The sequence below is a fragment of the Cellulophaga algicola DSM 14237 genome, assembly GCF_000186265.1.
In the GTDB taxonomy this organism is placed as follows: domain Bacteria; phylum Bacteroidota; class Bacteroidia; order Flavobacteriales; family Flavobacteriaceae; genus Cellulophaga; species Cellulophaga algicola.
Map to the genome: position 1 here is coordinate 576,715 of NC_014934.1, position 115,343 is coordinate 692,057.

101 protein-coding genes, 2 tRNA genes and 1 other RNA gene (2 of these 104 only partly in view) are annotated in these 115,343 nt (G+C 33.8%); 48 read left to right on the forward strand and 56 right to left on the reverse strand.

Annotated elements, in window-relative coordinates; genetic code table 11:
- Together CELAL_RS02415 and CELAL_RS02420 are read right to left on the reverse strand one after the other, a co-directional pair.
- Positions 1-1,347, reverse strand: the 5' portion of a protein-coding gene (locus CELAL_RS02415; RefSeq protein ID WP_013549322.1) for a hypothetical protein. Its footprint begins 198 nt before the window's first position; the window shows 1,347 of its 1,545 coding nt (coding positions 1-1,347); its start codon is at positions 1,345-1,347; its stop codon lies beyond the left edge, outside the window.
- A 164-nt stretch (positions 1,348-1,511) separates the two neighbouring features.
- A complete protein-coding gene (locus CELAL_RS02420; protein WP_013549323.1) occupies positions 1,512-1,922 on the reverse strand; it encodes a DUF4293 domain-containing protein in 411 nt (136 codons plus the stop codon).
- 192 nt (positions 1,923-2,114) lie between these two features.
- On the opposite strand from CELAL_RS02420, the gene rho reads away from it, so the two are divergent.
- The 3 genes from rho (at position 2,115) to CELAL_RS02435 (ending at position 5,478) form a co-directional block, all read left to right on the forward strand.
- On the forward strand, positions 2,115-3,860 hold the full coding sequence (gene rho / locus CELAL_RS02425; protein WP_013549324.1) for a transcription termination factor Rho: 1,746 nt from the start codon (positions 2,115-2,117) through the stop codon (positions 3,858-3,860).
- 216 nt (positions 3,861-4,076) lie between these two features.
- Positions 4,077-4,784, forward strand: a complete 708-nt coding sequence (locus tag CELAL_RS02430; protein WP_013549326.1) for a hypothetical protein — start codon at positions 4,077-4,079, stop codon at positions 4,782-4,784.
- 19 nt (positions 4,785-4,803) lie between these two features.
- Positions 4,804-5,478 carry a hypothetical protein gene (locus tag CELAL_RS02435; RefSeq protein ID WP_013549327.1) on the forward strand — a complete coding sequence of 225 codons (675 nt, stop codon included), beginning with the start codon at positions 4,804-4,806 and terminating at the stop codon, positions 5,476-5,478.
- A 949-nt stretch (positions 5,479-6,427) separates the two neighbouring features.
- On the opposite strand, the gene rpsT is transcribed toward CELAL_RS02435, so the two are convergent.
- From rpsT to proS, 4 genes are all read right to left on the reverse strand, one after another.
- Complete coding sequence (rpsT, locus tag CELAL_RS02445; RefSeq protein ID WP_013549329.1) at positions 6,428-6,679, reverse strand: 30S ribosomal protein S20; 252 nt, start codon at positions 6,677-6,679, stop codon at positions 6,428-6,430.
- Positions 6,680-6,729: 50 nt separating this feature from the next.
- Positions 6,730-6,801, reverse strand: a tRNA-Glu gene (locus tag CELAL_RS02450).
- Positions 6,802-6,857: 56 nt separating this feature from the next.
- Positions 6,858-6,929: transfer RNA gene (locus CELAL_RS02455), tRNA-Glu, on the reverse strand.
- Between the two features lie 78 nt (positions 6,930-7,007).
- Complete coding sequence (gene proS / locus CELAL_RS02460; protein ID WP_013549330.1) at positions 7,008-8,483, reverse strand: proline--tRNA ligase; 1,476 nt, start codon at positions 8,481-8,483, stop codon at positions 7,008-7,010.
- A gap of 97 nt (positions 8,484-8,580) precedes the next feature.
- Between proS and CELAL_RS21345 the strand changes: the two genes are divergently transcribed.
- Together CELAL_RS21345 and CELAL_RS02470 are read left to right on the forward strand one after the other, a co-directional pair.
- Positions 8,581-9,777, forward strand: a complete 1,197-nt coding sequence (locus tag CELAL_RS21345) for a hypothetical protein (RefSeq protein WP_013549331.1) — start codon at positions 8,581-8,583, stop codon at positions 9,775-9,777.
- A gap of 30 nt (positions 9,778-9,807) precedes the next feature.
- Positions 9,808-11,316 carry an OmpP1/FadL family transporter gene (locus CELAL_RS02470; protein WP_013549332.1) on the forward strand — a complete coding sequence of 503 codons (1,509 nt, stop codon included), beginning with the start codon at positions 9,808-9,810 and terminating at the stop codon, positions 11,314-11,316.
- A gap of 52 nt (positions 11,317-11,368) precedes the next feature.
- On the opposite strand, the gene CELAL_RS02475 is transcribed toward CELAL_RS02470, so the two are convergent.
- The gene (locus CELAL_RS02475; RefSeq protein ID WP_013549333.1) at positions 11,369-12,865 is read right to left on the reverse strand and encodes a T9SS type B sorting domain-containing protein; all 1,497 of its coding nucleotides are present in this window, start codon (positions 12,863-12,865) and stop codon (positions 11,369-11,371) included.
- A gap of 38 nt (positions 12,866-12,903) precedes the next feature.
- Positions 12,904-14,691 (reverse strand): T9SS type B sorting domain-containing protein, encoded by a 1,788-nt coding sequence (locus CELAL_RS02480; RefSeq protein ID WP_013549334.1) that lies wholly within the window; start codon positions 14,689-14,691, stop codon positions 12,904-12,906.
- Positions 14,692-14,826: 135 nt separating this feature from the next.
- Here CELAL_RS02480 and folE point away from each other — a divergent pair, with 135 nt between their 5' ends.
- The 7 genes from folE (at position 14,827) to CELAL_RS02510 (ending at position 20,598) form a co-directional block, all read left to right on the forward strand.
- The gene (gene folE / locus CELAL_RS02485) at positions 14,827-15,507 is read left to right on the forward strand and encodes a GTP cyclohydrolase I FolE (RefSeq protein WP_013549335.1); all 681 of its coding nucleotides are present in this window, start codon (positions 14,827-14,829) and stop codon (positions 15,505-15,507) included.
- 17 nt (positions 15,508-15,524) lie between these two features.
- Positions 15,525-17,006: a cysteine--tRNA ligase gene (cysS, locus tag CELAL_RS02490; RefSeq protein ID WP_013549336.1), complete on the forward strand. Its 1,482-nt coding sequence runs from the start codon at positions 15,525-15,527 to the stop codon at positions 17,004-17,006.
- 45 nt (positions 17,007-17,051) lie between these two features.
- Complete coding sequence (yidD, locus tag CELAL_RS21775; RefSeq protein ID WP_013549337.1) at positions 17,052-17,273, forward strand: membrane protein insertion efficiency factor YidD; 222 nt, start codon at positions 17,052-17,054, stop codon at positions 17,271-17,273.
- Positions 17,274-17,374: 101 nt separating this feature from the next.
- Positions 17,375-18,331 carry a prolipoprotein diacylglyceryl transferase gene (gene lgt, locus CELAL_RS02495; RefSeq protein ID WP_013549338.1) on the forward strand — a complete coding sequence of 319 codons (957 nt, stop codon included), beginning with the start codon at positions 17,375-17,377 and terminating at the stop codon, positions 18,329-18,331.
- Between the two features lie 5 nt (positions 18,332-18,336).
- Positions 18,337-18,822, forward strand: coding sequence for a DUF192 domain-containing protein (locus CELAL_RS02500; RefSeq protein ID WP_013549339.1), 486 nt, complete (start codon positions 18,337-18,339; stop codon positions 18,820-18,822).
- Positions 18,823-18,834: 12 nt separating this feature from the next.
- On the forward strand, positions 18,835-19,353 hold the full coding sequence (locus CELAL_RS02505) for a GNAT family N-acetyltransferase (RefSeq protein WP_013549340.1): 519 nt from the start codon (positions 18,835-18,837) through the stop codon (positions 19,351-19,353).
- Between the two features lie 18 nt (positions 19,354-19,371).
- Positions 19,372-20,598: an ATP-binding cassette domain-containing protein gene (locus CELAL_RS02510; RefSeq protein ID WP_013549341.1), complete on the forward strand. Its 1,227-nt coding sequence runs from the start codon at positions 19,372-19,374 to the stop codon at positions 20,596-20,598.
- A gap of 48 nt (positions 20,599-20,646) precedes the next feature.
- On the opposite strand, the gene secDF is transcribed toward CELAL_RS02510, so the two are convergent.
- Together secDF and mdh are read right to left on the reverse strand one after the other, a co-directional pair.
- Positions 20,647-23,625, reverse strand: a complete 2,979-nt coding sequence (gene secDF, locus CELAL_RS02515) for a protein translocase subunit SecDF (RefSeq protein WP_013549342.1) — start codon at positions 23,623-23,625, stop codon at positions 20,647-20,649.
- A 146-nt stretch (positions 23,626-23,771) separates the two neighbouring features.
- Entirely contained in the window at positions 23,772-24,698 is a 927-nt protein-coding gene (gene mdh / locus CELAL_RS02520) for a malate dehydrogenase (RefSeq protein ID WP_013549343.1), read from the reverse strand.
- A 243-nt stretch (positions 24,699-24,941) separates the two neighbouring features.
- Here mdh and CELAL_RS02525 point away from each other — a divergent pair, with 243 nt between their 5' ends.
- Positions 24,942-25,304: a hypothetical protein gene (locus CELAL_RS02525; protein WP_013549344.1), complete on the forward strand. Its 363-nt coding sequence runs from the start codon at positions 24,942-24,944 to the stop codon at positions 25,302-25,304.
- A gap of 55 nt (positions 25,305-25,359) precedes the next feature.
- Here the strand turns inward: CELAL_RS02525 and CELAL_RS02530 are convergent.
- The 4 genes from CELAL_RS02530 to asnB all read right to left on the reverse strand — a co-directional run bounded on the left by CELAL_RS02530 (position 25,360) and on the right by asnB (position 31,701).
- Positions 25,360-26,588 (reverse strand): IS3 family transposase gene (locus tag CELAL_RS02530; protein WP_085951516.1). Its coding sequence is split into 2 segments (ribosomal slippage): positions 25,360-26,240 and positions 26,240-26,588, totalling 1,230 coding nucleotides; the frame shifts between segments, so codons are not numbered across the junction.
- 106 nt (positions 26,589-26,694) lie between these two features.
- Positions 26,695-27,708, reverse strand: a complete 1,014-nt coding sequence (locus CELAL_RS02540; RefSeq protein ID WP_013549347.1) for a DUF6588 family protein — start codon at positions 27,706-27,708, stop codon at positions 26,695-26,697.
- Between the two features lie 74 nt (positions 27,709-27,782).
- Positions 27,783-29,744: a DNA topoisomerase (ATP-hydrolyzing) subunit B gene (gene gyrB, locus CELAL_RS02545; protein WP_013549348.1), complete on the reverse strand. Its 1,962-nt coding sequence runs from the start codon at positions 29,742-29,744 to the stop codon at positions 27,783-27,785.
- A 283-nt stretch (positions 29,745-30,027) separates the two neighbouring features.
- Positions 30,028-31,701 (reverse strand): asparagine synthase B, encoded by a 1,674-nt coding sequence (asnB, locus tag CELAL_RS02550; protein ID WP_013549349.1) that lies wholly within the window; start codon positions 31,699-31,701, stop codon positions 30,028-30,030.
- 245 nt (positions 31,702-31,946) lie between these two features.
- Between asnB and CELAL_RS02555 the strand changes: the two genes are divergently transcribed.
- Both CELAL_RS02555 and CELAL_RS02560 read left to right on the forward strand, forming a co-directional pair.
- Entirely contained in the window at positions 31,947-32,492 is a 546-nt protein-coding gene (locus CELAL_RS02555) for a DUF2911 domain-containing protein (RefSeq protein WP_013549350.1), read from the forward strand.
- A 119-nt stretch (positions 32,493-32,611) separates the two neighbouring features.
- Positions 32,612-34,864: an FUSC family protein gene (locus CELAL_RS02560; protein ID WP_013549351.1), complete on the forward strand. Its 2,253-nt coding sequence runs from the start codon at positions 32,612-32,614 to the stop codon at positions 34,862-34,864.
- Here CELAL_RS02560 and CELAL_RS02565 read toward each other — a convergent pair.
- Positions 34,861-36,483 carry an amidohydrolase gene (locus tag CELAL_RS02565; protein ID WP_013549352.1) on the reverse strand — a complete coding sequence of 541 codons (1,623 nt, stop codon included), beginning with the start codon at positions 36,481-36,483 and terminating at the stop codon, positions 34,861-34,863. The genes CELAL_RS02560 and CELAL_RS02565 overlap by 4 nt on opposite strands.
- A 188-nt stretch (positions 36,484-36,671) precedes the next feature.
- Between CELAL_RS02565 and mqo the strand changes: the two genes are divergently transcribed.
- A complete protein-coding gene (mqo, locus tag CELAL_RS02570) occupies positions 36,672-38,156 on the forward strand; it encodes a malate dehydrogenase (quinone) (RefSeq protein WP_013549353.1) in 1,485 nt (494 codons plus the stop codon).
- A 73-nt stretch (positions 38,157-38,229) separates the two neighbouring features.
- Positions 38,230-39,867, forward strand: coding sequence for an ABC-F family ATP-binding cassette domain-containing protein (locus CELAL_RS02575; RefSeq protein WP_013549354.1), 1,638 nt, complete (start codon positions 38,230-38,232; stop codon positions 39,865-39,867).
- Here the strand turns inward: CELAL_RS02575 and CELAL_RS02580 are convergent.
- The 7 genes from CELAL_RS02580 to CELAL_RS02610 form a co-directional block, all read right to left on the reverse strand.
- The gene (locus CELAL_RS02580; RefSeq protein WP_013549355.1) at positions 39,864-40,478 is read right to left on the reverse strand and encodes a YkgJ family cysteine cluster protein; all 615 of its coding nucleotides are present in this window, start codon (positions 40,476-40,478) and stop codon (positions 39,864-39,866) included. The genes CELAL_RS02575 and CELAL_RS02580 overlap by 4 nt on opposite strands.
- 152 nt (positions 40,479-40,630) lie before the next feature.
- Positions 40,631-42,031: a hypothetical protein gene (locus CELAL_RS02585; protein ID WP_013549356.1), complete on the reverse strand. Its 1,401-nt coding sequence runs from the start codon at positions 42,029-42,031 to the stop codon at positions 40,631-40,633.
- Between the two features lie 129 nt (positions 42,032-42,160).
- The gene (locus CELAL_RS02590) at positions 42,161-42,727 is read right to left on the reverse strand and encodes a PepSY domain-containing protein (RefSeq protein WP_041557439.1); all 567 of its coding nucleotides are present in this window, start codon (positions 42,725-42,727) and stop codon (positions 42,161-42,163) included.
- Positions 42,728-42,824: 97 nt separating this feature from the next.
- Positions 42,825-43,916 carry an OmpA family protein gene (locus CELAL_RS21350; RefSeq protein ID WP_052303972.1) on the reverse strand — a complete coding sequence of 364 codons (1,092 nt, stop codon included), beginning with the start codon at positions 43,914-43,916 and terminating at the stop codon, positions 42,825-42,827.
- 160 nt (positions 43,917-44,076) lie between these two features.
- Positions 44,077-45,831, reverse strand: coding sequence for a TonB-dependent receptor (locus tag CELAL_RS02600; protein ID WP_013549359.1), 1,755 nt, complete (start codon positions 45,829-45,831; stop codon positions 44,077-44,079).
- 26 nt (positions 45,832-45,857) lie between these two features.
- A complete protein-coding gene (locus CELAL_RS02605; protein WP_013549360.1) occupies positions 45,858-48,875 on the reverse strand; it encodes a tetratricopeptide repeat protein in 3,018 nt (1,005 codons plus the stop codon).
- A 159-nt stretch (positions 48,876-49,034) separates the two neighbouring features.
- Positions 49,035-50,270, reverse strand: a complete 1,236-nt coding sequence (locus tag CELAL_RS02610; RefSeq protein WP_013549361.1) for a PAS domain-containing sensor histidine kinase — start codon at positions 50,268-50,270, stop codon at positions 49,035-49,037.
- 195 nt (positions 50,271-50,465) lie between these two features.
- Between CELAL_RS02610 and CELAL_RS02615 the strand changes: the two genes are divergently transcribed.
- From CELAL_RS02615 to ppgK, 3 genes are all read left to right on the forward strand, one after another.
- Positions 50,466-51,149 carry a cell division ATP-binding protein FtsE gene (locus CELAL_RS02615; protein WP_013549362.1) on the forward strand — a complete coding sequence of 228 codons (684 nt, stop codon included), beginning with the start codon at positions 50,466-50,468 and terminating at the stop codon, positions 51,147-51,149.
- A 131-nt stretch (positions 51,150-51,280) separates the two neighbouring features.
- Complete coding sequence (locus CELAL_RS22770; protein ID WP_013549363.1) at positions 51,281-52,096, forward strand: NUDIX hydrolase; 816 nt, start codon at positions 51,281-51,283, stop codon at positions 52,094-52,096.
- 68 nt (positions 52,097-52,164) lie between these two features.
- Complete coding sequence (ppgK, locus tag CELAL_RS02625; RefSeq protein WP_013549364.1) at positions 52,165-52,908, forward strand: polyphosphate--glucose phosphotransferase; 744 nt, start codon at positions 52,165-52,167, stop codon at positions 52,906-52,908.
- Positions 52,909-52,975: 67 nt separating this feature from the next.
- Here the strand turns inward: ppgK and CELAL_RS02630 are convergent, their stop codons facing one another.
- Positions 52,976-53,878, reverse strand: coding sequence for a LolA-like protein (locus CELAL_RS02630; protein ID WP_013549365.1), 903 nt, complete (start codon positions 53,876-53,878; stop codon positions 52,976-52,978).
- A gap of 104 nt (positions 53,879-53,982) precedes the next feature.
- Entirely contained in the window at positions 53,983-55,782 is a 1,800-nt protein-coding gene (typA, locus tag CELAL_RS02635) for a translational GTPase TypA (protein ID WP_013549366.1), read from the reverse strand.
- 171 nt (positions 55,783-55,953) lie between these two features.
- On the opposite strand from typA, the gene kdsA reads away from it, so the two are divergent.
- The gene (kdsA, locus tag CELAL_RS02640; protein WP_013549367.1) at positions 55,954-56,775 is read left to right on the forward strand and encodes a 3-deoxy-8-phosphooctulonate synthase; all 822 of its coding nucleotides are present in this window, start codon (positions 55,954-55,956) and stop codon (positions 56,773-56,775) included.
- A 65-nt stretch (positions 56,776-56,840) separates the two neighbouring features.
- Here kdsA and CELAL_RS02645 read toward each other — a convergent pair whose 3' ends face one another.
- Positions 56,841-57,311 (reverse strand): hypothetical protein, encoded by a 471-nt coding sequence (locus tag CELAL_RS02645; protein ID WP_013549368.1) that lies wholly within the window; start codon positions 57,309-57,311, stop codon positions 56,841-56,843.
- 151 nt (positions 57,312-57,462) lie between these two features.
- Between CELAL_RS02645 and CELAL_RS22830 the strand changes: the two genes are divergently transcribed.
- From CELAL_RS22830 to CELAL_RS02680, 7 genes are all read left to right on the forward strand, one after another.
- Complete coding sequence (locus CELAL_RS22830; protein WP_013549369.1) at positions 57,463-58,116, forward strand: DUF1361 domain-containing protein; 654 nt, start codon at positions 57,463-57,465, stop codon at positions 58,114-58,116.
- Positions 58,117-58,213: 97 nt separating this feature from the next.
- Entirely contained in the window at positions 58,214-58,837 is a 624-nt protein-coding gene (locus CELAL_RS02655) for a hypothetical protein (protein ID WP_013549370.1), read from the forward strand.
- A gap of 2 nt (positions 58,838-58,839) precedes the next feature.
- On the forward strand, positions 58,840-59,133 hold the full coding sequence (locus tag CELAL_RS02660) for a winged helix-turn-helix domain-containing protein (protein WP_041557441.1): 294 nt from the start codon (positions 58,840-58,842) through the stop codon (positions 59,131-59,133).
- 54 nt (positions 59,134-59,187) lie between these two features.
- Entirely contained in the window at positions 59,188-59,643 is a 456-nt protein-coding gene (locus CELAL_RS02665; protein WP_013549372.1) for a Coq4 family protein, read from the forward strand.
- 10 nt (positions 59,644-59,653) lie between these two features.
- Positions 59,654-61,036 carry a DUF4153 domain-containing protein gene (locus CELAL_RS02670; protein WP_013549373.1) on the forward strand — a complete coding sequence of 461 codons (1,383 nt, stop codon included), beginning with the start codon at positions 59,654-59,656 and terminating at the stop codon, positions 61,034-61,036.
- Position 61,037: 1 nt separating this feature from the next.
- Positions 61,038-61,325: a hypothetical protein gene (locus CELAL_RS02675; protein WP_013549374.1), complete on the forward strand. Its 288-nt coding sequence runs from the start codon at positions 61,038-61,040 to the stop codon at positions 61,323-61,325.
- Positions 61,326-61,434: 109 nt separating this feature from the next.
- A complete protein-coding gene (locus tag CELAL_RS02680; RefSeq protein WP_041557445.1) occupies positions 61,435-61,815 on the forward strand; it encodes a ribosomal maturation YjgA family protein in 381 nt (126 codons plus the stop codon).
- Between the two features lie 63 nt (positions 61,816-61,878).
- Here CELAL_RS02680 and CELAL_RS02685 read toward each other — a convergent pair whose 3' ends face one another.
- Entirely contained in the window at positions 61,879-63,084 is a 1,206-nt protein-coding gene (locus CELAL_RS02685) for an NAD(P)-dependent oxidoreductase (RefSeq protein ID WP_013549376.1), read from the reverse strand.
- 164 nt (positions 63,085-63,248) lie between these two features.
- On the opposite strand from CELAL_RS02685, the gene ssrA reads away from it, so the two are divergent.
- Positions 63,249-63,646: a transfer-messenger RNA gene (gene ssrA / locus CELAL_RS21785) on the forward strand.
- 61 nt (positions 63,647-63,707) lie between these two features.
- Here the strand turns inward: ssrA and CELAL_RS02690 are convergent.
- The 9 genes from CELAL_RS02690 to CELAL_RS02735 form a co-directional block, all read right to left on the reverse strand.
- Positions 63,708-64,559 carry an endo alpha-1,4 polygalactosaminidase gene (locus CELAL_RS02690; protein ID WP_013549377.1) on the reverse strand — a complete coding sequence of 284 codons (852 nt, stop codon included), beginning with the start codon at positions 64,557-64,559 and terminating at the stop codon, positions 63,708-63,710.
- Positions 64,560-64,665: 106 nt separating this feature from the next.
- On the reverse strand, positions 64,666-65,553 hold the full coding sequence (locus tag CELAL_RS02695) for a hypothetical protein (protein WP_013549378.1): 888 nt from the start codon (positions 65,551-65,553) through the stop codon (positions 64,666-64,668).
- A gap of 18 nt (positions 65,554-65,571) precedes the next feature.
- Positions 65,572-66,390, reverse strand: coding sequence for a hypothetical protein (locus CELAL_RS02700; protein WP_013549379.1), 819 nt, complete (start codon positions 66,388-66,390; stop codon positions 65,572-65,574).
- A 28-nt stretch (positions 66,391-66,418) separates the two neighbouring features.
- The gene (locus tag CELAL_RS21355) at positions 66,419-67,474 is read right to left on the reverse strand and encodes a YbjQ family protein (RefSeq protein WP_013549380.1); all 1,056 of its coding nucleotides are present in this window, start codon (positions 67,472-67,474) and stop codon (positions 66,419-66,421) included.
- A gap of 575 nt (positions 67,475-68,049) precedes the next feature.
- Positions 68,050-69,278 (reverse strand): IS3 family transposase gene (locus CELAL_RS02710; protein ID WP_085951515.1). Its coding sequence is split into 2 segments (ribosomal slippage): positions 68,050-68,930 and positions 68,930-69,278, totalling 1,230 coding nucleotides; the frame shifts between segments, so codons are not numbered across the junction.
- Positions 69,279-69,390: 112 nt separating this feature from the next.
- Positions 69,391-70,842, reverse strand: coding sequence for a TolC family protein (locus CELAL_RS02720; protein ID WP_013549382.1), 1,452 nt, complete (start codon positions 70,840-70,842; stop codon positions 69,391-69,393).
- A complete protein-coding gene (locus tag CELAL_RS02725) occupies positions 70,832-74,077 on the reverse strand; it encodes an efflux RND transporter permease subunit (RefSeq protein WP_013549383.1) in 3,246 nt (1,081 codons plus the stop codon). Before CELAL_RS02725 ends, CELAL_RS02720 begins: the two co-directional genes overlap by 11 nt.
- Positions 74,078-74,102: 25 nt before the next feature.
- Positions 74,103-75,185 (reverse strand): efflux RND transporter periplasmic adaptor subunit, encoded by a 1,083-nt coding sequence (locus tag CELAL_RS02730; RefSeq protein WP_041557447.1) that lies wholly within the window; start codon positions 75,183-75,185, stop codon positions 74,103-74,105.
- Positions 75,186-75,333: 148 nt separating this feature from the next.
- Positions 75,334-75,747 carry a hypothetical protein gene (locus CELAL_RS02735; RefSeq protein ID WP_013549385.1) on the reverse strand — a complete coding sequence of 138 codons (414 nt, stop codon included), beginning with the start codon at positions 75,745-75,747 and terminating at the stop codon, positions 75,334-75,336.
- A gap of 354 nt (positions 75,748-76,101) precedes the next feature.
- Between CELAL_RS02735 and CELAL_RS02740 the strand changes: the two genes are divergently transcribed.
- Positions 76,102-77,400: a dipeptidase gene (locus CELAL_RS02740; RefSeq protein ID WP_013549386.1), complete on the forward strand. Its 1,299-nt coding sequence runs from the start codon at positions 76,102-76,104 to the stop codon at positions 77,398-77,400.
- A gap of 16 nt (positions 77,401-77,416) precedes the next feature.
- Here CELAL_RS02740 and CELAL_RS02745 read toward each other — a convergent pair whose 3' ends face one another.
- From CELAL_RS02745 to CELAL_RS02760, 4 genes are all read right to left on the reverse strand, one after another.
- On the reverse strand, positions 77,417-77,839 hold the full coding sequence (locus CELAL_RS02745; protein WP_041557449.1) for a response regulator: 423 nt from the start codon (positions 77,837-77,839) through the stop codon (positions 77,417-77,419).
- A gap of 66 nt (positions 77,840-77,905) precedes the next feature.
- Entirely contained in the window at positions 77,906-78,355 is a 450-nt protein-coding gene (locus CELAL_RS02750) for a GNAT family N-acetyltransferase (RefSeq protein ID WP_013549388.1), read from the reverse strand.
- 10 nt (positions 78,356-78,365) lie between these two features.
- Complete coding sequence (locus CELAL_RS02755; RefSeq protein ID WP_013549389.1) at positions 78,366-79,661, reverse strand: phosphoribosylamine--glycine ligase; 1,296 nt, start codon at positions 79,659-79,661, stop codon at positions 78,366-78,368.
- 62 nt (positions 79,662-79,723) lie between these two features.
- Positions 79,724-80,041, reverse strand: a complete 318-nt coding sequence (locus tag CELAL_RS02760; RefSeq protein WP_013549390.1) for a hypothetical protein — start codon at positions 80,039-80,041, stop codon at positions 79,724-79,726.
- A gap of 420 nt (positions 80,042-80,461) precedes the next feature.
- Between CELAL_RS02760 and CELAL_RS02765 the strand changes: the two genes are divergently transcribed.
- Positions 80,462-81,835 carry an exonuclease domain-containing protein gene (locus tag CELAL_RS02765; protein WP_013549391.1) on the forward strand — a complete coding sequence of 458 codons (1,374 nt, stop codon included), beginning with the start codon at positions 80,462-80,464 and terminating at the stop codon, positions 81,833-81,835.
- A 7-nt stretch (positions 81,836-81,842) separates the two neighbouring features.
- Here the strand turns inward: CELAL_RS02765 and CELAL_RS22710 are convergent, their stop codons facing one another.
- The 6 genes from CELAL_RS22710 to CELAL_RS02790 form a co-directional block, all read right to left on the reverse strand.
- On the reverse strand, positions 81,843-81,971 hold the full coding sequence (locus CELAL_RS22710) for a hypothetical protein (RefSeq protein WP_013549392.1): 129 nt from the start codon (positions 81,969-81,971) through the stop codon (positions 81,843-81,845).
- A gap of 141 nt (positions 81,972-82,112) precedes the next feature.
- Complete coding sequence (locus tag CELAL_RS02770) at positions 82,113-83,522, reverse strand: MBL fold metallo-hydrolase (protein ID WP_013549393.1); 1,410 nt, start codon at positions 83,520-83,522, stop codon at positions 82,113-82,115.
- Between the two features lie 140 nt (positions 83,523-83,662).
- Positions 83,663-85,390 (reverse strand): SulP family inorganic anion transporter, encoded by a 1,728-nt coding sequence (locus tag CELAL_RS02775; RefSeq protein ID WP_013549394.1) that lies wholly within the window; start codon positions 85,388-85,390, stop codon positions 83,663-83,665.
- A gap of 72 nt (positions 85,391-85,462) precedes the next feature.
- Positions 85,463-86,242 (reverse strand): aldose epimerase family protein, encoded by a 780-nt coding sequence (locus CELAL_RS02780; protein WP_013549395.1) that lies wholly within the window; start codon positions 86,240-86,242, stop codon positions 85,463-85,465.
- Between the two features lie 4 nt (positions 86,243-86,246).
- Positions 86,247-87,542, reverse strand: a complete 1,296-nt coding sequence (locus CELAL_RS02785; RefSeq protein ID WP_013549396.1) for a M20/M25/M40 family metallo-hydrolase — start codon at positions 87,540-87,542, stop codon at positions 86,247-86,249.
- Between the two features lie 24 nt (positions 87,543-87,566).
- On the reverse strand, positions 87,567-88,808 hold the full coding sequence (locus CELAL_RS02790) for an ABC transporter permease (RefSeq protein ID WP_013549397.1): 1,242 nt from the start codon (positions 88,806-88,808) through the stop codon (positions 87,567-87,569).
- A 6-nt stretch (positions 88,809-88,814) separates the two neighbouring features.
- Between CELAL_RS02790 and CELAL_RS02795 the strand changes: the two genes are divergently transcribed.
- Positions 88,815-90,056 (forward strand): exo-beta-N-acetylmuramidase NamZ family protein, encoded by a 1,242-nt coding sequence (locus CELAL_RS02795; RefSeq protein ID WP_013549398.1) that lies wholly within the window; start codon positions 88,815-88,817, stop codon positions 90,054-90,056.
- A gap of 44 nt (positions 90,057-90,100) precedes the next feature.
- On the forward strand, positions 90,101-90,613 hold the full coding sequence (locus CELAL_RS02800; protein ID WP_013549399.1) for a GNAT family N-acetyltransferase: 513 nt from the start codon (positions 90,101-90,103) through the stop codon (positions 90,611-90,613).
- 1 nt (position 90,614) lies between these two features.
- Here CELAL_RS02800 and CELAL_RS02805 read toward each other — a convergent pair whose 3' ends face one another.
- The 3 genes from CELAL_RS02805 to CELAL_RS02815 are packed head-to-tail and all read right to left on the reverse strand — an operon-like array spanning position 90,615 to position 92,495.
- A complete protein-coding gene (locus CELAL_RS02805; protein WP_013549400.1) occupies positions 90,615-91,442 on the reverse strand; it encodes a sterol desaturase family protein in 828 nt (275 codons plus the stop codon).
- Between the two features lie 46 nt (positions 91,443-91,488).
- The gene (locus tag CELAL_RS02810; protein ID WP_013549401.1) at positions 91,489-91,980 is read right to left on the reverse strand and encodes a YkgJ family cysteine cluster protein; all 492 of its coding nucleotides are present in this window, start codon (positions 91,978-91,980) and stop codon (positions 91,489-91,491) included.
- A complete protein-coding gene (locus tag CELAL_RS02815; protein WP_013549402.1) occupies positions 91,980-92,495 on the reverse strand; it encodes a DUF2059 domain-containing protein in 516 nt (171 codons plus the stop codon). Before CELAL_RS02815 ends, CELAL_RS02810 begins: the two co-directional genes overlap by 1 nt.
- Positions 92,496-92,559: 64 nt before the next feature.
- Between CELAL_RS02815 and CELAL_RS02820 the strand changes: the two genes are divergently transcribed.
- Positions 92,560-93,273 carry a class I SAM-dependent methyltransferase gene (locus CELAL_RS02820; protein WP_013549403.1) on the forward strand — a complete coding sequence of 238 codons (714 nt, stop codon included), beginning with the start codon at positions 92,560-92,562 and terminating at the stop codon, positions 93,271-93,273.
- A gap of 57 nt (positions 93,274-93,330) precedes the next feature.
- Complete coding sequence (locus tag CELAL_RS02825; RefSeq protein WP_013549404.1) at positions 93,331-94,161, forward strand: hypothetical protein; 831 nt, start codon at positions 93,331-93,333, stop codon at positions 94,159-94,161.
- A 148-nt stretch (positions 94,162-94,309) separates the two neighbouring features.
- On the opposite strand, the gene CELAL_RS02830 is transcribed toward CELAL_RS02825, so the two are convergent.
- Positions 94,310-94,942, reverse strand: coding sequence for a 7-carboxy-7-deazaguanine synthase QueE (locus CELAL_RS02830; protein WP_041557452.1), 633 nt, complete (start codon positions 94,940-94,942; stop codon positions 94,310-94,312).
- A gap of 128 nt (positions 94,943-95,070) precedes the next feature.
- Here CELAL_RS02830 and CELAL_RS02835 point away from each other — a divergent pair, with 128 nt between their 5' ends.
- The 6 genes from CELAL_RS02835 to CELAL_RS02860 all read left to right on the forward strand — a co-directional run bounded on the left by CELAL_RS02835 (position 95,071) and on the right by CELAL_RS02860 (position 99,687).
- Positions 95,071-96,582: a helicase HerA-like domain-containing protein gene (locus tag CELAL_RS02835; protein ID WP_013549406.1), complete on the forward strand. Its 1,512-nt coding sequence runs from the start codon at positions 95,071-95,073 to the stop codon at positions 96,580-96,582.
- A 28-nt stretch (positions 96,583-96,610) separates the two neighbouring features.
- Complete coding sequence (locus tag CELAL_RS02840; RefSeq protein WP_013549407.1) at positions 96,611-97,234, forward strand: hypothetical protein; 624 nt, start codon at positions 96,611-96,613, stop codon at positions 97,232-97,234.
- Between the two features lie 231 nt (positions 97,235-97,465).
- Positions 97,466-97,912 carry a hypothetical protein gene (locus CELAL_RS02845; protein WP_013549408.1) on the forward strand — a complete coding sequence of 149 codons (447 nt, stop codon included), beginning with the start codon at positions 97,466-97,468 and terminating at the stop codon, positions 97,910-97,912.
- A 110-nt stretch (positions 97,913-98,022) separates the two neighbouring features.
- A complete protein-coding gene (locus CELAL_RS02850; protein WP_013549409.1) occupies positions 98,023-98,397 on the forward strand; it encodes a cupin domain-containing protein in 375 nt (124 codons plus the stop codon).
- Complete coding sequence (locus tag CELAL_RS02855; protein ID WP_013549410.1) at positions 98,394-99,236, forward strand: alpha/beta fold hydrolase; 843 nt, start codon at positions 98,394-98,396, stop codon at positions 99,234-99,236. Before CELAL_RS02850 ends, CELAL_RS02855 begins: the two co-directional genes overlap by 4 nt.
- A gap of 25 nt (positions 99,237-99,261) precedes the next feature.
- Positions 99,262-99,687, forward strand: a complete 426-nt coding sequence (locus CELAL_RS02860; protein WP_013549411.1) for a VOC family protein — start codon at positions 99,262-99,264, stop codon at positions 99,685-99,687.
- Between the two features lie 2 nt (positions 99,688-99,689).
- Here the strand turns inward: CELAL_RS02860 and CELAL_RS02865 are convergent, their stop codons facing one another.
- The 4 genes from CELAL_RS02865 to CELAL_RS02880 form a co-directional block, all read right to left on the reverse strand.
- On the reverse strand, positions 99,690-100,745 hold the full coding sequence (locus tag CELAL_RS02865) for a PAS domain-containing sensor histidine kinase (protein WP_013549412.1): 1,056 nt from the start codon (positions 100,743-100,745) through the stop codon (positions 99,690-99,692).
- Positions 100,746-100,816: 71 nt separating this feature from the next.
- The gene (locus CELAL_RS02870) at positions 100,817-101,701 is read right to left on the reverse strand and encodes a bifunctional 5,10-methylenetetrahydrofolate dehydrogenase/5,10-methenyltetrahydrofolate cyclohydrolase (protein WP_013549413.1); all 885 of its coding nucleotides are present in this window, start codon (positions 101,699-101,701) and stop codon (positions 100,817-100,819) included.
- 48 nt (positions 101,702-101,749) lie between these two features.
- Positions 101,750-103,087 carry a signal recognition particle protein gene (gene ffh / locus CELAL_RS02875; RefSeq protein ID WP_013549414.1) on the reverse strand — a complete coding sequence of 446 codons (1,338 nt, stop codon included), beginning with the start codon at positions 103,085-103,087 and terminating at the stop codon, positions 101,750-101,752.
- A 136-nt stretch (positions 103,088-103,223) separates the two neighbouring features.
- Positions 103,224-104,633: a hypothetical protein gene (locus CELAL_RS02880; RefSeq protein ID WP_013549415.1), complete on the reverse strand. Its 1,410-nt coding sequence runs from the start codon at positions 104,631-104,633 to the stop codon at positions 103,224-103,226.
- Between the two features lie 119 nt (positions 104,634-104,752).
- Here CELAL_RS02880 and CELAL_RS02885 point away from each other — a divergent pair, with 119 nt between their 5' ends.
- The 3 genes from CELAL_RS02885 (at position 104,753) to CELAL_RS02895 (ending at position 108,818) form a co-directional block, all read left to right on the forward strand.
- Positions 104,753-105,262 (forward strand): RNA polymerase sigma factor, encoded by a 510-nt coding sequence (locus CELAL_RS02885; protein WP_013549416.1) that lies wholly within the window; start codon positions 104,753-104,755, stop codon positions 105,260-105,262.
- Between the two features lie 111 nt (positions 105,263-105,373).
- On the forward strand, positions 105,374-106,282 hold the full coding sequence (locus CELAL_RS02890) for a FecR family protein (RefSeq protein ID WP_013549417.1): 909 nt from the start codon (positions 105,374-105,376) through the stop codon (positions 106,280-106,282).
- A complete protein-coding gene (locus CELAL_RS02895; RefSeq protein ID WP_013549418.1) occupies positions 106,263-108,818 on the forward strand; it encodes a TonB-dependent receptor in 2,556 nt (851 codons plus the stop codon). Before CELAL_RS02890 ends, CELAL_RS02895 begins: the two co-directional genes overlap by 20 nt.
- Here CELAL_RS02895 and CELAL_RS02900 read toward each other — a convergent pair whose 3' ends face one another.
- Positions 108,819-109,595 (reverse strand): zinc-dependent peptidase, encoded by a 777-nt coding sequence (locus tag CELAL_RS02900; protein ID WP_013549419.1) that lies wholly within the window; start codon positions 109,593-109,595, stop codon positions 108,819-108,821.
- Positions 109,596-109,610: 15 nt separating this feature from the next.
- Entirely contained in the window at positions 109,611-111,389 is a 1,779-nt protein-coding gene (gene argS, locus CELAL_RS02905; RefSeq protein ID WP_013549420.1) for an arginine--tRNA ligase, read from the reverse strand.
- 108 nt (positions 111,390-111,497) lie between these two features.
- Here argS and CELAL_RS02910 point away from each other — a divergent pair, with 108 nt between their 5' ends.
- Genes CELAL_RS02910 through CELAL_RS02925 form a run of 4 tightly spaced genes read left to right on the forward strand, consistent with a single transcriptional unit; the run spans position 111,498 to position 115,053 of the window.
- Positions 111,498-111,689, forward strand: coding sequence for a hypothetical protein (locus CELAL_RS02910; RefSeq protein WP_013549421.1), 192 nt, complete (start codon positions 111,498-111,500; stop codon positions 111,687-111,689).
- 3 nt (positions 111,690-111,692) lie between these two features.
- On the forward strand, positions 111,693-112,118 hold the full coding sequence (locus tag CELAL_RS02915; protein ID WP_013549422.1) for a hypothetical protein: 426 nt from the start codon (positions 111,693-111,695) through the stop codon (positions 112,116-112,118).
- Positions 112,119-112,129: 11 nt separating this feature from the next.
- A complete protein-coding gene (locus tag CELAL_RS02920) occupies positions 112,130-113,557 on the forward strand; it encodes an SDR family oxidoreductase (protein WP_013549423.1) in 1,428 nt (475 codons plus the stop codon).
- 8 nt (positions 113,558-113,565) lie between these two features.
- Positions 113,566-115,053, forward strand: a complete 1,488-nt coding sequence (locus CELAL_RS02925) for a BCCT family transporter (protein ID WP_245529674.1) — start codon at positions 113,566-113,568, stop codon at positions 115,051-115,053.
- 3 nt (positions 115,054-115,056) lie between these two features.
- On the opposite strand, the gene ctlX is transcribed toward CELAL_RS02925, so the two are convergent.
- Positions 115,057-115,343, reverse strand: the 3' portion of a protein-coding gene (gene ctlX / locus CELAL_RS02930; protein ID WP_013549425.1) for a citrulline utilization hydrolase CtlX. Its footprint extends 643 nt past the window's final position; only the last 287 of its 930 coding nucleotides appear in the window; its start codon lies beyond the right edge, outside the window; it ends in the stop codon at positions 115,057-115,059.

Consider the following 115,343-nt stretch of genomic DNA (forward strand, 5'->3'; position numbering starts at 1 on the left):
ATTGGTCATGTGCTCATATAAATTAACCTTTACTCCTTCTACCAAGACTTTTGCAAATTTTAGAGAAGCATTTTCATCACCCGCTAATGAAGATTGAAAATTAATAACTTCAAAAACATCACCACTAGCTACTACCATTTTCTTAGTATTAACCGCTTCAAATACCTTAACTTCATTATCCGCTGAATCTACCAAATTAGCTACCGCACTAACGCGAGACAACTCATTAGCTGTTACCAGTGTCTGTAAGGTGTCATTTTGAGCTGTAATCAAAAAAGCAATAGACTTTTCAGAGGTATCCTCAGGTGCTTGAACAATAATTTCGGTAACCACTGGTTCATCAGAAATATCTTCGGTAATCACCTCAAAATGCCTTGTGTCCAATTCATTAAGTTTCAATTCTTCTATTAATTTATCTGCATTTGCAATAATTCTTTTTCCATCGCCTTTATCATAATCATTTGCTATAAGCTTATTGGCATATTCCTTTGCTTTTTCAGGTTGATCTAATTTTAAATACAACAACGCATTATTATAAAAACTAGCATACCTTACTTTACGCGATTTCTTGTCATCACCATTAAACCTAACAACGACATCATCAAAATAACCAACAATAGGCTTCACCTCTGCTAATAGAGTTTCTACGGGCTGATTATACTCCATCTTTTCAAAGATTTCTTTTAACCCATTACCTGCTTCTTGATGCTTTCCAAATTCCGAATGTTTTTTATTTCCTAAAATCCAGAAATTATTACCATTAGAACTGGTATAAGGCACATATCCATATAAGTAATTAACCCTACTATATATTTGATCTTCAATTTCTGAACGATGTTTTACACGATACTCATCTCGAATATTATACCTATTGTCATTATAATATTTACTCGCTGCAGAATAAGATTTAAAGCTAGAACTAACATAGTTATCTGATTCCTGATACGTATTAGAACTACTTTTTTCCGTATAAGAATTTGCTAAAGACAAGGTTGCCGAAGAGCTAAAACTTGTATGCACATTATAGTAATATTTGGTAGAGATTACTTTCCCGTCTTCATCTTTCTCCTCAACAGTTTCTTTTTCTATATTAACTTCACCAGCCTTTGTTCCATGAAAATTAAACACAAAATCTATAGTACCGTTAGTAGCCACTTTTGTAAACCCAGACAATCCAATACTTCTTGTATTGGAAGAATAGGTACGTTTGGCATCCTCTAAAATGGGGTGTGAAGGCAAATTTACGTAAGAAACTTTAAAATATTCACGATCTAAATTGGCACTTTGGGCACACAAAGTGGTGCTTATTGAAGTAAATAAAAGAAAACATAGTAGTGTTAATTTCATGAAATTTGAATTTTTGTTAAAATAATGTTAACGAATTACAACATTTAATTTAAAAAAAACAAATAAATAGTAGAAAATAAACCTTACCATTCTTAATTTTTAAACCATAAAAAACCCGGGCACTACCCCGGGTTCAACGCACTAATACTACTAAGATGTTAGGTTTAACGTAAGCGATCCACAGATTTTACAAGATCCTCATCCTTCCTAATTGCCTTGTTGGCCAAGACTAAAAAAACGATAGAAAAAATAGGAATCAGCATCCCAATACCCTTCTCAGAAACCGAAATTTCTCCAGATAAGTTTAGCGATCGATAAACGAAAAATCCTAGTAAAAAAAGGTTCAATATCATATTCAATCTGTTTGCTACAAATTGGTTTTGTCTTTTTTTATATAACCCTACACTCACTAAAGCTAATATCGCCGAAACAAAAAATGCTCCAGAGATTAAAACATCATCTTTGGCAAAAATTTCCTTTCCTTCAATATCCGACCATAGGTTTACCCAAAACGGTAAAGCAGCCGTCAATAGTATAACGATTAGTAAATATAATGTTTGGATTCTTTGAATCATTCTTTAAATTATAATTTAAGACTGCAAAATAAGCGTCTTTTTAAGAAATATCAATGAAATATTGAAAATAATTTGTAATATTGTCTCGCAGTACCATAACACTCACCAATATTTAGGACATCGTTCCGTTAATTTTCAAGATCACAATACACTTCATATTTTCATAGAGACGTATAATTTATTCAATTATTAATGTTTGAAATTTCAGATTTAAAATCAAAAAAGCTTCCTGAGCTTCAGGAAATAGCCAATGGTTTAAAAGTACCAAAGTACAAAACCTTAAAAAAACTAGACTTAGTTTATCAAATTTTAGATGTGCAAGCTGCCAATCCTAAAGTTGTACAAGCTACACTAAGTACTACTACTCCCGAAGTAGCAGAAAAACCTAAACCTGCTAAAGTTGCACGGCCTAAAAAACCGAGAATAACGGCTAAAACAGAGAAAACAGAAGAACCTACTGTTGAAAAAGCGGTAGAAAGCATTCCTAAAAAGCCAAATCCGAGGCCCAATAAGCCAAACCCGAGGCCAGTAGTTGCAAAGGAAGTTCCTAACAAATCTATTGAGGAAAGACCTACCAAAGAGGCTCCTAAAGAAGCTAGAGCTCCGCACCCAAAAAATACAAAGGCTCCAGCTCCAAATCAGAAAAAGGAGTTTCAAAAAAAGACACCTGTTCATACCAATCAGAACAACAACAATCCAAATCAGAATAACCCCAATCAAAATAATCCGAATCAAAACAAACCTAATCCTCGTCCAAAACAGGAGAAGAATAACAATTTTGATAAAGATTTAAAAAATAGGTATAAAGAGCCAGAATACGAATTTGATAGCATTATTGCTAGTGAAGGAGTTTTAGACATTATGCAAGATGGCTACGGTTTCTTGCGCTCGTCTGATTACAACTATTTATCATCACCTGATGATATTTATGTTTCTCAATCTCAAATACGTTTATTTGGATTAAAAACTGGGGATACCGTTTTAGGAAATGTTCGTCCACCAAAAGAGGGAGAAAAATATTTTCCTTTAATTAAAGTGAACAAAATTAATGGGATAGACCCACAAGTAGTACGTGATCGTGTTGCTTTTGAGCACTTAACTCCATTATTCCCGCAAGAAAAATTTAACTTATCAGAAAGACAAGGTACAATCTCCACACGGATTATCGACTTATTCTCTCCTATCGGAAAAGGACAAAGAGGTATGATTGTATCGCAACCTAAATCTGGTAAAACTATGTTGCTTAAAGATATCGCAAACGGTATTGCAGCAAACCACCCAGAAGTTTATCAAATTATATTACTAATTGACGAACGCCCTGAAGAAGTTACAGACATGCAACGTAATGTACGTGGCGAAGTTGTAGCATCTACTTTTGACAAAGAACCTACAGAACACGTTAGAGTTGCTAATATTGTTTTAGAGAAAGCAAAAAGACTTGTAGAATGTGGTCATGACGTGGTTATCTTATTAGATTCTATAACACGTTTAGCACGTGCATACAACACCGTACAGCCGCCATCCGGAAAAGTATTAAGTGGTGGTGTAGATGCAAACGCATTACACAAACCAAAACGTTTCTTTGGTGCTGCACGTAACATAGAAGGCGGAGGATCATTATCTATTATTGCAACCGCCTTAACAGAAACAGGTTCTAAAATGGATGAAGTCATCTTTGAAGAATTTAAAGGTACCGGTAACATGGAACTACAATTAGATCGTAAGATTGCTAATCGCAGAATATTCCCTGCTATTGACCTTACCTCTTCTAGCACACGTAGAGATGATTTATTACTAGATGAAACTACCATACAGCGTATGTGGATTCTGCGTAAATACCTTGCAGACATGAACCCTATTGAAGCTATGGAGTTTATTGAACAACGTATTAAACAAACAAAAAATAATGAAGAATTTTTAATGACAATGAGTCAGTAAAATCAACTTTCTTTTAAATATTTAAAACCCAATGAAAATTTCATTGGGTTTTTTATTTCCTTTATTTTCAAGGATATACCTATTTCATTGGATGAATTAATAGCGTTTAGCATTCAATTTCTCAATTATTTCAAATATATTTACAACGCACAAAAAGTACAATCCCCTCTACGACTTAAATGCAAGTAAATTTTATAACCCTAAAAACTACAACCGATGACATGTAAAAAAAACTTGGGATTGTTATTCATTGCTTTCTCTTTACTCGTAAGCTGTAATTCTGAAAAAAAACCGACAACTCCTGATGCTGAGCCAACGCGCAAAGAGCAACACGAAGAAACCACAAATGAAGTAAAAGCTCCCGAAAAAATTATCAGTATTACAGAAGCTAAAGAAGATTACGACAATTACACTAAAAAAAGAGCTAACCTAATTGAAGCCACAGAAGAACCTTTAGAAGATGGGTCTAAATTTATAGCTTCCCGCTATGGTGATTACGACATAGAGACCGTAAAAAACTATATTGCTTACGTAGAGCAAGAAGCAAAAGAAGCAGGGGTTAAAGTAGAAACCTTACGTTTTTATTTCTCCACCTATCCTGCTAAAAAAGAATCTTCTGATCACAAAGAGGTAAAACACCCGCGCCAAAATTCGTTTTTCATCCTTCCAACAATGAAAGTTGACGCCATGAATATGGGTTTTTATATTAAAGATTTAGGCGATGGCAAAAAAGAAGCTGCTTTGATACGTGACTACCCAGGAATCCTAGACAGCAAAATGGGAGATACTCATAAGAAAACGAATAAATCTTATGCCTCGTTTATACCCACAACTACAGCTGCGCCTATAATGTTTTCAGACCAAAGTTTGATTATGAACAAAACAACAATGGGTCCACCTCCCTATGATTCTGATTTTAATTGATTAGTATAAATAAAACATTTTGTTAAAAGAAATATTACTTTATCCTCCTCTGCAAATTTACTTTGTAACATTGATAATTACCATTTTTAGATACCCGAAATATTTTGATTCTAAATTAAAATATTTACCGGTTCTATTAATGTATATATTTCTTACTGAATTATTAGGTCTGATAATAAATCTTGATTCAAGTAAAAATCCCTTTTTTAATGATTTATATTCTAAATATAATTTTATAATATTTATAGTGTACGACTTAATGTTTTTTGGCTATTTTTTCTATTTGTTTTGGCATTTTTGTTGTTTACAACAAAATAAAAAAATAATATTAATCGGTTCTACAACATACGCCTTAACCTTTTTAATTAATGCTATGTTTACAAATATAATAATAGAGCCTCAACTTTATTCCTATAATATTGGAAGCTTAATTATAATTTTAGCCGCTTTTATTTTTTTAAAAGAAAAGATTCAAACGAGATTTTTTAAAAAAAATGCACTTTTTTGGATTAGTATTGGGTTACTTATATTCCATATAGGATTTATCCCCATTAACATTTTATACTCTTTTTCTACAATGGAAACGAAAACAATGAATTATATATTGCCAAAATTTCATTTAGCTTTAGTCTTCTTAATGTACGGGAGTTTTATTTACGGATTCATTCAAATGAAAGGAAAATTAAAAGTATAACCCCTAACCTCAACTAAAAATGATTAAATTAAGCACATTAAAAAATCCCCTATTAATTTGCTTGAAATTATATTTTCTGATCATTACCTAATACTTTATGTAGCTACAATAGTAGCTTCTATTCTTAGCTATAAAAAGTATTTTGAAAGTAAATTAAGGTTTCTACCTATTCTGTTAACTTATATTTTGTTAACAGAAGTATTAGGTCTTGTTATACAATTAGACCCTGAACTAAATCCCTTTATCACTGGCTTATATTCAGACTACAACTACATTATATATTACACATATTCAATTATATTTTTTTGTTACTTTTTTTACATCTATTGGTATTATACCTCTAGCAAAAAAATAAAAAACATAATAGTTTACGGAGGAATAGCTTATTTAATTATAGCCATTATAAATGCATATTTCAAAAGTATTATCACAGAAAGACAATTGTTCTCATATACGTATGGATCGCTTTTACTCATTTTCTCAGCTCTCAACTTTATCGTAGAAAACAAAAGTAACCCCACCCTCTTTAGAAGACTGCTATTCTGGATAAGCACAGGCCTCATTACGTATCAGAGCATTTATTTTCCTATCAATATTGTTCACAGCTATATTACCCAAGAAAATATAGATTTGTATTATCAGATTGCACCTTTTCACAAAGCTGCGGTAGTTGTTTTATATAGTTGTTTTATTATTGGTTTTATAACCATGAAACCTAAAATAAAGTAACTCTAGTCTATTTAATCCTACTAATTGAAGCCCGTAGTACTAAAAATACCAAAAACTCTTTAAATGGGACATTTTTAGCTTGAAATCAAAAACAACCAAAATATTTACATAAACACAACAATTAGGCTTGATCCGTTTAGACAAATTATTTAAAAAAACAAAAGCGCCTCATCAAATGATGAAGCGCTTTATATTTTGTATAACAAATTTCTACAAAAAATTATAGAGCAGCAATTTGCTTAGATAATTTACTTTTAAGATTAGAAGCCTTGTTAGCGTGTATAATATTACGCTTAGCCAATCTATCAATCATACTTACAACAGTAGGGAATAAAGTTTCAGCAGCTTTCTTATCTTCTTCAGTACGAATTTTTCTTAATGCATTACGCATTGTTTTGTGCTGATATTTATTACGGATACGCACTGCTTCGTTTCTTCTAATTCTCTTTAACGCTGACTTGTGATTTGCCATTTCTTTTCTAATTTATTTATTTAGGATTTTCAATCCTTAATTTTTTAAAGTAGTCCGTAGGGGAATCGAACCCCTGTTACCAGGATGAAAACCTGGCGTCCTAACCCCTAGACGAACGGACCATAATATATTTAAACTGAACAGTAAGAAATAGAAAACTCTATCTCAAACTATTTTGTAGTCCGTAGGGGAATCGAACCCCTGTTACCAGGATGAAAACCTGGCGTCCTAACCCCTAGACGAACGGACCAACAAATCGCGTAATTGCGGATGCAAAAATACAACTATTTTTCACTATTGCAATAGCTAATTATTATTTTTTGAAAAATTAATACGCTTTCGCAAATAACACTCTATTTTTTGATGGTTTTCCAGTAAGAATACAGACACCATCTTCTAGCTTAACATCTATCGGAATGCAACGTATTGTTGCCTTTGTCTCGTTTTTAATTCGCTCTTCAGTTTCCGGAGTACCATCCCAATGCGCAGAAATAAATCCTCCTTTATTTTTTAAAATATCTTTAAATTCTTCGTAATTATTTGCTTCTGTGATATGATTCTCTCTATAATCCGATGCTTTTTGAAAAATATTCTTCTGAATATCTTCTAATAAAAACTCAATTTTAGCCACAATTTCGTCTGCCTGAACGGTCTCTTTTTCCAAAGTATCTCTTCTAGCAACTTCAAAAGTACCATTATCCATATCTCTTTGACCAATAGCTAAACGAATAGGAACTCCTTTAAGCTCATATTCTGCAAATTTAAATCCAGGTTTATACGTATCCCTGTTGTCATATTTTACAGAAACTCCTTTTGCGCGTAATTCTTTTAAAAGTGGTGCAATACGCTCTGAAATAGCATCTAGCTGCTCATCACCTTTATAAATAGGAACAATAACGACTTGTATTGGCGCTAATTTTGGAGGAAGCACTAAACCTTTATCATCACTATGCGTCATTACTAAAGCTCCCATCAATCGTGTAGAAACCCCCCATGAGGTAGCCCATACCAATTCTTGCTTTCCTTCTTTTGAAGTAAATTTTACATCAAAAGCTTTTGCGAAATTCTGACCTAAAAAGTGAGATGTACCCGCCTGCAAAGCTTTTCCGTCTTGCATAAGGGCTTCTATACAATACGTTTCAATTGCTCCTGCAAATCGTTCTGTTTCTGTTTTTAAACCCTTTATTACTGGAACTGCCATGTGGTTTTCTGCAAATTCAGCATAAATATTCATCATTTGCTCTGCTTCTGCAACAGCTTCTTTCTCTGTAGCATGAGCTGTGTGCCCTTCCTGCCATAAAAATTCTGAAGTACGTAAAAACAGACGCGTACGCATTTCCCAACGCACAACATTAGCCCATTGGTTAATTAATATTGGTAAATCACGATACGACTGTATCCACCTTCTATAAGTATCCCAAATAATGGTTTCAGATGTTGGTCTAACAATTAACTCTTCTTCTAATTTAGCATCAGGATCTACAATAATTCCGCTTCCATCTTCGGCCATTTTAAGCCTGTAATGCGTTACCACAGCACATTCTTTTGCAAAACCCTCTACATGGCTCGCTTCTTTACTTAAATATGATTTGGGTATAAACAAAGGAAAATAGGCATTCTCATGACCTGTTTCTTTGAACATAGCATCTAAAGCTGCTTGCATTTTTTCCCATATGGCATACCCGTAAGGTTTGATGACCATACAGCCTCTAACTCCCGAATTCTCAGCTAAATCGGCTTTTACAACAAGTTCATTATACCATTTAGAATAATCCTCGCTTCTTTTCGTTAAGTTTTTACTCATAGTACTTAGTTTGGCACAAATCTTGTACCTTTATTTAAAACAATAGTTCGGTAAAACTAACTATTTTTACAATGTTCAACAATTAAATTTCTAATAGATGATACATCCAGCACCCCTCCAAAAATTCAGAGTGGCATTCTTAATGCCTATTTTAGCATTATTTATAGTGTCTTGTGGCTCATACCAGCAATCATCGTACTACGATAATGATGGTATTTATTCAAACGAAAGTCAACAATATACCGAAAGACCAAATACTCAAGTTCAAAAAACAGATAATGCTTACGCGAATTATTTTGGACAAAAGGCGGACCAATATCAAGAGATCATAGATGATGAGATTTTCACAGACATAGATGGTTATTACAGCCAAGCACAAGACAGCACTGATATCGTTTACGAAGATGATAATTATTACAATGATGATTATAACAGCTATGACGGATATGGTGGTTGGGGAGAAAACCCTACGAGTGTTTCTATAAACTACTATAACAACAACAATTTAGGCTGGAACAACTACGGTTATGGCTGGAACAATTGGGGTTATAATAATTACTACGGTAACAACTGGGGAAGCCCATGGGGATACAATCGCTGGAATAGTTGGGGATATAGCGGTTACTACGGGTATAATGGATATTATGGAGGTGGATATGGACACTATTCTCCTTACTACAATCACTATAACCCTTACCGTTACAATAACTATAGAGGCAGAACCTATGCTAACACTTACGGCAGAAGAAGCAACTACAGATCTAGTTTATACAATAATTCTTCCTTAAGAAGTAGCTCTGCAGTATCTAACACAAGATCTAATTATTCCTCTAGAAGAAACACTTCAACTACCGCAAGAAGATCTTCTTCTTATAGAACAGGAACAAGCACCAATAGAAATACAGGCTATAGAACTTCTAGAAGCACTAGAGTAGCACCTAGCAGCAATAGAAGCTCAAGATCTAGCACTACATACAGAAGTAGCTCACCTAATACAAGCAGAAGTACTTATAATAGATCTTCTTCTAGAACATACACACCTTCTACAAGTAGATCATCAAGTAGCTCCTCTAGAAGCAGCGCTCCTACAACAACAAGAAGTTCTAGCTCTAGAAGTAGCAGTCCAACAACAACAAGAAGCTCTAGCAGCAGATCTAGTAGCGGAGGAAGTTACAGATCAACTGGTAGTTCTACAAGAAGTAGCAGCAGCGGCAGTTCTTCTTCTTCTAGAAGTAGTGGAAGTTCTTCTAGATCATCATCTAGCAGCAGTAGAAGTAGTGGTAGAGGAAATTAAGCCTAGTTTTTAATTCTAATTAAGATTGATATGAAAAAGTATATTACTTTAATCATGGTAGCGGTATGCGCAGCTACGAATGCACAAAATATTGATGACGTTTTAAGATATAGTACTGACAACCTTCAAGGTACCGCAAGATTCCAAGCAATGAGTGGAGCATTCGGAGCATTGGGCGGAGACTTATCATCTTTAAACATAAACCCAGCAGGATCGGCAGTTTTTAATAATAGCCAACTTACCATTTCTGGAACTAATTTTCACACGAAAAATAAAAACTCCTATAATGGTAGCAATACTTTTAATTCCACGGAAAATAATTTTGATATCAATCAGATAGGTGGTGTATTCGTATTTAACAATAGTGATCCAAATGCGGACTGGAAAAAATTTAGCATAGGATTAAACTTTGACAAAGTACAAAGTTTTGACAATTACATTAACGCGAACTACAATACGACCCAAGGCATAGATAACTATTTTTTAAGCTTTGCTCAAGGCCTACCATTAGGACCTTTAAAACTACAAGACGGGGAATTTATTGAAGGTGCTTACTTAGATATTGGCTCTTCTTTAGGCTTTGTAGAACAGCAAGCCTTTTTAGGAATATTCGGGGGTGTAATTGATGCTGTAGACCCTGATAATGACAACAATACGGAGTATGTATCTACAAGTGAATACAATTCGGTTACTCAGAATTATCGTCAGATAAGTACAGGATACAACGATAAATACACTTTTAATATGGCTTCTCAATATAAAGACAATTTATATGTTGGAGCCTCTATTAATGTACACAGCATATTCCTAGATCAGCTTACTGAACTTACTGAAAACGGTTATGATGCAAGTTCACAAGTACAGTCTACCACGTTTGATAATTTATTACGCAGTCGCGGAAATGCCTTTTCATTTAGCTTAGGTGCTATCGCAAAAGTAAATAAGAGCGTAAGAGTTGGAGGTAGCTACCAATCTCCTACATGGTACAGAATTTCAGATGAATTTTCTCAACGTATTAATTCAACGATAGCAGCTGAGGATATTGGTTTTATTAACTTCAACCTTATTAATGCCTACGACAAATACACCATTAAAACTCCAGGAAAACTAACGGGAAGTTTAGCGTTAGTTTTTGGAAAAGATGGCTTACTGAGTTTAGATTATGGATATCAAGACATGTCTAACGCGGAACTAAGACCAGATTCAGATCCTGCTTTCGCTGCTGAAAACAACTATATTTCAAATCAACTACAAGCTGTTTCTTCTGTTAGACTTGGTGGAGAGTACAGAATTAAACAAGTGAGCTTAAGAGCGGGATATCGCTACGAACAAAGTCCTTACGAAAGTAATGTTATAGGAGATTTAAACGGAATTTCAGGTGGTCTTGGATACAATTTTGGCCCTAGTAAACTAGATTTAGCCGTTAATTCTTATTCTCAAGATAGAAATGCTACAATTTTAAGTACAGATCCTACCGCAAATTTAAATATTGACAGAACAAATACGAATGTTACGCTGTCCTACACGATAAATTTCTAAATAAAATACAGTTTAAATGTATTAAGAAAGACTCGCCCAAAAAGCGGGTCTTTTATCGTTTTAGCGTAAAGTGGTTTTGAAGTATTTTGGCTACCACTACTCCATTTTCAGTTTCAGCATATTCAAACCTGAACCAATAATCAGAAGACGGCATTGGACTTCCCGAATATGTACCATCCCAAGTGCTATTGGCATCTAATTGCTTTAATAATTTACCATAACGATCAAAGATAAAAACCACCGGATCTATTATACTGGGATCTTCTATTCCTTTAATATTCCAAGTATCATTTATTAAATCTCCATTAGGCGTAAAAAACTTAGGATACCCTATTACTAAAAATTCTATAGCTTCCGTAGTACCACATCCATTTTTATCATTAATTATAACTGTATTTATTCCCGGAGGCACATCATAAAATACTGGAACACCTCTAAATACTCCACCATTTATAGCGTACTCATATTCGCCATTACCTCGCAAATCTTCTACAACTATTTCAATATTATTTTGATCTGGATCATTAGTAATGTTAGAATTTAAAATGATTACCTCTTCTAACACTGGAGTGCCAAATACGGTAATTAAGATATCATCAACAATGGTCGTTGCCAAACTAGTCGTTATTTCTACAAAATACCTACCAGAATTACCAAACTCAGTCGCAATAACAAGCTCTTCAGCCTCACTTAAAGCACCATTTAGCAACTCTGCATCAATAACACCATCATCTTCATAATCTACAGACCACACTACATTTACAACATCTGGTCCTGCAGGAGAACGCAATGCACTTAAAGTAATAGCCGGATCTCCTTCACAAGCTGCAATATCAAACCCTAAAAATTCATCTCTCAAGGTACAATCTAAGGCATTATCTTGATCTTCATCTACCGAACTTCCTGTAAATGTAAGCTCAAAAGGCTCTGCCTCGTCATCAAAATTTGTATTAAAATTATTAATTAAGATATAATAGATTTCTCCTGCTGAAACATTTAAATACTCATCATAAGTATTTAAACTCTGAGTCTGATTAGGCCTACCTTCATCACCATTCTCTGGATTAATACCTAAACCTGTAAAACTTGTGGTATTCACTTCATAATTACAACGAATAGGCGCTGCAGTACCATCAGAAATAGTCCCGCAATCTACATCAGGGCCGTACACTGCAAAATCCCATTCCGCAGTATCTGATAGTGCTTCAATATCAAAACCAACTTGACCATCCGTTCCTGCCCTAAAAACAAACCAAGATGTATTGTTTTCAACATTAGCAGAACTTACACTACCTTTTTCTAAACATCCCGTTTGCGTAATCACTTCTGGATCAAAATCTTCTATATCTCCCAAACCGTCTGCAAGGCCTAAATAAGGAATATCTGCACAAACAGGAATAGCGGTTCTACAATCTGGTGAATTTTGAGCAGAGGTTGTCATAAACAACATAAAACATAGCATGCTTAAAAATAGTCTCATTGTGTGTAGTGGTCTGTGATATGGGTTATTAACTTCATATACGGTTAGTTTAGTATATTTAGTCGCCATTATTTGCATTTAATCGATGAAATACCAGTGTAATTAAGCTAACGCTTTAATGAAAAGTGGTTATTTATATATTTTGCAGTAACCCTACTGCCATCAGTTTCTAAAAAACTTAATTGAAACCAATAGTCTGATGCTGGCATTTGTATTCCATTATAAAATCCGTCCCATCCTGTTTGAGAACTATTTAATTGCTGTAACAGTTTCCCATACCTATCAAAAATTAATAAAATTGGAGTGTCTAATGTAGCTAAACCCGATACAGACCAAATATCATTAATACCATCTCCATTAGGTGTAAAAAACCGTTCAAATCCTACGACTACAATCGTCTCTGTAGCAATACCACAGCCCTCTAAATCATTTACCGTTATCGTATGCATACCCGGCAACACAGTATTAAATTGCGGACTAGATTGATACGGTTCATCATCTAACTGATATTCATAATCTCCAGCTAACTCGGTCGAAACTACTACGCTATTATCAGCCTGCAAATCATCTATACGGACACCCGTTATTTTTGGAGATTTTGAAATAACTAAAGCAACATTAAATGAAGCACTACAAACAAGTGAACCTACCGTAGTTGTTATTACAAGAGTATACACTCCTGAATCTGTAACACTAATAGTTGGCGTATTTTCTCCCGTACTCCAAGCGTAAGTAAAGTTTGCATTTGGTGTATCATCCCCAATAATAGCAGATGAAATAGCCTCACATAAATATACTGTTTCTGGAAAATCTTGTACAATTTGCTCCGAAACTATCAATTGAAAATCTTGAGAGGCATCATAACATTTAGGATTTGCAAAAGAAGACACTCTAACGTAGATAGTTTCTGTACCCGCAGCTTTAATATGACTATTCGCCAAACTATTAACTCCGGTAACAGCCTCGGTAAATGTTGCGTGATACGTAACCAAATAAGCTTTAGGATCTTGAGTTCCTAAAACTTCATTATCTAAACTATTTAACTCAAAAGTAAGATCATCAAAACAAAAATAGCTATCCTGAATTGGGTTTGCGATAGGGTTTGGCGTAAAAGATACCTGCACATCACTTATACTATTACCTGCTGCTCTATTTACGACAACACGATACGCTGAAGAGTTTAACACATTCAATGTTGCATTCACTTCTCCTATAATTTGAGAATAACCACTACCATCATTTCGATACCATTCATAGCTTAGCGCATCTGAAGTCGCTGCATCTAGCATAATAAAATCTGATTCACATGCCGCAATAGGCGGACCCAAAAGGTTACTAATTATAGTACAATCTAAGGCATCATAGGGGTTCGTTATAAAAATATCTCCAGAAAACTGAATGGAGAATCCAGAATTTATGTTTGAAAAATTATTAATCAACAAATAATACTCCTCACCTGGCACAACAGACAACCATTCTTCATATTGCACATTATTCGTAGCGCCCGTAGGATCTTCTCCTACTCCTAGAAAACTATTTTGATCGTCATTATCTAAAAAATTACAGCGTACAGGTTCTCCTAAAGCTGCACAATCGTTCGTCTTATAAAGGGCAAAATCCCAATCTTCAGCAATGTCTGTGCTAATATTAAAACCCAACTGCCCTGTGGCAGAAGTTCTAAACCTATACCATGCTGAATTTGATTCGATTGCACCCGACGTGGTACGCTCCAAACAACCAGATCTAGCATTTCCATTAAAATCATCTACACCATAATTATCTGTACCACTATTAACCGGGGTATTGTTGCAAATAGGTATAGCCGTTGAACAATCAGGAGAAATCTGTGCAACGGAAAAATTTGAAAATAAAAATAAAAATAAAATAAATCTCATAAGAGATACTTTGTTCGTAAGCACAAAACTAAAAAGGCGACAAAGCCTATGCTAATTAATGTTGTGTAACAAGGTAAACTTGCTATTAAATACTAGATAATGTATATCTTTGCAGCACTTAAGAGATGATAACAAATGAAAATTGACAGTACATTAGAAGATCAATTTGAAGAAATTGGAGATAATCATGTTTCAACTTCTGAAGATACCCCATTACTTGACAATGCTTTTGATTTGAGTGATGAAGAAAAAATAGTAAAGATAAAAGCTAATGTTTCTGAAATTATGGAAACCCTTGGCTTAGACCTTACTGATGACAGTTTAAAAGGAACTCCTAATCGAGTAGCCAAAATGTTCGTTAACGAAATATTTTCTGGCTTACACCCTGACAAAAAACCAAAATCTTCTACGTTTGATAACAAATACAAGTATGGAGAAATGTTGGTGGAAAAAAACATAACACTTTACAGTACTTGTGAGCACCATTTTTTACCTATTGTTGGTAGAGCACATGTAGCTTACATATCTAATGGTACCGTTGTTGGGCTTTCTAAAATGAACCGTATCGTAGATTATTTTGCAAAAAGACCACAAGTACAAGAGCGCTTGAATATTCAAATTGTAAGAGAATTACAAAAAGTATTAAATACCGAAGATGTTGCCTGTATTATTGATGCAAAACACCTTTGTGTTAATTCTAGGGGTATCCGCGATATTGAAAGCAGTACTGTTACGGCTGAATATGGTGGAAAATTCAAAGAAGAAGCAACACGTAAAGAGTTTTTAAATTTTATTCAGTTAGAAACAAGGTTTTAATTTTTTTTCAATAAAGCATGCAGTTATATAAAACTCAACATTTAAAAGTTTATAATTCATTAACCGGACAAAAAGAACCATTTACATCTATTCACGAAGGTGCTATTGGTATGTATGTTTGTGGGCCTACAGTATACAGTAATGTGCATTTAGGAAACTGCAGAACATTCATGTCTTTTGATATGATTTTTAGATATTTTAAACATTTAGGCTATAAAGTACGCTATGTACGTAATATTACGGATGCAGGCCATTTAGAAAATGATGCCGAAGATGGTGAGGATAAAATTGCTAAGAAAGCACGTTTAGAACGTATTGAACCAATGGAAGTTGTGCAACGGTATACTGTTGATTTTCACAATATTCTACAAAAATTTAATTTCTTACCACCAAGTATTGAGCCTACGGCAACGGGTCACATTATTGAGCAGATTGAAATTATAAAAGAAATTTTAGAAAAAGGTTTTGCCTACGAAGTGAATGGTTCTGTATATTTTGATGTCCCAAAATTTAACGAAACACATAATTACGGCAAACTAAGTGGCCGTAAGCTAGAAGACATGATTGCGAATACTCGCGAATTAGCGGCTCAAGATGACAAGCATAGTCCGCAAGATTTTGCCCTTTGGAAAAAAGCGGAACCACAACATATCATGAGATGGCCTTCACCTTGGGGAGATGGCTTTCCAGGCTGGCACTTGGAATGTACTGCGATGAGTACAAAATATCTTGGAGAGACATTTGATATTCATGGTGGTGGTATGGATCTAAAATTTCCGCATCATGAATGTGAGATTGCACAAGCAGAAGCAAGCAATGGTGTTTCGCCTGTAAACTATTGGCTTCATGCCAATATGCTTACCCTTAATGGCAAAAAAATGGCGAAATCTACAGGAAATAATATTTTACCAGATGAAATTTTTTCCGGTACGAACCCTTTATTATCAAAAGCATTTACCCCTACGGTAGTCCGTTTTTTTATGATGCAAGCGCATTACACTAGTATTTTAGATCTAAGTAACGATGCTCTTCTAGCATCTGAAAAAGGATTTCTAAAACTTATGGAAGCACTAAACACCATACATAAATTAGAGACGAATAGCAGTTCTGATTTTGACTTTAATGCTTGGCAACAGAAATGTTATGATGCCATGAATGACGATTTTAACACGCCAACATTAATTGCTCATTTGTTTGAAGCTGTTAAACACATCAATGCCATTAAAGAAGGTAAAGAATCTATCTCTGAAATGGACAAAGCACTTTTAAACAACACTTTTAATGCTTTTATTTTTGATATTCTTGGCTTAGAAGATAAAAATGATGCAAATTCAGATACCGATAAACTGTCTGGAGTTGTTGCATTATTAATTCAACTTAGAAAAGAAGCAAGAGACAATAAGGACTTTGCTACTTCTGATATTATTAGAGATCAATTAGCCGAGTTAGGCATTCAATTAAAAGACGGAAAAGAAGGCACCACATTTAGTGTTTTATAAACTATAGCGTGCACACACCAAAGGAGAACTAATTTTTATAGCGTTTTGAAAAAAATCTTTATTGCCCCTTTTATTTTTTTGGTGCGCTTTTATCAATTGGTAATATCTCCTCTTACGCCAGCAAGTTGCCGCTACTCGCCTACTTGCTCACAATACACCCTAGAAGCATTGAAAAAACATGGGTTATTTAAAGGAGGATGGCTAGCATTAAAACGAATTTTTAGTTGCCATCCTTGGGGCGGAAAAGGGTATGATCCCGTACCCTAGAAAGATTAACTTTTTCATTTTTATTAATTTCCATTTTCTTTACTGTGCTTCTCGCTGTCTAGCTTCAATTTTCTTATCTTAGCCCTTCAAAATATTTGTAAATGTACTTTTTAGGTATTATCTGGAACCCAAATGACACGTTATTCAAAATTGGGTTTATTCAAATTAAATATTATAACCTTTTATGGATTGCCGCCTTTGCTTTTGGTTGGTACCTGATGAAGAAAATTTTTCTAAAAGAGAAAAAAACTGTAGAACAATTAGATTCGCTTTTTATATACACCGTACTTGCAACCATGCTTGGCGCACGTTTAGGGCATGTAATTTTCTACGATTGGCCCTACTATAAAAATAATTTAATAGAAATATTACTACCTATAAAAGGAAACCCAAATGAAGCCTTGTTCGGTTTCATTAATGGATATGAATTTACCGGTTTTACTGGTCTAGCTAGCCATGGAGCAGCTATCGGTATTATCGTAGCCATGTATCTATACGTACGTAAACATCCAGAATTTAAAGTCTTATGGATTTTAGACCGTATAGTTATTCCTGTAGCAATAGGCGCCTTCTTTGTACGTTTAGGAAACTTTTTTAATTCTGAAATTGTAGGAAAGACAGTTGAAAAATCATTTTTGTTCGCAACAAAATTTGTTCGAAATTCTGATGATCTTCCCGCTTATAAAGCAATGCAATTGACCAATGCTAAAACACCAAATATTGCTTATAGTATTATTGAAAACAACCCTAAATTTGCTGCTGTTTTAGATGCAATACCGTATCGCCATCCTGCACAATTATATGAAGGGGTCTGTTACATTTTCGTATTCATTGCCTTATATTATTTCTATTGGAAAACAGAAAAAAAAGACAAGCCAGGATTTTTATTTGGTGCTTTTTTAGTGCTTTTATGGTCAATCCGTTTCTTTGTAGAATTTGTAAAAGAACGCCAAAATTCGCTTGACGAATCCATGGAGCTACTTTCTATTGGTCAATGGCTAAGTATTCCTTTTGTATTAATAGGATTGTATTTTATGTTTAGACCTACGAAATCATAAGTCTCATGAAAATCACTGCTACGCTACTTACACTCATAACACTATGTCTTTTTCTTTCTTGTAAAGAGGAAGCAAAACAAGCTATAGAAACACCAGCTATAACATTTAAAAAAGAAGGCGAATTAACCATCTACAAAGCCAAAACAGATTCTATCATAGCCTCTTTCGACATTGAAATTGCAGAGACAGACTATGAAACAGAAACTGGATTAATGTATAGAAAAAGCATGAAAGCTAATCACGGGATGCTTTTTGTTTTCCCTGATGTTGCCCTGCATTCCTTCTATATGAAAAACACAGAGATCCCTTTAGATATAATTTATCTTACTGAGAATTTAAAAATTGCAAGTTTTCAAGAAAATGCTATTCCCTTTAATGAATCAGGGCTTTCCTCTCAAGTACCTATAAAATATGTACTTGAAATAAATGCAGGGTTAGCAGAAAAGTATCTTCTAGAAGTGAAAGATAGCGTAGTGTATAAAAAACTATAAGATTAATCTCTAATGGATTATCTGGTAAATAACATCACATCTGATCGGTTATTATTTAGAAAATTAACCCCAAGCGATTTTGAATTATGGTTACCATTTCATGAAGATAAAAGAACATCTAAATTCTGGAATGGTCTACCTAAAGATCCGAGAACTGCCTGTGAGGCAGATTTTGAAAGAACATTTTACCGGTATAAAAATAAGCTTGGCGGTAAATTTGCATTGATAGGGAAACAAAATAATAAACTCCTAGGGTTAGCAGGCTTGCTTATCCAAGAAGTTAACCATAAAAAAGAGCTTGAGATCGCCTATTCACTGCTTCCTGAATATTGGGGATTTGGATATGCTTTGGAAGCAGCAACCGAATGCAAAATATTTGCACAAAAAAATAATTTAAGCACTTCCCTGATCAGTATTATCCACATTGATAACATACCTTCTCAAAATGTAGCCATACGAAATGGCATGACGCTAGATTTTGAAACTACCTACCACGACAACCCCGTTTATATATTTAAAACAATACGCTAACAAAAATCTGATAGTCACATGTCACATACCATCATTTTCACCACAAATACCCTATCAACAAAAGCATTAATTACTAAGCTTATAGAAGATAAAAATGTATTAGAACCAGAAGTATTTCAAGGCCTTCAGGGAGATGCACTTACAAAATCAAAAATTGAAGCCTTAATTTTTGAAGAAGAAGTACATGATATAAAAACAGCCACTAAAAACACTTCGCAAAGCCTAAAATCTATGTCTAGCGGAGAACAACGAAAAGTGGTACTCGAACATCTATTGAATTCAAATCTAGACTACCTAGTGTTAGACAATCCGTTTGATAATTTAGATCACGAATCTATTGCCGATCTAAAACAATCCATTGAAAAAAATGCATCAAAAATTATATTCATTATCGTTTTAAGCAGAAAAAGTGATGCCTTAGATTTTATTACCACTAGATTCCAACTTTTAGATAACGGATCATTGGCATTAATTGATAATAGCAATAAAAGCAACCCCGAAATTCACTTTACAAAAGAAATTCCTAAACCCATTAAAAGTATACACGGCGAAGGAGATTCATTAATTAATTTTAAAAACATAGAAGTCAGTTTTGATGAAAAACTCATATTAAAAAATATCAATTGGGAAATTAAAAAAAACTCCTTCTGGCAACTCATCGGTAAAAATGGGAGCGGAAAAACCACCTTACTATCATTAATTACCGGGGAAAACAACAAAGGATATGGTCAAGAATTATATCTCTTTGGAAAGAAAAAAGGGACTGGTGAGACTATTTGGGATATTAAGCAGAAGATTGGCTATTACACACCAACACTAACACATAACTTTAAACGCACTGACACGGTTAAAAACATGCTTATTTCTGGTTTAAACGACTCTATAGGGCTATATAAAATCCCAACAGAAAATCAGCTCTTATTAGCTAAAGAATGGCTAGAAGCCCTTAATATGGAGCATCTGGCAGAAAAGGTTTTTATAGAGCTCCCTGTTGGACAACAACGATTGATTATGATTGGTAGAGCTATGATTAAACACCCTTTAGTCCTTATACTTGATGAACCTACAGAAAATCTTGATGATGATAGTGCCGCCTTGTTTGTTGCCCTCACCAATAAAATAGCATTAGAAACAACCACTGCTATTATTTTTGTCTCACATAGAGAAGAAGTTGGTTTAAACCCTAAAAACAAATTTGAACTAACAAAAACTACCAACGGCTCTATAGGAACTATTACAAAATAAAAAAAGCCGCTATTAGCGGCTTTTTCTATATACTATACATACTTTAATTTATTCTTCTTCTTTCTCCTCACCATCTTGAGTACTCTTCTTTAATGTATCAAACATTACAGGAGTTGCAATAAACAATGAAGAGTAGGTACCTACCACTACACCAATGATCATAGCAAACATAAATCCTCTTAATGAATCTCCACCGAAAGCAAAGATTGCAAGAAGAACTATAACAGTCGTTAAAGACGTATTTAAGGTTCTTCCTAATGTACTATTCAATGCAAGATTTGTATTCTCTCCTGCACTCCAACCTCTTTCCGCAACTATTTCACGAATACGGTCAAACACTACCACAGTATCATTCAAAGAATAACCAATTACAGTAAGTATTGCCGCAATAAAGGCTTGATCGATTTCCATATTAAATGGCATGATTTTACCAAAGATAGAGAAGATTCCTAATACAATTAATACATCATGGAATACCGCTGCTACAGCTCCTAAAGAGAATTGCCATTTACGGAAACGGAATAAGATATACAAAAACACTACGGCTAATGAACCAATAATAGCCCAAAATGCATTGCTCTTAATGTCATCAGCAATAGTTGGACCTACTTTCTTAGAGGACATTATACCTATAGCTTTATCATCATTAGCTACTGAAAAATCACTAAAAGATGTTCCATCAGGAAAATACTTCTGTAATGTTGTAAATAATTTATTCTGGATTTCAGTATCAACCTCAATACCTTCAACAGCTACTTTATATGCTGTGGTAATCATTACCTGATTATCTTCACCATATGTTTTAACATTAGTACCAGTACCAAAAACAGCATTCAATTCTGTTGACATTTCTGAAGGGTTAACGGGTTGCTCAAAACGAACTTGATATGAACGACCTCCCAAGAAATCTACTCCTTGTTGTAATCCAGGTCCAAAGAATAATGAATACAAACCAATAACAATTAAAACCGTTGAAAATATGTACGCATATTTTCTTTTAGATAAGAAGTTAATATGTACATTCTTGAACAAGTTTTTCGTTAAGCCTGTAGAGAATTCTAATTTTCTGTCTTTTGCTGACAAATACCATCCAATTAATAAACGAGTAATAAAAATCGCAGTAAAAAGCGATGTTAAAATACCAATGATTAAGGTAGTTGCAAAACCTTTAATTGGTCCTGAACCAAATACAAATAAGATAACCGCAGTTAATCCAGTAGTAATGTTGGCATCTAATATAGAAGACAATGCATTACTAAAACCATCGGCAATTGCTAATGATTTACCTTTCCCTTTTGCAATTTCTTCCTTAATACGTTCAAATATAAGTACGTTAGCATCTACTGACATACCGATAGTTAATACGATACCTGCAATACCAGGAAGCGTTAGAACAGCTTTTATACTTGTTAACACTCCAAAGATTAAAAGTATGTTGAACAATAAAGCAACATCTGCAAAAGCACCAGCTCTACCGTAATAAAATATCATCCAAACTAGCACAAAAACCATTGCTATTGCAAAAGAATTGAAACCACTATCAATAGCTTCCTGTCCTAATGATGGACCAACAATTTCTGATTGTACAATTTCAGCCTTAGCAGGTAATTTACCCGCTCTTAAAACATTTGCTATATCTTTAGTTTCATTAATCGTAAATGAACCTGTAATTTCTGATCGACCACCAGAAATACCACCAACTTGTGAAACTCCCGGAGCTGTATAAACTTTATTATCTAATACAATAGCAATACCAGTACCATTAAGATTAGCATCACTCGTTAATTTCTGCCATTCTTTTGCTCCTCTTGTATTCATACTCATAGTTACCGCTGGTCTACTACGAGGATCAAAATCATCACGAGCATCGCTCACAACATCTCCACTAATTCTAGGCGTAGCTGCTCTATTTGATTGTAAAGCATACAAACCTACGATTTCAGCACCTTCAGTTGGTCTTTCCCATAAGAATTTTACAAACTGCAATTCTTTAGGAACCAATCTTCTAATTTCTGGCATTTTTAAATATGCAGAAATCTGAGCTGTATCTTTAGTTGACGCCCTAACGAAAGACTGTGCACCAGGCTCACCAGGTATCAACAGGCTAATTAACGGGTTAACTTCACTTGCAAAATCAATTGAATCCTGAGCCACATCAGACAATAAAGAATCTATTTCTGATTCTGGCTTGCTTACTGTTTCCGGCACTTCAACCTCAACAAGAGTTTTTAATCTCTCATTTGCTGCAAATAAAAACTGACTTAAATTTTGATTGTCTGGTCTGTACGTTTCCCAAAACTCTAACTGAGCTGTACTAGAAAGTAACTCTTGCGCACGTGCTATATCTCTAGCTCCTGGCAATTCTACTAATATACGTCCTGACGAACCTTCTCTTTGAATATTTGGCTGTGTAACTCCAAAACCATCGATACGTTCTCTTAGTACTTCAAATGCAGAAATAATAGATTCATCTATTTTAGTTCTAATGATAGGTTTTACCTGATCATCTGTCATCTGAAAATTAATAACATCACTTAAGCTTTTGTTTGCAAAAACCTCTGGCGATGCTAATTTTGTATCTCCTTTTAAATTTTCAAAAGCTTGAAAAAACAAATCGATATACGTATCACTACTGTTTTTTGAAGCCGCATCTGCATTAGCTAATGCTTCATTAAATTTAGCATTTGAAGTGTTATTTGCTAGCCCTTTTAAGATATCCTTTACAGATATCTGAAGCGTAACATTAATCCCTCCTTTTAAATCTAATCCTTTATTTAGCTCTTTCTTTTTAGCATCATTATAGGAGGTAAAGCCCATAATAGATTCTTCTCCAATAGAGTCTAAATACCTGGTTTCTAAATCTTTTCTTAGATTTAAATAATCGGTTTCAGTACTAGAAATACTGTTAGTAGCATAGGTTGCTGCTTTCTTTTCAACATTGTTTGTTATAAACGTGTAAGACAATTGATAGATACTTACCAATCCAAACAAAAAAGCGAAAAGCTTTATAAGTCCTTTATTCTGCATTAGTTACTATATTAATTTCTGGTTTTTTTTTGTAAGCGTGCAAATATATCATTTAAGTAAGGAATTGACAATATTTTTTGCTTTTATAAGTAAGGGCCGTTATCAAACTGACAACCGCCCTTGTTTTATTGGAGTATTAGCGCTAATTATAGCGCTAACAAATCGTTTGTTTTCTTTACTCCTGCTGCACTTTCTTGCATTTTAGCTTTATCTGCATCACTTAAAGGAATAGTTATAATTTTTTCGATACCCTCTTTACCTAAAATTACGGGTACACCAATACAAATATCATTTAAGTCATACTCACCTTCTAAATACGTTGAACACGGGAACATTTTCTTCTGGTCACAAGCAATTGCTTGAACCATACTAGAAACTGCTGCTCCTGGCGCATACCAAGCACTAGTTCCTAATAATTTTGTTAATGTAGCACCACCAACCTTAGTATCATCTGCAACCTGAGTTAATCTTTCTTCTGATAAAAACTCAGAAACCTTAATACTATTGCGAGTAGCATGAGCTGTTAACGGCACCATACCTGTATCACTATGACCACCAATTACCATTCCATCCACATCTGAAATAGGAGCCCCTAAAGCCTCTGCTAATCTATATTTGAAACGAGCACTATCTAAAGCACCACCCATTCCAATAATCTTATTTTTTGCTAGTCCAGTTGTTTTATGTACCAAATATGTCATTGTATCCATAGGATTACTAACAACAATAAGGATTACATTAGGAGAATACTTAATAAGATTAGAAGAAACTGTCTTTACAATTCCTGCATTAATACCAATTAGTTCTTCTCTTGTCATTCCTGGCTTACGAGGAATACCAGATGTTATTACAGCAACATCACTACCTGCAGTTGCAGCATAGTCATTAGTTATACCTGTTATCTTTGTATCAAAACCATTTAAAGAAGCTGTTTGCATTAAATCCATCGCTTTTCCTTCAGCGAATCCTTCCTTAATATCTAACAATACTACTTCTGATGCAAAATTCTTTATAGCTATGTACTCAGCACAACTTGCACCAACAGCACCTGCTCCTACGACTGTAACTTTCATTTTATTTTTTTTATATTGATTTAATTGCCTCAAAAATACTGAATTTTAATAGAAAAAATAACTAATAGAGTGACTTTTAAAATTCAATTTTGTTAGTTTTTTTTGAAAAAAAATGACTTACAAATGTTAAAGAAAAACGTTATTCAACGAATTTTCCTACAAAAATACACCATTGGTCGAAAAAAACACGAATAAACCGGTCATCTTTAGTATGTTTATCATCCCAAATTAAACCTACTTACTATGAAAAAGCATTCCCCTTTCATAGCGCTTTGCGCTACGTTAATTTTCGCAAGTTGCTCAAAAACAACTGTTAACAATGATCCTGTTATTGGCATATGGACCAGTACAGTCGAAAACAATTCCGTAAACCAGAAAACTATTAAAACAGAATCTGAATGGATTTTTAATGATGCCTATTTAGGAAGGTATCATCAATACGAAAATAAAGACCTTACTGTTCAAACAGATTTTAGCTGGAAACACGAAGATGATCAATATATCATTTCTTACCCTGGCACAGATTTCCCTGATGATATTGTTACCTTAGTACAAACAACACTTCAAGAATCTGATGGCGATATCCTAGCCACTAGAGAACAATAACATTACTTTAAATGAGTCGTCCTAAAATAGGTTGACAGTTTTTAAATAATTAATATTAAACCAGAGAAGCTAGCTTCTCTGGTTTTTTGTTATGTACAAAGTTAGGTGTTTTATATTTTAGACTCAAGTGTGGTCTTTTGTTGTTATACGTTTTTATTGATTCTGCTATAAGTTTTTTCAACTCTTTGCCAGTGTTACATTTATAGATTAGGAATTCCCCTTTCAATATGCCGTTGATTCGTTCTGCCAATGCATTTTGGTAGCAATCATAACCATCTGTCATTGACGGAGTCATATTGCTTAGCCTTAGTTCTTTTTGGTATATGCCGGAGCAATACTGCAATCCTCTATCGGAATGATGAATTAGATCTTTACTTGTCAATCTATTGTTTTTAGCCATTCTCACTGCTTTTACCACATTTTCGGCACTCATATCATCACTAAGGTGATATCCCATTATTTTTCTACTATAGGCATCGGTTACCAAGGATAGGTAATGTGTCCGCTCTCTACTTTTGATATATGTAACGTCACTGACGAAGAACTCTTCTGGTCTGGAAACTTTGATTTCTTTCATCAGATTAGGATGTTTTCTAAGCCAATGTTTAGAGTTTGTTGTCTTGGTGTAATTCTTCCTTGGCCTTATCAACATCGATTCCGAGCGTAAATATCCAAACAGGGCATCTCTTCCTATTTTTAAATTGTGCTTTGCGAATTCTTCCTTTAACAGGTAATACAGCTTTCGTGTACCGAGCCTGGGCATATCCTTGCGAACACCTTCAACCAAGTTCTTTACTTTTATAAACTCCTGTTCTCTTTTTATAATCCGTTTTTCTGCTTGATAGACCGCTTGTCTACTTACCCCAAACAATCGACAACAACGAGATAAACTTAATCGTTGTTCTTGTCGGATGTGCTGGATTGATTGGGCGAATGCTTTTTTCTGATAGCGGTACCATACTGTTTATCGGAGATGTCAATCATAGTATTGAGAATTTTGTTCCTGAGTTTTTCATCGGAAAGTTCTCTCTCCAAACGTTTGATTTTTTGGGCAGGTGTTTCTTTTGATTTTGGCATTTGACGACGTATTGGTTTAGTCCAATCTAATGTACCATGTTTTCTCAACCAAACCAAAACAGTACTTCTACCTTGAATACCATAAGCCTTTTGCGCCTGCTTATAAGTCATCTCGCCTTTTTCAACCTGATGGACAACACTTAATTTAAAGCCCAAATTATAATCGCGTTGGGTACGCTTGTCTACCGTAATAATTGAATGTTTCATAAATAAGTCGATTTTGTGTCAACTTATTTCAGGACGGGACAAAAGCATAAAAAAAGCTATCTATTTAAATAGATAGCTTTTTTTATGCTTTATAATTTTAAACAACCTACCTAAAGCCAAAATTTATCCCTACAGATAAACTATTGAATTGCGCTATAGTATAATCTGCGTGAAGTCTAAAAAAGCCTAATTTTAACTTAGTACCAATATTTGCAGTTGCCCCAGAAACTTTTTTAGTTAATGTAAAAGGATCTTCTATCGTTTGTTGAAAAGGCCCTGACTTCACAATATAAGTACCTAGCACATCTGTTTTAGAATTCCCTGTAATATACCCTAAGCCACCATAAAAATTAATAATTGGTAATTTTGTAGATACAATTGCTTGAAAATTCCATGAATTTATTTTTGCATCAATTTTTTGGTTTTCTCCTGCAATAATTTCAGTATCCGTAAAATCATAAGTACCATTTAAATGCGTGTACCCTATAACTCCTGAAACAGCTACTGGCCAAATTTTTTCTGCAGGCAACAAACTCGTAAGCTCATGTTGCAAACCAACACCGTAAAAACCTACGGCAACTTCATCCGTATCTATCTTAGGCAGAAAACGTGCTTTAAGCTCTATCCCTTTTATAAGACCTACACTTACTTGTAAAAAAGCAGAAGGAACAAAATTGATATTTTCTGACGATAACCCAGTTGGCAGCTCAAATTCTTCACGACTAGATACCCCCGGTGCAACTTCTCCTTCTACGAAAACACGAATACCTTCTAAGTCTCCTAAGCCCGAAGAGACTGCCTTAGAAATACTGCCATCTACAAACTGAATATTTTCATACTCTGCCGTATTCAAATCAAAAGATTTCTTATTTTCTTTATTTTTAAACGAAGCCATGTTTCCGATAATTGAAATCTCAAAACCCCCAAGAGGTTTCGTTTCCCCAGAATTATACCAACCATTAGAGATGCTATAAATCATTCCTTCTGAGAGCGGCGCCATATAATCGTTTGTAAAACGCTCCGCATCATCTACACCCGCTGCAAAAAGATTATTAATATCTGCTTGCGCTGTTACCGACAAACCAGAAATTAGGACTAGTAAAAGAAAAAAGTGTTTCATAGTTTTGTTTATTTGCTATAAAACTAAAAAACTCGCACTGTTGGTGCGAGTTTTTGTTGTGTAATTATAGTTTTCTATGCATCAATGTTCGCATATACAGCATTTTTCTCAATAAATTCTCTTCGTGGCGGCACTTCATCCCCCATCAACATAGAGAAAACACGATCTGTTTCCGTTGCATTTTCAATAACAACTTGCCTTAAAGTTCTAAATTCAGGATTCATTGTAGTATCCCACAATTGCTCTGCGTTCATTTCCCCAAGACCTTTGTAACGTTGTATTCCAACACTACCATTGAAGCTTTCTGCTATTTCATCACGCTCTTTATCATTCCAAGCATAGCGTTTCTTAGCTCCTTTTTTAACAAGGTATAACGGAGGCGTTGCAATATAAACATGCCCTGCTTCTACTAACTCTCTCATGTATCTAAAAAAGAAGGTAAGAATTAAAGTTTCAATATGGCTACCATCGACATCTGCATCACACATGATGACTACCTTATGATATCTTAACTTTTCTAAGTTTAGCGCCTGGCTATCCTCTTCCGTACCTATAGATACACCAAGGGCTGTATAAATATTTTTAATTTCTTCGTTCTCAAAAACCCTATGTCGCATTGCCTTTTCTACATTAAGAATCTTACCTCTTAACGGCAAAATAGCTTGAAACATACGATCACGACCTTGCTTAGCCGTACCCCCTGCCGAATCTCCCTCTACAAGAAATACTTCGCAGTTTACAGGATCTTGATCTGAACAATCTGATAGTTTACCAGGTAAACCACCAATACTCATTACCGTTTTACGCTGTACCATTTCACGCGCTTTAGTAGCGGCGTGACGTGCAGTTGCAGCAAGGACAACCTTCTGAACTATTATTTTAGCATCTTCAGGATTTTCTTCTAAATAATCTGATAACATTTCTGATACTGCCTGACTAACTGCTGCAGAAACTTCACGGTTACCTAATTTAGTTTTAGTCTGCCCTTCAAATTGAGGTTCACCAACTTTTACAGATATAATAGCTGTTAATCCCTCTCTAAAATCATCTCCTTGAATTTCAAACTTTAATTTCTCTAACATTCCAGAAGCATCCGCATACTTTTTTAAAGTACTTGTTAACCCTCTTCTAAAACCAGATAAATGTGTACCACCCTCATGTGTATTAATATTATTCACATAAGAATGTAAATTCTCTGTATAGGAGGTATTGTAAACCATCGCAACTTCTACAGGAATTCCGTTTTTCTCCCCTTCCATAGAAATCACCCCTTTTATAAGTGGCTCACGATTTCCATCTAGGAATTTTATAAATTCTTTTAAACCTTCTTCTGAATAGAAACGTTCTTCATGAAAACCACTAGGAGTGTCTTTATCTTTTTGACGTTTATCTGTCATCGTGATAGAAACTCCTTTATTCAAATAAGAAAGCTCACGCATTCTATTAGCAAGCGTATCGTAATTAAACTCTACCGTTTGCGTAAATATCGTTTCATCTGGATAAAAAGTTACTTCCGTACCTCTTATTTCAGTCTCGCCAATACTCTTAACAGGGTATAATGCTTTTCCTTTTTGATATTCCTGTTCGTAAATAGTTCCATTACGAAAAACTGTAGCTTTTAAATCTTTGGATAATGCGTTTACACAAGAAACACCTACCCCGTGCAAACCACCAGATACTTTGTATGAATCCTTGTCAAATTTACCACCAGCACCAATCTTAGTCATTACAACTTGTAATGCTGATACACCTTCTTTTTTGTGTATATCTACCGGAATACCACGACCGTTATCTCTAACCGTAATAGAATTATCTTCATTTATAGCAACAGTAATAGTATCACAATGACCACCCATTGCCTCATCAATAGAGTTATCTACTACCTCGTATACTAAATGGTGCAACCCTCTAACACCTACATCTCCAATATACATGGAAGGACGCATACGTACATGCTCCATACCCTCTAAGGCTTGGATACTATCCGCTGAGTAATTATTTTTCTTTTGCTCGTCTTTATTTGCTTCTTCGCTCATAAATTAATGGTTTCAATATAAATTTAGCAATCTTACAAATATAAGCAATCCCTAGTGGATGGAGAACTTTGTAACAAAATGACTACGCTAAGTTATCAACAAAAATTGTGAAAAATAAGAGTACTCACGCTACCTTCTAATAGCTTCTACATTACACACCTAAAACCCTCCCCTTTAACAATCTAGAATACCTACAAAAACTAAAGAAGCACCCAAATTGGGTGCTTCTTATCGACTAATTATAATTAAAACTGAAAACAGTGGTAATTCTTATATATAAAACTTAAGCTTTTACATACGCATCTGAATGCACATTTGCTACTGCTCTACCAGATGGATCGTTCATGTTCTTAAACGCCTCATCCCATTCTAATGCAATTTTTGTACTACACGCTACAGATGCTTCTTGCGGCACACAAAGTGCTGCTGCGTCTGAAGGGTAATGTGATTCAAAAATTGAACGGTAATAAAATTCTTCTTTTGATGTTGGCGTCTGTAATGGGAATCTGAATTTAGCATTTGCTAACTGTTCATCTGACACCTCTTCTGCTACAACTTCTTTTAACGTATCTATCCAACTATACCCTACTCCATCAGAGAATTGTTCTTTTTGTCTCCAAGCAACACTTTCTGGAATCATATCTTCAAAAGCTTTACGAACAACCCATTTCTCCATACGCTCTCCGTTGATCATTTTATCTTGAGGGTTAATACGCATGGCAACATCCATAAACTCCTTATCTAAGAAAGGCACACGCCCTTCTATTCCCCATGCTGCTAATGATTTGTTGGCACGCAAACAATCATACATATGAAGCTTACTTAACTTACGAACTGTTTCTTCGTGAAATTCTTTGGCATTAGGTGCCTTATGGAAATATAAATACCCCCCAAATAATTCATCTGCACCTTCTCCTGACAATACCATTTTAACACCCATAGACTTAATAACCCTTGCCATTAAGTACATAGGAGTTGAAGCTCTAATGGTAGTTACATCATAGGTTTCTAAGTTATACACTACATCTTTAATAGCATCCAACCCTTCTTGAATTGTGAATTTTATTTCATGATGTATTGTTTTTATATGATCTGCAACTATACGTGCCGCTGCCAAATCTGGAGAACCTTCTAGTCCTACAGAAAAAGAGTGCAATTGCGGGTACCAAGCATCTGCAACATCATCTGACTCTATTCTTTTTTGAGCATATTTCTTAGCAATTGCAGAGGTTACAGAAGAATCTAAACCTCCAGAAAGTAACACACCGTAAGGAACATCAGACATTAATTGTCTATGTACCGCAGCTTCTAAAGCTTCTTTAATTTCTTTTATGCTTGTCTCGTTATCCTTAACCGCATCATACTCCATCCAATCACGCGTGTACCACTGCTTTAATTCTCCATCAGAACTATGCATATAATGACCCGGAGGAAAAAGCTCTATTTTAGTACAAACGCCTTCTAATGCTTTTAACTCTGAAGCAACATAAAACGTTCCGTTTTTATCCCATCCCATATATAAAGGAATGATCCCCATATGATCTCTAGCTATAAAATACTCATCTTTTTCAACATCATATATAGCGAAACCAAAAATTCCGTTCATTTCATCAATGAAACTTGCTCCTTTTTCTTGGTATAAAGCCAATATAACCTCACAGTCAGATTCTGTTTGGAAATCATATTTACCTTCAAACTGTTTTCTTAATTCTCTGTGGTTATATATTTCACCATTAGCAGCTAGTACTAATTTATTATCTTTACTAAACAAAGGTTGTTTTCCTGAAGCAGGATCTACAATAGACAAACGTTCGTGAGCCAATATCGCTTTATCATTAGCAAATATTCCACTCCAGTCTGGTCCTCTATGTCTAATTTTTTTCGACATTTCTAATAACTGTGGTCTTAAATCCTCAGTACTCTCTTTTACATCAAATGCACATACTATTCCACACATATCTTTCTATATTATAAGCAATTTCAAATCAAAGATGCAGTTTTTGATTCAATAAACAAATCATAAACAAATAAAAGGTAACAATTTGAAACCACAAACATGATAATCGTATAAATATGAAACTATAACTAATATTTCAACTCTAATTTCTCTTTTTTTGTAAGTTTAAAAAAATAGCCCGACTTTAGTACTCCACTACAAAGAGATACGCTTGAGTAGTTATTTTACAATAAAACCTTATGATTATGAAAAAAATTCTTACCCTTTCAGCTGTAATAGTATGCTTAGTATTTACAACTACAGCAAGTGCTCAAAAATTTAGCGGTCTTGATAAGAGCCCTATGGATGTTGCTGCATATCCTACAAGTTACAAAGTAGCAGAAAAAATAGCAAAAGTTAGCTACAGTAGACCACAGTTAAAAGGTCGTTCTATTGCTGAACTAGCTCCTGCTGGAGCTGTTTGGAGAACTGGCGCTAATGAAGCTGTTGAAGTTACTTTCTACAAAGATGTAACTTTTGGCGGTTCTGCAGTAAAAGCGGGTACGTACTCTTTATTTACAATACCTGGTGCTAAAGAATGGACTGTAATCTTAAACAGTAAATTAAATCAATGGGGTGCTTATTCTTATGATGAAAGTGCTGATATTGTTCGTGTAAAAGGAACGGTTAGCAGTGGCTCTGAATCTTTAGATGCCTTTTCGATAGCTTTTAAAGAAAGTGACAAAAGTGCCGACTTAGTTATTGGATGGGGAACTGTTCGTGTTGCTGTACCAGTGGCTACAACTATGTAATTTTTTTAATAAACATTGACACTATAAAGCCTGAAGTTTTTACTTCAGGCTTATTTTTTTATCTTGTATTTTCACAGTATCTTCAATAAATCATAATAAACACAAGCTACCTTTATACCATGATTAAGGAATTTTTAAAAGACATTCTATTATTTCTTAAAAGTTCCAGTTTTTATAAAGGAGTACTACAAACTGTGGCGGTTATTACTCCGCTTATTGTCTTCAATTCTTTTGGAAATATCATCTACGCTATTCCTATTGCTATTGGAGTATTTTTAAATATTCCAGGAAATATACCTGGCACTTTAAGACGAAAAATTTACAGCACATTAATTAGCATTGTGCTTACGATGGCTGTAACCCTAATTATTTCATTTGCCAAACAAAATTTTGTAGTACTAATTTGCACTATAGCTGTTCTATCTTTCTTTATTTCATTAATATCTGCCTATGGTTTCCGTGGCTCCCTAATAGCCTTCTGTGGCCTACTTGCTATTGTATTGAGCTTAGTAAACAGAACTACTGAAATTGATCTTTGGACGTACGTAGGACTTATAGGTATTGGCGGACTATGGTTTCTTCTCGTTTTATGTATATCTCATTGGATAGCACCAAAAAAGGACGAAGACCAATTACTATCAGAAACACTACACGCAACCGGAAGCTACTTAAAAATACGAGGAAAATTATTAATAGAAAAAGACAAAAGAGAGCAACTACTCATAAAAATTCTAAAGCTACAAACAGCACTTAATGAGAAACATGAGATTTTAAGAGAATTGCTACTAAGCGAAAGAAAACAAATTGGTAGGTCCCATTTTGATGAAAAAAGAGTTCTCATTTTCATATCGCTAATTGATATATTAGAATTAGCGCTTTCAAATACTTTAGATTATTCAAAAATAGATGTACTCTTTAAAGATCGCGGTGTTTTAAAACAATTTAAAATACTAAACACCACGATGGGCAACCACCTACAGGTGTTGTCTAAAATAATGCTAAATAAGAAAAAAGTTCAAAATAAAAATGAGCTTTTAGAAGGTCTTGTTGTAATAGAAAAAACGATTCAGAAATATATTCAATCTGTAGCATTACCTGCAGGTCGCGAAGGCATTATAGCCCTTAGAAATCTTCAAGGGTACCAACAGCAACAAGTAACAAAAATACGTGCTATTAGAAGGGTAATGAATAATGTTACCAAAGACAAAATATCATTTAAAGACAAAGAAGCCTCTCAATTCATAACAACACAAGATTATAGCCTTCAGATTATAGCACGGCATTTTACCATTAAATCACCCATATTTAGGCACGCCCTTAGACTTATGGTTGCTATCATTACTGGTTTTACTTTTGGAACACTTATAGGTATAAAAAACCCGTATTGGATTGTACTTACCTTAATTGTCTTAATGAGACCTAGCTATGGCCTAACTAAAGAAAGGGCTATAAACCGTATTATCGGAACTGTAATAGGCGCATTATTTGCTGTAGCCATAATTTTTATTACAAGCAACACGACCATTTATATGGTTCTCGCTGCTATATCGCTAATCATTGCATTCTCTTTACTACAACAAAGTTACCGCTCTGCTGCTGCCTTTATTACTATAAATGTAATATTCGTCTATGCATTATTAGAACCCAACAGCTTAGTTGTTGTTAAGTTTCGTGTGCTCGATACATTTATAGGCGCCGTTCTTGCAGTAATAGCGAATTACACATTATGGCCATCCTGGGAGTTTATGAATTTAAACCCTACCCTTGTAAATTCTATTCAAAAAAACAAAGCATATTTAGCTGCAGTTAGCAAAATTTACCACACCAAAGAAATTAAAAATTTAGAATATAAAGTGGCACGTAAAGAGGCTTTTCTAGCCATTAGCAACCTAAATGCAGCTTTTCAACGAATGACGCAGGATCCTAAATCTAAGCAAAAAGAAATGCAGCTTATTTATGAATTTGTTACCTTAAACAACACTTTCCTCTCTTCATTGGCGTCTATGGGTAGCTTTATCCAAAATCATAATACTACCGCTTCAAGTGATAATTTTAATGCTTTTATTGCGCATATAGAAAACCAGCTTGAAAATGCAGAAACTAATTTATCTGAAAATAAAACAGCTATTATTAAAGAACATATAAAAATTGAAACAGCAGAAGAAGCTCTAAAAAGCTCCTTCACTACGCTATCTAACCAAAGAGACCAGCAAATAAAAGAAGGTCAGCATAAAATAGATTCAGAAATGCGCCTACAATTACAAGAAGCACATTTAATTACTAATCAACTAACCTGGCTTAAAGGCTTATCTGAAGATATATACAGGAATAGCACAAAATATACGGTATTATTTGGCCGTAAAAATGATTAGTTCATTTTCTCTCCAGAAATATAAACTTCTTGCGGAATAACTTTCGCTGTTTCTTCCTCTGGTATTGTCATAATATCTTTATCTAAAATAACAAAATCTGCCATCTTTCCTATCTCAATACTTCCTTTTTCATCTTCTTCAAAATTACTGTATGCAGCCCAAATTGTCATTCCCTTAAGCGCTTCTTCTCTTGTTAAGGCTTCATTTATTTGAAAACCTCCATCAGGATAACCTTTAAAATCTTTACGAGCTACTGCTGCATAAAAAGTTAAAAACGGACTCACCTGTTCTACTGGGAAATCTGTCCCCAAGGCCACCATACCCGCTTTATTCAACAACGTCTTAAAAGCATATGCTCCATGCATACGTTCCGCTCCAACCCTATCTTCTGCCCAATACATATCACTCGTTGCATGTGTTGGTTGTACAGAAGGGATAATTCCGTCTTCAAAATATTCAAAATCTGGAGCACTTACTATTTGAGCATGCTCTACTTTCCAGCGTCTATCTTTTTTCCCTTTTAATGCATTTTTATAAGCTCTTAAAACTACAATGTTTGCAGAATCGCCAATAGCATGTGTATTCATTTGATAGTCCGTATCTGCAATTCTATACGCTAATCGTTCTATTTCATCTACTGGAGTTACCATAGCGCCAAAATGATTTGCCTTATCTGAATAAGGTGTTCTCATAACCGCCCCTCTTGAACCTAAGGCACCATCGCCATAAACTTTAACAGACCTAACATTCAATCTATCCGTTTTTAAAATCCCTTTATTTAAATAGTATTCTAAATTCTCAGGATAATTGGCAACCATGGCATAAACCCTAATTTTCATTTCACCCACTTGCTGAAGGCTATCAATTAACTCAATAATTTCTCTAGATAATCCTGCATCATTTACCGTTGTAAGTCCGTTTGCTATGGAGATTCGTTCGGCATCCTTCAAAGCAGCAATCATTGTTTTTTGGGATGGTTTTGGAATAATCGCATCAATCATCCCCATAGGGCCATCAACTAAAACACCTGTTAATTCGCCATCAATCTTTACTATTTCACCCCCTACTGCAACAGTTTCCTTCGTAATTCCTGCTAAGTCAAGTGCTTTCTGGTTAACTAAATAGGCATGACCATCAATACGCTCTATTGCCACTGGTGTATCTGGATACAATTCATCGACTTCCTTTTTAGTCGGGAATTCTTTTATTTCCCAATCATTTTGATCCCAACCACGACCGTAAATAAACTCCTTTTTATTTTTTAACTGAAAGTCTTGAACGCGATCTAAAACTTCCGTAAAACTAGTCGTAGCAACCAAGTCCACCGCTTGTTGGTTTTCTCCTAATCTATAAAAGTGACAATGTGCATCTATCAAACCCGGAACAATTGCTTTTCCTTTAGCATCTATTTTATCCTTAGCTTCATATAACTTTTGAACTTCTTCATTAGCACCTACAAAAACAAACTTACCGTCCTTTACTGCAAATGCTTCAGCTGTAGAAAAAGCGTCATCAACGGTATATACATTTGCATTAATTACAATTAAATCTACTTGTTTTTTAGACGGTGTACAGCTAATAATTAGCAGGGTGAAAAAAGTGATATACAGATGTTTCATTTTAAGGGTTTATTAGCACTAAATAATTTAGGTTGTTTATTCTGATGTTGAAAATACAATATTCCTGAAAATTACACCGCTTTGTTTAAACAGAAATAAATAAGATTTATAAAATTTTAGAATGATTATGCTGTTCTTATTACAAGTTGAGTTGCATTTCTTAACTTTAAAACTAATAAATAGATCACATGAACACAAAAAATCATTACACCTTAATCGGCGCAGGAATCATGAGCGCCACTTTAGGGGTACTTCTGAAACAGCTTATTCCTGACGCAAAAATTTCTATTTACGAAAGATTAAATGCTGTGGGTGCAGAAAGCTCTGATGCATGGAATAATGCGGGAACAGGACATTCTGCTTTTTGTGAATTGAATTATACGCCTGAAAATGAAAAAGGTGAAATTGACATTTCTAAAGCCTTAAAAATCAGCGAACAGTTTGAAATATCTAAACAATTCTGGGCTTATTTAGTAAAAAATAATCTCGTAAAAGCCAACACGCCATTCATAAATGATATTGATCATATGAGTTTTGTTTGGGGTGATGCGAATATTGATTTTCTAAAAAAACGACATAAAGCATTAATACAATACCCTATTTTTAAAGCGATGAAATTCAGTACTGATTTCAACGAAATTAGCAATTGGGTACCTTTAATGATGCAAGGTAGAAATGGTCGTGAGAAAATTGCTGTAACGAGAATGCCCATTGGCACCGATGTTAATTTTGGAGCTATTACCCGAAAAATGATAACGTATCTAGAAGGGTGTGATGGCGTAACATTACACTTAGGGCACCAAGTAGAAGATATTGATCTGCAAAAAGATGGCTCTTGGAAAATTGATGTAACCGATTTACATACCGACCAAGAAAAAACGATTGACACTAACTTTGTCTTTATAGGCGCTGGCGGGGGTGCATTAAAATTATTGGAAAAATCTGGAATCCCTGAAGGCGAAGGTTTTGGAGGTTTTCCTGTAAGCGGACAATTTTTAAAATGCAACAATCCAGCTGTTACTAAACTACACGAAGCTAAAGTATATGGCAAAGCAGAAGAAGGTTCTCCTCCAATGTCTGTACCCCATTTAGATACCCGAATGCTTAATGGGGAACGTTCTTTATTATTTGGACCGTATGCTGGGTTTTCAACAAAATTTTTAAAAAATGGATCTTATTTTGATCTACCCTTATCTATAGATGCACATAATATATTTCCATTATTAGCTGCAGGGATAAAAAATATTTCCTTAACAAAATACCTTATTGAACAAGTCGTGCAATCTCCAGAAGAGCGTTTTGAAGCTTTGGTTAAATATTATCCAGAAGCCAAATTTGAGGATTGGGAACTCATTACAGCAGGCCAACGCGTACAAATCATCAAAAAAGATAAAAAAGAAGGTGGTGTTTTAAAATTTGGAACTGAGATAGTAAGTAGTGCAGATAAAACGCTAGCAGCATTACTAGGTGCTTCTCCAGGTGCATCAACAGCAGTTTCCATTATGTTAAACGTATTGGAAGAATGTTTCCCAGAAGAAATGAAAACAGCAACATGGCAGTCTAAGCTTAAAGAAATATTTCCGAGCTACGGACAATCACTTATAAAAAACGGAGCATTATGTATGCAAATTAGAGCTTATACTACCGGAATATTAAAGCTAGAAGAAAATTAACACCAGTGGTTATAAAAAAGGTAGCTACAATTATCTAGCTTTTAACTAGTTTTGCAGCTTCAAAATTTAAGGTATGATTTCGGTAGATAATATTGCAGTAGAATTTAGTGGTGATACGCTTTTTAGTGATGTTTCATTTGTGATAAATGAAACGGACAAAATTGCTTTGATGGGAAAAAATGGTGCTGGAAAATCTACCATGATGAAAATTATTGCTGGGGTGCAAAAAGCCACTCGTGGCAATATTCGCTACCCAAAAGAAGCGGTTATTGCCTACCTACCCCAACACCTGTTAACAGAAGACAATTGCACCGTTTTCGAGGAAGCTTCAAAAGCATTCGGAATAATTTTCGATATGCAGAACGAAATGAATCGTTTAAATAAAGAATTAGAGACTAGAACAGATTACGAGTCTGACGAGTATATGAAACTCATTCAGAAAGTATCTGATTTAGGTGAGAAATATTATGCTTTAGAAGAAATTAATTATGAAGCTGAAGTTGAAAAAGCATTAGCTGGACTAGGTTTTAAACGTGAAGATTTTCACCGCCAAACGAGCGAATTCAGTGGCGGATGGCGTATGCGAATTGAGTTAACTAAAATACTATTACAAAAACCAGATTTAATACTTTTAGACGAACCTACCAACCACGTGGATATAGAATCTGTCATATGGTTAGAAGATTTTCTTTTAAACAAAGCAAAAGCGGTTGTGGTTATATCTCACGATAAAACCTTTATTGATAACATTACCAATAGAACCATCGAGGTAACTATGGGGCGCATATATGATTATAAAGCAAACTATTCTCACTACCTACAATTGCGAGAAGACCGAAGAAGTCATCAAATAAAAGCATTTCAAGAGCAACAAAGATTTATTGCAGACAACCAAGCATTTATAGACCGTTTTAAAGGTACGTATTCTAAAACCAATCAAGTAACCTCACGGGAACGTATGATTGAAAAGCTAGAAATTATAGAGATTGATGAAATAGATAATTCTTCATTACGCCTAAGGTTCCCTACCGCTGTACGATCTGGTGATTACCCTGTTACCGTAAATGCATTAACAAAAACCTATGGGGAGCATGTAGTGTTTAAAGATGCAAACATGAGTATTTCTCGTGGCGAAAAAGTATCTTTTGTGGGTAGAAACGGTGAAGGGAAATCTACCATGATCAAAGCCATAATGGGAGAAATAGATTTTGAAGGAGAATGCCAGTTAGGACACAATATAAAAGTGGGCTATTTTGCTCAAAACCAAGCTTCTTTATTAGATCAGACTTTAACTGTTTTTCAAACTGTAGACGAAGTTGCCCATGGCGATGTTAGAACTCAAATGAAAAACATTTTAGGGAGATTTATGTTTGGCGGAGAAGATATTGAAAAGAAAGTGAGCGTACTTTCTGGAGGAGAGAAAACAAGGTTAGCTATGGTAAAATTACTATTAGAGCCCGTAAATTTATTGATTCTAGATGAACCTACGAACCACTTAGATTTAAAATCTAAAGATGTCTTAAAAGAAGCCCTACTAGATTTTGACGGCACTCTAATTCTAGTATCTCACGATCGTGATTTTTTACAAGGACTTTCTCAGAAAGTATTTGAATTTAAAGACAAACGTGTTATTGAACATTTTGAAAGTATTGATGCTTTCTTAGAGCGCAATAGAATTCAAAGTTTAAAAGAGATTGATTTAAAAAATTAAGCACAATTTTTAAAACCTCTTGGAAAAGGGCGGTAGGCATAATATTGTAACACTTCTTCTATCGCCAATTTTAAAGCAGTATTTATCGGTACAATTTGATTGCCTAAATGGAAATCTATTTGCGAAAGCTTCATATAGTAATCAGTAAAAACAGGTACATACAATCCTTTACTTAAAGCTATTTGTGCTTCCTCAAAATTAGCAGCTTGTTCCTCTTTAATTATTTTACAAGTAGCCAGACGCATTTCTCCAAATTTATTTCGGTTAGCACCATACCCAAATAATCTACAAATTAATCCTCTGTAGACATAATCACTGCACTTTCCTTTGCCATTATCTTTATCTACAAGAGAAAGAGGCTGATAAATATGACAAATAGCGCTTGATTTAAGAGTTAAATCATCTAAAGTTTTAGAAGCCAATCCATTTAAAAACAAATGGTATGCCCAAGGAAGAAATTCTAAAGGAGACGCATCTACTTCTGCATGGGTACAGCATTTTCCGCAACCTGCTTTACAATGCAATGAAGTTTCCTCTTGAAAAGAAGCAATCTCCTTATCTAGACCAGCATACAAAACATCAACCGCTCTAACTTTCTTAATTATAGACATTTAAGATTTAAAATTTAGGAAGCAAATGTAGACTAAAATGTAATTGCTTTTACATTATTATCTCAATGTATTACACTATGTTTTTTAAGATTATGAGAGGATAAAACAAGAAGAAAACTAAAATAGTTTATGGATGGCCGCAGCTGTAATAGCTATTCGTAAACTACTTCATTGTATCTAAAAGGAAATGCGTTTTGTATTACCTCTTTTCCTTCTTGGTTAAGCTTAGAAAATTGAATCCCATACATACGTTCGGACAAATTATCCCTAAATTCATTAGTAGTTTCTAACAGTTGGGAATAGGTTTCTATATAGTGTCCAAAAAGTAAGCTATCATTAAAATAGAAATTAAAATAATAATTCTTATCTCTATTTATATGCTCTAATAGCACACTAGAGAAATCTTCCTTAGCAACAATAGTATTGTTAATCATAAATTTACCCTCAATAAAACGAATTTCAATAGGATTGGAATATTCATTTTTTTCAAAATCGAGGTATACAGAATGTTGTTGATTACCTATTTTTAGAGAAAGTATATCATTAGAGAAATATCGAAATTCATCTGATGTTGAATTAGGAGGCATTACCATAAAGTTTAACCATTGAAAGTCTAAAATTCCTAGTTCTTTTTTTATGTTTTCCACAACAGACATCGGCATATTCCTATCAATTTGAAAATAAAAGCCAGCTTCCTGCATCCTTTCAAATTCAAGTCTTTGCATATTAAGATTATTCATTTTTAAGAATAAACTTTTAATAGTGTAAACATCATCTCCAAGCAAATAAACTGGAGCCATATATGCTGCGTCATTCTTAGCAAACGCCACAGAAACTTTTGGTAATGTAATTCTTTTTGTTTGCTTCGTATACATATTGCTGTAAGGCAATTTGAGTTGAAACCTTGAATTAATTCTTTTTTCAATCACTAAATTATTTATGGTAGTATATGAAATTAGATTAATCTTAGATAAACCAATTGCGACTCCAGTAAGCACAATCCCAGACAACAACATCCATTTAAAAGCTCTAGTCTTAAAGACCAATAAAATGGTAGTCCAAGTTTGAAGAAACAAAACAACAAGTATAAGAATAAAGAGGTAAATAAATTCTGGGTAAAAACTAAAATCATAATACCACCCTAGGCCATCAACATAGAATAAAACACCAAAGACTAGTGCAACTTTCACAAACCAATTGAGAAAATACCAATTGAGGTTACGTTGATCATTAACAATAGTTCGCAATCGTGTTGGTCTAAAATTAAATGCTTTAAGAGGAAAATCAAACCAATACACAAAACAGGTAGATTGCCCAAAAATAGCAGCAAGAAATGCAAAAATTAAGTTATAAAAACTAACCTCATCATCTGAAAATATGCTTATATCATATTCACTGGTTAAGGAAAGAACACGAAATATTTCTCTAGAAAAATAAAAAAATTCATATAATAGAAAAGCTAAAATCAGCCCTAATAAAACACCTATAATCAACTTAGATTTTGAAACGTTATCCTTAAAATTAGCATGTAAAAAATCCGGATTAATTGCCATAAATAATTTTATATCCTGTTTTGTAAAAAGCTGTCCTTATCACAATTTAAAAATGGTTTTAAAATATAACGTACTAAATCACTCAAATATTCGGTAGTACTTCTAATGTATCTAACAAAATTTAATTATTTAAGAAGTCTTCCGCATGCGCTTGGGACCATACCAAAGCCAAAAACCTGTTATTGTAAACACTAATAAGGCAATACCCATTAACGTAGTGTAGATAAGTTTAATAGGGTTGCCAGAGGTCTTAAAATAAGTATCTAACACTGAACCATCGTGCAAATTTTCAATAAAATCTGAATGACGCTTACCAAATTCTAATAAATTTCCAGTAGCACCATCTAACTGTAAGCCATAATGGTCTTCATAAATAAACTTAATTACCCCTTTATCTTTTCGGATGTCTACACGATCTAAGACTATTGGTGTTGTTACATCAACAGAATCTTTCATCACTGTAGCCGCTTTTTCATAAAGCACACTTAAAGGCAACCATTCAGAGAATTCTGAGCTAGATCCTTTTTGGGTTTCCGCAAGAAGCAAGCCTGCGCTATTTTTTTTCCAACCTAGCAAGAGCCCCGAAATAGAAATAATAAAGAAAAAAATAAATAAGAAAGCTCCCATCAACCGGTGAACTTTTCTGAATATTCGTAATATTTTGGCTTGTTTTTTTCTTTTAGTTTTAGGACTCATAGGATACAACAGCAATTGAACGAAGCTCTTTAGAACGCAGAACAGTTGCGGAAGTTAAGAATATTATTTTGTAGATTTTATCAAAAAAAAGCTAAAATTAATTCTGATCTTCATATAAGTTCTTAGCATAGTTACTTTGTGGCTCGGCTACTAAAAACTCTACCCTTCTATTCTTAAAACGAATATCTTCTTTTTCATTACTAACCACAGGTTTTTTAAACCCAAAACCCTTCCAAGAGATTCTATTCTTACTCAATCCTGACTTCACCAAAAAACTAGCAACTGTCGCTGCTCTTTTTTCAGATAAATCATCATTATATTTCACGGAACCCATTGCATCTGTATGACCATATAAATAAACATTAAGCTTAGGGTTGCTTTTTAGATACGTAACTAAGTCACTTAATTGTTGGTTATAATCTATTTCAATACTGGTTTCATCAAAATCAAAAAGCAACTCTTCTATTACATAAAGTTGGTTTTGAGTATAACTAGGAATTAATGTAACAGAAACCATATCAATGAAATAATAAGCAGATTTACGAGATGCTTTCTTTACCTCTTGCTTAAAAGTGTCTTCATTATTTATAAAATTACCAATGGTCAAAAAATGTTCATATCCTTTGGCCATAACTGTTGTAGAGACCTCAACCCACTCCGCTGTATTGTCTAAATATTTATTAGATTGAATTCTCTTAAAATTTACTTGTGCTGATTTTGAAAAATACCTCACATCTAAATATTTAGAAGTATTCATCTCGAAAGTTGATTTTGATAATAGAATATCAAACTCCTTTATAGAAAATTCAACATCATCTGCCAAACTCACCATAAAGGATACTTTATATAGTTTATCTTTTTCTAGGGGCGTTTCTAACTCTGCTGTAATATACTCCCTATAATCATTTGGAGCATACAAATACATACCTGCATAGGCTTCACCGTCATACGGCAATTGAGAACCAATAAAGTTATTTTCAACAGGAAGTTCTGCACTACAGGTGTTAAAATAATCTGTAGTACCTAAAGTTGGTTTTCTCCAACTCTCTGCATCAACATCTAGAGATCCAAATTCTTTTGGACACCTATAACTAGTTTCAAAACTTGGGTTTTTTACTAAATTTTGGCCTTTCGCAACGAAACAATTCAGCGCAAAAAACAAAAACACGATTTGGGGGAACGTTTTCATTTCTAGGTTATTTGTTAGCACTACCAAACATCTTTAAAATAGAAAAGGTCTATTGTAACATCTACAATTGACCTTTTTTATCATTGCTAAAAACACACGTTTTAAGCTACAAAATATGTAAGTTATAATTGCTATTTCCTACAAATATACTTATAATTATTTAAAAATCAAACTTATAGGTAGCACCTGCTAAAAGCTGAAATCCTTGAACAGGATAATTTGCCCATCTCATATAGTTAGAATTTGCTATATTATTTGCTTTTACAAACACTGATAATTGCTCATTAAACCTATATCCCACATGTGCATTAGTATCCCAATAACTATTTAAAGTAACAATAGTAGAAGGGAAATCTACAGGGTCTGCATTCTGTAGTACTGAGGCTTGTAAATCTTCACGTTCACCAACATAAAACAGCGTAGCTCCCATGTACCATTGTTTATCTATCTGATAATCTATAAATATAGAACTAGTAACTTTAGGTAAGTTCCATGCAGGGTTATCTGTTTCTGTAGAATAGGTATATGCTTCAGCATTTATACCTAGCGAGAAGTTTCTTTTTATATCTAGATTTAACTCTGCAAAAATGCCTAATGTTTTTACGTCATCATAAAAAACATCAAAAGAATTATTATAATAGTATCCTTTTTCATCATTACGAAATGTATTCTCTGGGTTCCACTTATACAATGGTTTCTTATTTTCTGTCTTATATGAAGCTTTTAAATTATAACTTAAACTTGGCAACAACTGCCCTTTGATCCCTGCATAAGCATTGTACTTTTGGTCCGTAGGCTGCACGGTTAGAGTAGGAGAGACAAATGGATTCTCTTCTACAAAATCATAATAAGAATTCTGTATTAATTCCCCTTGGATACCTCCATAGGCAATTAACGTTTCATCTAGTACTCGGTAACTTGCGGTTATATCTGGGTAGATATAAAAATTACTATCGCTATTTTCAGAATCTAGTCCAAAAACTAAATTCACTCCTAGATTTAAAGTTAGGTCATCTCTTAAAATTTCTATACTTGGCCCCACCCCTACTTGAAATAAACTATAGTTTATTTCTGGCGTGTTCACTGTACTATTTAAACTAGCATTTTTAAATACACCTCCTAAATAATCTAATTTTCCTTTGATACGAATATTTTCATCTCCGATTGGAAATTGCGCAACACCTTTTAACATTGCTCTATTCTCACCAGATTTTGTAGCGTCCCAAAAACGACGAATTAAGGCTTCTCCTCTTTCTAAATAAGCATTATCCATATTTAAATACCCAGAGATTTCTGCATTGAAATAATTCTGTTTTGAGTCTATACTATTAATCACCTCATCACTATAAGCCCCAACAGGTACTCCATACCAATTATATAATTGGTGCTGTAATCCTAAATTTGCTCCCCAATTTAAATCAGAATCACCTTTAGAATATGCAGCAGTTAATTTAGTGTCGTAAAAAGCATTTTTTAGCGCTACGCTATCTAATTTACCTCTAGAAGAATGGTGCGTTAGACCAATATCTAAACGTTCATCTCTATTAATAGTTCTGCTCGTATAAAAATCTGCCAGCGCATTATCATAAGTTCCAAAACCTAAAGATGCATATGAATCATACAAGATTGGTGGCGGTACTTTATCTACCGTCGCCGCTTTACCTTTTGCAGGAGTAAATGTAGAAGCAACTGGAACAGAATTTATACTATAGGCTATCGGTTTCTTTTTTAAAACGATAGAATCATTAATTTGTGGAACAGATTTTATCTTAAAAGCATCGGAAACAGTAGGCTTATAGGCTTTTACAACCGTTACTGTTTGTGTACCAATACTATCTTTATCCTTTTCTTGAGCTGTTATAGATTGAAAAACGCCTAAAAAAAGAAGCGTACTTATTTTTATGAACTTGTGCATATAGTGTCTCTTTTGCAACTTGATAATTAATTTTCTGGATTTACAGAGGAATTGCTTTTTGCTTCTTTAGATTTAATACGGAAGGCTTCTGCTTTTGCTTCTGCAACAACTTCTGGATACTGTGCAAAATTAACAATTACACTATCTAAAATATATGTTGCCTGATATGCATCTCCTAAAGCATCAAAATTCTTAGCCATAAGAATTAATCCTTTTCCTCCCCACTCTTTATATGCGGAGTAATCTTTAGCTAATTTTTGAACAGAAACATTGGAAGCTTCAAAATCTCTTGCCTTATTTTTAAAGTACGCATCATAATACAAGGCTTCTGCCGCCAATTCTCCTGTAGCAATTGCCAATACTTGAGAATAAGCTTGCTTAGCTCTTTCTTCGTTATTTGTTTTAATTGCAGAACGTGCAATCATGGTGTGCGCATCACTCTTAATTCTATCATCTATCTTAGAAGATGCCAATACTTTTTCTGCGTAAGTAATTGTTTTTGTATATTCTTTTTGCGCAAAGTACCCTTTCATTAAATTAGACTGTGCAAAGGTTTTATTTTGCTGAATATTTGCCGTTGCTTCTAATTTTTCTAAATATGGTAATGCGGAGGTGTAGCTGCCTTTACCTATATAAATTTCACAAACTCTAGTTAATGATTGCTCTCCATATTCGTTAGCGCCTCTGTCTACTACATTTTTGTAATTCTGTAAAGCTTTATCCTTATCGCCTTGAGCAAAGTACAATTGGGCTAGGTTAAAGTTTGCCTTTAAGGCATGCAAGCCTTTAGGAAATTCTTTTAAATAGGCTTGATACCCTTTTAATGCCTGCTCTCTATTACCTTCTATATATTTTTGATCTGCCGATTGAAAAGTAGCATTATCTAATTCTGCATCCGTAACTTCTACAAAATCTAAACCTCTTACCCATTCGGCATATTCACTCACCCTTCCTAAATCAACGTAAATAAGTTTAGCTGTAGTAACCGCCTGTACCGCTTCCTGTGTATCTGGGTAATCACGAACTACAGTTTTAAATTTTACCAATGCCTGGTCACTCCTATTAGAGTTATAATAAACCAAGCCTTGACGCACTATCGCTTGTGGCACAAGTGAACTTCCTTTATACTCACTAATTAACTTATCATAAACTTTAAGTCCTTCTTCTTCCTTATTACCTCTTACATAAGAGTTCCCTAACTCAAAAAGAACATCATCTTTTAAGGTAGATTTTGGGTATCTTCCTATAAAAGCATTTAACTCCTCTATTTTAGTTGCTGCTCTATCTACGAAACCATAGCTTAATGCTTTTTGAAAAGCTGCATAATCCTTCTCACTTCCTGCCCCTTCTAATGCCTGGTTGTAGGCTTCAATAGCAGGCCAGTACTTACTAGACGCAAAATAACTATCTCCTAAACGCAAATATGCATCGTGTTTTTTATCTACATCAGTGCTTCCACTAGCGTAAGCTGCAAAATTAGTTGCCGCATTAACATACTCTTTCAACTTAAAATTAGTATATCCTAGGCTATAATTGTAATCTATATAATCTGGTGTTGACTTTGCATGCGGGTTTTTCTGAAATTCGGCAAAACTACTCAATGCCTCTTTAAACAAATTACTATTGTATTCTGCTTCTGCTTTCCAGTAACTTGCTCGAGCCTTAAATTTAGGATCTTCAGCGTTATCTAATGACTTTTTAAACACGGAGATAGCTCCAGAATAATCTGTATTCGTAAATAACTCTACTCCTCTATAAAAAGCAACTTTTTGATAAGTAGCTTTACTTGCATAAGATTTGTTGTTCTCTAAAAGCTCCATGGCACCTGCAAAATTCCTAGACGTTATATAAGAATCTACTAAAAGCTCCTGTATCTCCGTAGTGTGCTCATCTTTAGGATATTTTTCTAAGTAATTAGTTAAAACACTAGGTACGTTTTCATACGCATTTCCTATTTCATAGCTTAATCTTGCATAATTCAAAAACGCATCTTTTTGTATTTCTGGAGTATACTCCATTTGAGATGCATTTCTAAAAGCATTTAAAGCTTCTGGCTTTTTATCTAGCTTTAAATAACATTCTGCTAAATGATAATAAGCATTCTGGGAAACACTATTCGTACCTCCAATAATCTTATTAAATTGCTGAATAGCATTCGCATAATCACCTTTTTTATAGTAACTATATCCTAGAAAATAGTAATCTGTATTGCTAAATTTCCCGTTTCTACCCTGATAATCTAAGAGATAAGGAATAGCATTTTCATATTGATTTAAATTAAAGTAACTCTCACCTATAATTTTATTTAATTCAGATTTCTCTTGACGATCGCCTTTTTGCATTTGGGTTTTTGCTAAAGCGATAGCCTCTTCAAACTTACCCAACTTAAAGTTTAAATCTGCTTGGTAATAGGACAATTTTTCCTCTAATACCTTTTGATCTGTTATTTGATCAAAACGCTGATTTGCTCCAGCATAATCATCTTGTTGATACGCAATAAACCCTAAGTAATATTTGGCTTGAGAGCCATATACTGGAGAATTGGTTACCTTATTTAAATAGGTTTCCGCTTCTTTAGAATTTTTAGAAGAAAATAGTGCGTAACCGTAATTGAAGTTAAACTTATCCTTTTCACTTTGTGATAATGAATTTTGATCTACTCTCTTATACCATTTTAAGGCATAGGGATATTTACCTGTCTCGAAGTAATAGTCTGCTACATCAGCATATGCAGAATTTCGTTTAGTAGAGGTTGGATATTTTTCTACGAAACTTTCCATCAGCTTATCTGCGCCTAACTGATTTAGCCTTACAGCGGCGTTAGCCACGTAATACGTACTATTTGCTTCGGTCTCTGGATCTTTTGTACTATACTTAACCTTTTCAAAAATTGCTTGAGCAGCTTGAAATTGTTCATTAGAGTAGAGTGTCAACGCTTGTTGATACTCTTTCTGATCGTGGGTGTAGATTTTGGATTCTTGAGCGCTCAATAGATGCAAAGTCCCAATAAAACTAAGCAATAACGCGGTTTTTTTCTTCAGCATAATGTTCTCCAACAATTAAGAAATACCTTTATTTAGTAGCTACAACGACAAATAGTGTACCTAAAGTATATGAGAACGAAGATACTTTTTATTTTATTTTAAAAAGGATGTAAAAAAAATAATAAATAGCAGACAAAAAAAGATAATTTAGTAAGTTTTCTAACACACAGGTAAGGTAAATTTAAAGTCGCTCCCCTTACCAATTTCACTCTCAACCCAAATTTTACCTCCTAATTTTTCTACAAATTCTTTACAAAGTACCAAACCAAATCCGGACCCTATTTCATTTGCGGTACCTCTAGAGGAAATAGTTGTACCTGCTTCAAACAATTGCTCACAAACTTTTGCACTCATCCCGATTCCAGAATCAGAAACTACAAATTCTAAATTATCTGATCTTTTAATTACAGATATACCTATATCTCCACCAGATTTGGTAAACTTTACCGCATTAGACAACAAATTTCTTAAAATAGTTTTGAGCATTTTCGCATCAGAATAAATCTTTATACATTCCAAATTGGGTTCCTTAATGGCTATATTTTTTGTTTTTGCCAAATGCTGAATAAACTCCTGAACTTCTTCTATTAAGTCCTGAATATTTAACTTTTCTTTTTGCAAATTATCTTGGTCCCTTTGTGCATTAGACCAGGTTAATAAATTTTCAAGCAAGGTAAGTGTAGCTTTAGAAGTAGTTTTAATCAAACTTACATATTCGCCCAATAAAGAAATATCATTTTCCTTTATAGCGTCTTCTATTAATCCTGACAAGGTGAGGATATTGTTAAAGGGACTTCTCAAATCATGAGCTATAATCGCAAAAAGTTTATCTTTTGTAATATTTAATTCCCGCAACTGACTTTCACTTTCGAAAAGCGCTCGTTCTGCCTTCTTATTAATGGTGATGTCTCTTATGGCTCCAATTATAAATTTTTTCCCAGAAGTATTAATAAAACGTGTTTTCCTGGTAGATATCATTCGGTGCCCACCACTTTTAAGCGTTATGGTTTCTTCACTAATGTTTTCAACACCATCTAATAACACTTGCTTATCAACTTCTAAAAACTTATCTCTTTCCGTTTCAGAAACATCTTCCGCTAATGTTTTTCCTATAATATTATCTTGGGACATCTCAAACATCTCACAAAAAGCATTATTAACTAATAATAACCTACTGTGATTGTCTTTAACAAAAACAGAATCGCCCATATTATCTAAAATAGTATGGGTATAGACTTCACTATCTGTATTCAACTTCAATAACAGTTCATCGTATGATTTCTGAATTTCCTGTTTAGAAGAATGAAACAAAAGTAGCTTCTTATTTTGCTCTTTTAATTGTTCTATTTCCTGATATAAATCTTGAACGCTAGTATTATGGTGGTTGACTTCCATAGTTTTAAAGCACAATATTTTAAAAGTTTATTATTTCTCCCCTAAGATAGCTATTTTTCCTACACGTAAGAAAAAAAATTCAACTAACTCACTCAATTCCAGACAAAAGAACTATTGAAAATTAATAAATATTTTATAGCAAGCAACTATTAATTTCTATGATATCTTACTACTTTTATAACAATATTAGAAACTATGGCTGAGAGCGTATTAAAATTAAAAGAGGTGTCTGTTTTCCAAAAAGAAAACTTGGTTTTGAATGATATTAACCTTGAAATAAAAAAAGGAGAATTCATTTACTTAATTGGCAAAACAGGAAGCGGAAAAAGTAGTTTTATGAAAACACTCTATGGAGACCTCCCGTTAAATCATGGCGAAGGAAGCATTGTAGATTTTGATTTAAGGAAATTAAAAGAAAAAGACATTCCTTTTTTAAGACGCAAACTTGGTATTGTTTTTCAAGATTTTAAACTATTACCAGATCGTAGTATCAATAATAATTTACTATTTGTTTTAAAAGCTACAGGCTGGAAAGACAAAACTAAAATGGATACCCAAGTAGAAACTGTTTTAGATAAAGTAGGAATGAAAACAAAAGGATTTAAATTTCCGCATGAACTTTCTGGCGGTGAGCAGCAACGTATTGCTATTGCAAGAGCACTCCTAAATGATCCTGAACTAATTTTAGCTGATGAACCTACAGGGAATCTTGACCCCCAGACTAGTGTAGAAGTTATGAAAGTACTTCAAGAAATAAATAAGACAGGGCGTACCATTCTAATGGCCACTCATGATTATGCGTTAATTTTAAAATACCCTTCTAAGACACTTAAATGCGATGGCAATAAGGTTTTTGAAGTCGTTCAAAAAGCCGTTTAAAAAACAATTACCACATGTACAAAACTATTAGAAGAAAATATAAGTACGAATACAGCATTTGAATCAATGCCACATTGACCACTCTCATTTATGAAGTGGCCCAATAAAACAAAACACTTTACGTATTAAAGATGATCTTAAAAAAAGAAAATTTTAAACCTGATAAGAAAATAAAACCTTTCATTGGGATACTTTTATTTTTAGTTTCCATCATCTTAGCTGCAGTGACCATACCCTTGGGCTTTATATACGGTATTTTTTACAACCTATTTACAAAAGGAATTAAAGGGATTGGTGAATATTGTTTAAAGATTGCTATTTCAATTGATCAATTAGGCAATGTTGCAATGCAACACTTAATTAACACCTTATGGATAACTCCATTGGGCTATAAATTTGGCAATAGAGACGAAACAATCTCTAGCGCTCTGGGCAGAAATAAACAGCTAGAAACACTTACTAGTTTTGGTAAATTCATAGATACCATATTAGATAAATTAGACCCCAATCACTCCTTAAATTCTATTGATTATTATATTGAACCAACCGATCAAATTATCGATAAATTAGCATGGATTCATATTAATAATTATCAAATATTAAGCACACGAAGTAAAGGAAGAAACAAATACTACATCCCAGGAGGCAAAAGAGAAGGCGAAGAAACAGATCACGTTGCTCTTTTACGTGAAATTAAAGAAGAATTAAATGTTGATTTACTCGTGAAAACTTTAGATTTTCTCGGTGTTTTTGAAGCACAAGCAGACAGCCATAAACCTGGCACATTAGTTAGAATGACCTGTTATTTTGCTGAATATACTGGAAGGCTACAAGCTGCTTCTGAGATAGAAGAATTTGTTTGGTTAAATTACGAAGATAAAGAGCAAGTTTCTGAAGTTGATAAAATCATATTTGACTATTTACATCACGAGGGTTTACTTAAGTGAGTAAAAAGTTAACAAAATCATAATTTTTTTTCGCTACTTTTGCTGTACTATACCATTAAAATAAACAAATGACTTTATTAGGAATTGATATTGGAGGCTCAGGAATTAAAGGGGCATTAGTGAATACCGTTACAGGCGAGCTACTAACCGAACGTTTCAGAATAGAAACTCCAAAATCAGGAAAACCCGAAGAAATAGCAGAAATATTTGCTAAAATTGTTAAACATTTTAAATATCAAGGTCCTATTGGTTGCGGTTTCCCTACTATTATTAAAAATGGAGTTTGTAAAGCTCATGGGAATTTAAGTAAAAAATGGCTAGGTGTAAACGCAGAGGAACTTTTTAGCGATTACACAGGTTTACCTGTTACCGTAATCAATGATGCAGATGCAGCAGGATATGCCACCATGAACTATGGTATAGGAAAAGGAAAAAAAGGCTTGGTAATTATGATTACTATTGGCACTGGTTTAGGCAGTGGCGCTTTTTTTAATGGAGAATTGTTGCCCAATTTTGAATTAGGTCAAATTCCTTATAAAAAGCATGATAAATTTGAACATTATGCTGCCGCCTCCATTAAAGAAAAAGAAAAATTGAGCTATAAAAAATGGGGGAAAAGATTTAATAAATTCTTAAAGTATGTTGAGTTTATTGTTTCACCAGATTTAATAATCATAGGCGGAGGGACTTCTAAGGATTTTGATGAATTTAAAGAATACATAAAAATTGATACACCTGTGATTGCAGCCGAATTACAAAACTATGCAGGAATCATTGGCGCAGCTACTGCTGCATTTAAAAAGAAAAAATAAAACCTAATTTCCATAAAAAAAGCCTCAAATTCAATGAATTTGAGGCTTTCTTATATCCTATATATTCTTATTTAGCAGGTACTAATTTTGCGCCTTCTGGTTTAGAAAAATAATCCTCAGGAACTTCTGGTATAAATGTAACATCACTAATTTCTATTTTAGTAATATATTCTCCCATTTCCTCATTTTCATCTAACCAATGTGTTTTTAACCCAGTTGGAAGAAGAATTCCGTTGGTTTCTTTCTGTCCTACAATTTCCATAATTTTCTCTGGAGCATGACCTCCTTTTGGAAAGTATTGAGGATACGAAACAATATATCTAGTAGCACTATTTATATGAGTATCCTTATCAAAATATAAAATATAAAAATCATCTGGTGCATCACCTACATTTTTACCAAAAGTAACTTTCACAACATCTTGCAACTTCCCCTTATATTCTTTCTGCGGTAACAATTCTAAATTTACCCCTTCACCATCTAAAATAAAAGGATGTGCCGCAAGGTACAAAGGTGTTAAAGCCCAAAACCTAGTATCATATTCAAAAGCTGTACTATCTTTAGCTTTAACCCAAGCCTCTTTTCCGTCCCAACCAAAAATTGCTGTACTATCCGCATAACTTGTATGTCTCGCTTTATTATTCCAAGTATCAATGGTCTGGTAGGAGTTTCTACGCGTAGAACCGTCTAATGGCTGGTAATCAAACCTAAAAGCTAAGTAACCATTATTATACCAAGTAGCTAAGCCGCCATGTGCTTCCATTGCACTCCAAACAATTTTACCTGCGTCTGTAGCATTTAATCTTTCTTTTGCTTTACCTACTCTATTAGCTACCCAAGTTTCTGGAATATGATAAGCAGGTTCCTGAACCTCTTTAGAGGTTACAGTTTCTGTTTTTTTAGGTTGCTCTTTGCATGACCCAACTAACAGCAATAGTGCAACAAGGGCTATATTTAATCCTAATTTCATTGATGTATTTTAAGTGTTAGAGAAATAAGTCGCTTTTTTAAAAATTCCTTACAAAAAAACCCAAGATTTTCATCTTGGGTTTTTAGTTAAAAGTGCTTAAAGTATTAAGCTATTTTATTACGCTTACGTTCGTTTTCAGTTAAGTAGATTTTTCTTAATCTAATAAACTTAGGAGTTACCTCTACATATTCATCTTTCTGAATATATTCTAAAGCTTCTTCTAATGAAAACTTAATTGCAGGTACAATTTTTGCCTTATCATCTGCTCCTGAAGAACGTACGTTAGACATTTTTTTAGTTTTTGTAATATTCACAGACATATCGTCACCTCTAGAGTTTTCTCCGATAACCTGGCCTTCATAAATATCTTCTCCTGGTTCAACGAAAAATTTACCTCTATCTTGTAATTTATCAATTGAATAAGGAATAGCTTTTCCCATTTCCATTGAAACTAATGAACCATTTTGTCTTTGAGGAATATCGCCTCTCATTGGTTGGTATTCCAAGAAACGGTGTGACATAATAGCCTCACCAGCTGTTGCCGTCAATAATTGGTTTCTTAAGCCAATAATACCACGAGATGGAATTAAAAACTCACAAATCATACGGTTACCTTTAGCTTCCATACTTGTCATCTCACCTTTACGCATAGACACCATTTCTACTGCTCTACCTGAAACTTCTTCTGGCAAATCAATAGTTAATTGCTCTACAGGCTCACATTTAACACCATCAATCTCCTTGATGATAACTTGTGGCTGACCAATTTGCATTTCGTAACCTTCACGACGCATAGTCTCTATTAATACCGATAAGTGTAATACACCTCTACCGAATACTAAAAACTTATCTGCACTATCCGTGTCATTAACACGTAATGCTAAGTTTTTTTCTAACTCACGCGCCAAACGGTCTTTAATATGACGAGACGTTACAAATTTACCATCCTTACCAAAGAATGGAGAATCGTTAATTGTAAACAACATACTCATTGTTGGCTCATCTATAGCAATTGTTTTTAATCCTTCTGGACTTTCGATATCAGCAACAGTATCACCAATTTCAAAACCTTCTAAACCTACAATAGCACAAATATCACCAGTCTCAACTTCTTCTACTCTAAGTCTACCAAGACCTTCGAACGTATAAAGTTCTTTTATTTTTGTTTTCACAATAGACCCATCTCTTTTTACTAAAGAAACTTGCTGCCCTTCTTTTAAATCGCCTCTTAATAATCTACCAATCGCAATACGACCTGTAAAAGAAGAGAAATCTAAAGAGGTAATTAACATTTGTGTAGTTCCTTCTTTAGGTTCAAAAGTTGGAATATGCTCAATTACCATATCTAATAATGGCTCTATATTGGTAGTTTCATTTTTCCAATCGTCACTCATCCAGTTATTCTTAGCTGAACCATAAACGGTTGGAAAATCTAGTTGCCATTCTTCAGCACCTAATTCAAACATTAAATCAAAAACTTTTTCATGAACTTCTTCAGGAGTACAGTTTTCCTTATCCACTTTGTTTATTACTACACAAGGCTTAAGACCTAAGTCAATCGCTTTCTGTAATACAAAACGTGTTTGTGGCATTGGCCCTTCAAAAGCATCTACTAACAATAAAACACCATCAGCCATGTTTAATACACGCTCTACTTCACCACCAAAATCGGCGTGACCAGGAGTGTCAATAATATTAATTTTAGTATCCTTATATACTACAGAAACGTTTTTAGAAGTAATGGTAATACCTCTTTCACGCTCTAAATCGTTATTATCTAATATTAAATCACCTGTGTTTTGATTTTCTCTAAACAACTGACAGTGATACATAATTTTATCTACCAAGGTAGTCTTACCGTGATCGACATGGGCAATAATGGCAATATTTTTTGTTGCTGACATAAATACTTTATTAAAGGAACTTTTCCTGCTAAATTTTGCGCAAAGGTACTGCTATTTTTAATAGCATATTAAAAAGTTCCGCTTTTTTTATTTAACTGATTTTGAGGATGTTCTAGCTATAGTAATTCAACCTGAATTCTATTATCTTTGTAGCCTTAATTATATGCACAAATGAATCTAGATAAGATACCTCAAATAAAACACACCAATAGTGATAATTTTTTCCTTTTATGTGGCCCTTGTGCTATTGAAGGGGAAGATATGGCGATGCGTATTGCTGAACGTATTGTTGAAATTACTGATAAGCTTAAAATACCTTATATTTTTAAAGGCAGCTTTAAGAAAGCTAACCGCAGCCGTGTAGATTCTTTCTCTGGAATTGGCGATGAAAAGGCCCTAAAAATTTTGAGAAAAGTATCTGAGACTTTCAACGTTCCAACCGTAACAGATATCCATGAAGTTACAGATGCAGCGATGGCGGCAGAATATGTAGATGTTTTACAAATCCCTGCTTTTTTAGTCCGCCAGACAGATTTGGTGGTGGCTGCTGCAAATACAGGAAAAGTTGTAAATCTTAAAAAAGGGCAATTTATGAGTCCTGAAAGCATGCAACATGCGGTAACTAAGGTAACCGATTCTGGCAATGAGCAAGTGGTGATTACAGACCGTGGCACTATGTTTGGCTATAAAGATATGATTGTAGATTTTAGAGGCATTCCTACCATGAAAGCATATGCTCCTGTGGTTTTAGATGTTACCCATTCGCTACAACAACCCAATCAAACTAGTGGTGTTACAGGCGGTAGACCAGATATGATTGAAACTATAGCTCGCGCAGGTATTGTTACCGGTGCAGATGGTATTTTTATGGAAACGCATTATGACCCATCTATTGCAAAAAGTGATGGAGCGAATATGTTACACTTAGATCATTTAGAAAAGCTTTTAACCAATTTGGTGGCTATTCGAAAAACAGTGAATAGCCTAAAATAAATACAACAAAAAAGGGAAAACAAACTGTTTTCCCTTTTTTTATTACTTGTTATTTGTAAAATAATTTACTCACAAATTGAAACCGTAAAAGCACCTTCAAAAATACTTTCAGGAAACGCTTCTGAACCTTCTTTGTTGAGTTTCATTTTTCCTGAAATTTCAGTATCAGATACAGCAGTAATCTCTACAATGGTTTCAACTAAACTATTAAATGGGGTATTATTCCCGTCTTGAGTTACGATATTAACATCTGTATATACGCCTACCATATTTGGAACCGAAGCATTTATCGTTAACGTATAATCAAAGATATCTGAATCGCAACCAAAATTTTCGTTGGTGAGATAAATGGTAATTTCTTCTGTACTCGTGCTCGACCTAAAAAAAGCCTTACCGCCTTGTACTGTAAAAGCTTTCCCTTCTACAGTTCCCGTAAGGGTCTGATCACTGATCGTATCCGCACTTGAATCATCCTTATCACTAGAACAACTCATCACAGTAAATGCTAGAATAAGGGACCAAAATAATTTTTTCATTGTATATTGTTTTATGTGTACTACTAAAAACTCAAATTAAATTAATTTATTGCTTTACATGTTTTAGAAGGCTAAAAGCAGTATAGTGCAAGTACATCGCAACAAAATACAGGTTTTTACGTTTTCAACTTAAACTATATTATACCAAAAATTGACAGAAATAGTCCAACATATAAAAAAGCATAGACGCTATAAAATTCTAGTATTCCTAACTATACTCGGTACTATATTACTTATCGCTAGGGTAATTTACAGCGAAACTATTTTTTTTACTTTTCTCCTTTGGAATCTATTTTTAGCCTTTTTACCCGTAGTTTTTTCTAAAGCCTTACGGTACAACCAAAAAATAAGTACGTCTAAATTTCTTAGCATACTTTTCGTTATTCTTTGGCTTTTATTCATCCCAAATAGTCCTTACATTATAACCGATCTAAAACATGTAGACAATGATTATGGCATCCAACTGTTTGATTTTCTGCTCATATTAATTTTTGCCATAAACGGCTTACTTATGGGAGTTATTTCTTTACTAGATATATTTCATCTGTTAACTCATAAGTACAGTACCAAAATTACCCATCTTGTTATACTTAGCATTTGTCTACTTGGTGGATTCGGAATATTCCTAGGCAGATTTTTACGCTTCAATTCTTGGGATATTATTTCTAAACCCGATATTCTATTCTACAGTATCTTCCATACCCTATTCATGAAAGAAACATGGATGTGGACGCTTATATTTGGAGGTTTTATGTGGGTTTCATTTGTTGCCATAAAACCTTTATTGAAAAGGAAGACACTATAACCTTCTCACTTTAACTCTAATAAATACTAAAAATTTTAAAATAAATATAGGAAGAAACAGAAATTTAAACTTACTTTGTATTTCAAAGTACTTTAAGATGGAATCAAAAAACTATTTAGACGATATACATGAAATCAAAAATTTGATGAACAAATCATCTCGTTTTATTTCTCTTAGTGGTTTATCTGGAATATTAGCCGGAGTCTATTCTTTAGTTGGCGCTTATTTTGCCAATAAAATTATTACAAACATTCAAAATACGTCTACCTATAGTCAGAAGTTGTTCTTAAGTATTGGTGCTCCCGAACAGTTAATTGCGATTGCCTTAATCGTAATTATCGCCTCCATCCTTACAGGCGTAATTCTCACACGAAGAAAGTCAAAAAAGAGTGGTGAAAACATATGGAACAGGACGTCTAAGCGTTTGCTTTTTAATTTTATGGTACCACTCCTTACGGGAGGGTTGTTCTGTCTCATTCTATTTCAAAATCAGACTTTGGGGCTTATTGCTCCTGCTACATTAATATTTTACGGTCTAGCTTGTTTAAATGCAAGTAAATATACCTTAGGAGATGTCCGTTATTTAGGATTAGCTAATATTATTATTGGTTTAATAGCTACACAATTTATAGGTTATGGTTTGTATTTTTGGGCCTTAGGCTTTGGATTTCTTCATATCCTTTACGGAATAGTGATGTATTATAAATACGATAGACAATAGATTTGGGACTTATAAACAACATAAACAAGACATTTGATCATCGCATCAGACTGGGCATGATGAGTATACTCATGGTGAATGAATATGCTGACTTTAATATGTTTAAAGAGTTGCTTGATGTTACAGACGGTAATTTAGCAAGCCATGCCAAAGCTTTAGAAAAAGAGGCGTATATCGTGGTAGAGAAACGATTTATAGGAAGAAAACCAAATACTAGATACGCTGCCACTCCATTAGGTAAAGAAGCATTTAAAAAGCACATAGATGCTCTTGAAAATTTAATTAAAAAATTCTAATCTATTTTTTTATCCACTTACTTTGAAATTCAAAGTACTTTTAATTTATAAATTATGAAAGCATTTATTTTTGAACAGCTCTATGAGGTGAGTAAAAAACCATATCAAAAGTATTTTAAGAAAAATAAGCCTTGGACGGTTACTGTGAAAGAATTAGTAGCCCTACCTCCCAACTCATTAGGCGCTGAATTGTACCACTTTTTAACCAAGAATAATTTTGAATTACAGTCAAAGCTTGAAAGCCATGATATTTACCATGTATTAACAAACATAGGAACGACAGTTCCAGAAGAGATTAGCATGCAATATTTTTTATGGGGAAATGGAAAAAGAAGTTTATACCTTTTTTCCGTACTCACCATTGGCACTATTTTTTACTGCTCTCATTTTAAAAGGTTCCTTCAGGAATACAAAAGAGGGAAGCGTTCATCAAAATTTTATCAAATAGATTTTCAAAAATTAGTACACCTACCAATTCATAACATCAGAACTGCCTTCTTTATCAACTAAAAATTATAGTATGAACATCCATATCAAATCAATTTCAGCATCCTTAGTGTTTAGTGTACTGCTATATAGCAAGACTATGGGAATTAACCTTGTCATTCTTTCTTTAGTAATCATCAGTTTAGTACTCCTAGAGCATAAATCTCAAAAAGAAACTATAAAGTATGCCCTTACCTATCTTTTTACTGCATTAATGGTCTTTCTAGATCCTACTAATTTTAAGATTTTCGTTCACGCCATGGCGTTTCTAATTTATATGGGAAAAAGTATTGCACCCAAAAACTCCTTGTATTTAAGTTGGTTCATAGGGCTCACCAACATGGTATTGGCCTCTATTCATCAATTAAATAGTTATTTAACAAAAGAGGATCATAAAAACACTGCAGTATCTTCAAAAACTAAAACTATCCTCAAAGCTCTGGGCATCGCTTTAGGCTTAATCATACTATTCTCCTTACTATACCAAAAGTCTAATCCTGTTTTCAGTGGCCTTATTTCTGCAATAAATTTTGATTTCTTAAGCTTTCCATGGCTCCTATTTACGGTATTTGGATACTTTATCTTCTTACATATTTTAAAGCCATATTATCCAGAGACCCTAATAACCTTAGATCACGCACAAGGCAATACACTGAAAAAGTCTACCCCAAATTTTTCCTTAGAACAAAATAAAAAACTAGCCGATGAATACACCCTTGGCAGTATCATATTTATAGCATTAAATAGTTTGCTTTTTATATTTCTAATAACCGATTTTATCTATCTGATAGACACTGACACAAGTACAAATTCTGAATACTCAAAATCTGTACATCAAGGAGTCTATGCCCTACTGTTATCAATTATCTGCGCTATTGCAATTATTTTATATTTCTTTAGAGGTGATCTTAATTTTTACACCAAAAGTAAGAATATTAAGATCTTATGCTATATCTGGATTGCCATGAACCTTATTCTGGTCTTGTTTACAGGGTATAAGAATTATACATACGTGGCCACTTTAGGATTAACCTATAAAAGAATTGGAGTTTTTGTGTACTTACTATTTATCCTCGCAGGTTTATGTACCACCTACTTGAAAGTTTCAAAAACCAAAAGTTTCATCTATTTAATACGGTCAAACGTTGCTGTAATTTTTGCAGTGCTATTTGTAAGCGCCATAATTCCTTGGGATAAATCTATTACCTATTACAATTTAAATACTATTGAAAATGTAGATATTCAATACCTTATTGACTTAGGAAACACAAACAGCATTCAATTAAAAAAATATAGCGAGAAGAAAAAAGCAACTGCATTTGAAGCGAGCATTACTACTAAATATTCTCGCTTTATACACCAGGAGAAAGAAAAAAGTTGGCAGGAATATTCCATTTACTCCTTAATCTACCATTAAAATGATGTCTTATTTCACCCATAAACTAAATAGAATAGCTGTAAGGATTACGTTATATTCTTTTAGTCTCGAGACAGTGTTATTCCTTGTCGTTTTAGCCGTAGAAACTATTACAGTAGTAGCAATCATACCTGTTTTGATTGCAGCCCTACTGAACTTGATTATTCTAATCGTTTCAATTTTAAATACCTTAGTAAATTACAAAGATTTTGAAGAAAACATCAGCACTCTACTTATGGTTCTCATTAACATTGCTATAGGACTCTTATACCAGAATTTAATCAATTAGAGTTTTAATGGCATCGTACTATAGTTTTTAGAAATACAATTCTGTGCGGTGTAAGGAACCGCTAATGTCAAATACAATTTTAACTAGTATCTCTTATTATTTAACTATCATGAAATTTATTTTTAACAAAATTCACTTTACTGTTTTTAGTACAATTTTAGTTCTTGAGATTGCGATTGCTTACTTTTTAAAAACTGGATTCATAAGACATACTGTGGGTGATTTTCTCGTTGTAATACTTATCTATTGTTTTCTTAGAAGCTTTATAAAAACCAATCCGTTATACATGGCAATTGTAACGTTAGTTCTTTCTTATACGGTTGAGTTTTTACAACGAACTACATTTTTACAGCTCTTAAACTTGGATCAAAATAAATGGGCCAACTTAATTTTTGGCAATAGTTTTAGCATACAGGATTTAGTAGCCTATACGCTTGGGGTAATTACTGTTTTTTATTTAGATACAAGAAATTGGCTTCCTAAAGGATAAGCAAGAAGATTACTTTTTTCTTTACCCTTGAATATTTAATTAGAATGGTATTTTCTTTAGCTTTTACTCCTTACCGTCTACATAGTCCTGCAAATAGGCATAACGCTGGGTGAGCTTTCCATTTTGTGTCATCCTTGCACGCTCTAAAACGCCATTTTCGTCGTTATTAAAAAATGCTGGAATAACATTTTTAAGAAAAGCATCTCCAAAACCCTCACTCGCATCTCTTGGCAATTCGCAAGGCAAATTATCTACCGCCATAACAGCAATAGCGTTTGTCGCTTTAAAATCTACCTCCTTTTCAGTCCTAGGATCATACCCATATATTGGAGCTGCAATAGTTGAAGGTCTGATAGTCGTTGCCACAGGACCATCAATATCACAACTTACATCTGCCACAACTTTTATACTAAAATCTTCGTGTTTTGCATCTTCTCTAGTAAATAGATAAGGCGCACCAGTACCATAAAAATGACCGGCAATAAAAAAATCTGTTACCTTGGTAAAGCGTGTAAAATTTGATTGATATAGTTCAGGGTTCTTAAAAAACTCTGCCTTACTTCCTCTTACACCATCTTTCCTTTTGTTATATTCAGAAGCATCAATTTGACAATATACTGGTTCCTCAAACGATTTTGATAAATAATCTGCTACCGTAACTTTCTGTAATCCCATGGCATCTAGCATTTCTTTCGCACCATTTCCTACTCTTCCTTTTCCTGTTAGAAGAATTTTTATAGGAGGCAACTCAATACTATTTAATGCCTGAATCAAAGCATTCTGGTCTGTTACTGTTTCTGCTTTTGGTAAATTAAATAACTCATATTTAAGTCCGTAAGCTCTAAAACCATTATATGCTCCAACAATTCCGGCATATCTACCAAACGCTACTAAACGCTGTCCTTTTTCGTTCGTGATAACCTCATGATCATACATCTCTATATTTTTATCAAGAAATGCCCTCAAAAGCTCACGATTATAAGGCTGTTTTTTTATCGTATGAGAAAAGAAAAAATATTTTTTATTTGGAATTAAATCTTCGATCGGCACTTCTTTTACCCCTAGCAGAACATCACAATCTATCATTTCTGAACTTAAGGATAAGCCTAAGTTTGTATAGTCTTCATCTGCATACGTTCTAATTGGAGAGGGCTCCACTTTTATTATAGCTTCAGGGTGTTTTACCAATAGTTTCTGACATGCCTCTGGAGACAAAACTACTCTTCTATCTGGTGGATTTTTGCGCTCTCTAATGATTCCAAATTTCATAAATACACTTTTACAACTTAACCTATTCCAATAGTTGTAAATGTAACATATGACAAGATGACAAGCAAAACTTTTTTTGGAATAGTTTTTGAACTACCTTTGACATCTGCTAGAAAAAAGGAACATTCTTTTTATAGCGTATTAGTTCATTGAAAATTTTCCAAGGGGCCGCCTGGTTTTGACAGCGAGACCAATTGGGATGTAAGCATGCCGAGCGCTGGGCTACAGCTCGTTAATCACATTTTCCACACTTTTAATTGGCGAAAATAATTACGCTCTTGCCGCTTAATCTGAATTACAGTAGGATTTAGCCTCGTCTCTACTAGGTAGAGAAGCGAGATGTTCCGGAATAGCCCTTGTTGGCGGCGATTCTATTAGGAGCACCAGAAATGTCAACACAAGGGTATTATTGCTTTGGTAGTATCACAAAAATTTCAGAAGCTAAGTGTATAATAGGCGGTTTTCAGTCGGTTGTGCATCGAAAACCAAATGAAAACTAAGCATGAAGAAAGCATTGTAATTGCTTGTTTGGACGGGAGTTCGATTCTCCCCGGCTCCACAAAAAAAAGCCCAGTAAATTTAAAATTTACTGGGCTTTTTACATTTAGATACGATATGCTCACCTACTCATTAAAATGAACATACTTTTTAAGAGTAGCATCTTCGCATATAAAAGAAAGGTTATCATTATATATCCCTTTATATTCCGCATACACTTCTCCGCAAGATTTCTCATTATAATGATTAATAATTACCAACTTACCTGCATCTAAAAAGCTTTGTGCTCCTGATTGATCCCTCCAATTTTTTTCATCGGTATAGGATTCATACAATACACCATCAAAATCAGTAGCATCTTCTACCCTATTTTTCGCCATACATTTCATTCCTTTTGAATGAACATAAGCACATAACTCTTGATAATAAGAAATTGCTTCACTTTCGGTCGCTGTTATCTTATAGGCGTCTCTTGATTCATCATCAAAAGCCCAATCCATATTATCAAACTCTACCCAATCAAAGCCCCAAGCTGCAATCTTATCTATTCTTGCCTTCATTACTTCTAGCACTCCTGTTGATGTTTCTTTTACAAAAAACTCATCGGGCCATTCTCCCCAAGGGGTTGCTACTAAGTAGGGCTTTATTTGCGCATAGTCATCTCTATAGGTTTCACCGGTACCAATACTGATATAAGCGCCTACTTGGTTACCATTTGCCTGTATTGCTGCTACATGATCCGTTACCTCATCCTGAAAAGGATCTAATAAAACATATCCATTTTTGGCACTATTTAAAATAGCACTAATCTTATCTGCTTCAAAATTTTCTTGGTATGCTTGGTTGTAAACGGGGATTGCATTACTTTCTACTGGAGACGCACTATCCTCAGTATCGTTTACTGTGCTGGCGGACTTCTCATCAGTACTACAAGAAACAGATAGCGACAGGAATGCAATTATTAGGGCGTAATTCATGTTATTTTATTTTTAACTATAATTCACGGAAAGATAATACTTCTAATTTTACGCTTTTTTACCTTACAGGTGATTCTTACTGACAGCTTTAAATTTAATAAATACGCTAGTCTGTAGGCACTACATTTTCTGGATTAATTTTAGGGGGAAATATAACAACATGCGAGTAGTAATCGCTATAATTACTAAATTTCGTTTTTAAAAATAAAGGTTTATTATTTTCCTCGTCGTATTTTCTGATGGGTGCTCCCCACCAATTACACTCTTTTAGAGAATCAAACCTTGTAATCCAAGTGTGCCAACCTTGATCACTAAAACCCCATCCAAATTCATTTGCGTTTAAGAGTTGCTCAATTTCCGACATATCTTCATTAACATCAAAAACCCCTTCTAAGGGAATATTTGGTTGTTTCCATACATGGTATTTTTTGTATTTCTTGAAATTAGATAAACAACTTGTATATTCTTCTGAGTTTTTTGAAATAATCAGATAGGCTTTCCAATGATAAAATTTAGTCAAAATATACCCTAAACTCCATCCTGCATATTCACGGTTAGACCAAATAGCTTTATGCTTTTTTTTAATAGCTTCAAACTCAGTTCCAAAACCAGACTCTAAAGCTTTAACCGCATAAATAGTACAATGCATACTGTCTAACTTTATATTATTTTTTTCCAATCCATATTTTTGAAATACTGAAATTGAATCCTTTTCTATAGTACGCTGCTCTAAATCAGTATACCATTGGGTTCCGTAATAGATACTTCCGACAGTTGGATAACTATTAAAATATTCATTCTCTATCTCAGCAATTTTATTTACGGCATCTACGGAATTAAAATTTGAATATTCATTTCTTAATTGGCTCGGCGCTGTAAACACTCTAAAACTATCTTCTTTTTCCGTAGCAATATTCACAGGCTCTTTAACAACTTCTTTACAGGTGTTGCAAAGCAATGCAAAAGCTAGAATAAAATAAATTGTTCTTTTCATATTTTCGTTATTCCAAAGCTATTTTTCAGCGGTATCCATTTCAAAATAGGTTCTTATAGTATCCACTTCAGCATATGGGTCTCTTTCCATCTCGTAAAACGAAAATAAATTTTCACTTAAATTAAGTATTTCGATAGTAAAATATTCTTTTTTATTTAAGCGTTCTTCTGGAAAAAACCTAGTTTCTTCAAATTCATTTTCACTAATAAACTCCCAAGTTCCGGTATACTCTTCATCACCCAATTTCTCTACAAAAGTTCCATCCTCAAAATATTCTTTTGTTTTTTTTCTGTTTCCGCTCATTAAGGAAGTAAATTTCTGATCAAACACACCGCGTACAAATGATCTGTTCTTGTGTTCTCCTAAAACAAAACTCATAGTTACTCCCTTAAAGTAATTTGTTTTGTTTAATATGGTTTTAGCTAATTCAATATTTTCATTAGAATTATTAGGAATCGTTAACTGCAGTCCAAATGCTGAAATAATCCATTTTTTTGAGCATAACATATCCGAATTAAGCGTTATACGGGCTTTTAAACTTTCCTCCTCTACCCTTTTTGTTTCTTCTGTTAACTCTTCTTCTATTTTTAACGCTTTTTTATATTCAATTTCTTCAATTTCAAAAAGAAGTTTTCGATATGTTTTATCCGTTAAACTAGCTCCGTTTGATTCCAATTCACTGACGTAAGACTTAAGCTGAATAAGTTGTAACGGTGTAATCTGCTCTGCCACTTCACTTAAATCTTCTACCTTGGTAGCCTTTTGATATTTTTTATCTAAACCACGTACACATGAAATACAAATTATACTTAATAGCAGTAAGATGAACTTTTTCATATAAATTATTTAATATTTTGGAATAGAATTAAACAAAGTTTTTTTCTAAAAGTGCCAACTTAAAAATTAAACCTTCTTTAATTTCTTTTAGATTAATTGTAGCATCTTTTAACCCATGAATATCTGTTTTGCATGCTCTACAGGTTTCTCTTTCCAAATTATTTTCAGTTCCGCATTCACATTTCCAAACATCAATTTCTTTATCTGAAAACGATTCTTTAGATCTCAAAAAGTTAGCTTTAACAGGAAATTTTTCCTCTAGCACCATAATAGTCTCTTGAATCAATTTTATATCAGCTGTATAATAAGCCTTCTTATGCATTCCTGCAATTGAAGCGCCTAAAGTGTTTAAATACGGTTTTTTACTTGTTAGTAGTTTAAGATTTTTAGTATAATCTACCATATGCAATTCTTGTATGACTTCAAGTACATACTCCAAATCTCTATCTTCATTCTCTTCTAAAAAATTAAAAATTTGTTTTATTGTATCTTCTCTTTCTAGCGAATCAAAAAATAATTTAATATTTTCTTTGACATCAAACTGACTTAAGTTATTGGTGAGCTTGGTCAAAAGAAATGGAATTAATTCTGATACTTGATTTTCTATAATTTGATTCCACTTATTTTCTGTTAAAATCAATTCATCTTTCTCTGCACTAGCCAACAATCGTGCTTTTAAAGACAATTGCTCAAAAGCTTCTAAATTTATGGAGGTTGAATTTTTAATTACATTTTTAGCCTTTCCTGCTACTCTTACCGCTGTCCCCATAGCGGTAACCATTAACATTGATTTTCCTTGCGCCGAAATCTCATCATTATCAATACTTAAACCAATAACGTAATTTGCATTTAAATAATGGGCACGCCTTTTAAGTTCAATAATAGCTTCTTCATTAATTTTTTCTAATGATTTGGTATACGTGTTAGATTTACCTCCGAAAACATCCCGAAATCCAGTTAGAAAATCTTCAAAAAAATTCATCCCAATAACAATATTTACAGAAATGGGTTCTAGGTATTCTACTATTTCAACATTCTGTAGTGAAGAAGTTGTGGTTACTTTTATATGCTTAAAATTTTCCATTTGTTGCTATTGTAGTGTTTTATTTAATGTACTAGGCTCCCTATAAAATTATCGTTTGATTAAAATAATTTTAGTGTTTATGTACAACGCAAAAATGAGAATATATATTCTGCAATGATGTCAAATATAAGTTTTTAACTTATAAATAAGCATTGCTAGGCTATCGCTGATATGTTTCTAAACGCTATAATATGTACTTGTCAAGCGATTTGAGTTTTCTTTTTTAGCAATTGAGCACATTTAAAAAATAGTCTATTCTTAATTTTATAACTTAAAAATATACCAGTTGCATCTAAAATTTGAAATAAGTATGGAACTATTCACTTATTATTATAGCTTAATTAACAAACACACCGGAGAAGTTACCCTATTTAATAGTACAGCTATTCAGGAACTAAAAGCTTATGTCTCTGAGGCCTTATTTGAATAGCTTGAAACAGAATCCAAGACTGGAAGATTAAACGCTTCTCGCTTAGCAGACAATAATATAATTTGTGTCATCAACAAAATAGTTGCATCAAAAGCGTCATAATGAGTCGTCCTAAAATAGGTTGACAGTTTTTAAATAATTAATATTAAACCAGAGAAGCTAGCTTCTCTGGTTTTTTGTTATGTACAAAGTTAGGTGTTTTATATTTTAGACTCAAGTGTGGTCTTTTGTTGTTATACGTTTTTATTGATTCTGCTATAAGCTTTTTCAACTCTTTGCCAGTGTTACATTTATAGATTAGGAATTCCCCTTTCAATATGCCGTTGATTCGTTCTGCCAATGCATTTTGGTAGCAATCATAACCATCTGTCATTGACGGAGTCATATTGCTTAGCCTTAGTTCTTTTTGGTATATGCCGGAGCAATACTGCAATCCTCTATCGGAATGATGAATTAGATCTTTACTTGTCAATCTATTGTTTTTAGCCATTCTTACTGCTTTTACCACATTTTCGGCACTCATATCATCACTAAGGTGATATCCCATTATTTTTCTACTATAGGCATCGGTTACCAAGGATAGATAATGTGTCCGCTCTCTACTTTTGATATATGTAATGTCACTGACGAAGAACTCTTCTGGTCTGGAAACTTTGATTTCTTTCATCAGATTAGGATGTTTTCTAAGCCAATGTTTAGAGTTTGTTGTCTTGGTGTAATTCTTCCTTGGCCTTATCAGCATCGATTCCGAGCGCAAATATCCAAACAGGGCATCTCTTCCTATTTTTAAATTGTGCTTTGCGAATTCTTCCTTTAACAGGTAATACAGCTTTCGTGTACCGAGCCGGGGCATATCCTTGCGAACACCTTCAACCAAGTTCTTTACTTTTATAAACTCCTGTTCTCTTTTTATAATCCGTTTTTCTGCTTGATAGACCGCTTGTCTACTTACCCCAAACAATCGACAACAACGAGATAAACTTAATCGTTGTTCTTGTCGGATGCGCTGGATTGATTGGGCGAATGCTTTTTTCTGATAGCGGTACCATACTGTTTATCGGAGATGTCAATCATAGTATTGAGAATTTTGTTCCTGAGTTTTTCATCGGAAAGCTCTCTCTCCAAGCGTTTGATTTTTTGGGCAGGTGTTTCTTTTGATTTTGGCATTTGATGGCGTATTGGTTTAGTCCAATCTAATGTACCATGTTTTCTCAACCAAACCAAAACAGTACTTCTACCTTGAATACCATAAGCCTTTTGCGCCTGCTTATAAGTCATTTCGCCTTTTTCAACCTGATGGACAACACTTAATTTAAAGCCCAAATTATAATCGCGTTGGGTACGCTTGTCTACCGTAATAATTGAATGTTTCATAAATAAGTCGATTTTGTGTCAACTTATTTCAGGACGGGACATAAAAAATAAAAAAGCCTGTAAATTTCTTTACAGGCTTTTTCATGGTATTTAAGCAGGTCTTATAGAATCCTTAATTCCAACCACCACCTAGTGCTTTATACATAGCGGTTTGTGCTATCATTTGATCTTTTTTGGTTTCAATAAGTTCAATAGTAGCCTCTAGCGCGTCACGCTGGGTTAAAAGTACCTCCATATAATCTGCTCTAGCGGACTGAAACAAGCGTATGGAAATATCAATAGACTCCGTTAACGCATCTACCTGCCCTACTTTTAAATCAAAGCTTTTCTTTAAGTTATCTATATTAGAAAGTTCATTTGAAACTTCTATATAAGCATTTAAAATAGCTTTTTCATATTCAAAAACTGCTTGTATCTGCTTATCATTAGCATTTTTATACGCTGCTTTAATCGCATTTCTATTGATTAAAGGCCCTACAACATCCCCAACAACAGAGTACAAAAGAGATTCCGGAGTTGTATTTAAATACTTCGGTTTAAAAGCTTCTAAACCTACACTCGTAGTGATATCAAATGAAGGATAGAAATTAGCTTTTGCTACACTTATATTCAATTTAGCCGCTTCTAATTCTAGTTCTGCCTGACGAACATCGGTACGATTTAAAAGTAACTGAGAGGGCACACCTGCATACATAGCATCAACAGAACCCTTAATAAAATCTTCTGAATTTCTAGCTACTTTTTGTGGAGTTCTACCGACTAAAAAATTAATCTTATTCTCCATTTCAACAATCTGTTGCTTTAGTTCAAACCTGTGACTTTTATTTTTTAAGACTTCTGCCTCAAACTTTTTAACTGCCAATTCTGTAGCTCTTGCTGCTTGTTTTTGAAGTTTTACCATTTTAAGGGCATTCTCCTGAATTTCTAGGTTTTGGTCAATGATAGCTAACTGACTATCTACTGCTAAAAGCTCATAATAAGAATTTGCAATTTCGGAAACTATAGTAGTCACCATAAAATTCTTACCTTCTACCGTAGATAAGTATTCAAAAACGGCAGATTTTTTAGCATTGCGCAACTTCTTCCACACATCTATTTCCCATGAAGCTGTTAAGCCAAAAGAATAGTTAGTTAATGGTTCAGGAAATTCCTCCCCCTCTCTAATATCAAGGTTTTTTTCCACAGCGCCATTACGCGTATACTCCCCTACTTTTTCAACCTCAGCGCCACCAAAATAATTGACAAAAGGCAAATATTCCCCTTTTCGCGCTTTTATTTCATTTTTAGACATATCTACGCGTTGAAGCATGATATTTAACTCTTGATTATGCACCAATGCGGTATCTATCAGAGAAACTAAATAAGGGTCTGAAAAGAATTCCTTCCATTTCATCTTAGCCGTATTCACGGTATCTGAAGACTGATTTGCATACTGTTCTGGAACACTTTTATTTTCTTCTCTTACTGTTCTAGTAGGTACACAGGCATACACCGTCATAAGAGCTATAAAACCCACGAAAGACGACTTCCGATACGTTAACACTCTTCCTATATTAATTCTCATTATCTTTCTTTTTGGTTAATTTTTTCAAAAGTTTTTTAATCTCACGAAGTGATGTTCTTGTGTTACCCTCTACTTCCGTTTCTCTTATAAACTCTTCTGAAACTGGCTCTGTAGCTTCTCCTTTTATAAGACTTCTACCATCTGCCATGGTTCCGAAAATATAATACAAGCCAGGAATAAGTATTACTCCAAAAATAGTACCGATTAGCATACCACCCATTGCAGAACCACCAATAGTTCTATTCCCGATTGCCCCTGCTCCACTAGCAATTACAAGTGGAATTAAACCAGCAATAAAAGCAAAAGAGGTCATTAAAATAGGTCTAAATCTAGAGCGAGAACCCTCTATTGCAGCCTCTAATACCGTGGCACCTTGCCTACGCTTCTGGACCGCAAATTCTATAATTAATACGGCATTTTTACCGAGTAGCCCTACTAGCATAATTACTCCAATTTGTGCATACACATCATTTGCTAATCCCATTACTTTAAGTAAAGCAAACGAACCAAATATCCCTACTGGTAATGATAAGATAACAGCAAATGGCAATAAGAAACTTTCATACTGCGCCGCAAGAACAAAATAAACAAAGATTAATACGATGGCAAAAATATAGATAGACTCGCTTCCTCTATTTGCTTCATCATACGAAAGACCTTCCCAAGCAATATCATACCCTCTAGGCAGTGTTTCTTTTGCCACTTCTTTGATAGCTGTAATAGCATCTCCTGTAGTAAAACCAGGAGCTGGAAGTCCGTTTATAGAGGCCGAATTATACAAGTTATAACGCGTAATCTCATTTGGCCCCAACTTCTTCTCTAAAGTCATGAACGCCGAATAGGGCACCATTTCACCCTCTTCATTTTTAACAAATAACTTATCTAAATCTGTTGGTAATGCTCTATACTCCGGAGCAGCTTGTGTATACACTTTAAAGAATCTTCCAAAACGTATAAAACCTTGCTCATAAGTACTCCCTATTAGAATGTTTAGATTTTCCATTGCATTGCCAATAGTAACCCCTTTCTGCATGGCAATTTTATTATTTATTTTTAACTTATACTGAGGATAATTAGCAGAGTAAAAAGTAAACAAACCAGACAACTCTTCTCGTTCTCCTAAAGCTGTCATGAAATCATTATTAATTTTTTCAAAAGCATGATAATCTGTAGAGTTTGTTTTATCTAACAAACGCATGGAGAAACCCCCTGAAGAACCAAAACCTGGTACCGCTGGTGGCTCAAAATATTCAATCACCGCACCTAAATCTTTAGTCTCTTCTTCTAAAAGCTCCATAATTTCATGTACAGAATGGCTACGTTCTGACCACGGCTTAAGGTTAATTAAACACGTACCCGCATTTGAACCTCTACCTTCCGTCATAATTTCGTACCCTGCTAATGATGAAACCGACGCTACACCATCCATTTCTTCACATATTTTCTGAAGTTTTCTGGCCACATCATTGGTACGCTCCAAAGTTGCTCCCGGAGGTGTTTGAATAATCGCATAGATCATCCCTTGATCTTCATTAGGAATAAACCCTGCAGGTAATACTTTGCTGGTTAAAAATATTCCAACACAAAAGGCTATTAGAATTCCGAAAGTAACCATACGTCTAGCTACAATTTTATTCAAAACTTTAACATAGGTACCAGTTAACCTCTCAAACCCTTTATTAAACCAAGCTATAAACTTATCTATAGGCGACTTACTTTTAGGCTTGCCATGATTATTTTTTAACAATACCGCACATAACACTGGCGTTAAGGTAAGCGCTACAATTGCAGAAATTATAATTGACCCAGCCATGGTGATAGAGAACTGACGGTAGAAAACCCCTACAGGTCCCGACATAAATGAGATAGGAATAAAAACAGAAACCATTACCAAAGTAATTGCTATAATTGCCCCTCCTATTTCGCCTAAAACAGCATAAGAAGCATTGTACGGTGTGAGGTTCTCTTCCTCCATTTTAACATGTACAGCTTCTACAACTACAATGGCATTATCTACTACAATACCAATAGCTAACACTAATGCAAATAAGGTAATTAGGTTAATGGAAAGTCCAAAAAGTTGCATCACAAAAAATGCTCCAATCAAAGAAACAGGTACTGCAATAATCGGAATTAACGTAGAACGCCAATCTCCTAAAAATAAAAATACCACAATAGCCACTAATATAAAGGCATCTCTAAGTGTATGAATTACTTGCTCAATAGAGGCATCTAAGAAATTAGAAACATCATAACTTATTTTATAATCTACACCAGGAGGTAATTCTGCTTTAAGTTCTACTAACTTATTTTTAACTTCATCAATAACATCTTTACCATTACTACCCAAAGTCTGTTTTAAAATAATGGATGCGGAAGGATGCCCATCTAAATTGGAATAAATATCAAAAAACTCACTTCCTAATTCTACGTCGGCTACATCTTTTAATTTTAAAAGCTCTCCTTCTTCAGTCGCACGAATAATAATATCTTCATATTGTTCAGGTTCAGAATACCTCTCTTCATAGGTCAATACATATTCTAAAGCTTGTGAGGTTTTACCAGAGCTACCTCCCAACCTTCCTGGTCGGGCAATTATACTCTGGTCTTGCATAGCTTCCATCACTTCTTCTGCAGAGACATTATAGGCACGCATACGATCTGGTTTTAACCAAACCCGCATTGCATATTTACGGCTCCCTAATATTTGAGCACTCGCAATCCCATCAATACGTTGTATTTCTGGAATTATTTTTGTGTATGCATAGTTGTATAAGAATAATTCATCATCATCTTCTTGTGTACTAAATAAGTTCACATACATTAACATACTTGGTTGTACAGGAGTAATTACTACTCCTTCTCGCTGAACCAATTCTGGCAATAAAGGCATCACTTGATCGACCCTTGTTTTTACCATTACCACAGCTTGGTTTGGATCGGTACCTGGTTCAAAAATAATCCGTAACGTACCTTCACCAGCACTTGTAGCATCGGAAGCAATGTAACGCATTCCCTGTACTCCATTAATTGCAGTTTCTAAAGGAATAAGGGTTGAGTTTACCAATACATCTGCACTAGCACCTGGATAGGCTATAAAAATATTAACTGTTGTTGGTGCAATTTGCGGAAATTGAGATATAGGCAATTGTTTTATAGCCAGTAATCCCGTAAATACAATTATTACCGATATGACTATAGCCAGCACCGGTCTTTTTAAAAATTTACTAAACATTTTTTTTTGTGAGATTAGGTTAAAATTACTCTGCGTAAAGCGCTAAGTTTGATATGACCGAATTTGGTTCCACAAACTCAATGGCTACTTTCTGTTGGTCTTTTACCATACGAATCCCATCCAATATAATCTTGTCATTTTCAGACAACCCTTTATCTACAACAAATAAGTCTTTCATTTCTGCTGCTACATGAATTAAACGTTGTTTGACAATATTATCTTTGTCTACTACAAAAACATATTTCTTATCTAAAATTTCAAAGGTTGATTTTTGAGGAATAATCAACACATCTTTAAAAGGAATTTTCATTAAAATACTACCTGTTTCCCCATGGCGAAGTATGCCATCTGGATTATCAAAGGTTGCTCTAAAAGCTATATTCCCCGTCTGATTATTAAAATCTGCTTCAATAGTCTCTACTATTCCTGTTTGATTAAAGACTTTATTATTCGCCATTAATAACCCAACAGACTTTTTTACATCTTTATCTTTACTCGTGATATAGTCTAGATATTCTGATTCTGGAACATTAAAATACACCCACATTTTACTATTATCAGATAGTGTTGTTAACAACTCTCCTTCATCTAAAAGACTACCTTCACGCACATGCAAGTGATTCATAATTCCTGCAAAAGGGGCTTTAATTGCCGTAAAGCCTAAATGTGTTTTTGCCAGTGACACTTCTGCATTAGCTTTATCAAAATTTGCTTTAGCCATTAAAAGTTCATTTTCTGAAACTACCTTTCCGTCTGCTAATAATTGCGTATTCTTTAATTCAATTTCTGCAACCTTAGCTTCAGCAGCAGCTTTTTGTAAATCTGCCTGATATACATTTGGCATAATTTGAAACATAGCCTGTCCTTTTTTCAAATTCTGACCTTCATCAACCGAAATATGTTGTAAATATCCTTTTTCCAGTGCACGAATTTCTATATGTCTTATAGAATGAATTTGACTAACATAATCTTTAGTTATAGAGGTGTCTTTTTTCACAGGACTGGTTACAAGAAATTTAGCTTCTTCTTGTTTTTCCTCTTTTTTTGTACCGCAGCTTGTTAATATCAATAACACAAGCACGCCAATAAACATAGGAGTTTTACTCATAGTTTTACTAGATTAAATAATTTATTTTTTTAGTTTGAAATAGCAGCAAGCCTAAATCTTATTTAATTAAGACTCACCAATTTGATTTGTAAAAATTTTAAAACGGATAATTGGTAACCCTAGAAGTAGTAGGCTACCTAAAAATATATCAGATGCGATATACTTGAAAACGTTCATAATGTTTAAAAGAAACCATTACACGTTTAGCTTCAAAAGAAAGTGTATTTTTCTGAAGTTTACTTGAAAGATGTATCGCTATATCATCATTTGAAAAGAGAACAAAAAAAGTGTTACTACTTAATTTTTCTTGTGAAGAATTTTTTTCTTCATTCTCTTCTTCAACATCTGTAATTTCAGCAAAATGTTTTTCATGTGAGTTTAAATCAAGAGCTTCTACTAACTCATGAATAGACTGTTCATCATTCAAGTGATCACCAAAAAGATCTAAAGATTTAAAGTTTTGAAATACAAAGGAGTCTCCAATATTGGAGGTATTGGCATTGCATCCGCTTGCTATTAGAATACAAATTAGAAGTAAAAATTGCCCAATTGCCTTTTTCATCAAGGGAGCAAAACTATACTATGAAATAGAAGTGCACAAACATATGCTTGTTAAAAAAAGTTAAATTAAAAAATAAATCTAATTATTACACTTTCAATAATTTAGGAGCTTAATTTTAAGAATAGTACACATCTAGACTCTTTTAAATAGCTTTACATCAATTAAAACAAATACCGCCTCTTATCGTTATTTTCGCAATAGTATCCCCATAATACTACTGCACCAACAAAATAAAGTTCCTATTTTACTAACGCTCCAATTTATCACCGTGAATTCTACTTCCTTTTTCTAATACAATTTAAAAAGCTTAAGTTTAGGATACGAACTAATCACCAATTAAAATTTTAGATCAAAATGAAAAAAAAACCAATACTCTATTTTACATTACTAGCAACAACCCTATTCTTTTCATGTAAAGAGACCCCAAAAGAAACCGTAGTACCAGAAACTCTAGAGCAAAAGGCGCATCGTATACATGAAAATGTAATTACTATTGACACCCACAATGATATCAATGTGGCTAATTTTACGGATAGCATTAATTATACAGAACGTTTGGATACGCAAATAAACTTACCAAAAATGGAAGAAGGCGGTTTAGATGTCTCTTGGTTGATTGTATATACAGGCCAAGACTCACTAACACCTTCTGGCTACAAAAAGGCAGCAAAAAATGCAATGGAGAAATTTGCTGCTATCCATAAGTTATGTGAACAAATTGCTCCGGATAAAATTGAATTAGCCCTAACTTCTGAAGATGTAAGACGCATCAATAGTGCCGGTAAAAAAGTAGCGATGATAGGTGTTGAAAATGCTTATCCTATTGGAGAAGATCTTTCTAATTTTAAAAAATATTATGATTTGGGTGCCCGTTATATTTCATTAGCACACAATGGCCATAGTCAGTTTTCTGATTCTAATACAGGAGAAAATGATAGCATTTGGCTTTACAATGGTTTAAGTGATTTGGGCAAACAAGGAATTACAGCGATGAATAAGCTCGGGATAATGATAGACATATCACATCCTTCCAAGGAAGCCATGAAACAAATGATTACCTTATCTAAAGCTCCTATAATAGCATCTCACTCTTCTGCTCGTGCTCTTTGTAATCATAGTAGAAATTTAGATGATGAGCAATTACTTCTTCTAAAAGAAAATGGGGGCGTAGTACAAACCGTTGCTTTTAGCTCCTACCTAAATACCGAAAAGCATGAGGCAAGAGCAGCGTATATGAAAAATAGCTATAAAAAAATTGCAGACTCGCTTGATATTAAATTATATGATCGTTCAGAAATTAGCACTCTTTCCGATATTGAAAAGAAAGTATTTTTTAGTAATTATACAAAAGTGAAAAAAATTGGAGATGAACTAGCTGCTACTGATAAAAAAGCACCACCAGCAGTAAATGTATCTGATTTTATTGATCACGTAGATTACCTTGTGAAACTAATAGGCATTGATCATGTAGGCTTAAGTTCTGACTTTGATGGTGGTGGCGGAATTGAAGGTTGGGCAGATGCTTCTGAAACGTACAACGTAACCTTAGAACTAGTAAAAAGAGGATATTCCGAAGAAGATATTGCTAAACTTTGGGGAGGTAATTTACTTCGCGTTTTAGATGAAGTACAAGCTATTTCTAAAACTATATAACAAAGAATGGGTAAAACTATGCTGTTTTACCCATTCTTTCATTTTCTATATCTTTTAAAAGAATTTCAAATTTTGAATCGGTAAGCGGTTTGCTAATAAAATCTTTAACCACCTTATATTCTTTAGACTTTTCTATATCAACAGAAAAAATAGAAGAACTTAATATATAAATTCTAGTTTTGTTTTCTATATCTGGAATTTTGCAGAATTCATCCAAAAAATCCCAACCATCCATAATAGGCATATTTAAATCTAAGAAGATTACTTCTGGTAAAGTTTGATTTGTTTTAACGAGTGTTACCAAATCATCCAAAGCCTCTTCACCGTCTTCAAACACCATAATATTTGAACAGAATTTACCATTGCTATTTAAAATAACTTTTGTTCCATATACAAATATCGGATCATCATCAATAATACAAACAGTATCAATTTTCATAGTGTTCACAATAAAAACTAGACACAAATGTAAGATAAATCTTATAACAACAAAAGAACTTGCCTTTTAAATTGATTTCAACAACCATTCTTTTTCGCTATTACATTCTTTTTCAAAAGATAATTTAAAATTATTTTTTTCATAAAACCGTATTAAGCCCTCTTCCTCAATGGTTAACCAAAAATAATTATCAGGATAATACTGTTTTAAGCTCTTTAACCATAAGGAACCTAAATCTTCTCCTCTCCTAGCTTCTAAAACCCATAAATACCCAATATAATAACTTTTTGATGCTAATAATAGCTGTGCTTCCTCTTTAAAAAATTGCATATCTGCAGTTATATCTTTAAAAAGAATACCTCCAGCAATTACTTTGTTCTCTTCTTTTAGTACAAATATTTCTGAAGTAGCACTCCCCTTTTCCCAAACTAACTGTAAGGCTTCTTGCCAATCTACAGGTAATATCTTAAAAAAATCATCTGGATTACCGGTATGTTTTAAAAATTCTAGAGCCATAATTTTACTTTTACAAAAGACCCCAAGACCATAATTTATCAGAATCTTCAAACCAACGATCTCCAATATCGGTGCGGTAATAACAGTTGTTAATAATTACAGTATTGATACGGTTATACATCATTTTCTGTGCATCTTTCATGGTTAGCCCAGTACCTGTGACTAACAAGGCTATGCCAGTATTCCCTGTAATTAACCACTGGTCATTTACAATTTTTAAGTGCATAGGATGAATACCTTCTAAGCTATCTTTTTTTAAAATAACAACGGCATCTTTTGAAAAGAGCTCAAATGTTTTTTTATCCTCATATGGGAACGGAGGTACCACTACAAAAGCCCCTACTTGAAATCCTTTTTTTACTTGAAGTTGAAATTTGTGTCCAGAAGCTACTTTATACAATAATTCTCCAATAGGCTCTGTTATTCCTGCTCGCTGAATAAATATCTGAGGAAAACCAAAACGAGATGTAAATTCTAAAGGATAAATTCCATGTCCGTTTACAATACAGTTTAAATCTATATGTCCAAAAAAATTATTTTTGGCAAGTATGGCTTCCATTTTCTTGAGTGTTTTATCAAAAATTGGAGAGTCTTTTACCCAAAACATGCTACTCCCCATCTCTCCTGTAGAAACCCCTAATTCTTTAGGGAATAGTTTTTTATGCTCAAAAGTGATGTTTATTGGTGTTAGAAACTCTACACCATTAAAAAATGCAGATACAGAAATTTCTACGCCTTTTACTTTTCGCTGCAATTGAAAGGTGCCAAAATCATCTCCCCAAGATTTTTCATAGGCTTTTAATACCCGCACCACATCCTGGCCAGAATCATCATTACCTACAAAAAGCAATTGTTTTAATTCCTGTGTTTCCCCAGATGGTTTTATCACATAGGCATTTGGGTTTGCTTCTACATATTTAATTGCCTCTTTAAACGTTTCAAATTCCTTAAAAGGCAGTATATTAATTTTATGTCTTTTAAGTTCTTCCTGCCCAAAATTACGGTCTAGCTCTAAGGCGTCTGTGTACTCCGTACCTCCAAAGACTAATTTTCCTTGTGCACGTAACTCTTGACAAATAGCACCATTCCCTGTATAATCAAAAATTAAAACATCTGCCCAATCCACATGCTTCTTCCAATCTTGTACTTTTTTTACAAAGCCATAGCCTATTTCTTTGGAAGCTTTATCTTCTACATATAATTTAACCTCATTGCCTTCCTGAAGTGTTGCGTTAGCGATATCTAATGCTTCTCCCCAACGAGAAATAAAAAGAAACTTTTTTTTAACCTGAACTATTTTTCGCAATTTGTTATGCTTTTTTTTAGGTGATAAAGGCGCATATTAAAACTAACATGCGCTCTTTTAAATTATTTAATTGTTTTAATTAATTTTAAATCTGTAATCGTTAAAACTTCATGAGTTTCATTTTCTTCGTCTTGAAACTCTTCAGAGGTATAGGTAACTTCAAAGTCTGTTCCTATTAATTTTCTATCGGCCATATTGTATTTTGCCCCTGCTTTTTCTTCTAAATTTTTAAAGGCATAGGTATTAAAATCTTCTTCAGAAGAAAAATAATATACCCCGTCATCTACACCTTCATAAGTTACGGTGATTGTTATAGCGTCTTGGCTAGTTTTCAAAAAAGAAGTAATTAATAATAAAATAGAGATTGCTATTATTTTCATGATTTTTAGAACTAAATTAATGATGTAATTGATGTATAAGTTTTCCAATGATTTACCCTACATACCTAGTATGCAAGTGGTAAGAATAAAATCACTATATTTTGCTTATCGTTCGTTTAAATAAAACATTAGAAAAGATCATCTCTTTTTTCTGATAAAAAAAAGGATGAATTTTCATCAATTGGAAGTAAGAAATCTGTTCTGATGTTCGGTTTTCCAAACTATGGAATGTTTTTGATATTGATTTCAAAATAACCAAAAACCCGAAATTATTATTTTTCTTCAAGGTGCTCTCCCAATCAGGGGTTAAACACAAAATTTAAGATACAAATGAAGTAAAAAAACAGATATCTTTTTCAATTATTTTCAAGATAATTTGATGCTAAAAAATACCGTAACTTTGCTATAAAAAAAGAGCTTTTGTACACAATTATCGATATTGAAACTACAGGGAATGGTATTCAAGGAAACAAGATTACAGAAATTTCTATTTTTAAATATGACGGTTATGATGTTATTGAAGAATTTACCACACTTATAAATCCTGAAGCAGAAATTCCGTATTTTATTACAGGGTTAACAGGAATTGATAATACTATGGTTCGCAATGCTCCAAAATTTTCTGAGGTTGCGGATCAAATCTTAAAGATTACAGAAGAAACCATATTTGTTGCCCATAATGTAAGTTTTGATTACAATATTATAAAGCACGAATTTAAAGCTATTGGAGTAGATTTTATACGCCAAAAACTATGTACTGTTCGTCTGTCGAGAAAATTATTTCCAGGATACAACAGCTACAGCCTGGGTAAACTTTGCACAGCATTAAAAATTCCGCTTACAGATAGACATAGAGCTAGAGGCGACGCAGAAGCTACAACCATTTTATTCGAAAAATTATTACGTGTTGATGCTACTGGTGAAGTTTTTAAATCATTCCTTAATGCACGTTCTCAAGAAGCCACTTTACCTCCAGGGTTGCCAAAATCTGACTTCGATAACTTACCAAATACTCCTGGCATTTACTTCTTTAAGAATGCTAAAGGAAAAATAATATATGTAGGCAAAGCTATTGATATAAAGAAAAGAGTATTGAGTCATTTTTATGACAAAACAACTAAAGAGATTGCAATGTGTCAAGAGACCTCAGCAATAGATTTTGAACTTTCTGGAAGTGAGATAATGGCTTTATTAATGGAATCTGACGCTATAAAACACCATTATCCAGACTATAACCGCGCCCAGAAAAAAAAGGTACAGCCCTTTGGAATATTTACCTACGAAGACCGTAATGGCATTATGCATTTAGCGTGGAATACTCAAAAAATGGCTCCCAATTCCTTTTATACGTTATATTCAAAAACAGCAAGTCGCACCTTTTTACAGGAGCTTTGTAAAACGTATAAACTGTGTCCTAAGTTCTGCCATTTACAAGAAAATGTACCACAATGTTCTCATTATGATATTTTAGAATGTGAAGGTATTTGCAGAGGCACAGAAGAAATTGAAGCTTATAATGCTAAAGTTAAACAAGCTATAAGTGATGTTCAATCTAAAAACGAAAACTTTATTATTCGTGAAAAAGGCAGAACCCTAGATGAATCTGGAGTTATACTTGTTCAGGACAATACTTATATGGGGTATGGCTTTGTGGAAAATGAAATAGCGATTGAAACTATTGATGACCTAACGCCGTTTATCACTCCACAAAAAAACACCTTTGAAACAGAAAGGCTAATCGCTAATTTTATTCAAAAAAATACCAGTAAAATCTTTGTTTTGCATCAAAACTAGACTAAGATTATTTCTTTTTTTCACTATTGATAAATGAAATAATAATTAGGACTAAGGTAATACATACGGCAGCAAAAATGCCTATCAATACAATTCCGTAATTCCAATTCACTAAAGATATTACTAGCTTATTCATAATTTATTAGGTTGATTTATCATGCAAAATTAACACTGGAGACTAGAAATAAAAATGATAAAAATCATAAAAATCATAAAACGAAAAAAAAAGACCATCAACAGCTTGTTGATGGTCTTAAAATTTATTTTCTAATTAATGTTATAATGTCGTTGGGCAAACATAATCTGTAACTTCTGCACCGTCCGCTTTTAAAGCTGCAAAGCCCCCTGCAACATCAACCAAATTATGGATTCCTCTACTTTTTAAAATTGAAGCTGCGATTACCGATCGATAGCCTCCTGCGCAATGCACGAAAAAGGTTTCTTTTTCAGGAAATTCGGTTAAATAATCATTCAAAGAACTCAAAGGAGTATTCTCAGCATTTTTTACGTGCTCAGATAAGTATTCTGTTTCTTTACGAACATCGAATACAGGTGTGTGCTTAGCTTTAATTGCTGCCACAGCTTCGGCTGCTGGCACAGATGTAATGGTATCATAATCTTTCGATGCCTTTTTCCAAGCTTCGAATCCGCCTTTTAAGAAACCTATAGTTCCATCAAAACCTACACGAGATAAACGGGTAATAGCTTCTTCTTCTTTGCCATCTGGGGTTACTAAAAGTAAAGGCTGATCTACATCTGCGATTAGCGCACCTACCCATGGAGCAAAATCGCCATTCAATCCAATAAAAATAGAACGTGGAATATGTCCTTTCACAAAATCATTCTGATGTCTTACATCTAAAACTATAGCCCCAGTTTCATTAGCAGCTACTTCAAAAGCATCCGGTGTCAAGGCTGTAGTACCTCGTTCTAAAACTTCATCAAAATCTTCATAACCTTCTTTATTCATCTTCACGTTCAATGGAAAATATTTTGGTGGAGGCAAAAGTCCGTCGGTAACTTCTTTGATAAATTCATCTCTCGTCATATCTGCACGGAGGGCATAGTTCATTTTTTTCTGATTCCCTAAGGTATCTACGGTCTCTTTCATCATGTTCTTACCACATGCTGATCCAGCCCCGTGCGCTGGGTATACAATTACATCATCTGCCAAAGGCATTAATTTAGTTCGTAAACTATCAAACAGCGTACCTGCCAGCTGCTCCTGCGTCATATCTGCGGCCTTTTGTGCTAAATCTGGTCGCCCAACGTCTCCTAAAAACAAGGTGTCTCCAGAGAAAATTGCATGATCTTTTCCATTCTTGTCTTTCAATAGAAAAGTAGAACTTTCCATCGTATGTCCAGGTGTATGTACTACCTTAATCGTTATTTCGCCTAATTTAAACTCTTGCCCGTCTTTAGCAATAATGGCTTCAAAAGAAGGATTTGCAAGAGGACCGTATATAATTGGTGCTCCTGTTTCCTTAGATAATGTAACATGCCCACTAACAAAATCTGCATGAAAATGGGTTTCAAAAATATATTTTATTTTCGCTTTATCATTCGCTGCTCTTTTAATGTAAGGACCAACTTCTCTTAACGGATCAATGATAGCCACCTCCCCATTACTTTCAATATAATAAGCCCCTTGCGCTAAGCATCCTGTGTATATTTGTTCTATCTTCATATCTATATTTTTTTATCTTGATAAAAAACATCCTAATTATTCTTTTGATCTAAGCTCTATCAATCCTTATTACATTTATATTTTAACTCAATTCTTAGGGTAAAAGTAGATTAAATTATACCCATTGTCAGTAACAATAGTTACACTCTAAATTGATTTTGATAGGCTACTTTACCTTTTAAACTAGAAACTGAACTTGGATCATCAAAACATGCTACCGCTTCTTTTATTTTTACAAAGAGAAATTCTTTATGCAATTCATTTATAATTCCACTATTAAAGATAATATCTCGAGTTGGCCCTATAGCACCTGCGATATAGAATTGTATATTTCTATCATGAATTTCTCTTATCACCTTTGTTAATGCTTGTGCTCCTGTAGAATCTATATAATTGATAGCTTCTGCATTGAGAATTACGCCTTTTAATTTTAGTCCTTTTTTATCAATTTCATGAAATAATTGATTTTTAAAAAACCCAACATTCCCAAAATACAATTGCGCATCAAAACGAATAATAAGTAAATCCTCGCGATTGATTACCTCATCTGCAAAACGTGTTATATTTTTATAGTAATCTGTATCTTTTATATTTCCCAAGACCGCAAAATGCGGATTAGAAGTTCTGTAGACCATTAGCAAAAGAGAACTCATTACCCCTACCAATATCCCTTGAGGAATACCGATGAATAGTGTAACGAAGAAAGTTATTAGTAAAACAACAAACTCATCTTTTCGCTTATGCCATAATTGTTTAGCGTACGCCACATCAATCAATCCAATTACAGAAACCATTATAATACTTGCCAAAGCTGCATTAGGTAAATAGTAAAAAACTGGCGTTAAAAACAATAACGTACCAATAACCATTAGTACACTAAATAAAGCGGATAAATTGGTCTTTGCTCCTGCTTCGCCATTAATAGCAGATCTTGAAAAACTAGCTGTAGAAGAATAAGATTGAAAAAATGACCCTACAATATTACCCAAACCTAATGCAATTAATTCTTGATTGGCTATAATAGTTTCTTCGCCCGCTTTTTCTTCTAAGGCTTTCCCTATAGAGATTGTTTCCAGATAACCTACCAAAGCTAATGTTAGCGCAATTGGCCACAAACTTATTACAGTACTCCATTGTAATGATGGCATAGAAAAACTTGGTAACCCTGTTGGTATTACACCTACAACATGTACCCCATATTGTTCTAATTTAAATAAATATACTGCTAAAACTCCGAGTATAACGACAATTAAAATGGCAGGAATTCTTTTATTAATTTTTTTGAAAATAAGAATAATTATAATTCCAAATAGTCCTATGGCAAAATCATACGGATTAGTTTCCGCTATTTTCTGAAAAGCATTGAGGACTAGTTGGTGAAACATTTTACTGCTCTCTATTGGTGCTCCTAACAAATGTTTTAATTGGCTAAAAATAATAACAAATGCTGCTGCAGAAGTAAAACCACTGATTACAGGTCTTGATAAGAAATTTACTAAAAAACCCATTTTCAATACCCCTAATAAAAGCTGAATTACGCCAACCATGAACGCCAATAGTATAGCCATGGTCACATAATTCTCTACCCCGATGATACTTAAAGCTCCTAAACCTGCTGCTACCAAAAGTGAGTCCATTGCTACTGGACCAACAGATACTTGTCTAGAAGTACCAAAAACCATATACATCAATACCGGAAAAAGTGCTGCATACAACCCATAAACAGGTGGCAAACCGGCAATCATAGCATAAGCCATACCCTGCGGAACCAATATGATACCTACCGTAAGGCCTGCTATTAAATCTTTAGAAAGATTGCTTTTCTTATACTTCGGCAACCATTTCAGTATCGGAATATATTTTTGCATCCGTCAAATTTATACTTAATTTTTGTCATGATAAGTAACCTAAGTTACGCATGAAATTTTCACAAGATTATTTTAATCCGAAATAGAAATCAACATTGTATATTCTGCTTCATCTCCTTCCAATCTTGAGAAGCCATCAGAAAGGTTTTTTTGATCCACGGCATACGGATAAAAAGTAATCGGTTCAATACAAACCATATTATTCACTTCTGTCCATAACATAAAGTTCCCAAAACCCTTGGTCTTTATCGTTACGGTATTTTTATCTCTTAATTTAATTTCTGTACAATCTGCTATTTGAAAGGCTCTATTCCCCACTTCTAAAATAGCTGCAAGAGAAATTTCTCTAGCGTTTGCGATAATGGTTGGATTGTCTGTTACTAGATTAAAAGCAGGATGATATCCTAACATATAAGGCATTCCCGAAACTCCCGAAATAAGAAAACGAACTTCTAAACCCGCTTCTGAAAGTGTAAATATTTTCTTAAATATAAAATCATAAGGCCATTGTAATAATTCTTCAGTAGACTTTTCGGGGAATTTAGAATTTTTAATTGCTGTTCCCGCAGTATAGGCTTTTTGAAAAATAGCTCCTGTCTCCGTGGCTTCTATTCGCTCATAAACCATCTCACGAAGTAAACCATGTTGATCTTGAATTGCTTCTCCTCTTGGAGTGCTTACGCTAAAATTAGCAGCTGCAGTTGGACCTATGATTGGAAACATTTCGGTATCTGCATTACGCCAACCCGGACTTCCTTTCTGATGAATATATTCTTGATCCGCTACTTGAAAACTTACCAATTCTCCTGCATCAATCTGTACCGTTTGGTTCTTATAAGAAAGTGTTGTCATACTATTATTGATGTATTAATCTATAAATTAAAATTGCTGTTCTTTTCGTTAAGGCCTCTATTGTATTTAGGTTTACAGTTTCTTCTGGAGTATGCGCTCCTGTACCCATTGTTCCTAGGCCATCTAAAGCATCTACATATGCTGCAACAAATGAAGTATCTGCCGCTCCTCTTTTTCCGGGGTCATATGCAATAACTTCTCCTTGTTTTAAATCTAAGCTTACTTGATTCAATTGTTTTAAAAGATCTAAATTTCCTGCTGTAGGACCCATTGCCGGATAACTATCTTCAAAATGTATCGTTGCTGAAGTATTCGGTAAATTTTTTGCGACAATTTCTCGCATCTTATTACGTGCATTTTCTTTTTGCGCTTCAGACATAAATCTTAATCCGCCTTTTACCAATGCCGTTTGTGCTACAACATTTGTTTTGCCAAAAGCATCTCCTTTACCTGTTTTTACATCATAATCTATAAAGGTACCCCCTAATAATATTCCAGGATTAAAGCTTAAATACTCTTCTCCTTTTACCTCTTCGTAAAAACTATTTAATATTCTTGACATTTCAAATATAGCTCCAGCACCTGTAGCTTCATTAAAAATACCTGAAGAGTGAGCTCTTTCACCAGTCACCTCAACTTCCCACCCTGAAGAACCACGCCGTGCAACCGTAGCATAATTAAACCCTGTAGATGTTTCAAAACCTAAGGCTATATCACTTTTTTTTGCAGCAGCAACTAGATCTTTTCTACTAATAGTCAATGGTTTGCCTGTACTTTCTTCATCGCCTGTAAAAGCTGCAATAATTTGAGCGTTTTCAAGTAATCCGTTTTCTTGTAAAGCTTTTAAAGCATACAAGATTATTACATTTCCACCTTTCATATCATTCCCTCCAGGTGCGTGGGCTATACTATCATTGACCATTTCAAATTTCTGAAACGGACTATCTTCCTCAAAAACAGTATCTAAATGACCAATTAGCAATAATTTCTTTCCTTTTTTTCCAGAAGTTTCTGCAAATAAATGTCCAGATCTATTTAGCTCCGATGGCATCTCTATCCAACTTGTTCTAAAATTTATAGCATCAAAAGCATCTTTAAAAACAATACCCACTTTTTTCACCCCTTCAATATTAAGAGTACCACTATTTATATTGACTACTTTTTCTAAAAATTGTATTGCTTCTGAGTTATTCTTTTCAACACTTGAAATAATTTTTTTCTCCGTTTTTGATAATTTCTGAGAGAATCCGCTCAAAGAAATTGTAATCAAAAGAATAAAGAGATATTGATTTTTTTTCATAATGCTGATTTTATTTTTTTCAGTTTAATCAAACTTTATTGCTTTCACTGGGGTAATTTTTGTTATGATATAAGAAGGCACAATAAGCATTAGTAAACATAAAATCATCACCCCTATATTTAAACTTACTATTGCGGTAAGACTAATATGTACCGGAATATATTCAATGTAATATTCTTTAGGGTTTGGAAACTTAAACATTCTAAACTTGTCTTGCGCCCATATAATACCCAAGCCAATTAAATTTCCTAAAAACAATCCAATACTAATTAAATAGGCTGCATTGTATAAAAATATTTTACGAATACTCCAATCATCTGCCCCCAATGCTTTTAAAATTCCAATCATTGTCGTACGCTCTAATATCAATACTAATAGTGCAGTAATCATATTAATACCCCCTACAATAATCATAATACCAATAATCAAAGCCGTATTAAAATCGAATAAATCTATCCATTGAAATATATGACCATAATTATCTTTTATAGTCCTGGTATCTAATGTGGATAAGGTTTGTCCGTAGATTTCAATACTTTTTTCGTCAATGGAATCAAAATCGTCTAAAAAGATTTCAAAATTACCAATTTGATTATCCTCCCATTTATTCATACGTTGAATATGGCGTATATCCATAAAAACATACGTAGCATCAAATTCTTCAAAACCGCTATCATAAATACCAACAATCTTAGATTTTTGTTGGTTTGGCATTTTAGAAGGATCATTATCTCTTAAAAAAACGGACAGGAATGTATCGCCTAATTTTAATTTAAGCTTGTTTGCTAATAAGCTAGAAATTAAAACTTCATCTGTTCGCTCCCCTGAAAAATCTGGCAATCTACCATCAACCAAATATTCTTTAAAAACATCCCAGTTGTAATCTTTGCCTACACCTTTGGCTAAAATACCTTCTACTGTTTCTTCTGTTCTAACAATTCCGCCTTTACTAGCAACAGCTTGTATGTGCTTTATTCCAGTTATATTTTTGAATTCTGGATAAAAATCTTGTTCTAAAAAAACGGGCACCACAGAAACATCAGATCTGTTATTGTCAAAATTACTGATTTGAATATGCCCATTAAAAGCGGCTACTTTCTCTCTAATTTTCTTCTTAAGTCCGTCTCCCGTAGCTATCGCAATTAGCATCATCACAATACTTATTGTAATTGCTGCAATTGCTATTTTTATTATCGGAGCCGAAATACTATTTTTATGCCCTTTACCAGCCGAAAGGCGCTTTGCAATAAAATATTCTAAATTCAATTTATGATGCTTTTTCCTTGTCTCAAAAATACATTTTTATTATTGGTTTTAGTGTTTTCTTCTTGTGGAAAGACAAAGAAGACTACAATTAACACTACTGAAACCGTAAATATAAAAGTTGAAAAAGCAATAGATACACCTTTGGTTATCGCTGCTAATAAGACAAAAACATACGTACCGCTGTTAAAAGGTAAAAATATTGCGATCGTTGCCAACCAAACTAGTGTAGTTTTCAATAAAAAGGGATACACACATATTGTAGACTCCTTACTAACATTAAAGGTTTCCATATCAAAAGTATTTGCTCCAGAACATGGGTTTAGAGGAGAAGTTGATGCGGGTGAACATGTAAAAGATGGTTTAGATAAAAAAACAGGCTTACCGCTTGTTTCGCTCTATGGAAAAAATAGAAAACCCTCTAAAGAGCAATTGAAGGATATTGATTTAGTATTATTTGACATTCAAGATGTTGGTGTTCGGTTCTATACCTATATTGCCACCTTACAACTTGTTATGGAAGCATGTGCCGAAAATAATATTCCCGTAATAGTTTTAGACAGACCTAACCCTAATGCCCATTATGTAGATGGCCCAACAATGGAAGCCAAACACACTAGTTTTTTAGGAATGACAGAAATACCGCTTGTATACGGAATGACTATTGGCGAATATGCAGAAATGATTAATGAAGAAGGTTGGCTCGCTCACGGCAATAAAGCCCACCTAACAGTAATTCCGATGGAGCACTATTCTCACAATTCTTTCTATAGCCTACCCATTAGGCCTTCTCCTAATTTACCAAACGACTTATCTATAAAACTATACCCTAGTTTAGGACTTTTTGAAGGTACCGATGTTAATGCTGGACGCGGAACAGAATTTCAGTTTCAACGTTATGGTGCTCCGTTTTTAGATAAAACCCATTACGATTTTTCCTATACACCGGCAGCTAATTTTGGAGCTAAATACCCAAAACATAAGAGTGAAATCTGTTTTGGTACCGATTTAACGAAAGTGGATACTACACGCCTAAATTTAGTGGATTTACAATGGATTATTGATGCATATACCCATACTACAGACAAAAGCTTATTTTTCTTAACCAGTGGATTTACAAAACATGCCGGAACGGAAGAACTTCAAAAACAGATTGAGGCCGGAATGACTGCCGAAGAAATTAGAAAAACATGGCAGACTGATATTTTAAATTTTAAAAAGATTAGGAGTAAGTATCTGATTTATAACTAGTATTAGATTTTCTTCAAAAAAAAATTACTTATGCAACTACTTTTATGAAAATTGTTAAAGCCACTACAGAAGACAGCAAGTTACTGTCTGAAATAGGAAAAGAAGCATTTTTACAAGCTCATGGTAAAAGTGCTCCAGAAAAAGATATAGAAGCATTTACCGCTAAGTATTATACGGAAACTGCATTTTATGAGGAACTAAATAATCCAGACAATATTTATTATTTAATATATAGCGATGATCGTGTGGCTGGATATTCTAAAATTGCATTTAATCAAACGCACCCAAACATTCCTGAAAAAAACATTACCAAATTAGACAGGATCTATCTACTACAAGAGTTTCATGGTCAAAATTTAGGAACTATCTTATTTAACCATAACGTAGCACTGTCCAAAAAAGAAAATCAATTAGGCATATGGCTTTATGTGTGGACAGAAAATGAGAAGGCTCTCCGGTTTTATAAAAAAAGTGGGTTTATCATTGTTGGGTCTCATGCTTATCAAATTTCAGAAACACATACCAACCCAAATCACGTATTATTCTTAAAATATTAAGTTACTTTTCTATATTAGTTGGCTTTCTATACCTATGAAAAGGTTGCTTTAAGAGTAATCGTATCGTTCCATTTTCTGCTTCATCAGGAAATGTATCTACACCATACACGATAGCTTCACGATCATAGGTCATAAAAGTGCCAAAAATACGATCCCAAATAGAAAATATATTTCCGTAGTTGGCATCTGTATACGGTAGCATATAATGATGGTGCACCTTATGCATATCTGGTGATACCAAGACCCAGCTTAAGACCTTATCTACTTTTTTAGGTAATTTATTTGCATGTGTAAATTGTGCAGCTATCAACGATACTGATTGATATAACATTACAATACCAATTGGCGCGCCGACTACCACAACACCAAACAATGTAAATGCAAAACGTATAACACTTTCAAAAGGGTGATGCCTGTTTGCGGTTGTAGTATCTACGTGATGGTCTGTATGATGCACCAAATGTACCATCCAAAGTAATTTTACTTTGTGCTCTGTATAATGCGCTACGTAAGCACCAAAAAAATCTAACAATAACAAGCCTAAAAGCACATACGCCCAGTAGGGTAATGGCAACCAATTAATAATTCCAAAATTAGCTTCTACTGTCCAATCACTAGTTTTTAGCAATAGAAAGGCTAAAGCAAAATTTATGAGTACCGTTGTTCCTGTAAAGAATAAATTTGGTAAGGCATGCTTCCATTTCTTATACTTAAAAAACACTAAAGGGATAGCTCCTTCCAACAGCCAAAAAAAAGAAATACCACCCACTAAAAGTAATGATCGGTGTAAAGAAGGTATTGTTTCAAAGTAATGTATCAGTGCTTCCATCTGTTTAAATATATAAAATTAAACCGAAAAGAACGCTAACATACACTTAGCCAATACGTTTCTTCATTTCTTCTACTATATTGTATGCTGCAGGGCAAATAGCCACGTTCTTGATCGTCAAATTACTAATCTGTTGAAATTTTTTACGATCGGTATGCGGGAATTCTCTGCATGCCTTTGGCCGTACATCATAGATAGAACAATAATTATCTACCCCTAAAAAAGTACACGGTACTTGTTGTAGCACATAATCATTCTCATCATCTATGCGCAAATATTGATCTATAAACTGTTGTGGTTTTTGCCTAAAATGTTTTGAGATACGCTCAACATCTGCGTTTGTAAATAACGGACCCGTGGTTTTGCAGCAATTAGCACATTCTAAACAATCTGTACGTTCAAATTCTTTTTCATGCAGTTCTTGCATGAGGTAATCTAAATTCTTAGGTGCTTTTTTTTTAAGCTTCGTAAAGAATTTCTTATTCTCATTCTGCTTGTCCTTCGCAAGCTTTGGAAGTTGTGCTATAAATTCTTCCATTATTTTAACATGCTTAAAGCCGTTTCATACAAATCTCTACTCCAACCCTCAGAAACCTTTCCAATCTCCGTTGCGAGTATCGGCTGTTTCTCTACGATTGTTTTGCCCATTTCAGAACCATAAAAATCATTAACTTCTTTTTTTTGATCTTCTGTTAATTTTTCTCCATCTGCAACTAATTGCTTCCCTGCTTCTGATTGATAAAAGGCATTCATTTTTTTTATTTCCTCATGTGTAAAATTTTTCTCGTACACGGGTGCCAATTGCGTTAGTATCTCATCAACATGCTTTTCCTTATTCGCTTCCAAATAATCCCAACCGGATGCATTTTCTGTTGTTTTCGGAAACTGATTCCCTAACATTTTCAACAATTCATCATAAGCATAATTGTACTGCTTTGCTGTTCCGTTACTTTTAATATAGGTCAACACATCTTCTTGAAAAGTAGTTTCTTGACCACAGCTCGTTAAAGTAATTAATAAGAATACTACTGAAATATTTTTTATTAGTTTCATCTGATCGTGTTTTATTTTTGTTAATGGGTTAAAATGCTCAATTTTGCTGCAAATTACAAATTAAATGCAAACTGATATTTTAGGCACAGCAGTTTTAGATTTTCAAAACGGAAACTATACTACAGATATAAAAACCTATTCATCCTTAGATGAGGAAGATATAATCCCTGTTCCCTATTTATTTCGTTCGTATAAAGAAATGCCTCTTTTAGAAAAAAAAGCTTTAGAACTAGCCAAAGGTGCTATTTTAGATGTTGGTTGTGGCGCAGGAAGCCACAGCTTATACTTACAAGAGAATGGCAAAAATGTAACTGCCTTAGATTCTTCTAATGGTGCCATTGAAGTTTGTAAAGCGAGAGGTATTAAAAATACGATATGCACTGATCTTTACAACTATAAAGGCGAAAAATTTGATACGATTCTTCTTTTAATGAACGGTATTGGCTTGGCAGGAAAACTAAATCAAGTAAATAAATTTCTAACCCAATTAAAATCCTTTTTAAATCCTGGGGGGCAAATACTCCTTGATTCAAGTGACATCTTATATATGTTTGATCCCGATGAAGATGGTGGTTATTGGATTCCTGAGGTTGAATACTACGGAGAAGTGTCTTTTGAAATGGAATACAAATCTAATAAAAGTGAATCTTTTAATTGGTTATACCTGGATTACAATACCTTACAAAGAGCTGCCGTGGCAAATAATTTAGAATGTGAGCTAATAAAAGAAGGTGAACATTTTGATTATTTAGCTAAACTTACCTTAAAACAACAATAGTTTTTTCGTAAATACGTTAGTTTAGATGATCTATGATCTAATTTGATCCATGCCGTTATGAAAAAAAGTTTCCCCGTTGTTCTTTTATTAGCCCTATTTGTTTTTGTTAATTGCTCGAAAAGCACGAGTACAGACACTGATAATTCTGGATCTACAGACCCAAATCAAACCGTTAATAAAATTCCTAATCTACAAGGCACGGGAGACTCCGCTAACGATTTTTTAGCCAACACAAATTTTGACAAGCTTTTAATAGAAATAGGATATGTAACTGGTTTTAAGCCGGATGAAACCGCTATTGATGATTTTGTAGAATTTATTAAAGAAACTACTTTTAAAGAAACCGTTGAAATACAATACTTAGAATTAAGCTCTTCAGGAAAAGAAAGTCTATCGATAAATGAGGTAGATGAAATTATCCAAGAAGAAAGAACAGCCTATAATACAGATGATACTTTAGCACTTTTTATTTACTTTTCTGATGCGCCTTCTGATGAAGATGAACCTGAAGAAGATTTAGTGACATTAGGTGCGGCATTTAGAAATACCTCTTTGGTTCTTTATGAATCTACAATAAGAGATTTAGCAGGGAAGTCTTTCTTGATATCTACAGGAACTGTTGAGACAGCTACCTTACATCATGAATTAGGTCATTTATTAGGTTTAGTGAATATAGGCACAACTATGGTAAACCCACACGAAGGCACCTTTACCGATGATGATGATCAAGAACAACCTAGCCAACATTGCAATCAAGATGGTTGTTTAATGCGTGCAGAATTAGAGTTTGGAGCTGCTATGAATAAAGCAATTACTGCTAAAAACGGACAAGTACCAGAATTGGATGTTGAATGCTTACGTGATCTAAAAGCTAACGGCGGAAGGTAATTGGTTCATGGCAATTTCAATTATTGCAACCGCAAAGCAAACAGAACTATTAAAAAAAATCAAATTCAAGCAATGGTATCGTGAGCAAGTAACGACTTCAAGAAAACCATGAGAGGTAACATCAAATTTAAATAGTAAGACCCTACAACTAAGGGATATTTAAATACTTATGGGTTTGCAAGGATACTTTCCACTTTGGATTTTTCATCACATAATCAACAATAAGTGGTACCATTTTATCACGAACACTCCATTCTGGTTGTAAATATAAAATACATTCTTTATTGGTTTTTGCTGCTTGTTCTTCTGCAAAAATAAAATCGTGCTTATTAAAAATAATCATTTTTAATTCATGAGCTTCATCATAAATTCTACCTTCTGGCAATTTATTTTTCTTAGGAGAAAGGCAAATCCAATCCCAAACTCCAGTAAGTGGATACGCTCCAGAAGTTTCAATATGTGTTTGAAGATTTCTTGCTTTTAAACCTTTGGTCAAAGGCCCCATATCCCACGTAAGTGGTTCTCCTCCAGTAATAACAATAGTGTCAGAATACTTGGCTGCATTAGAAATAATAGTTTCAGTTGCTGTTGGCGGGTGGGTATCTGCATTCCAGCTTTCTTTCACATCACACCAATGGCAACCCACATCACAACCACCTACGCGAATAAAATAAGCTGCTGTACCTTTATGGAAACCTTCTCCTTGAATTGTATAAAACTCTTCCATCAAAGGCAACATTTCTCCTTTATTGACCAATGCCAAAACATCATTTTCTACCATCTTGCAAAGATACATTTTACTTATGAAAGTAGCACATAACAAGCAAATTTGTCCTTATAAGGTTCTAAGAGAGATTACATTTTAAAAGTTGCCTAAAAAACCCTTATTTTTATACAAAATTTACTTCAATGAGTACCAAAGACGAATTTCTCTCCTATATAGAAGAAGGCTACAAAACAAAAGGAGAATTTATAACCATGGGATCTGCTATTTTAGATGGAGAAACTATAACAAACGCTTTTGTTAAAATACCTTTGAAAACATTAAACAGACATGGTTTAATTGCGGGAGCAACAGGTACCGGAAAAACTAAAACGCTACAGGTTCTTGCCGAAAATCTTTCAGAAAAAGGGATTCCTGTGATGCTGATGGATTTAAAAGGCGATTTAAGTGGTATTGCACAACCAAGTCCTGGACATGCTAAAATTGAGGAACGCCATGCTAAAATTGGTATCCCATTTAAAGCTAAAGGTTTTCCTGTAGAAATTTTATCACTCTCGGAGCAAGATGGTGTAAAATTAAGAGCAACAGTTTCTGAGTTTGGACCTATTTTACTTTCCAGAATTTTAGATTTATCTGAAACACAAGAAGGGATTGTTGCTGTAATTTTTAAATACTGTGATGATAATAAATTACCGCTGTTAGATTTAAAAGATTTTAAAAAGGTACTACAATATGCTACTGATGGTGGCAAAGAAGAATTCAAAGAAAATTACGGCCGCATCAGCACTAGTTCTACAGGTACTATTCTTAGAAAAGTGATTGAATTAGAGCAGCAAGGTGCTGAGCTTTTCTTCGGTGAAAAATCATTTGATGTTAACGATTTAACACGTATAGATAAAAATGGAAACGGCTATATAAATATATTACGATTAACTGATATTCAAGACCGACCAAAATTATTCTCTACATTTATGCTGAGTTTATTGGCCGAAATATACAGTACGTTCCCTGAACAAGGAGATAGCGATAAACCTGAGTTAGTCTTATTTATTGATGAAGCTCATTTAATTTTTGATGAGGCATCTAAAGCACTTATCAACCAAATTGAAAATATTGTAAAACTTATCCGTTCTAAAGGAATCGGAATTTACTTTGTCACACAAAACCCAACAGATGTTCCCAATGATGTATTAGCTCAATTAGGTCTAAAAGTACAGCATGCCTTAAGAGCCTTCACAGCAAGAGATCGAAAAGCAATTAAACTTACTGCCGAAAATTATCCTGAATCTGAGTACTACGACACCAAAGAGGTATTAACTTCTTTAGGTATTGGCGAAGCATTAATTTCTGCCCTTGATGAAAAAGGAAGACCTACGCCATTAGCTGCTACTATGCTTAGAGCTCCCATGAGCAGAATGGATGTTTTAACGGAAAGCGAATTAAGCACACTGATTAAAAAATCTAAATTGGTTAAAAAATATGAAGATATTATAGACCGTGAAAGTGCCTACGAACTTCTAAATGAAAAAATAGAAAAAGCAGAAGCACAGGCTGAAATCGAAAAAGAAAAACCAAAAACCACAAAATCTTCTTTTAGAAGCAGAACGAGTACAAGACAAAACCCTATCATAAAAGTGTTAACCAGCGCTACCTTTATTCGTGGAGTTTTAGGGGTCTTGAAAAAAGTGATGCGTTAAAAAAATTGTTTAAAAACTAAACTACCAAATGAAAAAAATATTTTCTGTTGCCCTTGCCGCAACTTCTTTACTATTCTTAAACTGTGAATCTACTGATAAAAAATTTAATATTAGTACCGGTGTTATTGGCCAGCTTACAAAAGACACAAAGGTTATGGACCTAGAAACCATTTATGCTGAAGATTCTATCGTTGCTGAAAATGGCATTCCTAATTTAAATTTACAATTAGGATTTAAGAATGAAGTTTTGAACGACACCAAGACGGACACTACACGTATTATACAATCTAATTTTATCTATAATAAGATTGATATCTACGAAAAAGGAGGTAAACAATTATTGAGCCTTACTCCTAGTAGAGACAGTATTCCTAAAATAGAAAATATCAGAATATACGATCCGCGTTATATTTCAGACAAAGGGATTTCTACCGCTAGTACATTTAAAGATATTAAAGAAAAATACAGCATAAAAAAAATCATTACATCCATGAATAATGTGGTGATTTTATTAAAAGATACAGGGCTATATTTTACGATAGACAAACAAGAATTGCCTTCTAGTCTTCGGTATGATTCTAGTGCAAATATTGAAGAAGTACAGATTCCTGATGGAGCAAAAATCAAATATATGATGCTTGCTTGGGAATAATAAATAGATAAGCTATAATAACTTTTATAAATAAATTATGTGGCATTTAAAAAATGACTTACATAATAAAATATTTAGAACACCAAAGCAGCAAACTTTAGAATTTTAGCAAGCAGTCGAGAACCTTGGAAATAAGGTATTTACTGCTTGTTCAGACGAAAATTAAAACAAATTTCGTGTATTAACATTGCAATAGCTAAACCGCCAAAACCAATTTTAAAAAAAAAAAAAATGAAGATCATCCTTACGTTTTTCTTTGCTATACTACTTGCTAATTCTTGTAAACCTTCCAATTCTGAATTATTGTATGGAACCTGGAAGCATTCTGAAGTTAGAGAGCAAAAAAATGATTATGAAATAATGAACATTCAAGAAGGAACCTCTAGCGAAATAATATATGCGGAGACAGACTTAAAACAATCAAAAACCACTACAACAGTTCAAGACTTTTATTTAGTTTTTGATAATGAAACAAACTATATAGAATACAAGGTAGGCATGGGGATGAAATTTGAGTTTAAACTTTCTAACGACACTATTTACAGCAATGGAGAACCAGAATTTGAAATAATCTCCGTTACGAATAAAGTACTGAATTTAAAAAAACTGAGAACAGGAAAATCAGTGAATTATATAAAGTCTAATGATGATTTATCGAAATTCGAGATACTTAACTAAATACTTACAACAAATCATGGGACTTGAACTTGTTTATTAATTCCCTGATTTTTTTAAAAATTTGGCTTTTAAAAATAAAAGTTTTGGTTAAGTAATAAATCAAATTATTTATGATGGTGAAGAAATACACGATTCAAAAAACACCCTTTGTAGTACCTACTACTGATGGTAAGCGAATAGAAGAACATTTTGGCAAGGCTAGCACTAATGAGGACCAAGTTAGTATCGCTCATATGATTGCTCCTCCAGGGTGGAGTGAACCTTTTCAAACGCCAGAGTTTGAAGAATACACCTATATTATTAAAGGGAAAAAACAATTTAGTGTAGATAACGAAATTATTATTTTAGAAGCTGGCCAATCTATAAAAATAGAAAGAAACACACGCGTACAATATTCAAACCCTTTCGATGAGGAATGTGAATATCTGGCCGTTTGCTTACCTGCTTTTGATTTTACAAAAGTTCATAGAGAAAATTGCAAATGAAAAAAGCACTCAATAAATACATTCCTCTGTTTTACGGAAGCTATTTTAACTCTTTGGCTTTAGTCTCTAAAGAGAAAGCCGCACAGAAGGCGTTTGAGCTTTTTTGCACTCCTAGAAAAGGTTGTATTTTAGAACACCAAAAAGAATTTTTAAACCCTGCAAAAAGTGAAATAATTTCTGCTGAAGGAGTTCAGCTACAAACTTATAAGTGGCAGGGTAAAAAAGAAACAGTATTACTTCTTCATGGTTGGGAAAGCAATGTATTTCGTTGGAGGAATTTAATTGGCTACTTACAAAATGAAGATTACAATGTAATTGCTTTTGATGCTCCTGGCCAAGGTAATTCATCAGGAAATATTCTTAATGTACCCTTATATACGCTTTGTGCAGAAAAAATTATAGCCACTTATAATCCAAAAATTATTATTGGTCACTCCATGGGTGGGATGACAGTGATGTATAATGAATACAAGCATCCAAACAACTCTATTCAAAAAATAGTTTCTCTTGGCTCACCTTCTGAGCTTTCTGAAATTGTAACTGATTACCAAAATTTATTAAAATTCAACTCCACCGTAAAAAACAGTTTAAACAATTACTTTAAACGTCAATTCAAATTTACCATTGAGGAATTTTCTATTGCAAAATTTTCTAAAAAAATAACTAAAAAAGGATTGATCATTCATGATGAGTTCGATAAAATAGCTCCTTATACTTCCGCAGAACAAATTCACCGAAATTGGAAAAATAGTCGTTTAATAAAAACAGAAGGTTTAGGACACTCCTTGCATCAAGAAGTGGTAAATGAAGAAATTATTGCATTTTTAAAATCAGAATAAAAGATTATTTTAAAACAAAAAAAACATGTCAACTGTCACTCCTTTTCATATTGCAATACCGGTGCATAATTTAGCAGAATGTAGAACGTTTTATCGCGATATATTAAATTGCGACGAAGGTAGGAGTAGTGATCATTGGGTTGACTTTAATTTATTCGGACATCAATTAGTCATTCACTACAAACCAAAAACGGTAAAAGAAGACCTACACCACAACCCTGTTGATGGCCACGATGTTCCTGTACCTCATTACGGCGTAGTATTACCGTGGGATGTCTTCCAAAGCTTTTCTGAAGAATTAAAAACAAAAGGTGTTCAATTCATCATTGAACCATATATAAGATTTGAAGGTTTAGTTGGAGAACAAGCCACCATGTTTTTCTTAGACCCTGCAGGTAATGCTTTAGAGTTTAAATCTTTTAAAGACATGGATCAATTATTTGCTAAATAAGTTTATTTAAAAGTAATTGTAAACGTTGTACCCTCATTTACAGCACTGGTAACCGCTATTTTTCCTCCCATTTCTGTGATGTGACTATGCACCAAATACAACCCAACTCCTTTACTGTCTTTTGTTGAATGAAATCTTTGGTTAAGATTAAAAATCTTACCCGCTACCTCTTTCATATCAAAGCCTAAACCATTATCAGAAAAGACAAGTATTTGCTCTCCCGCTACAATTTTAGATGCAATATTAATTTTAGGTAAAACATCTGGCTTTGCGTATTTAATGGCATTTGTAATTAAATTTAAATAGATACTCTCCATAAAATCTCTATTAAAAAAGAAGGCATCAAAAGCTGAAAAATCAGTTGTTATTTTGGCCCTAGAATCAAATATCAATGCGCTAATAGAAGACTGCACTACGTGTAAAATTGCTGAAAGTGAAATTAATTCTCGAGAAGACTCTAGCTCCTCTGTTTCTGTTAATGAATCTACATAACTATTTAAAGAATCTCTAAGTCCTTCTGTAGAATTCTTAATCAAGTTAAACACCTGTAATGTTTCAGGATCTGTAATCTTATTTAAATCCAGAATATTACACAAAGTAAGCAAGTTGTTAACAGGAGATCTTAAGTCATGAGAAGTCTTAAAATTAAGGTTCTTAAGGTTTTTATTCTTCTTATCTAGAGCGAGTAAGTGTACTGCCCGTTCAGATTCTAATTTTTTCTTGTAGGTAATATTTTTTGCAATAGCATAAATCAAATTCTCATCTGGCAAAGGTATTGCTGTCCAGTCTAACCAAATAATGTTACCAGATTTACTTATATACCTGTTCTCAAAATTTAGTAATGGAAGATTCTTTTTTAGATTTTTTCTGTTTGAAGCAGTCCTTAACCGATCTTCTTCATAAATAAAATCACTTATTTTCCTAGAAAGTAATTCTTCTTTTGAATATTCTAAAAGATGAATTAATGCCGGATTTATTTTTTTTAAATACCCATCATACCCCGCTATACAAAGCAAGTCACGCGACACTTCAAAAAAAGTTTCAAGACTATATGGCATTAATTTTTATAAGTTAGAAAAAAATATTGAGACTTAAAGTAAAGCCTCAATATCAAATGAAATAGCGACAATTATTTTCTACTTCTATGACGTTCACGCGCCAATAAAGTATTTTTTAATAGCATTGCTATAGTCATAGGACCTACTCCACCTGGTACAGGAGTAATAAAACTTGCTTTTTTACTTACATTCTCGAAATCTACATCGCCTGTAATATAATAGCCTTTTTCACAAGAATCATCTGCTACACGAGTAATACCTACATCGATAATTACCGCATCGTCTTTAATCATTTCTGCTTTTAAGAATTTAGGAACTCCTAATGCAGAAATCACGATATCTGCTTGAGAAATAATTTGAGTAATGTTTTTCGTATGACTATGTGTTAAGGTTACGGTAGAATTTCCTGGCCACCCTTTTCTTCCCATTAAAATACTCATAGGCCTCCCTACAATATGACTCCTACCAATAACTACGGTATGCTTTCCTTTAGTATCTACATTATAACGCTCTAAAAGTTCTAATATCCCGAAAGGCGTTGCAGGAATAAACGTACTCATATCTAAAGCCATTTTCCCAAAATTCATAGGATGAAAACCATCTACATCTTTATCTGGATCTACAGCCAATAAAACTTTTTGAGTATCTATTTGTGGAGGCAATGGCAATTGTACGATAAACCCATCTATATCCTCATTCTTATTTAATTCTTCAATCTTATTTAAAAGCTCTAGTTCTGATGTTGTACTTGGCATTCTAACCAAAGTAGATTCAAAACCAACTTTCTCACAAGATCTAACTTTACTACCAACATACGTTAGACTTGCACCATCACTACCCACTAATATTGCTGCTAAATGAGGTACCTTTTCCCCTTTTTCACGCATTTTAGCAACCTGAATTGCAATCTCATCTTTTATTTCGTTGGATACTTTTTTCCCGTCTAATATTTCCATGGTATGGGTTACTTCGTTTATTAAGTAGTTATCTTAAGTTGTGTATTTTTATTGCATGCCTTTCATTGCACCCATCATTTGCATCATCTTTTTGCCACCACCACCTTGCATCATTTTCATCATCTTACTCATCTGATCAAATTGTTTTAGCAATTGGTTTATTTCTTGAATAGATCTTCCACTACCTTTAGCGATACGTTTTTTTCTACTAGCATCTAATTTTGCCGGCGTAGCTCTTTCTAATGGTGTCATAGAATGAATGATAGCTTCTACATGTTTAAAAGCATCATCATCAATATCTAAACCTTTTAAGGCTTTCCCTGCACCAGGAATCATTCCCATAAGATCTTTGATGCTACCCATTTTCTTAATTTGCTGAATCTGACTTAAAAAGTCATCAAAACCAAACTGATTTTTAGCAATCTTCTTTTGAATTTTACGACTCTCTTCTTCATCAAACTGCTCTTGAGCTCTTTCTACAAGGGATACAACATCACCCATACCCAAGATACGTTCTGCCATACGTGCCGGATAGAATACATCAATAGCATCCATCTTCTCACCCGTACCAATAAATTTAATTGGCTTATTTACAACAGACTTAATAGAAATTGCGGCTCCACCACGTGTATCACCATCTAATTTGGTAAGGATAACCCCGTCAAAATTTAAGATATCATTGAAGGCTTTTGCTGTATTTACTGCATCTTGCCCAGTCATTGCATCTACTACGAATAAGGTTTCTTGTGGTTGAATTGCTTTATGAATATTAGCAATTTCATTCATCATCTCCTCATCTACAGCTAAACGACCCGCGGTATCTATAATCACAACGTTATGACCGTTTGCCTTTGCATATGCAATACCTGCTTTAGAGATTGCTACAGGATCTGTATTTCCTCGATCAGAAAATACCTCAACACCTATTTGTTCTCCCACGACCAGTAATTGATCAACTGCTGCAGGACGGTAGACATCACAAGCTACTAATAGCGGTTTTTTTGTTTTTTTTGTTTTCAGGTAACTCGCAAGTTTCCCTGAAAAAGTAGTTTTACCAGAACCCTGCAAACCAGACATTAAGATTACGGAAGGGTCTCCAGATAAGTTAATACCTTCAACATCACCCCCCATTAACGCAGTAAGCTCATCCTTTACCAACTTAACCATTAACTGGCCTGGTTGTAATGCCGTAAGCACATCCTGACCTAAAGCTTTTTCCTTTACCGTATTGGTAAATTCTTTCGCTATTTTAAAATTGACATCAGCATCTAGTAAAGCTCGTCGAACCTCTTTTAAAGTTTCTGCAACATTAATTTCTGTGATTTGACCATGCCCTTTTAGAACATGAAGTGCTTTATCTAACTTTTCGCTTAAATTATCAAACATAGTATTACCTTAATTATCAAGTGTTGCAAATTTAATAATAACAATGGGAAGTCTGAAGTTAGATTGCAAAAATATATGCACAAAAAAAAGGCAGCTTTTTTACAGCTGCCCTTATTCAAATCTGAAACCTAAGTTCTTAATCACATTTTTTCGTCAAAAGAAGTGTTTCTTCTCCTTTTTCTAACTTAAATAAACCATCAGCACATTCTATCACTTTCCATTCTCCTCCGTAGTTTGCCAGAGTCATACTTAAATTGTTAAATGATAATGTTCCACTTTGTAAAGACCAGTTACCTTCTTCTACAACTGTATTATTAGCATCATAAACGTGTATGTTATTATTAGAAAAATCTATTAATAATTCTTCAGAGAAAGTACCGTCTACATTTGTAATTTTAAATTTACACTGTCCTAATAATGCATCGTTTATATCTGCATCACTGCAAGCAGCAGCAGATTCATTACAATCTCTTTTTAATACATTTTGATATTCTAATTCTGTATTGTTATAAATATCTAAAGAAATTTCAGTCTCTGAATACTGAGTAATTTTCCATCTTTCAGAAATTAACTCTTGGTTGGCATTGTAAAAAATAATTGCACCAGCATCAATTTCCCAAGATGTATAACGGTCAGTGACACTTAAACCTCCATTTTCATCAACAAACTTAACTTCTCCCCCTTGAAGAAATTTAAGATTTACTACGCCAATAAAAGTATCATTAGCATCTGTAAAGCTCCAAACACACTCCTTAAGTAAGCTTGCCACCTCATCATTAGAACCAGCTGTTGCCTCACAGCTTTTAGTTAAAACAATAGTTTCTTCTCCTTTTTTCAATTTAAATAACCCATCTCCACAGTCAATAACTTTCCATTCTCCTTCGTAGTTAGCTAAAGTAGCGCTTAAATTATTCATTTGTAACGTTCCATTTTGTAAAGACCAGTTCCCTTCATCTACTACTGTCGTATTAGCATTGTAAACGTGAATATTATTACCTGAAAAATCTACATATAACTCCTCAAAGAAAGAACCATCTAAGTTTGTAATTTTAAATTTACACTGTCCTAATAAAGCTTCATTTATATCTTCATCACTACATAGTTCATTTTGGTTAGAATCACAAGAATCTTTTGCTGCCTCTAAAGCCGTAACTAGCTCGGCATTACTATTTATAGTAATTTTAGTACCATCGTACTTTTCTAAAGTAATAGGAAAATCTATTCCAACAACATCATTGTCTCCTAAACCTGTAAAAAACAACCTTAGTTCAGTATCATTATTTACAGTAACTGTGTTTGTAATTTCTAGGTTGATATTAAAACTGAATAAATCTATAGGATACACAAAGTCTATACATTCTATACTATTATTTTGACCCTCCTCTGAAGATGTATTTTTAATTAACGTAGCTGTAGCAGAAGAAGCCTCTATTGCATTACTATCATTATTGTCTGGTAATTCCTCAAACTCTTTTTGACAAGAGGTTAAAGTAAATGTTCCCATAAGTAGGGCTGCGAACATAAATTTTGCGAAAACATTTTTCATAATAATTTGGTTTATTTTTTTGTTTTATAGCTCTATAACAACTCACTTCTACAAAACCCTACCATACCTTTTAATTATTTTTAAAATACCTTTGGAAAATACTTTTTGATAATTGATTAATGGATACACCGGAACAAAATGTTTGTGAGGAAGAAGTTTACAATGTATTATTTAAAGCCAATTCTAAAACGGTTTTTAACTATATATATTATAAATATGGAAATGAAGAGAAAGCCTATGATGTTGTACAAGAAGCTTTTATAAAACTTTGGGAGAACTGCGCTAAAGTTTCTGCAGAGAAAGCTAAATCGTTTGTATATACCGTTGCAAACAATTTGTATTTGAACGTGATTAAGGCCGAAAAAGTTCGCTTGAAATATGCAAAAGAAACGCTTGACGTATCTCACGAAACTCCAGATTTTATTCTTGAAGAAAAAGAATTTAAGAAAAAATTAGAAACTGCTTTGTCTGATTTACCCGAAAACCAGCGTACCACTTTTCTATTAAATAGAATTGACGGAAAAAAATATAAAGAGATTGCCGAAATGGAAGGAGTTAGCATTAAAGCTATTGAAAAAAGAATGCATTTAGCGTTAAAAACATTACGTGAAAAAATTGACGGCATATAAATTGGTTGATGGTTGATGGTTGATGGTTGATGGTTGATGGAAAATAAAACCAGTAAATTTAAAGTAGGGTTTTTACCTAACTAATTGTTATAAGAATATAAAGCATAAATTATGCAAGAGAATTACCTAGCCAAATGGCTTAACAACGAATTAACCGAAGCGGAACTCGAGACTTTTAAAAAGTCTGATGCGTACGCTTCATATCAAAAAATTGCTGCTGTTTCTGCAACATTAGAAGCTCCTGAATTTGATATAGACAAAGCGCTTACTGACAGCAAAAATAAACGTACTACTCCAAAAGGGAAAGTCCTAAAATTAAATCCATTTAAAAAATTAATGCGGGTCGCAGCCGTGGCCGCACTATTTATAACTACTGCATACTTTTTTATTAATTCTGATGAACATATAAAAACAGATTTAGCACAAACAGAAATAGTAATATTACCTGATGCTTCTGAGGTTGTTTTAAATGCTGAATCAGAAATTGAGTATAACAAAAAGAACTGGAGTAAAAAACGCCTCCTTGAACTTAACGGGGAAGCTTATTTTAAGGTTGCTAAGGGGAAAAAATTTACAGTACAAACGTCTTCTGGAATTGTTCAAGTTTTAGGAACACAATTTAATGTAGCGAATAGACCTAACTATTTTGAAGTCACCTGTTTTGAAGGTTTAGTTAGCGTTACTTACAAAAACAATACTTTGAAATTACCTGCAGGAACTTCATTCTTAGTTTTAAATGATGAAATCGTTTCTACGGAAGCACCAAAAACAGACCAACCTTCATGGATCACTAATGAAAGTGCTTTTACCAGTATCCCATTAAACTTTGTTTTAGCAGAGCTAGAGCGTCAATACAATGTTACTATTGAAACCAAGACTATAAACACGAACACCTTATTTACAGGAACGTTCACCAACAAAAATATAAATTCGGCGTTGAAGAGTATCTGTGTTCCAAATAACATATCGTATACAGTAGAGGGGAATAAAGTGATTTTACATGCCAAAAACGCAGAGTAGTATTATAACTATATTTTTAATTGCAATTTTATTCTTCTCTTCCTTAAGCAGTATAGGGCAGGAAAATAAAACTGCACGGGTTTCACTTAGAGCATATTTAAATCAAATAGAAGAAACTTTTTCAGTGAAATTTTCATTCGCAGATAATTCCATTAATAGCATTTTAATTCTTTCTCAAGAATTTAATGAGCTGGAGGCTGCCATTCACTACATTGAAACAGAAACACCTTTAGATTTAAAAAAAATAGATGCCCGATACTATACTATTTCTAAAAGTATGCTTTCTATTTGCGCTAAAGTTTTAGATAATTTTGAACAGAACACGCTGCACAATGCAAGCATTAAAGTATTAGAACAAAACTTAACTACCATTACAGATGATACAGGTAGTTTTTATTTGAATAATGTTCCGAGAAAATCTACCATAGAAATTAGACATATTGGCTTTAAACCCTTATTCGTTAAGGCAGAAGAACTACAAGACGGTAAAACTTGTAAGACCCTTTTAATGGCTCAAAATATACAACAGTTAGAAGAGGTCATCATTTATAAATTTTTAACCACTGGCTTAGAAAAGCAAGATGATGCCAGTATTGTTCTAAATACGGACGATTTTGGGATTCTCCCTGGTTTAATAGAGCCTGATGTTTTGCAAACCGTACAAGCGCTACCCGGAATAAAAAGTATAGACGAAACCGTTTCTGATATTAATGTTCGTGGTGGTACCAATGACCAAAACTTAATACTCTGGGAGGGTATAAAAATGTATCAATCTGGACACTTCTTTGGCTTAATATCTGCATTCAACCCCTACCTCACAGATAAAGTAACGCTGATAAAGAATGGCTCAAGTGCTGCTTTTGGAGACGGTGTAAGTAGTATTTTAGATATGCGTACAAAGAATACCATTACTAATAATTTATATGGTGGCGCAGGAATTAATTTATTGAGTGGTGATGTGTATGGCCAAATTCCTCTTAAAGAAAATCTAGCATTTCAATTTTCAGGAAGACGTTCTATCACTGATTTTTTAAACACTCCTACGTACAACCAATTTTACGATAGAGCTTTTCAGGATACTGAAATTAAAGGCAACGAACCTGAACAAGAAAATTTAGCTAGAAGCGAAGATTTCTATTTTTATGATTTTACAGGCAAACTATTATATGATATTTCAGAGAAACATAAGGCACGTGTAAGTTTTATTGCCATCAATAATTTATTAGCATATACCGCTTTAAATACGGACACTGCAGAAAAGACCAACAGTAAATTAATGCAAACTAATTTTTCGATTGGTGGTTATTTAGAGAGCACATGGAATGCTAATTTCTCCACACAAATAAATGCCTATTACACCTCCTACCATTTAGATTCTGAAAATTTCACTACAGAAAACAAGCAACAGTTACTTCAAAATAACGAAGTATTGGAAACTGCCATTCAATTAACATCTAATTACCATTTTTCTGAACAGTTAGCTTGGAAAAACGGGTATGAATTTAAGGAAGTAGGCATTATAAATTTTACGAATGTAACCCAACCCCCATTCCGCAGTAATATAAAAGGTGTTCTTAGAACGCATGCCTTATTTTCAGAACTTACCTACACCTCTAAAAATGAAAAACTATGGGTTAGAGCAGGTATACGCGCAAATTATATTAAAAATCTAGCAACTTTTGAAAAACTTATTCTAGAACCTCGATTAAATCTAAACTATAGATTAACTCGAGATTTTAAGGTAGAATTACAAGGCGAATTTAAAAACCAAACCACCAACCAAGTCATTGATTTGAAACAAAATTTTTTAGGAATTGAAAAACGAAGATGGGTTTTGGCGAATGAAGAAGAATTACCAATCACCCGAAGTAAACAAGTTTCCCTGGGTTTAAATTATGACAAAAACAAAATCTATATTGGCTTAGAAGGATTTTATAAATATGTAAATGGCATTAGCACTACCACACAAGGTTTTCAGAATGAAGATCAATTTAATGGAGAAATTGGGGAATATGCCGCTAGGGGATTTGAATTTTTAATTAACCAAAAGACAAAAAACCTTAGTAACTGGTTGACCTATACGTATAATAAAAATGATTATACATTTGATTTATTAAGTCCCACTACATTTCCTAATAATTTAGACATTAGACACACGATCACTTTTGCAAGCACCTATACCTATCAGAATCTAAAATTAGGCCTTGGTCTTAATTACAGAACAGGAAGGCCGTATACGAAGCCACAAGAAGGCGGCAACCCTATAAATACCTTTGTTTTTCCGAGCACTATAAATTACGAAGACGCTAACAACAGTAGATTACCAGAATATCTAAGAGTAGATGCATCCGCTATTTATGATTTCAAAGTCAGCCAAAATATAAAAGCATCCGTTGGCGCATCACTTTTAAATGTTCTAGACCATAACAACATCCTGAATAGATACTACCGATTAAATGACCAAGAGGAAATAGAAACCATCGAAAGTGTTTCGTTAGGGATTACCCCAAACTTTAGCTTTCGAATGTTCTTTTAACTACACTTCAAAAGGCTTATGAAAATCAAAATTCAACATCTTTCTTAAGATCAAATAAATTTCAGGAAATTCTTGTCTAAATTCTAAAGGTGTTTCTACATAATTTTCTACAGCAACGGCAAAAAATTCTTGAATATTTGCTTTGCTATAGGCTCTAAAATATGAGCTCTCTTCAAATTTCTGTTGAAATAGTACGGAATCATATACAGCACTTAACAAATCCATATGTTTACGAAAATTTCTGTTTTCAAAATTTCGTTCTAAAGTAGCATTAAAACTTAAGGCATGTGCAAACTCATGAACCCCTAAATTTTTATTGTCGTTAGGAATTTCAAAACCTTGTTTTACGTGTGCTGCAGAAAAAACAATAGTTTTTAATCCCGGGTTATATTCTCCTATATGGTTCTGACGGTTTAGTTTAGAAAAATATTGATTTGGATAAATAATTAAGCGCTCTATTGCAGGAATTTTATATCTTTTTAAACCTAAAGTTAAAATTGTGGCTGTGGCACTTAACAGCAACGCCATATCTTCTTGGCGCGGTGTTAATCCATGAAAAATAAATTCCTTATCTCTTCTAAATCGGAGCAAACGATATTCAAATTTCTGCTTTTGCTGATAGGATAGTTTTTTGTAAACTGGAAAATTATTGAGAATAATTTTCTTTTCAGAAATGGTAAGCGGCTCTAATCTTGAAAAATAAAGCCGGTATGCATACCTAATAATATATAAGAAATATGTGGCCATTGCAATGATAACCAGAACAGGGATCCACATATTTCTCAATATAAATTACATGCGCTCAGGAACTTCTATTCCTAATAACTTAAATGAAGATTGAATAACCTCACTCACCTTTTTAGACAACTGTATTCTAAATGCTTTTTTATGTTCCTCTTCCTCTCCTAAGATAGATACATTTTGGTAGAATGAGTTAAACTCTTTTACCAAGTCATACGTATAATTAGCCACCAGTGCCGGACTATAATTAGCGGCTGCTAATTGAATAGCTTCAGGATAACCTTGTAATTGTTTTATCAATTCTTTCTCCTTTTCATGAAGTGTTGTTAATCCTGCAAAACCGTTCAAACTTAATTCTTCTGCTTTACGTAAAATAGATTGAATTCTAGCGTAAGTATACTGTATAAAAGGACCCGTATTTCCTTGAAAATCTACAGACTCTTCAGGATCAAACAGAATTCGCTTTTTAGGATCTACTTTTAAAATATAATATTTTAAAGCACCTAAGCCTATCATTTTATATAAATCTTGCTTTTCAGCATCAGAATAGTCTTCTAGCTTCCCTAATTCTTGAGATATTTCGCCGGCAGTAGTTGTCATCTCTTGCATAAGATCATCTGCATCAACAACAGTACCTTCTCTACTCTTCATTTTCCCACTTGGTAAATCTACCATCCCATAACTTAAATGGAATAGATTTTTAGACCATGAGAACCCTAATTTCTTTAAGATTAAAAACAATACTTTAAAATGATAATCTTGCTCATTCCCTACCGTATACACCATACCACTCACATCTGGATTATCCTTAACGCGTTGTATAGCCGTACCAATATCTTGAGTCATATACACTGCTGTACCATCAGAACGCAAGACAATTTTTTCATCAAGACCTTCGTCTGTTAAATCTATCCAAACGCTACCATCTTCTTTTTTAAAGAAAACACCCGTTTTTAAACCTTCTGCTACAACATCTTTCCCTAATAAATAAGTATCACTCTCGTAATACAACGTATCAAAGTCTACGCCTAAATTCTTATACGTAACGGCAAACCCCTTGTAAACCCATTGGTTCATTGTTTTCCAAAGCGAAACCACTTCTTCATCGCCAGCTTCCCATTTTAAAAGCATTTGTTTTGCTTCTAACAGTATAGGCGCTTGCTTTTCTGCCGCTTCTTTTGCTAAACCACCAGCAACTAAATCGGCAATTTCTACTTTGTATGCTTTATCAAAAGCTACATAGTAATTACCTACCAATTTATCACCTTTTAAACCTGTACTCTCAGGAGTTTCCCCTTTTCCAAACTTCTGCCAAGCCAACATACTTTTACAGATATGAATTCCTCGGTCATTAATAATTTGGGTTTTATACACTTTCTTTCCTGAGGCCTTTAATATTTCAGCCACAGCATATCCTAATAAATTATTTCTTACGTGCCCTAAATGCAGAGGCTTGTTCGTGTTTGGTGAAGAATATTCTACCATTACCGCATTTGAGGCATCTTGTTCTACAAATCCAAAAGTGGTATTAGCAGCAATCGTCTTAAAATCTGCTAAATAGTGAGCATCAGTAATCACTAAGTTTAAAAAACCTTTGATGACATTAAACCCAGAAACTTCTGCAACCTCTTGTACCAAATAAGCCCCTATTTCGTTACCAATTTGTACGGGATTACCTTTAACAACTCGTAGCATTGGAAATACAACAATGGTGATATCTCCTTCAAAATCTCTACGTGTTGGCTGAAATTCTACCGATGGTAATTCTGCTTTAAATAATGTTGAAACCGCTTCTTTTACCTTGGTTTCTAATACGTTCTGGATATTCATGATTATTCGACTTATCAATTTGCAAAACTAAACATTTTTTGTCCTTTTAATAGTATATTAAGATTTAAACCACTCGTAATAGCTTAACTTTATAAGAAATATTACATCATGATAGATTTTCAAAAAGTATTTGCGCAGATTGATTCTCCTAGCATAAGGAAAATAGCTACATCATTAGCCTCTTTTTTTAATGATTTAGTACAATCGTTTTGTAATGACAAAGACGGTTCTGGTAAAAAAGTACAATATTTAGCACAACGTGTTGACGGCAAAAAAGTACCCGTAAATAGAAAATTATAACCTATGCTTGTTAATGTATCGTACAATAACAAAGAGGTTACCCGTAAAGTAGATGATTTAGTAGGCAAACCTTTTCCATTAAAAGAACGGTGGGCTATGAAAGGCATTGGCTCACCCAAATTATTTATTACCGAAACCAGTATTGAGATTCGTAATTTATTACTACTCGATAACAATACTAATTCTTGTAATGTGGAATTACGCCCGAAAGGAATAATCGTTCGGTTTCGATCTTTATTAGAAACTTTTGCACTGGTGATTCCCTACTATAAGCTATCTATTTATAAAGGAGATTTTGCGGTATATTCCATCTTCAAAGATCACTATTTCATTAAAGTCAAATCTGATACAAAAGCAATTCAAAATTATTTTAAAAAAATTCTAGATTATAAAATCGAAAATACACCTACTTCCATAACAGATCTTTAAACCTAATCTTTATGAAAATACTACTCACAGGTGCAAATGGCTATATTGGCATGCGATTATTACCACAGCTGCTGGAGTTAGGTCACGAAGTTGTTTGTGCCGTTAGAGACGAAAGTCGCCTATCCATAGATAAAGAAACTAGAGCTCAAATTGAAGTTATAGAATTAGATTTATTAAAGGATTTTTCTTCTGGTAAAATTCCCTTAGATATTGATATTGCTTATTTTTTAATACACTCTATGAGTTCTTCTATTCAGGACTTTGATAAACAAGAAGCAATAACCGCTCACAATTTTAACGCCTATATGGCAGAAACAAATGTGCAACAAGTTATTTACTTAAGCGGCATTGTCAATGACAAAGAGCTATCTAAACATTTAAGTTCTCGTAAGAATGTTGAAGACATTCTATACCAAGGCGGCTTTAACCTTACTGTTCTTAGAGCTGGAATTATTGTGGGTTCTGGAAGTTCTTCTTTTGAAATTATACGGGATTTATGTGAGAAATTACCCTTTATGATTACTCCAAAATGGGTACTTACAAAAACACAACCTATCGCCATCAGAGATGTAATTTCTTATTTAACGGGGGTAATTGGACATACAGAAACATATAACGATTCTTTCGATATTGCTGGTCCCAATATATTAACATACAAAGAAATGCTGCATCAATATGCAACAGCCCGTGGTTTTAAAAACTGGATTGTAACAGTACCTATCATGACCCCTAAACTATCTTCTTATTGGTTATATTTTGTCACTTCTACGTCATATAAGCTTGCCATAAACCTTGTGGACAGTATGAAAATGGAGGTTGTCGCTAAAGATCAACGCTTACAAGACATCCTGCACATAACCCCATTCTCTTATCGTGAGGCTATTGATATGGCATTCAAAAAAATTGAACAAAATTTAGTAGTGAGTAGTTGGAAAGATAGTATGGTGAGTGGCCGTTTTAGAAAGAATTTAGAAAAATACATTCAGGTACCTAAATATGGCGTGCTTACAGATAAAAAATCAATGAAAATTGATAATCCTGAATTAGCACTTCAAAACATTTGGAAAATAGGTGGAGAAACAGGCTGGTATTACGCAAATTGGTTGTGGAAAACAAGAGGTTTCATGGACAAACTTTCTGGTGGCGTAGGACTAAGACGCGGAAGAACACATCCAGACAGGATTTATACGGGTGACGCCCTTGATTTCTGGCGTGTGTTGCTAGCTGATAAAAAGAATAAACGTTTGCTCCTATTTGCTGAAATGCGCTTACCAGGTGAGGCTTGGTTAGAATTCGAAATTGACCAAAATAATGTATTACATCAAACAGCTACTTTTAGACCTCGTGGACTTCGAGGTAGGCTCTATTGGTATAGTGTTTTACCCTTTCACTTTTTTATTTTTGGAGGAATGCTTCGAGGAATAGCCACAAAAAAATAATAGCACATTTGAAATTGAAAGCACTTTTTAAAAATTCATTACTAATAGTATCTGTTGGTATTCTCTTAATTTTATCTTTAGTAGCTTTTTTTACTACGGAAGCGACTTACGCTATTATTAGTGACTTATCCCTTTGGGTGCGCACCTATTTTGGCTACTTCTACTTATATTTAGGGTTAGCCTGCGTGCTATTTTTACTTGTAATAGCATTTTCTCCTATAGGTAAATTAAAGTTAGGCAAAACAAACTCAAAGCCTGAGTATTCTTTATGGTCTTGGGTTGCTATGTTGTATAGCGCAGGAATGGGGGCTGGTATACTATTGAGAGCAGTACAGGAACCAATTTACATGCAACAGAATCCGCCTTTTTCCTCGGATTTAGCACCAGAAATTCTCGCCTTAGAATTTACGTTTTACCAATGGGGTTTTACAGCGTGGGCCTTTTATGGGTTATTTGCTATGGTTATTGCTCACACGTTATTTGTTCGAAAGAAAAAAATTTTAATCAGTGAAACCGTTTCTAATACACTACCCAACAAGCGCCTATTATACGGCATTGATGTTCTTACCATACTCACTACAATATTTGGATTAATAGCTGCAATTGGCTTGGGCACCACACAAATAAAGGGCGGCATTAATCATGTATTTAAAGGCGAATTTAGTTTAGGCTTAACAATAGCTCTCACTACTATAATTTTAATTGTAGCAGCTTATAGTGCTTGGATGGGAGTAAATAAAGGCATAAAAATTATATCGAAACTGAATATATTAATTGCATTAAGCCTGCTCTTATTTACGTTTATATTTAGTGACATTCAATTAATCACGACTAATTTTTTGAAGGCTACCTATTACTACATTGTAGATTTCATTCCTATGAGTTTGGCCTATGGGAGCTACAATCCAGGAATGGATTTCTTATCTGATTGGACATTTTATTATTGGGCTTTTTGGCTTGCATGGGCACCATTTACAGGGATATTCATTGCAAGAATATCTAAAGGAAGAACGCTAAAACAGCTATTATTAGGCGTATTGATTATACCAACTCTAGGAACATTTTTCTGGTTCTCTGTATTCGGTACTTCAGCCTACCAGCTCGTAGAAGTTTGGGGGAGTTACCATAATGAATTCGGAAATGTGTTTTCGTCTATTTTCGTATTCTTTGAGCACTATCCGATGGCTTTTGTTTTGAATTTAGTAACGCTCTTTCTATTGGCTAGCTTTTTAGTTACCTCTGTAGATTCAGCTATTTTTGTTCTAAGCATGTTTACAGATAGTGGCAAAAAGAACCCGAGTAAAAAACACAGAATGTTATGGTCTGTAATTATTCTGATTGCCACTGTAGCTTTATTAGTATTAGGTGATGTAAAACCTGAAATAGATGTCTTAACTACAGTTCAAAAACTACTAATAATAACCTCATTACCATTTGCATTTTTCAGCATATTCATGGCTTGGGTATTTATAAAAGATGTTTTGAAAAAAAAGTGATCTTTATTTTTTAGGTAAAAATACCTCTGCCATCATACAGCGTGCACTACCACCTCCACAAGTTTCAATCGTATCTAATGAACTATGTATAATTTCACAATGTACAGCAATAGCTTTTAGTTGATCAGGAGTTAAACTAGCATATGCGGCAGAACTCATTACTAAATAGCGCTTATCATCTGCTCCCAAAACCTGCAGCATATTTCCTGCAAATTGATGCATCTGCTTTTCGGTAATTCTAATGATTTCTTTTCCATCATTATGCAAATGATCTAAAACAATTTTGCGCT

Bases quoted from the DNA above. Each gene is read 5' to 3' on its own strand.
- CELAL_RS02855 (WP_013549410.1), top strand. From the start codon at position 98,394: ATGAAAAAAGCACTCAATAAATACATTCCTCTGTTTTACGGAAGCTAT.
- CELAL_RS02845 (WP_013549408.1), top strand. From the start codon at position 97,466: ATGAAGATCATCCTTACGTTTTTCTTTGCTATACTACTTGCTAATTCT.
- rho (WP_013549324.1), top strand. From the start codon at position 2,115: ATGTTTGAAATTTCAGATTTAAAATCAAAAAAGCTTCCTGAGCTTCAG.
- rpsT (WP_013549329.1), bottom strand. From the start codon at position 6,679: ATGGCAAATCACAAGTCAGCGTTAAAGAGAATTAGAAGAAACGAAGCA.
- CELAL_RS02580 (WP_013549355.1), bottom strand. From the start codon at position 40,478: ATGTCTATAATTAAGAAAGTTAGAGCGGTTGATGTTTTGTATGCTGGT.
- gyrB (WP_013549348.1), bottom strand. From the start codon at position 29,744: ATGAGCGAAGAAGCAAATAAAGACGAGCAAAAGAAAAATAATTACTCA.
- folE (WP_013549335.1), top strand. From the start codon at position 14,827: ATGAAAATTGACAGTACATTAGAAGATCAATTTGAAGAAATTGGAGAT.
- secDF (WP_013549342.1), bottom strand. From the start codon at position 23,625: ATGCAGAATAAAGGACTTATAAAGCTTTTCGCTTTTTTGTTTGGATTG.
- CELAL_RS02720 (WP_013549382.1), bottom strand. From the start codon at position 70,842: ATGAGAATTAATATAGGAAGAGTGTTAACGTATCGGAAGTCGTCTTTC.
- asnB (WP_013549349.1), bottom strand. From the start codon at position 31,701: ATGTGTGGAATAGTATGTGCATTTGATGTAAAAGAGAGTACTGAGGAT.
- CELAL_RS02670 (WP_013549373.1), top strand. From the start codon at position 59,654: ATGAACATCCATATCAAATCAATTTCAGCATCCTTAGTGTTTAGTGTA.
- CELAL_RS02645 (WP_013549368.1), bottom strand. From the start codon at position 57,311: ATGAAAAAATTATTTTGGTCCCTTATTCTAGCATTTACTGTGATGAGT.
- CELAL_RS02615 (WP_013549362.1), top strand. From the start codon at position 50,466: ATGGCTGAGAGCGTATTAAAATTAAAAGAGGTGTCTGTTTTCCAAAAA.
- CELAL_RS02835 (WP_013549406.1), top strand. From the start codon at position 95,071: ATGAGTACCAAAGACGAATTTCTCTCCTATATAGAAGAAGGCTACAAA.
- CELAL_RS02525 (WP_013549344.1), top strand. From the start codon at position 24,942: ATGAAAAAGCATTCCCCTTTCATAGCGCTTTGCGCTACGTTAATTTTC.
- cysS (WP_013549336.1), top strand. From the start codon at position 15,525: ATGCAGTTATATAAAACTCAACATTTAAAAGTTTATAATTCATTAACC.
- CELAL_RS02685 (WP_013549376.1), bottom strand. From the start codon at position 63,084: ATGAAATTTGGAATCATTAGAGAGCGCAAAAATCCACCAGATAGAAGA.
- CELAL_RS02725 (WP_013549383.1), bottom strand. From the start codon at position 74,077: ATGTTTAGTAAATTTTTAAAAAGACCGGTGCTGGCTATAGTCATATCG.
- CELAL_RS02730 (WP_041557447.1), bottom strand. From the start codon at position 75,185: ATGAGTAAAACTCCTATGTTTATTGGCGTGCTTGTGTTATTGATATTA.
- CELAL_RS02830 (WP_041557452.1), bottom strand. From the start codon at position 94,942: ATGGTAGAAAATGATGTTTTGGCATTGGTCAATAAAGGAGAAATGTTG.
- CELAL_RS02770 (WP_013549393.1), bottom strand. From the start codon at position 83,522: ATGAAGATAGAACAAATATACACAGGATGCTTAGCGCAAGGGGCTTAT.
- CELAL_RS02810 (WP_013549401.1), bottom strand. From the start codon at position 91,980: ATGGAAGAATTTATAGCACAACTTCCAAAGCTTGCGAAGGACAAGCAG.
- CELAL_RS02840 (WP_013549407.1), top strand. From the start codon at position 96,611: ATGAAAAAAATATTTTCTGTTGCCCTTGCCGCAACTTCTTTACTATTC.
- CELAL_RS21355 (WP_013549380.1), bottom strand. From the start codon at position 67,474: ATGGAAAATTTTAAGCATATAAAAGTAACCACAACTTCTTCACTACAG.
- CELAL_RS02775 (WP_013549394.1), bottom strand. From the start codon at position 85,390: ATGCAAAAATATATTCCGATACTGAAATGGTTGCCGAAGTATAAGAAA.
- CELAL_RS02885 (WP_013549416.1), top strand. From the start codon at position 104,753: ATGGATACACCGGAACAAAATGTTTGTGAGGAAGAAGTTTACAATGTA.
- CELAL_RS02505 (WP_013549340.1), top strand. From the start codon at position 18,835: ATGGATTATCTGGTAAATAACATCACATCTGATCGGTTATTATTTAGA.
- CELAL_RS02510 (WP_013549341.1), top strand. From the start codon at position 19,372: ATGTCACATACCATCATTTTCACCACAAATACCCTATCAACAAAAGCA.
- CELAL_RS02880 (WP_013549415.1), bottom strand. From the start codon at position 104,633: ATGAAAAATGTTTTCGCAAAATTTATGTTCGCAGCCCTACTTATGGGA.
- CELAL_RS02605 (WP_013549360.1), bottom strand. From the start codon at position 48,875: ATGCTGAAGAAAAAAACCGCGTTATTGCTTAGTTTTATTGGGACTTTG.
- ppgK (WP_013549364.1), top strand. From the start codon at position 52,165: ATGACTTTATTAGGAATTGATATTGGAGGCTCAGGAATTAAAGGGGCA.
- CELAL_RS02675 (WP_013549374.1), top strand. From the start codon at position 61,038: ATGATGTCTTATTTCACCCATAAACTAAATAGAATAGCTGTAAGGATT.
- proS (WP_013549330.1), bottom strand. From the start codon at position 8,483: ATGAGTAAAAACTTAACGAAAAGAAGCGAGGATTATTCTAAATGGTAT.
- CELAL_RS02820 (WP_013549403.1), top strand. From the start codon at position 92,560: ATGCAAACTGATATTTTAGGCACAGCAGTTTTAGATTTTCAAAACGGA.
- CELAL_RS02865 (WP_013549412.1), bottom strand. From the start codon at position 100,745: ATGCCATATAGTCTTGAAACTTTTTTTGAAGTGTCGCGTGACTTGCTT.
- typA (WP_013549366.1), bottom strand. From the start codon at position 55,782: ATGTCAGCAACAAAAAATATTGCCATTATTGCCCATGTCGATCACGGT.
- ffh (WP_013549414.1), bottom strand. From the start codon at position 103,087: ATGTTTGATAATTTAAGCGAAAAGTTAGATAAAGCACTTCATGTTCTA.
- CELAL_RS02890 (WP_013549417.1), top strand. From the start codon at position 105,374: ATGCAAGAGAATTACCTAGCCAAATGGCTTAACAACGAATTAACCGAA.
- CELAL_RS02745 (WP_041557449.1), bottom strand. From the start codon at position 77,839: ATGAAAATTGATACTGTTTGTATTATTGATGATGATCCGATATTTGTA.
- CELAL_RS02895 (WP_013549418.1), top strand. From the start codon at position 106,263: ATGCCAAAAACGCAGAGTAGTATTATAACTATATTTTTAATTGCAATT.
- CELAL_RS02750 (WP_013549388.1), bottom strand. From the start codon at position 78,355: ATGGCTCTAGAATTTTTAAAACATACCGGTAATCCAGATGATTTTTTT.
- CELAL_RS02760 (WP_013549390.1), bottom strand. From the start codon at position 80,041: ATGAAAATAATAGCAATCTCTATTTTATTATTAATTACTTCTTTTTTG.
- CELAL_RS02630 (WP_013549365.1), bottom strand. From the start codon at position 53,878: ATGAAATTAGGATTAAATATAGCCCTTGTTGCACTATTGCTGTTAGTT.
- CELAL_RS02555 (WP_013549350.1), top strand. From the start codon at position 31,947: ATGAAAAAAATTCTTACCCTTTCAGCTGTAATAGTATGCTTAGTATTT.
- CELAL_RS02540 (WP_013549347.1), bottom strand. From the start codon at position 27,708: ATGAAACACTTTTTTCTTTTACTAGTCCTAATTTCTGGTTTGTCGGTA.
- CELAL_RS02590 (WP_041557439.1), bottom strand. From the start codon at position 42,727: ATGAGTCCTAAAACTAAAAGAAAAAAACAAGCCAAAATATTACGAATA.
- CELAL_RS22770 (WP_013549363.1), top strand. From the start codon at position 51,281: ATGATCTTAAAAAAAGAAAATTTTAAACCTGATAAGAAAATAAAACCT.
- CELAL_RS02690 (WP_013549377.1), bottom strand. From the start codon at position 64,559: ATGAATTACGCCCTAATAATTGCATTCCTGTCGCTATCTGTTTCTTGT.
- CELAL_RS02815 (WP_013549402.1), bottom strand. From the start codon at position 92,495: ATGAAACTAATAAAAAATATTTCAGTAGTATTCTTATTAATTACTTTA.
- CELAL_RS21345 (WP_013549331.1), top strand. From the start codon at position 8,581: ATGATACATCCAGCACCCCTCCAAAAATTCAGAGTGGCATTCTTAATG.
- mdh (WP_013549343.1), bottom strand. From the start codon at position 24,698: ATGAAAGTTACAGTCGTAGGAGCAGGTGCTGTTGGTGCAAGTTGTGCT.
- CELAL_RS02600 (WP_013549359.1), bottom strand. From the start codon at position 45,831: ATGCACAAGTTCATAAAAATAAGTACGCTTCTTTTTTTAGGCGTTTTT.
- CELAL_RS02860 (WP_013549411.1), top strand. From the start codon at position 99,262: ATGTCAACTGTCACTCCTTTTCATATTGCAATACCGGTGCATAATTTA.
- CELAL_RS02565 (WP_013549352.1), bottom strand. From the start codon at position 36,483: ATGAAACATCTGTATATCACTTTTTTCACCCTGCTAATTATTAGCTGT.
- CELAL_RS02780 (WP_013549395.1), bottom strand. From the start codon at position 86,242: ATGACAACACTTTCTTATAAGAACCAAACGGTACAGATTGATGCAGGA.
- CELAL_RS02480 (WP_013549334.1), bottom strand. From the start codon at position 14,691: ATGAGATTTATTTTATTTTTATTTTTATTTTCAAATTTTTCCGTTGCA.
- CELAL_RS02700 (WP_013549379.1), bottom strand. From the start codon at position 66,390: ATGAAAAAGTTCATCTTACTGCTATTAAGTATAATTTGTATTTCATGT.
- CELAL_RS02785 (WP_013549396.1), bottom strand. From the start codon at position 87,542: ATGAAAAAAAATCAATATCTCTTTATTCTTTTGATTACAATTTCTTTG.
- CELAL_RS02470 (WP_013549332.1), top strand. From the start codon at position 9,808: ATGAAAAAGTATATTACTTTAATCATGGTAGCGGTATGCGCAGCTACG.
- lgt (WP_013549338.1), top strand. From the start codon at position 17,375: ATGTACTTTTTAGGTATTATCTGGAACCCAAATGACACGTTATTCAAA.
- kdsA (WP_013549367.1), top strand. From the start codon at position 55,954: ATGAATCTAGATAAGATACCTCAAATAAAACACACCAATAGTGATAAT.
- CELAL_RS02900 (WP_013549419.1), bottom strand. From the start codon at position 109,595: ATGTGGATCCCTGTTCTGGTTATCATTGCAATGGCCACATATTTCTTA.
- CELAL_RS02740 (WP_013549386.1), top strand. From the start codon at position 76,102: ATGAAAAAAAAACCAATACTCTATTTTACATTACTAGCAACAACCCTA.
- CELAL_RS02475 (WP_013549333.1), bottom strand. From the start codon at position 12,865: ATGGCGACTAAATATACTAAACTAACCGTATATGAAGTTAATAACCCA.
- CELAL_RS02430 (WP_013549326.1), top strand. From the start codon at position 4,077: ATGACATGTAAAAAAAACTTGGGATTGTTATTCATTGCTTTCTCTTTA.
- CELAL_RS02420 (WP_013549323.1), bottom strand. From the start codon at position 1,922: ATGATTCAAAGAATCCAAACATTATATTTACTAATCGTTATACTATTG.
- CELAL_RS02805 (WP_013549400.1), bottom strand. From the start codon at position 91,442: ATGGAAGCACTGATACATTACTTTGAAACAATACCTTCTTTACACCGA.
- mqo (WP_013549353.1), top strand. From the start codon at position 36,672: ATGAACACAAAAAATCATTACACCTTAATCGGCGCAGGAATCATGAGC.
- CELAL_RS22710 (WP_013549392.1), bottom strand. From the start codon at position 81,971: ATGAATAAGCTAGTAATATCTTTAGTGAATTGGAATTACGGAATTGTA.
- CELAL_RS02910 (WP_013549421.1), top strand. From the start codon at position 111,498: ATGATAGATTTTCAAAAAGTATTTGCGCAGATTGATTCTCCTAGCATA.
- CELAL_RS02795 (WP_013549398.1), top strand. From the start codon at position 88,815: ATGCTTTTTCCTTGTCTCAAAAATACATTTTTATTATTGGTTTTAGTG.
- CELAL_RS02735 (WP_013549385.1), bottom strand. From the start codon at position 75,747: ATGAAAAAGGCAATTGGGCAATTTTTACTTCTAATTTGTATTCTAATA.
- CELAL_RS02695 (WP_013549378.1), bottom strand. From the start codon at position 65,553: ATGAAAAGAACAATTTATTTTATTCTAGCTTTTGCATTGCTTTGCAAC.
- CELAL_RS02655 (WP_013549370.1), top strand. From the start codon at position 58,214: ATGGAATCAAAAAACTATTTAGACGATATACATGAAATCAAAAATTTG.
- CELAL_RS02585 (WP_013549356.1), bottom strand. From the start codon at position 42,031: ATGGCAATTAATCCGGATTTTTTACATGCTAATTTTAAGGATAACGTT.
- CELAL_RS02850 (WP_013549409.1), top strand. From the start codon at position 98,023: ATGATGGTGAAGAAATACACGATTCAAAAAACACCCTTTGTAGTACCT.
- CELAL_RS02680 (WP_041557445.1), top strand. From the start codon at position 61,435: ATGAAATTTATTTTTAACAAAATTCACTTTACTGTTTTTAGTACAATT.
- CELAL_RS02665 (WP_013549372.1), top strand. From the start codon at position 59,188: ATGAAAGCATTTATTTTTGAACAGCTCTATGAGGTGAGTAAAAAACCA.
- CELAL_RS02575 (WP_013549354.1), top strand. From the start codon at position 38,230: ATGATTTCGGTAGATAATATTGCAGTAGAATTTAGTGGTGATACGCTT.
- CELAL_RS02500 (WP_013549339.1), top strand. From the start codon at position 18,337: ATGAAAATCACTGCTACGCTACTTACACTCATAACACTATGTCTTTTT.
- argS (WP_013549420.1), bottom strand. From the start codon at position 111,389: ATGAATATCCAGAACGTATTAGAAACCAAGGTAAAAGAAGCGGTTTCA.
- CELAL_RS02920 (WP_013549423.1), top strand. From the start codon at position 112,130: ATGAAAATACTACTCACAGGTGCAAATGGCTATATTGGCATGCGATTA.
- CELAL_RS02610 (WP_013549361.1), bottom strand. From the start codon at position 50,270: ATGGAAGTCAACCACCATAATACTAGCGTTCAAGATTTATATCAGGAA.
- CELAL_RS02915 (WP_013549422.1), top strand. From the start codon at position 111,693: ATGCTTGTTAATGTATCGTACAATAACAAAGAGGTTACCCGTAAAGTA.
- CELAL_RS02800 (WP_013549399.1), top strand. From the start codon at position 90,101: ATGAAAATTGTTAAAGCCACTACAGAAGACAGCAAGTTACTGTCTGAA.
- CELAL_RS02825 (WP_013549404.1), top strand. From the start codon at position 93,331: ATGAAAAAAAGTTTCCCCGTTGTTCTTTTATTAGCCCTATTTGTTTTT.
- CELAL_RS02560 (WP_013549351.1), top strand. From the start codon at position 32,612: ATGATTAAGGAATTTTTAAAAGACATTCTATTATTTCTTAAAAGTTCC.
- CELAL_RS02870 (WP_013549413.1), bottom strand. From the start codon at position 101,701: ATGGAAATATTAGACGGGAAAAAAGTATCCAACGAAATAAAAGATGAG.
- CELAL_RS21350 (WP_052303972.1), bottom strand. From the start codon at position 43,916: ATGAAAACGTTCCCCCAAATCGTGTTTTTGTTTTTTGCGCTGAATTGT.